Origin of the sequence: Streptomyces exfoliatus (assembly GCF_000725545.1) — a bacterium.
In the GTDB taxonomy this organism is placed as follows: Bacteria; Actinomycetota; Actinomycetes; order Streptomycetales; family Streptomycetaceae; genus Streptomyces; species Streptomyces exfoliatus.
This window is the reverse complement of sequence record NZ_JNZP01000015.1, coordinates 1-115,343: the sequence shown is the minus strand read 5'-3', so window position 1 is coordinate 115,343 and position 115,343 is coordinate 1. Positions and strand designations below refer to the sequence as shown.

Here is a 115,343-nt window from a genome sequence, read left to right as displayed (position 1 = left end):
ATCCGGTGACCGCCGGACCTCTGGTCGTCCTCGTCGGACCCATGGGTTCCGGCAAGTCCACGGTGGGCGCGCTCCTGGCCGAACGGCTCGGCGCGCCCTACCGGGACACCGACGCCGACATCGTCGCCGCCGAGGGACGCGAGATCTCCGACATCTTCGTCGAGGACGGCGAGGAGCACTTCCGCGCCCTCGAACGGGCCGCCGTCGCCACGGCCGTCGCCGAGCACGAGGGCGTCCTCGCCCTGGGCGGCGGCGCGGTCCTCGACGCCGGAACCCGCGCCCTGCTGGCCGGGCTGCCCGTCGCGTACCTCTCGATGGACGTCGACGAGGCGGTCCGCCGGGTCGGCCTCAACGCCGCACGGCCGCTGCTCGCCGTCAACCCGCGCCGCCAGTGGCGCGAGCTGATGGAGGCGCGCCGCCACCTGTACACCGAAGTCGCGCGGACCGTCGTCACCACCGACGACCGCACCCCCGAAGAGGTCGCGGACGCGGTCCTCGCGGCACTGGATCTGAAGAAGGACGCATGACGACGGACCAGGAAGTCACCCGCATCCAGGTCGCGGGCAGCGCGGGCACGGATCCGTACGAGGTGCTGGTCGGCCGGCAGCTCCTCGACGAGCTCCCGGGGCTGATCGGCACCCAGGCCAAGCGGGTCGCCGTGATCCACCCCGAGGCGCTCGCCGACACCGGTGAGGCGCTCCGCGCCGATCTCGCCGACCAGGGGTACGAGACGGTCGCCATCCAGGTGCCGAACGCCGAGGAGGCGAAGACCGTCGAGGTCGCCGCCTACTGCTGGAAGGCGCTGGGCCAGACCGGTTTCACCCGCAGCGACGTCATCGTGGGCGTCGGCGGCGGCGCCACCACCGACCTGGCCGGTTTCGTGGCCGCGACCTGGCTGCGGGGCGTGCGCTGGATCGCCGTACCCACGACGGTCCTGGCCATGGTCGACGCGGCCGTCGGCGGCAAGACGGGCATCAACACCGCCGAGGGCAAGAACCTCGTCGGCGCCTTCCACCCGCCCGCCGGCGTCCTCTGCGACCTGGCGGCCCTCGACTCGCTGCCGGTGCACGACTACGTCAGCGGTCTCGCGGAGATCATCAAGGCCGGCTTCATCGTCGACCCGGTGATCCTCGACCTCATCGAGGAGGACCCGGAGGCCGCCCGTACTCCCGCCGGGCCGCACACCGCCGAGCTGCTCGTCCGTTCGATCAAGGTGAAGGCGGAGGTCGTCTCCGGCGACCTGAAGGAGTCCGGCCGCCGCGAGATCCTCAACTACGGCCACACCCTCGCCCACGCCATCGAGAAGAACGAGCGGTACAAGTGGCGCCACGGCGCCGCCGTGTCCGTCGGCATGGTCTTCGCCGCCGAACTCGGCCGGCTCGCCGGGCGTCTCGACGACGCCACCGCCGACCGGCACCGCGCGATCCTGGAGTCCGTCGGGCTGCCGCTCACCTACCGCGGTGACCAGTGGCCCAAGCTCCTGGAGACCATGCGGGTGGACAAGAAGTCCCGCGGCGACCTGCTCCGCTTCATCGTGCTCGACGGGATCGGCAAGCCCACCGTCCTGGAGGGCCCCGACCCGGCGGTCCTGATCGCGGCGTACGGCGAGGTGTCGGCGTGAGCGAGCCCCGTCCGGTGCTGGTGCTCAACGGCCCCAACCTGGGCCGGCTCGGCTCCCGTGAGCCCGACATCTACGGCGCCACCTCCTACAAGGGGCTCGTCGAGTCCTGCCGGACCCTCGGCGCGGAGCTCGGCTTCGACGTCGAGGTGCGGGAGACGAACGACGAGGGCGAGATGATCCGCTGGCTCCACGAGGCCGCGGACACGTCGATCCCCGTGGTGATCAACCCGGGCGCGTTCACGCACTACTCGTACGGGATGCGGGACGCCGCCGCCCAGCGGACCGCGCCGCTGATCGAGGTGCACATCTCGAACCCGTACGCGCGGGAGGAGTTCCGGCACACCTCGGTCGTCGCGGCGGTGGCGACCGGCACGGTGGCAGGGTTCGGGATCGGCTCCTACCGGCTGGCCCTTCGGGCGCTCGCCGAGGAACTGGCGGGCTGACCGGGCACCAGGGGGCGTCCCCGGCCGTTCCCCCTGTGGGGGCCGGGGGCGGTAACGTTCCGGCGGCACCGGATACATCAGGCGTACGAGACGGAGTGGCACCGGATGCAGCACGCAGTGGGGGGTCCGCTGCCACCGCCCGAGCGATCGGGTCAGGCGTCGGGGCCCGGCACCGTTCCCGTTCACGCGAGCGGCGCGGGGAGCGGCCCGCAGGGCGGGCAGCCGCCCGTACCGCCCTCGCCTCCCCAGGCGGCGGCGCACCCCGGGACGCCCGCGGGAGCGGCGCCTTCGGGACCGTCCGCGGGATCGCCCGCCGGGCCGCCCCCGGGACCGCCCGCCGGACCGCCTTCGGGACCGTCCGCCGGCCTGACCGCCGCTGGATCACCCCCCGCCGGTCCGCCCGCCGTCCCGCCCACCGGGTCCCGGCTCGGTGTGCACCCGGCCGTCAGGGCCGGGACGTCCCGGCCCGCGCACGGGGCGCCTCCGCACGCCGCACCGCCTCCGCACGCCGCCCCGCCGCCCTCGGGTTCCGGCGCCGCGGGCTGGGCCGTGCCCCCGCACCAGGCCGCGGCGCGCCACCCGGCGGCTCCGCCCGCTCGCGCGGACCTCACCGGCCATGTGCCGCTGCCGCCCGTGAGCGTGCCGCTCGCGTCTCCCGTGGAGCACGGCGCCGGTACGGGCACCGCGACCCTCGCCGTGCTGCTCATCGGCCCCGCGGGCGCCGGCAAGACGACCGTCGCCCGGCACTGGGCGCAGCGCCGCCGCGTGCCCACCGCGCACATCAGCCTCGACGACGTGCGCGAATGGGTCTGCTCCGGCTTCGCCGACCCGCAGTCCGGCTGGAACGAGCACTCCGAGGCGCAGTACCGGCTCGCCCGCCGCACCTGCGGCTTCGCCGCGCGCAACTTCCTCGCCAACGGCATCTCGTGCATCGTCGACGACGCGGTCTTCCCCGACCGGCCCGTCGTCGGCCTGGGCGGCTGGAAGCGGCACGTCGGCCCCGGACTGCTGCCGGTCGTGCTGCTGCCCGGCCTGGAGATCGTCCTCGAGCGCAACGCCGAGCGCAGCGGCAACCGGCGTCTCTCCGACGAGGAGGTCGCCGCCATCCACGGCCGGATGGCCGGCTGGTACGGCTCGGGGCTGCCGATCATCGACAACTCCACGTACGACGTCGAGACCACCGCCCGGGTCCTCGACGACGTCCTGGCCCGCGCGATAGCCAGCCCGCCCACCTGGTGACCTCCCGGCCCGATCGGCGGGACGCCCCCGAGCCTCCGCCCGGACGGCCGTGCTGAACAGGCCACCGCGGCGCGCTCCTCGTACGCTCGGAGCATGTCAGAGGTGTATGCGGACCGCCGTGTACGGCTGCGCGATCGGTGCGCGGCCGCGGGCAGCCCGGCGGCCCTGGTCTCCCGCCCCGCCAACGTCCGCTATCTCGCGGGCGGTTCGCCCCCCGGCGCCGTGCTCCTCGTCGGGCCGGAGCCGGACGCCGACGTCCTGCTCTGCCCCGTCGCGCCCGGCGGCGAACCGGCCGACGGACGGCTCGACGAGCTGCTCCGCCGGCAGGTCCTGCCGATCGGTGGCGGTGATCCGGCCGTCGCCGCCGTCGACCTCGCCCGCCGGGCGGGCGCCGACGCGCTCGCCGTGGAGGAGCACCACCTGACCGTGGCCCGGCACCGGGAGATGGGTTCCATCGCGCCGGGACTGCGCCTCGCCGACCTCGCGTGCGCCGTGGAGCAGCTGAGGATCGTCAAGGACGAGGACGAGATCGCCTGCCTCCGGATCGCCGCCGAGATCGCCGACCAGGCGCTCGGGGAGCTTCTGGAGTCGATCCTCGTGGGGCGGACGGAGCGGCACCTCGCCCTGGAACTGGAGCGGCGGCTCGTCGACCACGGGGCCGACGGGGCCGCCTTTCCCACCTCGGTGGCGACGGGGCCGCACTCCGGGCGGCGCGGGCACCGGCCCACCGACCGCCGGGTTGAGGAGGGGGATTTCCTCTCCGTCTGCCTCGGCGCCGACTACCGGGGCTACCGCTGCGAGATCGGCCGCACGTTCGTCATCGGAACGACGCCGGCCGACTGGCAGATCGAGCTCTACGAACTCGTCTTCGCCGCTCAGCGGGCCGGCCGGGAGTCCCTGGTACCCGGCGCCGAGTACCGTGACGTGGACCGCGCGGCCCGCCAGATCCTGGACGCGGCGGGGCACGCGGAGGCGGCCGTACCCCTCACCGGGCACGGGGTGGGGCTCGAAATCGACGAGGACCCGCAGCTCGCACCCTCGGCCATGGGTAAACTGGACGCTTGTGTGCCGGTCACCGTCGAACCGGGGGTCCACCTCCCGGGCCGGGGCGGGGTCCGGATCGATGACACGCTCGTCGTGCGCCAGGAGGCGGACGGCGGACCCGAGCTACTCACCATCACGACCAAGGAGCTGCTCGCGCTGTAAGGCGCGTACGCCTCCGTGGTCCACGTCAGTCCAGGAGATTCCGCAACCGTGGCTTCCACGAACGACCTCAAGAACGGCATGGTGCTCAAGCTCGAAGGCGGCCAGCTCTGGTCCGTCGTCGAGTTCCAGCACGTCAAGCCCGGCAAGGGCCCGGCCTTCGTGCGCACCAAGCTCAAGAACGTGCTGTCCGGCAAGGTCGTCGACAAGACCTTCAACGCCGGCGTGAAGGTCGAGACGGCCACCATCGACCGCCGCGACATGCAGTTCTCCTACATGGACGGCGACTACTTCGTCTTCATGGACATGGAGACGTACGACCAGCTCATGGTCGAGCGCAAGGCCGTCGGCGACGCCGCCAACTTCCTGATCGAGGGCTTCACCGCCTCCGTCGCCCAGCACGAGGGCTCGGTGCTCTACGTCGAGCTCCCCGCCGCCGTCGTGCTGACGATCGAGCACACCGACCCGGGCGTCCAGGGTGACCGCTCCACCGGCGGCACCAAGCCCGCCAAGCTGGAGACCGGCCATGAGATCCAGGTCCCGCTCTTCGTCACCACCGGTGAGAAGGTCAAGGTCGACACCCGCACCAGCGACTACCTCGGCCGGGTGAACGACTAACCGTGGCCGCTCGGAGCAAGGCCCGCAAGCGCGCCTTCCAGATCCTCTTCGAGGCCGACCAGCGTGGCGCCTCCGTCCAGGAGGTCCTCGCGGACCAGGTCCGGCACGCGCGGTCGGACGACCGTCAGCCGCCGGTCAACGACTTCACCATGCAGCTGGTCGAGGGGTACGCGGCCCACGTGGCGCGGATCGACGAGCTCATCGCGACCTACGCGGTGGACTGGGACCTCGATCGGATGCCCGTCGCCGACCGGAACATCGTGCGCCTCGGTGCGTACGAGCTGATCTGGGAGGACGGTACGCCGGACGCGGTCGCGATCGACGAGGCGGTGCAGCTCGCCAAGGAGTTCTCCACGGACGAGTCCCCGACCTTCGTCAACGGCCTGCTCGCGCGCTTCAAGGACTTGAAGCCGCGGCTGCGTCGAGACACCGACGCCTGAGCCGCCTGAGTCCTCGGACGTCAGCGGCGGTCGAAGGGGCCCGCAGCACTCGTGCTGCGGGCCCCTTCGGCGTTCCCCGGGCTTCCTGGGTCCCCTGCACGCCCTGGGTTCCCTGTGGCTGGTGGGACGAAAAACGCCGGGCCCGTGGACGTCGGATGACGTCCACGGGCCCGGCGGTACGTTTCTGCTGAGCCTCCGGCAGGAAGCGGCAGGTCAGTTGTCCTCGTGGGCGACCGCGCGGCGCGCGTCCGCGTCGAGCACGCCCCAGCTGATCAGCTGCTCGGTGAGGACCGAGGGGGACTGGTCGTAGATGACGGCGAGGGTGCGCAGGTCGTCCTGGCGGATCGACAGCACCTTGCCGTTGTAGTCGCCGCGCTGCGACTGGATCGTCGCCGCGTAGCGCTGGAGCGGGCCCGCCTTCTCCTGCGGGACGTGGGCCAGGCGCTCCAGGTCCAGGACCAGCTTCGGCGGCGGCTCGGCGGCCCCGCCCGGGGTCGTGCCCGGCAGGAGCTCCTGCACCGGCACCCCGTAGAAATCAGCCAGCTCGGCAAGGCGCTGCACGGTCACCGCGCGGTCGCCACGCTCGTACGAGCCCACCACGACGGCCTTCCAGCGCCCCTGGGACTTCTCCTCCACCCCGTGGAGGGAGAGACCCTGCTGGGTGCGGATGGCGCGGAGTTTGGCCCCGAGCTGCTTTGCGTATTCGCTGGACATAACGCTCCCGGACGCTGTGACGACATGCGGCTGCGCCGCGCGGCTGGTAACTCACTGTGAGGTTACGCAGCGTTACTCTTTCCCGTCAAGCCGAAAGGTCCGCACCACCCCCTCCTGAGGGACGGTGCGCGGAGTGGCGACCGGGGTGCGAGCAGGACGGCCGACCGTTCCTGGTAACGTTGACGGCGCAAATCCGACGTCCTTTAAGAGCCGTCCCGTGAGGCGGAGAAGGAGGTCCGTTTCTTCATGGACACCCAGCAGCAGTACGGCGATGACGCGCGGCCCGTTCTCGAGGCCCCGGACATCGCGCGGGTCCTCACCCGCATCGCACACGAGATCGTCGAGCGCGCCAAGGGCGCGGACGACGTGGTTCTCCTCGGCATTCCCACCCGCGGTGTCTTCCTCGCCCGCCGGCTCGCCGAGAAGCTCGAATCGATCACCGGCACCAAGATCCCGGTCGGTTCCCTCGACATCACCATGTACCGGGACGACCTGCGGCTGAAGCCCGCCCGTGCCCTCGGCCGCACCGAGATCCCCGGTGACGGCATCGACGGCCGTCTGGTCGTCCTCGTCGACGACGTGCTCTTCTCCGGCCGCACCATCCGCGCCGCCCTCGACGCCCTCGGCGACATCGGCCGGCCGCGCGCCGTCCAGCTCGCCGTCCTCGTCGACCGCGGCCACCGCGAGCTTCCGATCCGGGCCGACTACGTCGGCAAGAACCTCCCCACGTCGCTGCGGGAGACGGTCAAGGTCCAGCTCGCCGAGGAGGACGGTCGCGACACCGTCCTGCTCGGCTCCAGGCCCTCCGCCTAGCCGGACCGGCTTCCCCCGCGGGGCCGGGGCACACCCCTGCGCCCCCGCATGCCCTCACACTCCCCACCACGGAGAGACACCCCGATGATGCGTCACCTCATCTCGGCCGCCGACCTCACCCGCGACGACGCCGTCCTGATCCTCGACACCGCCGAGGAGATGGCCCGGGTTGCCGACCGGCCCATCAGGAAGCTGCCGACCCTGCGCGGCCGGACCATCTGCAACCTCTTCTTCGAGGACTCCACCCGGACCCGGATCTCCTTCGAGGCCGCAGAGAAGCGCCTCTCCGCCGACGTGATCAACTTCACGGCCAAGGGCTCCAGCGTCTCCAAGGGCGAGTCCCTCAAGGACACCGCGCAGACCCTGGAGGCCATGGGCGTCGACGCGGTCGTCATCCGGCACAGCGCCTCCGGAGCCCCGTACCGCCTCGCCACCTCCGGCTGGATCGACGCCCCCGTCGTCAACGCCGGCGACGGCACCCACCAGCACCCCACCCAGGCCCTCCTGGACGCCTTCACCATGCGCCGCCGTCTGGTCGGCAGGGACGCCGGGCTCGGCCGGGACCTCGCGGGCAAGCGGATCACGCTCGTCGGCGACGTCCTGCACAGCCGGGTCGCCCGCTCCAACGTCGACCTGCTGCACACCCTCGGCGCCGAGGTCACCCTGGTGGCCCCGCCCACCCTGGTCCCCGTCGGCGTCGAGACCTGGCCCTGCGAGGTCTCGTACGACCTCGACCGGGTGCTGCCGAAGTCGGACGCGGTCATGATGCTGCGTGTGCAGCGCGAGCGGATGAACGCCGCCTTCTTCCCCACCGAGCGCGAGTACTCGCGCCGGTACGGGCTCGACGGCGACCGGATGGCGAAGATGCCCGAGCACGCCATCGTCATGCACCCCGGCCCCATGGTCCGCGGCATGGAGATCACCGCCGAGGTCGCCGACTCCGACCGCTGCACGGTCGTCGAGCAGGTCGCCAACGGCGTGTCCATCCGGATGGCGGTCCTCTACCTGCTTCTGGGCGGCAACGACTCGGCCGTCACCCACACCCGTACCGAGGAGAACAAGTAACCATGAGCAAGATCCTTATCCGCGGTGCGCAGGTGCTGGGCGGCGAGGTCCAGGACGTCCTGGTCGACGGCGAGACCATCGAGCAGGTCGGTACCGACCTGTCCGCCGAGGGCGCCACCGTCATCGAGGCCCAGGGCCAGATCCTGCTGCCCGGCCTGGTCGACCTCCACACCCATCTGCGCGAGCCCGGCCGCGAGGACTCCGAGACCGTCCTCACCGGCACCCGCGCCGCCGCCTCCGGCGGCTTCACCGCCGTCTTCGCCATGGCCAACACCCACCCGGTCGCCGACACCGCCGGTGTCGTCGAGCAGGTCTACCGCCTCGGCAAGGAGTCCGGCTACTGCGACGTGCAGCCCATCGGCGCCGTCACCGTCGGCCTTGAGGGCAAGAAGCTCGCCGAGCTCGGCGCCATGCACGACTCCGCCGCCGGCGTCACCGTCTTCTCCGACGACGGCAAGTGCGTCGACGACGCCGTCATCATGCGCCGCGCCCTGGAGTACGTGAAGGCCTTCGGCGGCGTCGTCGCCCAGCACGCCCAGGAGCCCCGCCTCACCGAGGGCGCCCAGATGAACGAGGGCATCGTCTCCGCCGAGCTGGGCCTCGGCGGCTGGCCCGCCGTCGCCGAGGAGTCGATCATCGCCCGCGACGTCCTCCTCGCCGAGCACGTCGGCTCCCGCGTCCACATCTGCCACCTCTCCACCGCCGGCTCCGTCGAGATCGTCCGCTGGGCCAAGTCCCGCGGCATCGACGTCACCGCCGAGGTCACCCCGCACCACCTCCTCCTCACGGACGAGCTGGTCCGCTCGTACGACCCCGTCTACAAGGTCAACCCGCCGCTGCGCACCGAGAAGGACGTCCTCGCGCTGCGCGAGGCGCTGGCCGACGGCACGATCGACATCGTCGCCACCGACCACGCCCCGCACCCGCACGAGGACAAGGACTGCGAGTGGGCCGCGGCCGCCATGGGCATGGTCGGCCTGGAGACCGCCCTCTCCGTCGTCCAGCAGACGATGGTCGAGACCGGCCTCCTCGACTGGGCCGGCGTCGCCGACCGCATGTCCTTCGCGCCCGCCCGCATCGGACGGGCCAAGGGCCACGGACGACCCGTCTCGGCAGGTGAGCCCGCGAACCTGACCCTGGTCGATCCGGCTTACCGTGGTGTGGTGGACCCCGCGGACTTCGCCTCCCGCAGCCGAAACACCCCCTACGAGGGCCGTGAGCTGCCGGGACGCGTCACCCACACCTTCCTGCGGGGCCGGGCAACGGTCGTGGACGGGAAGCTGGCGTGACACCACTCATCGCAATCGCCGCAGAGGCAGCCGATCAGAAGTCGGCGGAGGTGACCGACTGGGCCGGAAGGATCGGCTGGGTCGTCGGGCTCCTGCTCTTCATCGCCTTCGTCTACTGGCTGATGCGCCAGGGCTGGAAGTGGCGCGGCAGCCTCCAGTCGGACCTGCCCGAGCTGCCCACCGCGCCGCGGACGGCCGGGGCGGCGAAACTGACTCTCAGCGGGCGCTACCACGGGTCCACGACCGCCGGGCAGTGGCTCGACCGGATCGTCGCCCACGGCCTCGGCACCCGCAGCCGCGTCGAGCTCACGCTCACCGACGCCGGACTCGCCGTCGTACGCCCCGGGGCGAACGACTTCTTCGTCCCGGCCGAGGCCCTGCGCGAGGCCCGCCTCGACAAGGGCATCGCCGGCAAGGTCCTCGCCGAGGGCGGCCTGCTGATCGTCACCTGGGCGCACGGCGACAAACTGCTCGACTCCGGCTTCCGGTCCGACCGGGCGGCCGAGCACACCGCCTGGGTCGAGGCCATCAACTCCATGAACCCCGTAAGCACGACGGAAGGCATCGCACGATGACGACCTCCACCAGGGGAGCCGTGAAGGTTCCCGCCGTACTCGTCCTGGAGGACGGCCGCACCTTCAGCGGCCGCGCCTACGGGGCCGTGGGGGAGACCTTCGGCGAGGCCGTGTTCTCCACCGGCATGTCCGGCTACCAGGAGACCCTCACCGACCCGTCGTACCACCGCCAGGTCGTGGTCATGACCGCCCCGCACGTCGGCAACACCGGCGTCAACGACGAGGACCCCGAGTCCGGCCGGATCTGGGTCTCCGGCTACGTCGTCCGCGACCCCGCCCGCGTCTCCTCCAACTGGCGCGCCACCCGCACCCTCGACGAGGAGCTGGAGCGCCAGGGCGTCGTCGGCATCTCCGGCATCGACACCCGCGCCCTCACCCGCCACCTGCGCGAGCGCGGCGCCATGCGCGTCGGCATCTTCTCCGGCACCGCCTTGAACAGCGCCTCCGGCGCGGGCGTCGCCCCCGAGGCCGAGCTGCTCTCCCGCGTGCAGGCGCAGCCCCAGATGAAGGGCGCGAACCTCTACGCCGAGGTCGCCACCAAGGAGCCGTACGTCGTCCCCGCGATCGGCGAGAAGAAGTTCACCGTCGCCGCCGTCGACCTCGGCATCAAGGGCATGACCCCGCACCGGATGGCCGAGCGCGGCATCGAGGTGCACGTGCTGCCCGCCACCGCCACCGCCGAGGACGTCTACGCGGTGAACCCGGACGGCGTCTTCTTCTCCAACGGCCCCGGCGACCCGGCCACCGCCGACGGTCCCGTCGCCGTCATGCAGGCCGTCCTGGAGCGCGGAACGCCGCTCTTCGGCATCTGCTTCGGCAACCAGATCCTCGGCCGCGCCCTCGGCTTCGGCACCTACAAGCTGAAGTACGGCCACCGCGGCATCAACCAGCCCGTCCAGGACCGCACCACCGGCAAGGTCGAGGTCACCGCGCACAACCACGGCTTCGCCGTCGACGCGCCCCTCGACAAGGTCTCCGACACCCCCTACGGGCGCGCCGAGGTCTCCCACGTGTGCCTGAACGACAACGTCGTGGAAGGCCTCCGGCTGCTCGACCAGCCGGCCTTCTCCGTCCAGTACCACCCCGAGGCGGCCGCGGGCCCGCACGACGCCGCGTACCTCTTCGACCGCTTCGTATCCCTGATGGAGGCCGAGCGTGCCTAAGCGCACCGATATCCAGTCCGTCCTGGTCATCGGCTCCGGCCCGATCGTCATCGGGCAGGCCGCCGAGTTCGACTACTCCGGCACCCAGGCCTGCCGAGTCCTCAAGGCCGAGGGCCTGCGGGTCATCCTGGTCAACTCCAACCCGGCCACGATCATGACCGACCCGGAGATCGCCGACGCCACGTACGTCGAGCCGATCACCCCCGAGTTCGTCGAGAAGATCATCGCCAAGGAGCGCCCCGACGCCCTCCTGCCCACCCTCGGCGGCCAGACCGCGCTCAACACCGCGATCTCCATGCACGAGCAGGGCGTCCTGGAGAAGTACGGCGTCGAGCTCATCGGCGCCAACGTCGAGGCCATCAACAAGGGCGAGGACCGCGACCTCTTCAAGGGCGTCGTCGAGGCCGTCAAGGCCAAGATCGGCTACGGCGAGTCCGCCCGCTCGGTCATCTGCCACACCATGGACGACGTCATCAAGGGCGTCGACACCCTCGGCGGCTACCCCGTCGTCGTCCGCCCCTCCTTCACCATGGGCGGCGCCGGCTCCGGCTTCGCCCACGACGAGGACGAGCTGCGCCGCATCGCGGGCCAGGGCCTCACGCTCTCCCCGACCACCGAGGTGCTCCTGGAGGAGTCCATCCTCGGCTGGAAGGAGTACGAGCTGGAGCTGATGCGCGACAAGAACGACAACGTCGTGGTCGTCTGCTCCATCGAGAACTTCGACCCGATGGGCGTCCACACCGGTGACTCGATCACCGTCGCCCCGGCGATGACGCTCACCGACCGCGAGTACCAGCGGCTGCGCGACATCGGCATCGCGATCATCCGCGAGGTCGGCGTCGACACCGGCGGCTGCAACATCCAGTTCGCGATCGACCCGGTCGACGGCCGGATCATCGTCATCGAGATGAACCCGCGTGTCTCCCGCTCCTCGGCGCTCGCCTCCAAGGCGACCGGCTTCCCGATCGCCAAGATCGCGGCCCGGCTCGCCGTCGGCTACACGCTGGACGAGATCCCCAACGACATCACGGAGAAGACCCCGGCGTCCTTCGAGCCCACGCTCGACTACGTCGTCGTCAAGGCCCCGCGCTTCGCCTTCGAGAAGTTCCCCTCCGCCGACTCCACGCTGACCACGACCATGAAGTCGGTCGGCGAGGCCATGGCGATCGGCCGCAACTTCACCGAGGCGCTCCAGAAGGCCCTGCGCTCCCTGGAGAAGAAGGGCTCGCAGTTCACCTTCGTCGGCGAGCCGGGCGACAAGGCCGAGCTGCTCCGCGAGTCGGTCCGCCCGACCGACGGCCGCATCAACACCGTCATGCAGGCGATCCGGGCCGGCGCCACCCCGCAGGAGGTCTTCGACGCCACGAAGATCGACCCGTGGTTCGTCGACCAGCTCTTCCTGATCAAGGAGATCGCCGACGAGCTGGCCGCCGCCGACAAGCTCGACCCGGAGATCCTCGCCGAGGCCAAGCGCCACGGCTTCTCCGACGCCCAGATCGCCGAGATCCGGGGCCTGCGCGAGGACGTCGTCCGCGAGGTCCGGCACGCCCTGGGCGTCCGCCCGGTCTACAAGACGGTCGACACCTGCGCCGCCGAGTTCGCCGCCAAGACCCCGTACTTCTACTCCTCGTACGACGAGGAGAGCGAGGTCGCGCCGCGCACCAAGCCCGCCGTGATCATCCTGGGCTCCGGCCCGAACCGCATCGGCCAGGGCATCGAGTTCGACTACTCCTGCGTCCACGCCTCCTTCGCGCTCAGCGACGCCGGCTACGAGACCGTGATGGTCAACTGCAACCCGGAGACCGTCTCCACGGACTACGACACCTCCGACCGTCTGTACTTCGAGCCGCTCACGCTCGAGGACGTCCTGGAGATCGTCCACGCCGAGACGCTGGCCGGCCCCGTCGCCGGTGTCGTCGTCCAGCTCGGCGGACAGACCCCGCTGGGCCTGTCGCAGGCGCTCAAGGACAACGGCGTGCCGGTCGTCGGCACCTCCCCGGAGGCCATCCACGCCGCCGAGGACCGCGGCGCCTTCGGCCAGGTCCTCGCCGACGCCGGTCTCCCCGCCCCCAAGCACGGCACCGCGACCACCTTCGCCGGCGCCAAGGCCATCGCCGACGAGATCGGCTACCCCGTCCTCGTACGCCCCTCGTACGTGCTCGGCGGCCGCGGCATGGAGATCGTCTACGACGAGTCCCGCCTGGAGTCGTACATCGCCGAGTCCACCGAGATCAGCCCCACCCGGCCGGTCCTGGTCGACCGCTTCCTCGACGACGCCATCGAGATCGACGTCGACGCCCTCTACGACGGCGAGGAGCTCTACCTCGGCGGCGTCATGGAGCACATCGAGGAAGCCGGCATCCACTCCGGCGACTCGGCCTGCGCCCTGCCCCCGATCACCCTCGGCGGCTTCGACATCAAGCGGCTGCGCGCCTCCACCGAGGCCATCGCCAAGGGCGTCGGCGTGCGCGGTCTGATCAACATCCAGTTCGCGATGGCCGGCGACATCCTCTACGTCCTGGAGGCCAACCCCCGCGCATCCCGGACCGTCCCCTTCACCTCGAAGGCGACCGCCGTCCCGCTCGCGAAGGCCGCCGCCCGCATCTCGCTCGGCGCCACCATCGCCGAGCTGCGCGCCGAGGGCCTGCTGCCGAGGACCGGCGACGGCGGCACCCTGCCGCTCGACGCGCCGATCTCCGTCAAGGAGGCCGTCATGCCGTGGTCGCGCTTCCGCGACGTGCACGGCCGCGGCGTCGACACCGTCCTCGGCCCGGAGATGCGCTCCACCGGCGAGGTCATGGGCATCGACGCGGTCTTCGGCACGGCGTACGCCAAGTCCCAGGCCGGCGCCTACGGCCCGCTGCCCACCAAGGGCCGCGCGTTCATCTCGGTCGCCAACCGCGACAAGCGCACGATGATCTTCCCGGCGCGCGAGCTCGTCGCCCACGGTTTCGAGCTGATGGCCACCTCCGGCACCGCCGAGGTCCTGCGCCGCAACGGCATCAACGCCACCGTCGTGCGCAAGCTCAGCGAGGGCGAGGGCCCCAACGGCGAGAAGACGATCGTCCAGCTCATCCACGACGGCCAGGTCGACCTGATCGTCAACACCCCGTACGGCACCGGCGGCCGCCTCGACGGCTACGAGATCCGTACGGCGGCGGTCGCCCGCAGCGTCCCCTGCCTCACCACGGTCCAGGCGCTCGCCGCGGCCGTCCAGGGCATCGACGCGCTCAACCGGGGCGACGTGGGCGTCCGCTCGCTCCAGGAGCACGCGGAGCACCTGACCGCGGCCCGCGACTAGCAGCCCGTACGACGAGGGGGACACCGGCAGGACCTGCGGTGTCCCCCTCGTCATGAGCAGACCTGGACCGGAAACATGTACAAGTTCTTCTTCGACCTCGTCTTCAAGCGCATGGACCCCGAGGAGGCCCACTACCTGGCCTTCCGCTGGATCCGGCTCGCCGCCCGCACCCCCGTGCTCCGGACCTTCGTCGCCGCCGTCCTGGCGCCCCGGTACAAGGAGCTGCGCACCGAGGCCCTCGGCCTCCGCATGCACGGTCCCTTCGGGCTCGCCGCCGGCTTCGACAAGAACGCCGTCGCCATCGACGGCATGTCGATGCTCGGCTTCGACCACGTCGAGATCGGCACGGTCACCGGCGAGCCCCAGCCCGGCAACCCCAAGAAGCGGCTCTTCCGGCTCGTCCCCGACCGCGCCCTGATCAACCGCATGGGCTTCAACAACGAGGGCTCCGCCGCCGTCGCCGCCCGCCTCCACGCGCGCGTGCCGGTCTTCAGGACCGTCGTGGGCGTCAACATCGGCAAGACCAAGGTCGTCCCGGAGGCCGAGGCCGCCGCCGACTACGTGAAGTCCACCGAGCGCCTCGCCGCGCACGCCGACTACCTGGTCGTGAACGTCTCCTCGCCGAACACCCCGGGCCTGCGCAACCTCCAGGCCACCGAGTCCCTGCGGCCGCTCCTCACGGCGGTACGGGAGGCGGCCGACCGGACGGTCACCGACCGCCGCGTCCCGCTCCTGGTGAAGATCGCTCCCGACCTGGCCGACGAGGACGTCGACGCCGTCGCCGACCTCGCCCTGGAGCTCGGCCTCGACGGCATCATCGCCACCAACACCACCATCGCGCGCGAAGGCCTGGGTCTGAAGTCCGACCCCGCGCTGATCAAGGAGACCGGCGGCCTCTCCGGCGCCCCCGTCAAGGAGCGCTCCCTCGCGGTCCTCAGGCGCCTCCACGCGCGCGTGGGCGACCGGCTGGTCCTGGTGGGCGTCGGCGGCATCGAGAACGCCGAGGACGCCTGGCAGCGCATCCTGGCCGGCGCCACCCTCATCCAGGGCTACAGCGCCTTCATCTACGAGGGCCCGTTCTATGCCCGCGCGATCCACAAGGGCCTCGCCGCGCGCCTCGCGGCCTCCCCGTACGCCACCCTCGCCGAGGCCGTCGGCGCCGACAACCGAAAGGCCACCCCGTGACCCTCTCCTTCGGCACCCGCCTGCGCTCCGCCATGGACGAGCGCGGCCCGCTCTGCGTCGGCATCGACCCGCACGCCGCGCTGCTCGACTCCTGGGGCCTGACCGACGACATCGCCGGCCTGGAGCGCTTCACCTTCACCGTCGTCGAGGCGCTCGCCGACACCGTGGCCGTCTTCAAGCCCCAGTCCGCCTTCTTCGAGCGCTTCGGCTCGCGCGGCATCGCCGTCCTGGAGCGGGCCGTCGCCGACCTGCGCGCGGCGGGCGGCCTGGTCGTCATGGACGCCAAACGCGGTGACATCGGCTCGACCATGGCCGCGTACGCCGAGACGTTCCTGCGCAAGGACTCCCCGCTCTTCTCCGACGCGCTCACGGTCTCCCCGTACCTCGGCTACGGCTCCCTGAAGCCGGCCGTCGACCTGGCCCGCGAGTCCGGCGCCGGACTCTTCGTCCTGGCCCTCACGTCCAACCCGGAGGGGTCGGAGGTCCAGCGGGCCGTGCGCGAGGACGGCCGGACGATCGGCGCGACGATGCTGGCCCACCTGGCCGAGGAGAACGCGGGGGAGACCCCGATGGGCTCCTTCGGCGCGGTCGTCGGCGCCACCCTCGGCGACCTGTCCTCGTTCGACCTGGACATCAACGGCCCCCTCCTGGCCCCCGGCATCGGCGCCCAGGGCGCGACCCCGGCCGACCTCCCCGCCGTCTTCGGCTCGGCCGTCGGCAACGTCGTCCCGAACGTCAGCCGCGGGGTCCTGCGGCACGGCCCGGACGCGACCGCCCTGCGGGACTCGGCGCACCGGTACGCGGACGAGATCCGCGCCGCCGTCGGCGGATAACGGACGCCACGGTCAATCCGCAGGTCGGAGCGGATCGACCCCGTTTCGGAGCCGTTTCGGCCCGGTGAGACGAACCGTCTCACCGGGCCGTCTCACTCCTTGACGAAAACTTGGCTCAAAACCGGGTCGTTATGCCGGAAAAGTCCCGGTCAGTCGATGCTGACCAGGACTTTTCCGCTGTTCTCGCTGACTGGAGCGGCCTCGGCCGCTAGTCTCCGGAGCAGAGCAGGCGTTCAACGACCACTGCGTTGATCGTTGCTCCACTGGTGTGGGGCGACTAGGTTCCTCACCGGTCCGTATCCGACAGATCGACATCCGAGGTGACGTAGGCGTGGCTCTTCCGCCCCTTACCCCTGAACAGCGCGCAGCCGCGCTCGAAAAGGCCGCCGCGGCTCGCCGGGAGCGGGCCGAGGTCAAGAATCGACTCAAGCACTCCGGCGCCTCGCTTCACGAGGTCATCAAGACCGGCCAGGAGAACGACGTCATCGGCAAGATGAAGGTCTCCGCGCTGCTCGAATCGCTCCCGGGCGTCGGCAAGGTCCGCGCCAAGCAGATCATGGAGCGGCTCGGCATCTCCGAGAGCCGCCGGGTGCGCGGTCTCGGTTCCAACCAGATCGCCTCCCTGGAGCGCGAGTTCGGCAGCACCGGCGCCTGATCCGGTGCCCCGTCCGGCTTCCGATCCGGGACGCGCGTCCCGGGCACCCTCGTAAAGCTGGAATAATCGCTGCATGGCAGCAGAGGCACGTCCGCGGCTGACCGTGCTCTCCGGCCCTTCAGGGGTCGGCAAGAGCACGGTCGTCGCTCATATGCGCAAGGTCCACCCCGAGGTCTGGCTCTCGGTGTCGGCGACGACACGGAAGCCCCGCCCCGGCGAGAAGAACGGCGTCCACTACTTCTTCGTGACGGACGACGAGTTCGACAAGCTGATCGCCAACGGTGAGCTCCTCGAATGGGCCGAGTTCGCGGGCAACCGCTACGGCACCCCGCGCGGCGCCGTCCTCGAGCGTCTCGGCTCCGGCGAGCCGGTGCTCCTGGAGATCGACCTCCAGGGCGCCCGTCAGGTCAAGGACTCGATGCCCGAGTCGCAGCTGGTCTTCCTGGCCCCGCCGAGCTGGGAGGAGCTGGTCCGCCGCCTCACCGGCCGCGGCACCGAGTCGCCCGAGGTCATCGAGCGCCGTCTGGCCGCCGCGAAGGTCGAACTGGCCGCCGAGTCGGAGTTCGACACCACCCTCGTCAACACCTCCGTCGAGGACGTGGCGCGCGAGCTGCTAACGTTGATGCTGCTGTCCACTGAGGGCCGGGACAACAACGGCTGACGCCGAGGGCCTCCTGACCCGACAGCATTTCTCATCTTTTTCCATCTTCGGAAGGTAGAGCGTGTCCTCTTCCATGACTGCGCCCGAGGGCATCATCAACCCGCCGATCGACGAGCTGCTCGAGGCCACGGACTCGAAGTACAGCCTCGTGATCTACGCGGCCAAGCGCGCGCGTCAGATCAACGCGTACTACTCCCAGCTCGGCGAGGGCCTGCTGGAGTACGTGGGTCCGCTCGTCGACACCCACGTCCACGAGAAGCCGCTCTCGATCGCCCTGCGGGAGATCAACGCGGGTCTGCTGACGTCCGAGGCCATCGAGGGTCCGGCGCAGTAAGCACGTAACGCTTGTCACCACAGGCCCGGCGGAACATCCGCCGGGCCTGTGGTGTCTCATGGAGTCGTACGCATCCGAGCGCGGGGAGTGACAGCCGTGGCCAAGCCGAAGGTCGTTCTGGGGGTCAGCGGCGGTATCGCCGCCTACAAGGCGTGCGAGCTGCTGCGCCGGCTCACCGAGTCGGGCCACGACGTCCGCGTCGTCCCCACCGACTCCGCCCTCCACTTCGTCGGCGAGGCCACCTGGTCCGCGCTCTCCGGCAACCCCGTCTCCACCGAGGTGTGGGAGTCCGTCCACGAGGTCCCGCACGTCCGGATCGGCCAGGCCGCCGACCTCGTCGTCGTCGCCCCCGCCACCGCCGACATGCTCGCCAAGGCCGCCCACGGCCTCGCGGACGACCTGCTCACCAACACACTGCTCACCGCGCGCTGTCCCGTCGTCTTCGCCCCCGCCATGCACACCGAGATGTGGGAGCACCCGGCGACCCAGGAGAACGTGGCCACCCTGCGCCGCCGCGGCGCCGTCGTCATCGAGCCCGCGGTCGGCCGTCTCACCGGCGTCGACACCGGCAAGGGCCGGCTCCCCGACCCGGCCGAGATCTTCGAGGTCTGCCGCAACATCTTGAATCGGCACGGTCTCGCCCGAGGCGCGGCCGCCGCCCCGGACCTCGCCGGACGTCATGTCGTGGTGAGCGCCGGCGGTACCCGCGAGCCGCTCGATCCCGTCCGCTACCTGGGCAACCGCTCCTCCGGGAAGCAGGGCTACGCCCTCGCGAAGGCCGCCGCCGCCCGCGGCGCCCGGGTCACCCTCGTCGAGGCCAACACCGGCATCGCCGACCCGGCCGGCGTCGACGTCGTCCACGTCGGCACCGCGCTCCAGCTGCGGGAGGCCGTGCTCAAGGCCGTCGCCGACGCCGACGCGGTGGTGATGGCGGCGGCCGTCGCCGACTTCCGCCCCGCCGTCTACGCCGCGGGGAAGATCAAGAAGAAGGACGACGGCGGAGCGCCCACCGTCGAGCTGGTCCGCAACCCCGACATCCTCGCCGAGCTCGCCGCCGACCGCGCCCTGCCCGGCCAGGTCGTCGTCGGCTTCGCCGCCGAGACGGACGACGTCCTCGCCAACGGCCGCGAGAAGCTCCGCCGCAAGGGCTGCGACCTCCTCGTCGTCAACGAGGTGGGGGAGCGGAAGACCTTCGGCTCCGAGGAGAACGAGGCCGTGGTCCTCGCCTCGGACGGCGCCGAGACCCCCGTGCCGTACGGGCCGAAGGAAGCCCTCGCCGAGACCGTGTGGGACCTGATCCTGCCGAGGCTGCGCTCCACGACCTGACGGCGGGCGTGAACCTGACACACCACGTCCCGCGAAGCCCGTGGGACCCCGGACGCGTGTGATGTGTGCCCCACCAGGGCCAGGACCGGCCCCGAGCGGGCCGGATTCACCCGCTCAGGGCATTCGCCAGGCGAGACACCTGGTCCATCCCCCGACCACGACCGATAGACTGTCCGCGGAACGTCTTGGGGCGCAGCCCCTGCCGGTCCGCTAACGAATAGCCAGCAGCCGCTGCAACCCCAGGGAGCGTTGTGTCCCGTCGTCTGTTCACCTCGGAGTCCGTCACCGAGGGGCACCCCGACAAGATCGCTGACCAGATCAGCGACACCATCCTCGACGCGCTGCTGCGCGAGGACCCCACCTCGCGTGTCGCCGTCGAGACGCTGATCACCACCGGCCTCGTGCACGTCGCCGGTGAGGTCACCACCAAGGCGTGGGCGGACATCCCGACCCTCGTCCGGAACAAGATCCTCGAGATCGGTTACGACTCCTCGAAGAAGGGCTTCGACGGCGCCTCCTGCGGCGTGTCGGTGTCCATCGGGTCGCAGTCCCCGGACATCGCCCAGGGTGTCGACACGGCGTACGAGAAGCGCGTCGAGGGCGATGAGGACGAGCTGGACAAGCAGGGCGCCGGCGACCAGGGCCTGATGTTCGGCTACGCGTCGGACGAGACCCCCGAGCTGATGCCGCTGCCGATCCACATCGCGCACCGGCTCTCCCGCCGACTGACCGAGGTCCGCAAGAACGGCACCATCCCGTACCTGCGTCCCGACGGCAAGACCCAGGTCACCATCGAGTACGACGGCGACAAGGCCGTCCGTCTCGACACGGTCGTGGTCTCCTCGCAGCACGCCTCGGACATCGACCTGGAGTCGCTGCTCGCGCCCGACATCCGCGAGTTCGTCGTCGAGCACGTCCTGAAGCAGCTCGTCGAGGACGGCATCAAGCTCGACACCGACGGCTACCGCCTCCTGGTGAACCCGACCGGCCGCTTCGAGATCGGCGGCCCGATGGGCGACGCCGGCCTCACCGGCCGCAAGATCATCATCGACACCTACGGCGGCATGGCCCGCCACGGTGGCGGCGCGTTCTCCGGCAAGGACCCGTCCAAGGTCGACCGCTCGGCCGCCTACGCCATGCGCTGGGTCGCCAAGAACGTCGTCGCCGCGGGCCTCGCCGCGCGCTGCGAGGTCCAGGTCGCGTACGCGATCGGCAAGGCCGAGCCCGTCGGTCTGTTCGTCGAGACCTTCGGCACCAACACCGTCGAGAACGAGAAGATCGAGAACGCCATCGCCGAGGTCTTCGACCTCCGCCCGGCCGCGATCATCCGCGACCTCGACCTGCTCCGCCCGATCTACTCCCAGACCGCCGCCTACGGCCACTTCGGCCGTGAGCTGCCGGACTTCACCTGGGAGCGCACGGACCGCGTGGACGCCCTGAAGCAGGCCGCAGGCCTGTAATCCGGACGCAGTCGACCGGAGCCCGGTACCCCCTCGCGGGGTGCCGGGCTCCGGTCATGTCCGGCTGTCGGTGGCGTCTGGTAGGTATGGGGCTGTGAGCAGCGAGAACGAGAAGTCCTCCGAAGAGCCCGAGCAGCTCGCGCTCATTCGGGAGACGGTGCGGAAGGCGAAGGTCCCGCGGGCCAAGCCGCGGACCTGGCGTGGGGCCGCGCTTGCCAAGGAGCTGCCCGTGGCGCGGGTCGTGGTGAACAAGGGCTCGCTCCACCTCGACCAGTTCTTCGACTACGCGGTGCCCGAGGAGCTGGACGAGGCCGCCCAGCCCGGGGTGCGGGTACGGGTGCGGTTCGGCGCCGGGGCGCACCAGGTCAAGAGCGGCCGGCGGGAGGGCGGGCGGCTCATCGACGGCTTCCTCGTCGAGCGGCGCGCCACCTCCGACTACTCCGGGCCGCTGGCAGCGCTCGCCGACGTCGTCTCACCGGAGCCCGTGCTCGGCCCGGAACTGCTCGGGCTCGCCCGCGCCGTCGCCGACCGGTACGCGGGAAGCCTCGCGGACGTGCTCCAGCTCGCCGTGCCGCCGCGCAGCGCCAAGGCCGAGGGCCGCCCGTCGCCGGAGCCGCTGCCGCCACCGACCGCGCCGGAACCGGGAACCTGGACGCGGTACGAGCGGGGGCCCGCGTTCCTGGAGTCCCTCGCGCGCGGCGGGACGCCCCGCGCCGTGTGGAACGCGCTCCCGGGCCCGTACTGGGCCGAGGAGATCGCCCGTGCCGTGGCCGCCACCCTCGCCTCCGGCCGGGGCGCGCTCGTCGTCGTTCCGGACGGACGGGCGGCGGCACGGGTCGACGCGGCGCTCACCGCGGTCCTGGGGGAGGGGCGGCACGCGCTGCTCACCGCGGAGGCGGGCCCCGAGAAGCGGTACGCGCAGTGGCTCGCGGTGCGGCGCGGCGCGGTGCGGGCCGTCGTCGGCACCCGGGCGGCGATGTTCGCCCCCGTACGCGATCTCGGGCTCGTCGTCATCTGGGACGACGGCGACGGCAGCCACAGCGAGCTTCACGCCCCGCAGCCGCACGCCCGTGACGTGCTGCTGCTCCGCGCCGCCCATGACCGGTGCGCCTTCCTCCTCGGCAGCACCAGCTGCACCGTCGAGGCCGCCCAGCTCGTGGAGTCCGGCTGGGCCAAGGCACTGAACGCCGGACGCGACCAGGTCCGCAGGGCCGCTCCGCTGATCCGGACCGTGGGTGACGGCGAACTCGCCCGCGACGAGGCCGCGCGCGCCGCCCGGCTGCCCTCGCTGGCCTGGCAGACCGTACGGGAAGGACTCAAGACCGGTCCGGTGCTCGTCCAGGTGCCCCGCCGCGGGTACGTGCCGAGGCTGGCCTGTGAACGGTGCCGGACGCCTGCCCGCTGCCGGCACTGCGCCGGGCCCCTCGAGGCCCCCGAGCAGCGGGAGCTGCACTGCGGCTGGTGCGGGCGCGGCGCCCTCGACTGGCACTGCGTGGCCTGCGGCTCGACCAGGCTGCGGGCCCAGGTGGTGGGCGCGCGGCGGACGGCGGAGGAACTCGGCCGGGCGTTCCCCGCGGTGCCGGTCAGGACCTCGGGCCGTGACCACATCCTGGACAGCGTGCCGGGCCGGCCCGCGCTCGTCGTCTCCACGCCGGGCGCCGAACCGGTCGCCGAGGGGGGCTACGCGGCCGCACTCCTGCTCGACGGCTGGGCCATGCTCGGCCGGCCCGATCTGCGCGCGGGCGAGGAGGCGCTGCGCCGCTGGATCGACGCGGCCTCGCTGGTACGGGGCCAGGGCGAGGCCGGCACAGGCGGCGGCGTCGTCGTCGTGGTGGCCGAGCCGACGCTCCGGCCGGTCCAGGCGCTGGTCCGCTGGGACCCGGTCGGCCATGCACAGCGGGAGCTGGCCGAGCGGGCCGAGCTGGGCTTCCCGCCGGTCTCCCGGATGGCGGCGGTGACGGGCCCGCCGGAGGCGGTCGAGGGGTTCCTCGCGGCGGCCGGGCTGCCCGCCGACGCCGAGGTGCTGGGTCCGGTGCCGCTGCCGGTGGTCCGGCCCGGTGGGCCGCGCAGACCGGGCGACCCGCCGCCGGGCGAGCAGTGGGACCGGGCCCTGGTCCGGGTCCCTCCGGGCAGTGGCGCGGCCCTCGCGGCGGCGCTGAAGCAGGCGCGGGCGGGCCGGCTCGCCCGCGGCGGGGGCGACCCGGTACGGATCCGGGTGGACCCGCCGGACATCGGCTGACGGGCGACGGGCGACGGGCGACGGGCGGGCAGGCAGGGCGGTCGGGCGACGGCGGTCGCGTACGAGATGTGCCGGCCGGACACGCGGGACGGCCGCCTGCCCATGGGGGCCGGCGGCCGTTCGGATGCGCCCCGGTCAGCCGTTGCGCGGGCTCGGGAAGGCCGAGGGACGCGGCTCCTCGCGGAGGGAGGCGCTGCCCGAGGTGGGCTGCGGGGGCATCGAGCGGGCCGCGGGGACCGAGGGAAGCGTGCGGGTCACTCCCGGCTCCACGATCGGCTCCTGGTCGACGCCGGCGCCGATGCCCGGCTGGGGTGCGCGCCGGGCACCGTAACGGCGGTGGACGGCCTGCTTGGTGACTCCGAGCGCGGAGCCCACCGCGTCCCAGGAGAAACCGAGCGAGCGGTCGAAGTCGACCGCGGCGGTCACCAGGGTCTCGACACTGTCCCGCAGCTCCTGCGCGAGACGGACGGTCGGGGCGGGTGCCCGTCCGTAGACGACGAAGCCCGTGGACGGGCCGGAGCGGCGAGGGCGGTAGACATTGCCCAGCTGGGCCGTGAGCGTGCGCAGTGCGTCCACCTGCCGCCGGACCCGCTCGATGTCCCGCACCAGCAGGTGCAGACTCGCCCGAGCCTGGGCGTCGTGGGTTGCGTGGTCGGCCATGTGAAAGCCTCTCGAACCGGCATGTAAGGGGAAAGGTCGCGAGGGGAACGGCGACCCGAATCGGTCAATCTCTCTTGACCAACGCGCCACCGGGAGTTGGGTCACGCTGCGGGGGCGTACACGCATATGCGCGGGGCGCTCGTCCCTGCGTACGCCCCCTCCGCCGGAGGCGCCCTGAGCGACGGCCCTGATCCGGCCTGACCGACAAGGCACCCCTAGACTGGTGCGCTGCCCGTAAAGCCCCCGGACAGACAGGCAGTCGCCACCCATGAAGCTCGTCTTCGCAGGCACCCCCGAGGTCGCCGTACCCGCTCTGGACGCCCTGCTCGCCTCCGGCCGGCACGAGGTGGCCGCCGTGGTCACCCGTCCGGACGCTCCGGCGGGACGCGGCCGGCGGCTCGTCGCCAGTCCGGTGGCCCAGCGGGCGGAGGAGGCGGGGATCGAGGTCCTGAAGCCGGTCAGGCCGCGCGACGAGGACTTCCTCGCCCGGTTGCGCGAGATCGCGCCGGACTGCTGCCCGGTCGTGGCCTACGGCGCGCTGCTGCCCAAGGTCGCCCTCGACATCCCCTCCCGCGGCTGGGTCAACCTGCACTTCTCGCTGCTGCCGGCCTGGCGGGGCGCGGCGCCCGTGCAGCACTCCCTGATGGCGGGCGACCAGGTGACGGGCGCGTCCACCTTCCTGATCGAGGAGGGCCTCGACTCGGGCCCGGTCTACGGCGTCGTCACCGAGGACGTCCGGCCGACCGACACCAGCGGCGACCTGCTCACCCGCCTCGCCTTCGCGGGCGCCGGACTGCTCGCCGCGACGATGGACGGCATCGAGGACGGCACGCTGCAGGCCGTGCCGCAGCCCGTCGAGGGCATCACCCTCGCACCGAAGATCCAGGTCGAGGACGCGCACGTCGACTTCGCCGCCCCCGCGCTCCGGGTGGACCGGGTGGTCCGCGGCTGCACCCCGGCCCCCGGCGCCTGGACCGTCTTCCGCGGCGAACGCCTCAAGCTGATCCAGGTCACCCCGCTGCCGGACCGCACGGACCTCGCCCCGGGCGAGCTCTCCGTGGGCAAGAACAACGTGTACGCGGGCACCGGCTCGTACGCCGTCGAACTCCTCTGGGTCCAGCCGCAGGGCAAGAAGCCGATGAAGGCCGCCGACTGGGCCCGCGGCGTCCGGATCGCCCCGGGCGAGCGCCTCGGGGCCTGACCGCCGAGGCCCCGGGGGGACCGGTCCCGCCGGTGACGAGCCGCCCGAGCTCGTCGCCCGGCAGGGGCGTTTTCCGCGGGGGAGGGGCGCGGACGTACGCTGAGAGGGTTCGACCCCTCATTTCGTCACGCGGAGCACCTTTGAGCGAGCAGGCACGTCGCCGTCCCCCCAAGCCCTACCGGCGGCCCCAGAAGGACCCCGTCCGGATGCTCGCCTTCGAGGCGCTGAGGGCGGTGGACGAGCGGGACGCCTACGCCAACCTGGTGCTGCCGCCGCTCCTGCGCAAGGCCCGGGAGAAGGGCGACTTCGACGGTCGGGACGCGGCGCTCGCGACCGAACTCGTGTACGGGACGCTGCGCCGCCAGGGCACGTACGACGCGATCATCTCGGCCTGCATCGACCGGCCGCTGCGCGAGGTCGACCCGCCCGTGCTGGATGTGCTCGCGCTCGGCGCGCACCAGCTGCTCGGGACTCGGATCCCCACCCACGCCGCCGTCTCCGCCAGCGTCGAGCTGGCCCGGGTCGTGCTCGGCGACGGACGGGCCAAGTTCGTGAACGCCGTCCTGCGGAAGATCTCGGCGCAGGACCTCGACGCCTGGGTGGCGCAGGTCGCCCCGCCGTACGACAAGGACCCCGAGGACCACCTCGCCGTCGTCCACTCCCACCCCCGCTGGGTCGTCTCGGCGCTCTGGGACTCGCTCGGCGGCGGCCGGGCCGGCATCGAGGAGCTCCTGGCGGCGGACAACGACCGCCCCGAGGTCACCCTCGTCGCCCGCCCCGGCCGCTCCACCACGGAGGAGCTCGCCGCGGCCACCGAGACCGTGCCGGGCCGCTGGTCCCCGTACGCCGTGCGGATGGCCGAGGGCGGCGAGCCCGGCGCCATCGACGCGGTGAAGGACGGCCGGGCCGGCGTCCAGGACGAGGGCAGCCAGCTCGTCGCGATCGCCCTCGCGAACGCACCGGTCGACGGCTCCGACGCCCGCTGGCTCGACGGCTGCGCGGGACCCGGTGGCAAGGCCGCGCTGCTCGCCGCCCTCGCTGCCGAGCGCGGCGCCGCCCTGCTCGCCTCCGAGAAGCAGCCGCACCGCGCCCGTCTCGTCGAGCGCGCGCTCGCCGGCAACCCCGGCCCGTACCAGGTGATCGCCGCCGACGGCACCCGCCCGCCGTGGCGCCCCGGCTCCTTCGACCGGGTCCTCATGGACGTGCCCTGCTCGGGCCTCGGCGCCCTGCGCCGCCGCCCCGAGGCCCGCTGGCGCCGCCGCCCCGACGACCTCGACTCCTTCGCGCCGCTCCAGCGCGCCCTGCTGACCGAGGCGTTGAGCGCCGTGCGCGTCGGCGGTGTCGTGGGGTACGCGACCTGCTCGCCGCACCTGGCCGAGACCCGGGTCGTCGTCGACGACGTCCTGAAGAAGGTCGGCGGCGCCGAGCTGCTCGACGCCCGCCCGCTGCTGCCGGGCGTCCCCGCCCTCGGGGACGGACCGGACGTCCAGCTGTGGCCGCATCTGCACGGTACGGACGCCATGTACCTGGCGCTGCTCCGCCGGACCGCCTGACCGTCCGGCTGTTCGGCCGACCGGCCGCCGACCGTAATCTCCCGGTCTGTACGGGCCCGGGCTCGTCGCTTCGTACCGAAAATGGTCTGGACCGGATCCGAAACCGCTCGGCGGCAAAGAAGTACCCAAGAACGTGGGAGGCTTGGCACATGGCGCAGATCAACCCCAGCATCCTGTCCGCGGACTTCGCCCGGCTCGCCGATGAGGCGAAGGCCGTCGACGGCGCCGACTGGCTGCACGTCGACGTGATGGACAACCACTTCGTGCCCAACCTGACCCTGGGCGTGCCGATCGTGGAGTCGCTCGCCCGCGCGACCGACACCCCCCTCGACTGCCATCTGATGATCGAGGACCCCGACCGCTGGGCGCCCCAGTACGTCGAGGCGGGCGCGGGTTCGGTCACCTTCCACGTGGAGGCGGCGGCGGCGCCCGTCCGGCTCGCGCGGGAGATCAGGGCCAAGGGTGCGCGGGCCTCCATGGCGCTCAAGCCGGCCACGCCCATCGAGCCGTACGAGGACCTGCTCCCCGAGCTCGACATGCTGCTGATCATGACGGTCGAGCCCGGCTTCGGCGGCCAGGCCTTCCTCGACATCATGCTGCCGAAGATCCGCCGCACCCGTGAACTGATCTCCAAGCACGGCCTGGAGCTGTGGCTCCAGGTCGACGGCGGGGTCGCCGAGTCCACCATCGAGCGGTGCGCCGAGGCCGGCGCCGACGTCTTCGTGGCGGGCTCCGCGGTCTACGGCGCGGCCGATCCGGCCGCCGCGGTCGCCTCCCTCCGGGCCCGCGCGGACGCCGTCACGGCCTCCGCCCCGTGGGCGTGTGGCCACTGAGCCTCCGGTGGATGAACGCGGCCCGTCGGGCCGCCGACAGGACTGATCAAGGCCCGCCGGATCTGACAGGATGGACGGCGAGTCCAGAGTGTGAACCACAGTGGTACCTGAACATCGGTATGTGAACAGCCGGCCGTGCACGAACAGCGGTACATGAACAGCAGTGAGGAGATCGCGGTGGCGGGAATGTCGGCGGGACGGTCGGCCCTGCGGATGGGCCCCGCGGAGCTGGTGCAGGCGGCGGCCATGGCCCGCCGCTTCTACCTCGAGGGCAAGTCCAAGATCCAGATCGCCGAGGAGTTCGGCGTGAGCCGCTTCAAGGTGGCCCGGGTCCTGGAGACCGCCCTGGAGCGCGACCTCGTGCGTATCGAGATCCGCGTACCGGCCGAGCTGGACGCCGAGCGTTCCGACGCGCTCCGCGCCCGCTACGGGCTCCGCCACGCCGTCGTCGTCGAGTCGCCGGCGGAGGGCGAGGACGAGTCGCCCGACCCGGAGAACCTCGGCGAGGTCGCGGCCGACCTGCTCGGTGAGCTGGTCAACGAGGGCGACGTCCTCGGCCTGGCCTGGGGCCGCTCCACCATTCACATGGCGGCGGCGCTCGACCGGCTGCCGCCGTGCACGGTCGTCCAGCTCACCGGGGTGTACGACGCCGGGACCGCCGAGCGCGGCTCGGTGGAGGCGGTGCGCCGCGCCGCCCAGGTCTCCGGCGGCGAGGCCCACCCGATCTACGCGCCGATGCTGCTCCCCGACCCGGCGACGGCGGCGGCACTGCGCGGCCAGACCGGTATCGCGCGGGCCTTCGAGTACTTCGACAAGGTGACCGTCGCCTGCGTCTCCATCGGCTCCTGGGAGCCCGGCATCTCGACCGTCCACGACATGCTCTCCGACGAGGAGCGCGCCCACTACGCCTCCCTCGGCGTCGCCGCCGAGATGTCCGCGCACCTCTTCGACGCCGAGGGGCGCCGGGTCGGCCGTGACCTGGGCGAGCGGTGCATCACCGTCGAGGCGGACCGGCTGCGCCGGATCCCCGAGGTCGTGGCCATCGCCGGCGGCCAGCGCAAGGCGGCCGCGATCGGCGCGGTGCTGCGCTCCGGGCTCGTCACCAGCCTGGTGACCGACCGCGCCGCGGCCGACTATCTGCTCACCGAGTCCAGCCCGGGCACCCACCCCGCGCTCGACCGGAAGGACCCGGACTTCAGCTGAGGCGGATCCCGCCGCCCTCGGCCCCCGGGGGCGGCGCGTCCGGGCGCTGCCCCGGGCGCCTCGATGGCAGCATCGGGGCCATGATCCTCAGGTGCGCGCGGGCCGTGCTCGCGCTGCTCGCCGGTGTCTCGCTCCTCCTCACCGGGTGCTCGGGCGGCGATCCCGCCCCGACACCGCCCGGCGGCACCACCGTCGCGTCCGCACCGGCGAGCAGGGCCTCCACGCTGCCGGTGGTCCGGGTCGCGGACCTGCCTCCCGAGGCACGGGAGACGCTGGCGCTCATCGCGCGGGGCGGCCCTTTCCCGTACGCCAAGGACGGCGCCGTGTTCGGCAACTTCGAGCGGATCCTGCCCCGGCGACCGCGCGGCCACTACCGCGAGTACACCGTCCCCACCCCCGGTGAACGCGATCGCGGCGCCCGGCGCATCGTCACCGGGGGGAGCGGGGAGACGTACTACACCGACGACCACTACGAGAGCTTCCGGGAGGTGGTCGGCTCATGAACGCGACCCACCGCACGGGCCACGGGGCCCCCGACCTTTCCCGCCCCCTCGTGCTCGACCTGCACGGGGTCACCGACAAGACCGCCTTCATGAACCGCTGCGTACGGGCCCTCCCGCTGCCCGTCTGGTTCGGGCGCAACTGGGACGCCCTCGCCGACTCCCTCGCCGACATGCGCGAACCCATGGCGATCGTGGTGACCGGCTGGCAGGCTTATGCGGAGGCCAGCCCGGACGAGTGGGCGACCGTCGAGGAGGTGTTCTCCGCGGCGGCCCGCGCCAGCGTCGAAGGCCTCGCCGTCCTCCTCTCGCTCGGCGGTTTGGAGGATCCGACAGGCGAGCCTGCGCAAGGCTCGGATGATTAGCCCGGGTCCCGTACCCGGACCGCCGTGGGACAATGAACTACGTGCTTTTTCCCCTGGCTGAAATGCCTAGGGGCCGATCCGAACGACTGGGATGTCAGCACGTGCGTTTCCTCAATGACGTCAAGCCGCCCTACGACCTGACGTACGACGATGTGTTCATGGTGCCGAGCCGCTCGGCCGTCGGTTCCCGCCAGGCCGTGGACCTCTCCTCGCCGGACGGAAGCGGGACCACGATCCCGCTGGTCGTCGCCAACATGACCGCCATCGCCGGCCGCCGGATGGCCGAGACCGTCGCCCGCCGCGGTGGCCTCGTCGTCATCCCGCAGGACATTCCCATCGAGGTCGTCACCGACGTCATCTCGTGGGTCAAGAGCCGCCACCACGTGCTCGACACCCCGATCGTCCTGGAGCCCCACCAGACCGTCGCCGACGCGCTCTCGCTGCTGCCCAAGCGCGCCCACGACGCCGGTGTCGTCGTCGACGAGAACCGCCGCCCGGTGGGCGTCGTCACCGACGCCGACCTGTCCGGCGTGGACCGCTTCACCCAGCTCTCCGAGGTCATGTCCAGGGACCTGCTGCTCCTGGACGCCGACATCGACCCGCGCGAGGCGTTCAACACCCTCGACGCCGCCAACCGCCGCTACGCCCCCGCGGTCGACGCGGACGGCAAGCTCGTCGGCATCCTCACCCGCAAGGGCGCGCTGCGCGCGACGCTCTACAGCCCGGCCGTCGACAAGAACGGGCAGCTGCGCATCGCCGCCGCCGTCGGCATCAACGGCGACGTGGCGGGCAAGGCCAAGCAGCTGCTCGACGCGGGCGTCGACACGCTCGTCATCGACACCGCGCACGGCCACCAGGAGTCGATGATCTCCGCCATCCGGACCGTGCGGGCGCTCGACCCGCAGGTCCCGATCGTCGCGGGCAACATCGTCGCCGCCGAGGGCGTCAAGGACCTCATCGAGGCGGGCGCCGACATCATCAAGGTCGGCGTCGGACCCGGTGCCATGTGCACCACCCGCATGATGACCGGCGTCGGCCGCCCGCAGTTCTCGGCCGTCCTGGAGTGCGCCGCCGAGGCGAAGAAGTACGGCAAGCACGTCTGGGCCGACGGTGGCGTCCGGCACCCGCGCGACGTCGCCATGGCGCTCGCCGCCGGCGCGTCCAACGTGATGATCGGCTCCTGGTTCGCCGGTACGTACGAGTCCCCGGGCGACCTCCAGCACGACGCCCAGGGGCGTGCGTACAAGGAGTCCTTCGGCATGGCCTCGGCCCGCGCCGTCAAGAACCGCACGAGCGACGAGTCCGCATACGACCGCGCCCGCAAGGCGCTGTTCGAGGAGGGCATCTCCACCTCGCGCATGTTCCTCGACCCGCAGCGTCCGGGCGTCGAGGACCTGATCGACTCGATCATCGCGGGCGTCCGCTCCTCCTGCACCTACGCCGGTGCCGGCTCGCTCGCCGAGTTCGAGGAGAAGTCCGTCGTCGGCATCCAGTCCGCCGCCGGCTACGCCGAGGGCAAGCCGCTGCACGCCAGCTGGAGCTAGTTCCTCACCGCCGTATGCCGTGGGCCCCGAAGACATCCTCTCCGGGGCCCACGGCGTTCCCCTGTCGCGGAAGCCCGACGGGCAGGTACGGCCGCAGGACGCCCGCCACGGCCGCAGCGATCCGGGCGTGTCCCGCGTCGTTCGGATGAAGCCCGTCGGCCAGGTGCTCCGGGGCGAGCAGGGACCGCCCCGGCAGGACCAGGAGCCGGTCGTCGCCCTCGGCCGCCAGGTCCCGGGCGGCCCGCTCCATGGCCCTGCGCAGCTCTGTGAGGGTCGCTCCGAGGGCGTTGCGGGTGTGTTCGGCCTCCGGGCGCAGGACGGGCGAGACGACAAGCAGCGGGGTCCGCGGATGGCCGAGACGGACGAGCCCCACGAAGGCCCGCACGGTCGCGTACAGCCAGTCGGCCGTCGCGGGGACGCGGGACCAGCAGTTGGTGCCGAACGCGAGCGTGATCACCTCGCCCGGCAGCCGTGCCAGCTGCTCGGCGAGCGGCAGTTCGCCCCGCGCCCCGCCCGCGTACCCGAGGTTCACCGGGTCGAGGCCGAGGAGCCGTCCCGCCGTCGCGGGCCAGGAGTGCGCGGGGCGGGTCGACCACCAGCCCTCCGTGATCGAGTCGCCGTGGACCAGCCAGCGCGGCGACGGCGGGGCGGGGGAGAGGGCGCCGCCGACGGCCCGCAGCGCGAGCGGCACGGGCGACTGGCCCTCCGGGAGGTGCACGGCGAAGACACCGCCGCCCGGGGGCAGCGGCAGGCTCACCGCGCCCTCGGCCGCCGGGGCGACGCAGGTCTCGCCGACGAGCCGGGTACCGCTCCAGAGCGCGAAGCAGTGGCGCAGCCCCGCCCAGGGGTCGTCCGGCTCCGGCACGGCCGCGCGATAGCGCAGCTCCACCGCGCGCGTGCCCGGCGCCGCCGTGAACGCGAGCCGTACGCCGATGGGCAGCGCGGCCCGCTCGGCGGTGTCCCGGGGCAGCCGCTCCAGGTCCGCCGGATCCGCCCGGACCGCCCTGCCTCCGTCCAGCCAGGCGGTACCGCGCAGGAACGGTGCGGGGTCGAGCCAGCCCACCGGGGCCTCCGATCGGGGGGTCGTCGGGAGTGCGCAGCGTCGGTCATCGGCCATGAGGAGTCCATACGCGCGCGGGCACCGGTTCACACCCGGATGTGTCGATTCATGCGGGGGAGCGCAATGTTTCCCCGTCTGCGCCCGAAGCGCGCAATGATCATCCGACACTGCGCAACAACCCTGCATTACGAGTGCGAACCTCTGGCGCTTAGGCTCATGCCTCGTACCAGGAGTGGCGGCGACCGCCTGCTCGGCGGTTCCCCTTCCCCCGTGGGCCTGATCTGTCATGCCCACGTACCGCTGCGGTCGTCTCCGTACCCACAGGCAGCGATAAGGAGCCTCCGCAGTGCTGGATCAAGGCGCAGCCCCGCCGGTCGATGACACGACCACCCCCAAGACCTCCGCTCTTGGCGCTCTCACCCGCCGCAAGCCGGTGGAACAGCTGGTCGCAGAGGGTGGGCAGGGTGAGGGCGGCAGTCTCCGCCGCTCGCTCTCGATGTGGCAGCTGACCATGATCAGCATCGGCGCCACGCTGGGCACGGGCATCTTCGTGGTGCTCGGCGACGCCGTCCCGAAGGCCGGCCCCGCGGTCACGCTCGCCTTCGTCATCGCCGGACTCACGGCGCTCTTCTCCGCGCTCTCCTACGCGGAGCTGGCCGGCACCATACCGGTCGCGGGCTCTTCCTACTCGTATGCGTACGCAACCATGGGCGAACTCGTCGCCTGGGTCTGCGGCTGGTGTCTGGTCCTCGAGTACGGCGTCTCCGTCGCCGCCGTGGCCGTCGGCTGGGGCGAGTACCTCAACGAGCTGCTCGACGGCACCCTCGGTGTCACCATCCCCGCGATGCTCTCCTCGGCCCCGGGCGAGGGCGGCGTGATCAACCTGCCCGGCCTCATCGTGGTGCTGCTCGCCATGGTGTTCCTGCTCGGCGGCGCCCGTGAGTCCGCGCTCGTCAACACGATCATGGTCTTCGTGAAGATCGCCGCGCTCGTGCTCTTCTGCGCCATCGGCTTCATGGGCTTCAAGTCCGGCAACTACGAGGACTTCATGCCGCTCGGCATGGCGGGCGTCAGCGCCGCCGGCGCCAGCCTCTTCTTCTCGTACATCGGCTTCGACGCCGCCTCCACCGCCGGCGAGGAGGCCAAGGACCCCAAGCGGGACCTGCCCCGCGCGATCATGCTCTCCCTGCTGATCGTCACCGTCCTCTACGTCCTCGTCGCCGCCGTCGCCGTCGGCGCCTGGAACTGGAAGGACTTCGAAGGCTCCGAGGCCACCCTCGCCGCGATCATGAACGACGTCAGCGGCCAGACCTTCTGGGGCACGCTGCTCGCCCTCGGCGCCGTCATCTCCATCGCCAGCGTCGTCCTGACCGTCCTCTACGGCCAGACCCGCGTCCTCTTCGCGATGTCCCGCGACGGCCTCGTCCCGAAGGTCTTCGCCAAGGTCAACCCCAAGACCGGCACCCCGCGCGTGAACACGGTCATCGTGTCCCTGTTCTGCGGCGCCCTCGCCTCGGTCATCCCGCTCGGCAAGCTCGTCGACGCCACCAGCATCGGCACGCTGTTCGCCTTCGCCCTGGTCAACGTCGCGGTGATCGTGCTCCGCTACACGCGCCCCGACATGCCGCGCACCTTCAAGGTCGCCCTCGGGCCGGTCTTCCCGGTCCTCGGCTTCGGCTTCTGCGCCTACAACATGTTCAGCCTGGACACCGTCACCTGGGTGGTCTTCGGTTGCTGGATGGCCGCCGGTCTCGTGTTCTACTTCCTGTACGGCATGCGCCGCTCCCGACTGGCTTCCGAGCAGAAGTGATCCACCCGTAGTGCGACTCAACGACCTCGACGAACGCATCGTCCACGCCCTCGCGGAAGACGCCCGCCGCAGCTACGCCGACATCGGCTCGCTCGTCGGACTCTCCGCGCCCGCCGTGAAGCGGCGCGTGGACCGGCTCCGGGCCGAGGGGGCCATCACCGGCTTCACCGTCCGGGTGGACCCGGCGGCGCTCGGCTGGGAGACCGAGGGCTTCGTCGAGATCTACTGCCGTCACAACACCTCGCCGAACGACATCCGGCGAGGCCTGGAGCGGTATCCCGAAGTGGTGTCCGCGTCGACCGTCACCGGCGACGCGGACGCCGTCGTCCAGGTCTTCGCCTCGGACATGCGGCACTTCGAGCGGGTCCTGGAGCGGATCGCGGGCGAACCCTTCGTGGAGCGCACCAAGTCCGTCCTGGTGCTGTCGCCGCTGCTGCGACGCTTCTCCTCGGGCTCGCCCGCGTAGCTCCGCGCAGCCCCCGGGGATCGGGCGATCGGGACGGTGCGGGCCGTGGTTCCCGCACCGCCCTTCGCCCGCCCACCCCCGTGGGGCGGTCCATGGGTGGCCGCTCTACTCGGTCGGGTAGACGAACTCCCAGGGCGTGACCCGGAAGTCGCCCGTCCCCTCCTGGATCTTCTCGAACGGCGCGCCGCTGACGCACGGCGGGACCTTGTCCTTCTGCGGATCGGCCGTCATCCACGTGTAGCCGAGCCGGTCGCCGGCGTCGTCGTCGTGGACCGTGACCCCGACGCGCGCCTTCCGGAACTCCTTCACATCGGTCTCGACGACGACCCCGGACACGACGGCCACCTTGCCGCCCGTGGCGAGGCAGTCGACCTTCACCTTCGCGTACCCGCCCCAGTCGCCCTTGTAGTGGCTGAAGCGGAACGTGCCGGTGGCCTTCATCGGATCCTGCCGGTCCCCCTCGGCCAGGTGGGCGTCGAAGGAGAACGTGATGTCGTCCCCGGCCGGCCGGTACAGCTTCGCCGTGCCGGTCAGCGCGGCGGCCTCCCGCTGCACGGTCCGCGCGGCCGACACGCCGTCCGCGCCCTCCCCCGAGGCGACGGCGGAACCGGTGGCCCCCGCGATGATCAGGAAGGCGGCGGCGACGGCGATGATCTTCGTACGGCGCTTCATGGTCGTTTCGGTCCTTTCGGCAGGTCAACCGGACGACCACCACTCTTCCGCGACCGCCGCGACACGTCGTCGGGCCCGAGGACGGTCCCGTCTCCGCCGTGCGGCGGGGGAGCCCTGCGACCCCCGGTGGAGGCGTACGCAACGAATCGCCGCCCCACCCGTCGACCGCGCAACGGTTCGACGGTCGGTCCGCAACGCTGCCGCCTTGTCCCGGTGGAGTCCGGAACCGTACCGTTTTTGACGTCTCCCTCCCCCTTCAGACACTCCGAGGACCGCCGATGCCCGCGCTGCGCACCGCCCTGCTCCAGAGCTCCGGACAGCCCGGTGACGTGGCCGCCAATCTCGCCGTCCTCGACGAGGCCGCCGGCCGCGCCGCGGCCACCGGCGCCGGCCTCCTCGTCGCCCCGGAGCTCTTCCTCACCGGGTACGCGATCGGCGACGACGTCCCCAAGCTCGCCGAGCCCGCCGACGGCCCCTCCGCGCGCGCCGTCGCCGCGCTCGCCGTCCGCCACGGCCTCGCGATCGTCTACGGCTACCCGGAGCGGGACACCGAGCGGCACGGGGTGCTCTACAACTCCGCCCGGCTCGTCGGCGCCGACGGCACCTTCCTCGCGAACTACCGCAAGACCCACCTGTTCGGCTGCTTCGAGCAGAAGTGGTTCACCCCCGGTGACCTGACGGTCGTCCAGGCCGAGGTCGACGGCGTCCGTGTCGGCATGCTGATCTGCTACGACGTCGAGTTCCCGGAGAACGTCCGGTCCCACGCGCTCGCCGGCACCGACTTCCTCGTCGTCCCGACCGCGCAGATGCACCCCTTCCAGTTCGTCGCCGAGTCGGTGATCCCCGTCCGCGCCTTCGAGAGCCAGATGTACGTGGCGTACGTGAACCGGACCGGTCCCGAGGGCGAGTTCGAGTTCGTCGGCCTCTCCACCCTCGCGGGCCCCGACGGCACCGCCCGCGCCCGCGCCGGACGTGGCGAGGACCTGGTCTTCGGCGAGGTCGACCCCGACTTCCTGGCGGCCTCCCGGAAGAACAACCCCTACCTCGCCGACCGTCGCCCCGGGCTCTACGGCTCCCTCGTCTGAGCCGCCCTCCCCGCCCTTCCCGACCTGCCTTTCCTTTTCCGCGCAAGGAGTCCGTACCCCATGACGTCCACGGTGCCCACGACCGCCGTTCCGCACAGCGACGGCCAGCCGCCGATCACCATGTTCGGTCCGGACTTCCCGTACGCGTACGACGACTTCCTGGCCCACCCGGCCGGGCTCGGCCAGATACCGGCGACCGAGCACGGCACCGAGGTCGCCGTCATCGGCGGCGGGCTCTCCGGCATCATCGCCGCGTACGAGCTGATGAAGATGGGCCTCAAGCCCGTCGTCTACGAGGCCGACCAGATCGGCGGCCGGCTGCGGACCGTGGGCTTCGAGGGCACCGCCACCGAGGGCCTCACCGCCGAGATGGGCGCCATGCGCTTCCCGCCCTCGTCGACCGCGCTCCAGCACTACATCGACCTGGTCGGCCTGGAGACCACGCCCTTCCCGAACCCGCTCGCCGAGTCGACCCCGTCGACCGTCGTCGACCTCAAGGGCGAGTCGCACTACGCCACCACCGTCGACGACCTCCCCCAGGTCTACCGCGACGTGATGAACGCGTGGAACGCCTGTCTGGACGAGGGCGCGGACTTCTCCGACATGAACCAGGCCATGCGCGAGCGCGACGTCCCGCGCATCCGTGAGATCTGGTCGAAGCTCGTCGAGAAGCTCGACAACCAGACCTTCTACGGCTTCCTCTGCGAGTCGGAGTCCTTCAAGTCCTTCCGGCACCGTGAGATCTTCGGCCAGGTCGGCTTCGGCACCGGCGGCTGGGACACCGACTTCCCGAACTCCATCCTGGAGATCCTCCGCGTCGTCTACACCGAGGCCGACGACCACCACCGCGGCATCGTCGGTGGCTCTCAGCAGCTGCCGCTGCGGCTGTGGGAGCGCGAGCCGGAGAAGATCGTCCACTGGGCGCAGGGCACCTCGCTCAGCTCGCTCCACGACGGCGTCCCGAAGCCGGCCGTGACCCGGCTGAACCGGACCGCCGGCAACCGCATCACCGTCACCGACGCCTCCGGCGACATCCGGACGTACCAGGCGGCGATCTTCACCGCCCAGTCCTGGATGCTGCTGTCCAAGATCGCCTGTGACGACTCGCTCTTCCCGATCGACCACTGGACGGCGATCGAGCGCACCCACTACATGGAGTCGTCGAAGCTCTTCGTCCCCGTGGACCGGCCGTTCTGGCTGGACAAGGACGAGGAGACGGGCCGGGACGTCATGTCGATGACGCTGACCGACCGGATGACCCGCGGCACGTACCTCCTGGACGACGGACCGGACAAGCCGGCCACCATCTGCCTCTCGTACACCTGGTGCGACGACAGCCTGAAGTGGCTGCCGCTCTCCGCGAACGAGCGGATGGAGGTCATGCTGAAGTCGCTCGGCGAGATCTACCCGAAGGTCGACATCCGGAAGCACATCATCGGCAACCCGGTGACGGTCTCCTGGGAGAACGAGCCCTACTTCATGGGCGCCTTCAAGGCGAACCTGCCGGGCCACTACCGCTACCAGCGGCGCCTGTTCACGCACTTCATGCAGGATCGCCTCCCCGAGGACAAGCGGGGCATCTTCCTCGCGGGTGACGACATCTCCTGGACGGCCGGCTGGGCCGAGGGCGCGGTGCAGACGGCGCTCAACGCGGTCTGGGGCGTGATGCACCACTTCGGCGGCGGCACCGACGCCACCAACCCGGGTCCGGGCGACGTGTACGACGAGATCGCCCCGGTCGAGCTGCCGGAGGACTGAGCGGACTCAGTCGCGCGGGCCCAGCGGAGTGAGCAGCATCCGCCCGACGAGGCCCACCGACCGGTCGAGGCGTTCCCTGAACTCCTCGGCCAGGTCGGGGAGTTCGCGCAGTTGCCAGAGTGAGCGGGCCGCCAGCCAGGCCCCGTCGCGGGCCCGCTCCAGGCTCCAGCAGCCCAGCAGATGTGTCAGCGGGTCCGTGATCTCCAGCAGGTCGGGACCCGGCATGACCTCCTCGCGGATCCGCTCCTCGAGGAGGACGAGGATGTCGCCGACGCGGTCGAAGTCGTCCTCCAGGTCCTCCGGGGCGCACTCCAGCGTCCGGCAGGTGTCGACCACGGCGAGGGCCAGGTCGTGCCCGATGTGCGCGTTGATCCCGGCCAGCGCGAACTGCAGCGGTCGTACGCCGGGGTGGCGCCGGTAGTGGAACAGCGGCCGCCAGCACGCCGGGGCGGGGGCGCCGGCGGCGACGGAGTCGACGACCGACAGGTAGCGCTCGGCGAAGCGCACGTCCAGGGTCGCGGCCGCCCGGCGGTCGGCGAAGGTGCCGGACTCGATGGCGTGGCCGATCTCCTCCGTGACCGTCAGATAGACCCGGTTGAAGACGGCGACGCCGTCGGTGGGATGCCAGGCCGAGCGGATGACACGCATCCGCTCGACCACCGGGTCGACCGCGGTGAACTGCCCGATCTGCGTGGTCTGCGCCATGGGGGCAGCGTCCCAGCAGCCGGGCCCCGGAGGGAACACCCGCGGCCCGGCTTACCCAGAACGGGCGAATCACTCAGTTCTTCGACAGCGGTTCCTCGCCCGACGTGCTCTCGTACGAGCTGGTCCCGGAGTCCAGCAGCGGCTCCTGCTCCTTGAGGTGGGCCGGGGCGAAGGCGCGCAGCACGTGGTAGCCGGTGATGACGACGATCGTGCCGAGCGCGATGCCGCCCAGCTCGAAGGTGTCGGAGAAGGTCAGCTTCACCCCGCCGACCCCGATGATGATGCCGGCGGCGGCGGGGACCAGGTTGAGCGGATTGCGCAGGTCCACCTTGGCGTTGATCCAGATCTGGGCGCCGAGCAGGCCGATCATGCCGTACAGGATCACGGTGATGCCGCCCAGGACACCGCCGGGGATGGCGGCGACCACCGCGCCGAACTTCGGGCAGAGGCCGAAGAGCAGGGCGAAGCCGGCGGCGGCCCAGTAGGCGGCGGTCGAGTAGACCCGGGTGGCGGCCATGACGCCGATGTTCTCCGAGTACGTGGTGTTCGGCGGGCCGCCCACGGCCGTCGACAGCATCGAGGCCGCGCCGTCTGCGGCGATCGCGGTGCCGAGCTGGTCGTCCAGGTCGTCGCCGGTCATCTCGCCGACGGCCTTCACATGGCCCGCGTTCTCGGCGATCAGGGCGATGACGACGGGCAGCGCGACCAGGATCGCGGACCACTCGAAGCTGGGCCCGTGGAACGAGGGCAGGCCGATCCAGTCGGCCTTGGACACTCCGGAGAGGTCGAGCCGCCAGTGGTCGGTGACCTGCCCGCTCGGGGACATGGAGTGGATCTTCCCGAAGACGAGGTCGAAGACCCAGGAGATCCCGTAGCCGAAGATCAGACCGAGGAAGATCGCGATCCGGGACCAGAAGCCGCGCAGACAGACGACGGCGAGACCGGTGAACAGCATCACGAGGAGGGCCGTCCACTGGTCCTGCGGCCAGTACGTCGACGCGGTGACCGGGGCCAGGTTGAAGCCGATCAGCATGACGACGGCGCCGGTCACGATCGGGGGCATCGCCCCGTGGATGATCCGCGCGCCGAACCTGCGGACCGCGAGACCGGCGAGGAAGAGCACCGCGCCGACGACGAGGATCGCACCGGTGACGGTGGCGCTGCTGCCGCCGGAGGCCCGGATGGCGGCGGCGACACCGACGAAGGAGAGCGAGCAGCCCAGGTAGGAGGGGACGGTGCCACGGGTCGCGAGCAGGAAGATCGCGGTCGCGACACCGGACATCATGATCGCGAGGTTCGGGTCGAGGCCCATGAGGACCGGGGCGACGAAGGACGCCCCGAACATGGCGACGACGTGCTGGGCGCCGAGACCGGCCGTACGGGGCCAGGAGAGCCGTTCGTCCGGGCGGACGACGGCTCCGGGAGCGGGTGTTCGCCCGTCGCCGTGCAGGGTCCAGCGCACGCCGAGGTTCATGAGGTCGCTCCCGTTCTCCGGTTCCGGCGGCCGTGTCGTGACCGCAAAAGATCAGCCACATGCTATGCGCCGCCGCCGGTCAGGACGCGTCTCGGAGGTCAGCCCCCGGCGGGGCCGGAGGTCAGCCCCCGACCGGCCCGGAGGTCTTCGCCGGAGCCCCGTCGGGCGTCGGCGCCGGCGTCGCCTTCCGGTCGGCGCTCCTGAGCACGCCCGCGCCGACGACGAGACCCAGGGCGAGCAGCGTGACCAGGCCGAACGAGAAGACCAGGGAGGTCACGTCGGCGATGCCGCCGATCGCCGAAGGGGCGATGAGCCCCGAGGTGTACGTGATGGTGGCGACGCCCGCGATGGCCTGGCTGGGGTTCGGGCCGCTGCGCCCGGCCGCCGCGAAGGCGAGCGGGACCACGACCGCGACTCCGAGCCCGATCAGACCGAATCCGGCCATCGCGACGGCGGCGTGCGGGGCGAGGACGACGAGGACCCCGCCGAGGGTGGCGACGGCACCGCCGACCCGTACGGTACGGACCGCGCCGAAGCGGTCCACGACCCGGTCGCCGGCGAGCCGCGCGATGGTCATCGTCAGCGCGAAGGCGGTGGTGGAGGCGGCCGCGAGCCCGGCGGAGCTGCCCAGCTCGTCCCGGAGGTAGACGGCCGACCAGTCGAGGCTGGCGCCCTCGGCGAACACCGCGCAGAAGCCGACCGCGCCGATGATCAGCGCCGACTTCGGCGGCAGCGAGAAGCGCGGCGGCGCCTCCGCGTCCGGGGTGCTGTGCACGTCAAGGACGCCCTGGCAGAACAGCAGCCCGAGGGCGGTCAGGACCAGGGCCGCGATCAGATGGTGGAGGCGGGCGTCGCCGCCGAGGTGGGCGGCGACCGTGCCGGCCGCGGAACCGATGAGCGCACCCGCGCTCCACATGCCGTGCAGGCTCGACATGATGGACTTGCCGAGCCGGTTCTCGGTCTCGACGCCGAGCGCGTTCATCGCCACGTCGGACATGCCGGCGGTCGCGCCGTACACGAAGAGCACGGCGCAGAGGCCCCAGACGTTCGGGGCGAGCGAGGGCAGCGTCAGGGAGAGCGTCCACAGGGCGAGCAGGCCGCGCAGGGCCGTACGGGCGCCGAAGCGGTGGCTGACGGCTCCGGCGAGCGGCATGGCGAGGGAGGCGCCGAGGGCGGGGAAGGCGAGGGCGAGTCCGAGCTGTCCCGCGCTGACGCCCGCGTGTTCCTGGATCCAGGGGATGCGGGTCGCGAAACTGCCGGTCACCGCGCCGTGGACGCAGAAGACCGCGGCGACGGCGAAGCGCGCCCGCCGCAGACGCTCGATGCTGTGGACGGTGTCCGGCGCCATGTGGCCCCCCTGTGTCGTGGTGAGCGGTAAACTATCAGGGACCCTGCCTGATAAATAGTCCGCAGGGGATCCGCACGGGAATCGCGTCTGAGAGGATCCCCGCATGGCCGCATCCCCGAGCACCGCACGGGCCATCAACGACCGGCTCGCCCTGCGCCTGCTCCAGGACACCGGCCCGTTGACGGCCACCCAGCTCAAGACGCTCACCGGGCTCTCCCGCCCGACCGTCGCCGACCTCGTCGAGCGGCTCAGCGAGTCCGGGCTCGTCCATGTCGTCGGGGAGTCCGGCGCGGAGCGCCGCGGCCCCAACGCCAGGCTGTACGGGATCGTCGCCGACCGCGCGCACCTCGCCGCGCTCGACGTACGCACCCGCTCCGTCTCCGTCGCCGTCTCCGACCTGCTCGGCACCACCCTCGCCGAGGCCTCCGCACCCGTCGGCGACGACGGCGGCACGGGCCCTGCCGTGGAGAAGGCCGTCACCCTCCTGGAGCGCACCGCGAAGGAGGCCGGCGCCGACCGGCTGCACACCGTGGCCGTCGGCGCGCCAGGGCTCATCGACCCGGACACCGGCGAGCTGCGCGATTCCACGGGCCTGCCCGCCTGGCACCGGCGGCTCGTCGGCGTCCTCCAGGACAGGCTGCCGGCCCACGTCCTCGTCGAGAACGAGACGAACCTGGCCGCCGTGGCCGAACTGCGCGAGGGGGCGGCGAGCGACCGCGAGGACTTCGTCCTGCTCTGGCTCGGCCAGGGCGTCGGCGCCGCCGTCGTCCTGGACGGACGGCTCCGCCGCGGGGCCTCGGGCGGCGCCGGCGAGATCGGCTTCCTGCCCGTGCCCGGCACCTCCGGGCTGCCCTCGGGCACCGGCTGCGACGGCGGTTTCCACGAACTGGTCTGCGCGGCCGCCGTCTCGGCCCTCGCCGTCACCCACGGACTCGACCCGGCGGGCGCCCTCACCTCGGGCCACGGCCCGTTCCTCGACGCGCTCGCCCGCCACCTCGCCGTCGGCGCGGCGGCCGTCGCCGCCGTCCTGGACCCCGGCTGCGTGGTCCTCGCCGGCGAGACCGGCCACCAGGGCGGCGTCGAACTGGCCGCCCGCGTCCGGTCGGCGCTCTCGGGGTTGTCGCCGTTGCGCACGGAGGTCCGCGCGACCGCGCTCGGGGACGCGGCGGTCCTTCGCGGCGCCCTGCTCAGGGCCCGCGACGCGGCCCAGGACGCGCTGTTCCCGTAGGGCGGGTGTTCCTGCGGGGCGGGTGTCCCGCAGGGCCGTGTCCCGCAGGGCCCGGAAACGCGCCGGCGCCGCGCCCCGGACAGGGGGGCGCGGCGCTGAGGGGCCCGGCGGCGGCAAGGGCCGTGGATATCCGCCGCCGGGAGTCTTCTGCGGGTGGTGTCAGTGGGGGCGCGTCAGCAGGTGCCGAGGTCCTTCCAGACGCCCCACTCGCCGGTGGTACCCGGCTCCTCGTTCTGGGTCCACCACTGGGCCTTCCACTTCTTGCCCTTGTGGGAGACCTCGTTGCCCGCGTTGTAGACCGTGCCGGCCACGTACGCCGGGGCGGTGCAGCTGCCGGTGGGCGGCGTGGTCGGCGGGGTCGTCGGAGGCGTGGTCGGGGGAGTCGTCGGCGGGGTGGTGGGCGGCGTGGTGGGCGGCGTCGTGGAGCCGGGCTCCACCACCGTCGTACCGCGCGCCAGGTCACCGGCGAGGGCGTACGTCGTGCCGTTGATGTTCACCGTCCAGTTGGAGGGGGTGGACACCGGCAGGTAGTAGTTGAACGCCAGGTCGACCGTGGCGCCGGGGGCCAGCGACTGCCAGGCCGGGAGCTTCAGGGAGACGCGGTGGAAGTCGCCCTTCAGGCCGCCCACGTTGGAGCCCGTGTGGTCGCTGCTGATGACCTTGGTGCCGAAGCCGGACTGGTCGGAGGCGTTGGCCGGGGCCGAGGTGGAGTAGTCGAACTGGAACTCCGTGCCGCCGGGCAGCGTCGACGCCGTCTTGTTGGTGATCTTGATCTTCGGCGTGATCGGGTAGTTCGAGTCGCCGAGCTTGAACTCGGTGAACTGCGCGTCGATGTTCACGGCCTGCGTCGGCAGCGCCTTGTTGGACTTCTTCGCGCCGTACGGGGTGGCCGCCTTGAACTTGTCGTACATCAGCGAGGTGAGCGTGGAGCCCATCTCGTACTGGCCCTTGGTGGCGTTCCAGGCGTAGTCGCCGGCCATCTCCCAGACCATGGTGCCGCCGATGCCGCGGTCGACCACGTAGTCGGCCTTCGCGGCCACGGACTGCTCGTCCTCGGTGGAGAGGAAGACCTTCTTCTGGGCGTTCCACAGCCACGGCGCGACCAGGGTCGAGTCGTACTTGCGGGCGTAGGTGCCGGTCAGGGTGGTGGTCGCCGGGAAGCCGTACCGGGTGACGTAGTCGCCGACGATCCCCTTCTCGAGGTTCTTGGCGTGCCACATCGGGTTGGAGCCGGCGGGCGACTCGACACCGTTGGTGTCCTTGTCGTGCCACAGGTTGTCGATGCCGGTCGCGCCGTCACCGCACTTGGTCAGACCGGCACCGGCCGGGCAGGTGGTCGCGGAGGCCTTGCCCCACAGGCCGTCCGTGCCGCCCTGGACGTTCTTGTGGCCGCGGGTGTAGTAGGGCAGGCCGATGTTGATGCGGCCGGCCGGCATGGAGCCGCGGAAGTAGTGGTACGCCCAGTCGGTGTTGAGGTAGCCGATGTTGCCGTACTGCGCCGAGCCGTAGACGTTGGCCGCGGCGAGCTCGCCGTCCTTGCCGTCGTCGAAGAGGGAGGCGTTGGGCCCGACGTACTCGTTCCAGGCGCCGTGCAGGTCGTAGGACATGATGTTGACGTAGTCCAGATACTTCTGCATCTGGAAGGTCTCCATGCCCCGCAGCAGGTAGCCGGAGGACGGGGCGGCGACGGTCAGCAGGTAGTGCTTGCCGTCGGTGGCGCCGGCCGTGTCCAGCTTCTCGCGCAGGGACTTCATGAGGGCCGCGTAGCCCTGCACGAGTCCGGCGCGGCGCGCGTTGGCGAACTGCCAGTCGAGCGGGTTTCCGGCGTCCTTCATGGTCGTCGGGTACTCGTAGTCGATGTCGACGCCGTTGAACCCGTACTTCCGGATGAAGTCGACGGCCGAGGTGGCGAAGGTGTCGATCCCGGCCTGGTTGACCGAACCGTCGGCGTTGGTGGCCATCGAGTAGAAGCCGCCGGAGTTCACCCGGTCACCGTTGTCCGCGAAGTAGCCGCCGGTCTCGGCCCAGCCGCCGACCGAGATCAGCGTCTTCACGTCCGGGTGCTGCTTCTTGAACTTGTTGAGCAGGTTGAAGTGGCCCTTGTACGCGTACGACGGGTCCATCTCGGCTCCGGCGACACCGGGCCAGGTCATCCCGGTGGCCGCGTTGTTCGGACCGTCCGCGCCGACGGAGAGCTTGTTGTCCCCGCCGATGTGCCCGAAGGCGTAGTTGATGTGGGTGATCTTCTCCCACGGGATGTCCTTGGCGAGGTACGCGGGCTCGCCGTTCTTGCCGGTGCGCCAGCCGGTGAAGTAGCCGATGACCCGGCGCTGGTGGTCCGCGCCCATCTTCTCGCGGCCCTCGGTGTCGTAGACCGAGCAGTACGGGACGTCGACGCCCGGGGTCTTGTAGAGCCCGTCGGGGCGACAGGTCTCGTTGTCGGCCGCGTACGAGACGCCGCCGGCGAGCGAGCTGAGCAGCAGGCCGGCGACGGCCGCGCCGGACGCGAGCAGCGAGGCTCTCTTCGTGGTGGGGGACAACACGATCGGTTCCTCCTGGGGAGGCTGGGAAACACAACGAACAAGGGGGTGGGTCGTGTTGGGCCCGTGGAGTGCGCACGCCGCAGGACCGTTACCTCGGAGGTGACACGGAGATTAAGAGGACTAGACCAGTGCGTCAATAGGTCTGGACCAAAGTCGTCGTCCGGGGGGTCGTGTGAGCCAGCCCACAGGGCCTCGGCCGCATGGCCTCGCGGCGTCCGTGGCAGACTGGCCCTGTATCAGCAGCAGCGCACTCCGGGGTCGGTGTAATTCCGAACCGGCGGTATAGTCCGCGACCCGTCCGCAGCCAGCGGCCGGTTGACCAGGTGAGATTCCTGGACCGACGGTGAAAGTCCGGATGGGAGGCAGTGCGCGGCGGGTGACCCCTTTCAGGGGTGTGCCGGCCGTACGTCCGCTGGTCGCCGTGGAGCAGTACATCCGGCGTACCTGTGAGACCGCGGCCTCGGCGCACCCTGTGCGAGGCGTCCTTCCCGCTCTCTGTCGTCATCGACAGGCCCCGGAGTCCGTGCCCGAAGAGGCAGGAGGACCCGGTGGCCCAGCAGGCCGACATCACCGCCATGCGACGCGCCGTCGAGCTCGCCGCGCGTGGCCTCGGCTCCACGAGCCCCAACCCCGTCGTCGGCTGCGTCATCACCGACGCCTCGGGACACCCCGTCGGCGAGGGCTGGCACCAGCGCGCCGGAGGCCCGCACGCCGAGGTCCACGCACTGCGCGAGGCCGGCGTCCTCGCCCGCGGCGGCACCGCCTACGTCACCCTCGAACCCTGCAACCACACCGGCCGCACCGGCCCCTGCGCGCAGGCCCTGACCGAGGCCGGGATCAGCCGGGTCGTGTACGCCGTCGGCGACCCGAACCCGCAGGCCACCGGCGGTGCCGACACCCTGCGCGCCGCCGGAGTCGAGGTCGCCTCCGGAGTCCTCGCCGACGAGGCCGAGGCGGTCAACATCGCCTGGCTCACCTCCGTACGCCACGGCCGCCCCTTCGTCCGCTGGAAGTACGCCGCCACCCTCGACGGCCGGATCGCCGCCGCCGACGGCACCTCCCGCTGGATCACCTCCGCCGAGTCCCGCGCCGACGTCCACCGGCTGCGCGCCGAGGCCGACGCCGTCGTCGTCGGCTCCGGCACCGCCCGCGCCGACGACCCCCACCTGGCCGTACGCGGCATGGACGAGGCGGTGCAGCCGCTCCGGGTCGTCGTCGACACCGAGGCCACGGCCGTGAAGCCCGGCGCCCGGATCCTCGACGACGCGGCCCCCACCCTGATCGCGGTCGCCGAGGAGGCCGAGACGGCCCTCCCCGACGTCGTACGCCTTCCCCGGGCCGAGCGCGGCCTCTCCGTCCCCGCCCTCCTGGAAGCCCTCCACGCGCGCGGTGTCCGCTCCGTCCTCCTCGAAGGCGGCCCCACCCTCGCGGGCGCCTTCGTCGCCGCGGGCGCCGTCGACCAGGTCGTCGGCTACCTCGCCCCGGTCCTCCTCGGCGCGGGCCCCGCGGCCCTCGCCGACGCCGGAATCAGCACCATCACCGAAGCGTTGCGGCTCGACATCACCGATATCTCGAATATCGGATCCGATATCCGCATCACCGCCACCCTCAAGGGAGCCTGACCGTGTTCACCGGAATCGTCGAAGAACTGGGCGAGGTCGTCGCCGTCGAGCAGCTGGAGGACGCCTCCCGCTTCCGACTGCGCGGCCCCCTGGTCACGGAAGGCGCCCAGCACGGCGACTCCATCGCCGTCAACGGTGTCTGTCTCACGGTCGTCGAGTTCGGCGACGGCGAGTTCACCGCCGACGTCATGGCCGAGACCCTCAAGCGGTCCAGCCTCGGCGCCCTCGGCGTCGGCTCCCGCGTCAACCTGGAGCGCCCGATGGCCGTCGGCGGCCGCCTCGGCGGTCACATCGTCCAGGGCCACGTGGACGGCACCGGCACCATCCTGGAGCGGACCCCGTCCGAGCACTGGGAGCTCGTGAAGGTCGGTCTGCCCGCCCACCTCTCCCGGTACGTCGTCGAGAAGGGCTCGATCACGGTCGACGGCGTCAGCCTCACCGTCGTCGAGGTCGCCGACGACTGGTTCACCATCAGCCTCATCCCCACCACCCTCGACCTGACCACGCTCGGCACCAAGAAGAGCGGCGACCCGGTCAACCTCGAAGTGGACGTCATCGCCAAGTACGTCGAGCGGCTGCTCGGCACCGACGCCAAGGAGAACGGCAAGTGAACTGGCTCAACTCCGAGGCGTTCACCGTCTTCGACCAGCACATCATGTGGTCCGACATGATCGGCAACACGATCGGGCTCATAGCGCTCGCGCTCGGCTGGCGCCGCTCCATCCTCACCTGGCCCGCCCAGCTGCTCTCCGGCCTCATCCTCGTCGGCGCCTACGCCTCCGCCGACCTCGCGGGCGGCGTCGGCAAGCAGCTCCTCGTCATCGGCGTCGCCGCCTGGGGCTGGTGGCAGTGGAACCGCGGGAAGCAGCAGGCGCAGGACGGCTCCATCGCCGTCCGCTTCGCCACCTGGAAGGAGCGCGGCCTGCTCCTCGCCGGCGCGGTCCTCGGCACCCTCGCCGTCGGCGGGCTCTTCACCCTCTACCCGTCGCTCTCCTGGAGCCCGTGGGCCGACGCGTACATCTTCGTCGGCACCCTCGTCGCGATGGTCGCCCAGGCCCGCGGCCTCGTCGAGTTCTGGTTCGCCTGGCTCCTCGTCGACCTCGTCGGCGTCCCGCTCGCCTTCAACAGCGGCCTCGCCTTCTCCGGCCTCGTCTACGTCATCTACTTCGCCCTCGTCATCTGGGGCATGCGCGACTGGTGGCTCAGGACGCGCACGACCTCCGCTCTGGAAGGAGCCACGGCATGAGCGCGCTGCCCATCTGGGACGTCACCGACCTCGCCCTCGACCCCGTCGAGCAGGCCATCCGCGACATCGCCGCCGGCCGGCCCGTCGTCGTCGTCGACGACGAGGACCGCGAGAACGAGGGCGACCTCGTCATCGCCGCCGAGAAGGCCACCCCCGAGATCGTCGCCTTCATGATGAGCGAGTGCCGCGGTCTGATCTGCGCGCCCATGGAGGACGACGAGCTGGAGCGCCTCCAGCTCCCGCAGATGGTCGAGAACAACACCGAGTCGATGCGGACGGCCTTCACCGTCTCCGTCGACGCGTCCCCCGCCCACGGCGTGACCACCGGCATCTCCGCCGCCGACCGCGCCACCACCCTGCGCATGCTGGCCAGCGGCTCCCACGAGCCCTCCGACTTCGTCCGCCCCGGCCACGTCTTCCCGCTGCGCGCCAAGGCCGGCGGCGTCCTCACCCGCAACGGCCACACCGAGGCCGCCGTCGACCTGGCCCGCCTCGCGGGCCTCCGCCCGGCCGGAGCGATCGTCGAGATCGCCGGCGAGGACGGCGTCATGCTGCGCCTGCCCGAGCTGGTCCCCTTCGCCCGCAAGCACGGCCTGACGATCATTTCCATCGAGGACCTGATCGCCTACCGGCGCTCCGCCGAACCGACCGTGCGCCGCGAGGCCGAGGTCCAGCTCCCCACCGCGCACGGCGACTTCACCGCGTACGGCTACCGCTCCACCGTCGACGGCGTCGAGCACGTCGCCCTGGTGCACGGCGAGATCGGCGACGGCGAGGACATCCTCGTCCGCGTCCACTCCGAGTGCCTGACCGGCGACATCTTCCACTCGCTGCGCTGCGACTGCGGCCCCCAGCTCCAGGCCTCCATGGACCGCATCCAGGAGGCCGGCCGCGGAGTCGTCGTCTACCTCAGGGGCCACGAGGGCCGCGGCATCGGCCTGCTGTCCAAGCTGCGCGCGTACGAGCTCCAGGAACAGGGCCGCGACACCCTCGACGCCAACCTCGAACTCGGACTGCCCGCCGACGCCCGCGACTACGCGGCCGGCGCGCAGATCCTCGTCGACCTCGGCGTCCGCGGTCTTCGCCTGATGACCAACAACCCCGACAAGATCGACGCCCTCACCCGGTACGGCCTGCGGGTCGAGGGCCGGGAGCCCATGCCGGTCACGGCCGGCGAGCACAACCTCCGCTACCTGCGCACCAAGCGGGACCGGATGGGCCACGACCTGCCCTGGCTGGACGGCTCCCCGGCCTCCACCTGCGGCAACCAGTAAAACCCTCACTTCGTACGGTTCAAGGAGAGACATGAGCGGCAAGGGCGCACCCGTCCTCAGCGTGAAGAACTGCGGCGACCTGCGGGTCGCGGTCATCGCGGCGCAGTGGCACGAGAAGATCATGGACGGTCTCGTCGACGGCGCCCTGCGCGCCCTCAGCGAGCTCGGCATCGACGAGCCCACCCTGCTCCGCGTTCCCGGCAGCTTCGAGCTCCCGGTCGTGGCGAAGGTCCTCGCCGGGCGCGGCTACGATGCCATCGTGGCGCTCGGCGTCGTCATCCGCGGCGGAACGCCGCACTTCGAGTACGTGTGCCAGGGCGTCACCCACGGCCTCACCCAGGTCTCGATCGACACCGGCGTACCCGTCGGATTCGGCGTCCTCACCGTCGACAACGAGGAGCAGGCCCTCGACCGGGCCGGCCTCGAGGGCTCCAGCGAGGACAAGGGCCACGAGGCCGTCACCGCCGCCGTCGCGACCGCGACGACGCTGCGCACGGTCAGCGAACCCTGGCGCTAGGTAGCACATCCTCACCCCGTACTCTTAGGACCATCATGGCGAACAAAACCTTCGAAGAGCTCTTCGCCGAGCTCAAGCTCAAGGCCGAGACCGGCGACCCTGCCACCTCCCGCACCGCGGAGCTGGTGGACAAGGGCGTCCATGCCATCGGCAAGAAGGTCGTCGAAGAGGCCGCCGAGGTCTGGATGGCCGCCGAGTACGAGGGCAAGGAAGCGGCCGCCGAGGAGATCTCGCAGCTGCTGTACCACGTCCAGGTGATGATGGTCGCCCGCGGGATCTCGCTCGACGACGTCTACGCCCACCTCTGAGCACCGCCCACCGCTCTCCCCACCACTCCCAGGCAAAGGAAGCTCACCCCATGCTGCGCATCGCCGTTCCCAACAAGGGTTCCCTCTCCGGACCTGCGTCGGCAATGCTCCATGAGGCCGGCTACCGCCAGCGCAAGGAGTCCAAGGAACTGGTGGTCATCGACCCCGACAACGAGGTCGAGTTCTTCTACCTGCGCCCGAAGGACATCGCGATCTACGTCGCCTCCGGGAAGCTGGACATCGGCATCACCGGCCGTGACCTGCTCCTGGACTCCGGCGCCAGCGCCGAGGAGATCCTCGCGCTGAACTTCGGCCGCTCCACATTCCGGTACGCCACCCGCCCGGGCACGGCGAACGGCCCCGAGGACTTCGGCGGCATGACGATCGCCACCTCCTACGAGGGCATCGTCGCCAAGCACCTCGCCGACCAGGGCATCGACGCCTCCGTCGTGCACCTGGACGGCGCCGTCGAGACCGCGATCCAGCTGGGCGTCGCCCAGGTCATCGCGGACGTCGTGGAGACCGGCACCAGCCTGCGCAACGCGGGCCTCGAGGTCATCGGCGAGCCGATCCTGACCTCCGAGGCCGTCGTCGTCCGCCGCCACGGCGCCCCGGACGACCACCCGCAGGTCCAGCAGTTCCTCCGCCGCCTCCAGGGCGTCCTGGTCGCACGGTCGTACGTGATGATGGACTACGACTGCCGCGCCGAGCACCTGGAGCAGGCCGTCGCCCTCACCCCGGGCCTGGAGTCGCCGACCGTCTCCCCGCTGCACAACGAGGGCTGGGTCGCCGTCCGCGCGATGGTCCCCGCCAAGGAGGCGCAGCGGATCATGGACGACCTGTACGAGATCGGCGCCCGCGCCATCCTCACCACCGCCATCCACGCCTGCCGCCTCTGACGGCTGCCCGGCCCGCACGTACCACCAGGCACTGAGGAACCCCGATGTCCGAGTCCACGACGCCCGCCCTGCCGGTCACCTTCCGTCCCGGGCGCACCCGGGTCATCCTGCTGACCATGGCGTGCGTGATGTTCGTCGTCATCACCGCGGTCGCGCTGATGCTGGAGCGGCTCGGACCGGGGGAGCGCGTCAGCTTCGTCTTCACCGCCGCGCTGCTCTCCGGAGTCCTCGTGCTGCTCAGCCGTCCCAAGGTCGTCGCCGACGACGAGGGCGTCACGGTCGTCAACATCACCCGGACCCGGCACCTCGCCTGGGCGGAGATCCTCAAGGTCAACCTCCGCCCCGGCGACCCCTGGGTGTTCCTCGACCTGAGCGACGGCACCAGCCTGCCGGCGCTCGGCATCCAGCCCGGTGTCGCCAAGGAGGCGGCCATCCGGGACGCCCGCGCCCTGCGGGCCTTCGCCGACGCCCACGGGACGGGTGCGGAGCAGGCGGCCTGACCCCCTGGGGCGAAGGGGCGTCCGGCGGGCGGGACCCCGCCGGGAGAACCCCGGTCCGTCCCCCATCCGGGGCCGGCCCCCTGCCCCTCGGGGCGCGCACATGGCTAATCTGGAGGCGGTGGTGCCGAGCGGCACCACCGCCTCGCACGTGCAGGGCCGTCGTCACGGCCCGCGAGGCCACCCTTCGACCCGAGGAGTGACTCCCTCCAGCAATGGACGGATCGTCCGGCAATACCTGCGCCGCCCCCTCTCCGGAGGCGGCGGCATGATCGTCTCCCTCCTGCTGCTCGTCGCGGCCTTCCTCCTGATCCTCGCCAACGGCTTCTTCGTGGCCGCCGAGTTCGGTCTCGTGACCGTCGAGCGCGCCGAGGCCGAGCGGGCCGCGGCCGCCGGCGACCGGCGTGCCCGCACCGTCGTCACCGCCCTGCGCGAGCTGTCCTTCCAGCTCTCCGGCACCCAGCTGGGCATCACGCTCACCTCCCTCGTCGTCGGCATGCTCGCCGAGCCCGCGCTCGCCGGCCTCCTTCACGGGCCGCTCACCGCGACCGGGCTGCCCGAAGGGGCCGTCTCGGGGATCTCGGTGGTGATCGGGATGCTGCTCGCCTCCGCCGTCCAGATGGTGGTGGGCGAGCTGGTACCGAAGAACTGGGCGGTCTCCCGGCCGCTCCAGGTGGCCCGCTTCGTGGCCACCCCGCAGCGCCGCTTCTCCACGCTCTTCCGGCCGGTGATCTCCCTGCTCAACCGGGTCGCCAACCGCCTGGTGCGGCTCCTGGGCGTCGAGCCCACCGAGGAGCTCGACTCGGTCCGCACCCCCGGTGAGCTGGTCTCCCTGGCCCGCCACTCGGCCCTGGCAGGCGCCCTCGAACAGGACACCGCGGACCTCTTCGTACGGACCCTGAGCCTCGGCGGTCTCACCGCCGAGCAGGTCATGACCCCGCGCGTGAAGGTCAGCGCGCTCCAGTGGGACGCCACCGCGGCCGACGTCCTCAACCTCACCCGCGCCACCGGCCTCTCGCGCTTCCCGGTCTACCGGGAGCGCATCGACGAGATCGTCGGCATGGTCCACCTCAAGGACGCGCTCGCCGTCGCGCCGCACGCCCGGCTGCGTACCCCCGTCGGCCGGATCGCGGTCCCCCCGCTCCTCGTGCCCGAGACGCTGCCCGCCCAGACCCTCCTGGAGCGGCTGCGCAGGGAGCAGCCGATCGCGGTGGTCGTCGACGAGTACGGCGGCACCGCCGGTGTCGTCACCCTCGAGGACATCGTCGAGGAACTCGTCGGCGAGGTCCGCGACGAGCACGACACCGTGGCCGACGGGCGGCCGGAGCTGGCCGCCGCACCCGCGGAGGAGGGCCGGCCCGCGTGGGACGCCGACGGCTCCTGCCGGGTCCACGCCCTGCGCCGGATAGGCCTCGACGTACCCGACGGGCCGTACGAGACCGTCGCCGGGCTGGTCGCCGACCTCCTCGGCCGCATTCCCGCCCCCGGCGACCGGGCGGAGCTCCCGGGCTGGCGGCTCTCGGTGCGTCAGGTCGACCGCTATCGCGCCGAGCGTGTACGCCTCGTACGGACGGAGCCGAGCGCGGACCTGGACCGGCCCACGCACCTGGACCCGGCGAAGCACCGGGACCCGCTCGCGGCCCCGGTCGCGGCGCCCGCTTCCGCCTCGCTGGTCGCGGAGGGCGTCCGATGAGCACCCTGCAGCTCCTCTTCGCCGTCTTCCTGGTCCTGGCCAACGGCTTCTTCGTCGGAGCCGAGTTCGCCCTCGTCTCCGTCCGCCGCAGCCAGATCGAACCGCTCGGCGGCGCCCGCGCCATGAAGGTCCTGCACGGTCTGGAGAACCTGCCGCAGATGATGGCCGCCGCCCAGTTCGGCATCACCGTCTGCTCCCTGACGCTCGGCGCCGTCGCCGAGCCGACCGTCGCCCGTCTCCTCGAACCCGTCTTCCACGCGGTCGGGGTCCCCGAGGGCCTCATCCATCCGCTCGGCTACGTCATCGCCCTCGCCGCGGTCGTCTTCCTCCACCTCGTCATCGGCGAGATGGTCCCGAAGAACCTGGCGATGGCCGCGCCCGAGCGGACCGCGCTCTGGCTCGCCCCCGGTCTGGTCGGCTTCGCCCGGCTGTGCCGTCCGGTGACGGCAGCGCTCGGAGCCTGCGCCCGGCTCGTCCTGCGGGCGTTCAAGGTCGAGCCGAAGGACGAGGTGGAGGCGGTCTTCACCAGGGTCCAGCTGGGTCGGCTCGTCGAGGACGCGGGGCAGGCCGGGCTGCTGGAACCTGCCGAGCAGGAGCGCCTCGAGGACGCCCTCGAACTGGGCACGCGCCCGGTGACGGACGTCCTCATCGCACGGGCCTCCCTGGTCACGGTCCCGCCGACGGTCACCCCGCGCGAGATCGAGGAGCTGACCGTACGCACCGGGTACTCCCGCTTCCCGGTCCACGCCGAGGGGAGCACCACCCTGATGGGCTTCGTCCACGTCAAGGACGTCCTCGACCTGGACGACCGGGAGCGGGCCGTGCCGCAGCGGCTGTGGCGACCGATGGCGACGCTCCGCGCCGAACTGCCGCTCGACGACGCGCTCACCGTGATGCGCCGCGCCGCCACCCATCTGGCACAGGTCGCGGACGGCTCGGGCCGGGTCCTGGGCCTGGTCGCTCTGGAGGACGTCCTGGAGACCCTGGTGGGCGAGGTCCGCGACCCCGCGCACCGGGTCCGGCCCGCGTCGGTCTAGTACCCCGGCGGCTCCTCGCGAGGGCCGCGGTCGATCGGACCGCGGCCCGACAGGACCTCGCCGTACGCCTGCATGAGGTCCGCGAGCCGGAGGGTGGCGAGGTCCTCGCGGGTCGGGGTGTTCGGGTATCCGGAGAGCCGCAGGTCGCGGTAGGCGCAGGACTTCTCGTACAGGGTGCGGAGGAAGCGCCCGTTGCCCAGCTCGTCGATCCAGCCCTGCTCGACGACGTGCGCGCTGATCGAACGCAGCTCCTCCAGTGCCTCCTCGTCCCATCCGTCCCCGTCGGCCGCCGCGAGCACCTCGCCGATGGCGGTCAGTTCCAGCGGCCGGTACGAGGGGAAGTCGACGCGGGTGGTGAACCGGGAGGACAGCCCCGGGTTGGTGCTGAGCAGCCGGTCCATGCCCTCGGGGTAGCCGGCCAGGATCACCACGAGGTGGTCGCGGTTGTCCTCGGCCCGCTTGAGGAGGACCTGGAGGGCCTCGTCCCCGTAGGCGTCGCCCTTGCTGTATCCGGTGTTGGAGAGCGCGTACGCCTCGTCCACGAAGAGCACCCCGCCGACCGCCGAGTCGATCAGCTCATTGGCCTTGATCGCGGTCTGTCCGAGGAACTCGCCGACCAGATCGGCCCGCTGGGCCTCCACCAGATGGTCGCCGCCGAGGAGGCCGAGGGCGTAGAAGACCCGGCCGAGGATGCGGGCGACCGTGGTCTTCCCTGTGCCGGAGGGGCCGGAGAAGACGAAGTGACGCTTCGGCGGCTGGACCGGGAGGCCCTGACCGGCCCGCAGCCGTGCCATCTCCAGCTGCGCGGACAGTGCCTTGACCTGCCGCTTCACCGGTTCCAGGCCGACCATGCCCTCCAGCTCGGCGAGCGCCTCCGCGAGCCGTACGGGATCGGTGGGCCCCGCCGGGAAGCGCGGCGGCACCGGCTGCGAGGGCAGCGGCGCCTTCTGCCGTACGGTCTCCGGAGGTGTGACCGGCGCCGCGGGCGGTACGGGTTCGGGGGCGAGCCGCAGCCCGTCGCCCAGCGGCCCGGTGTCGGGCTCCGCGCCCGGCGCGGTGTCCACGGCGTCCTGGCCGAGGCCCCCGCCGAGGGTGCCCAGGGCGACCGTCGCCAGCCCGGCCGGGTCCTCCACGCCGTCGTACCCGTCGAAGCCGTCGTACTCGGCGATCGCCGCGAGGCGGGCGGCCGTGTCCATGAACGTCGGGTCGATCCGGTGCACGGCCCGGTAGAGGGGGAGGGCGGCGGCGCTGCGCCCGGTGCCCTCGTGGGCGCGGGCGAGCCAGTAGCGCAGCTCCTTGCGCTGGGGCTGCTCGCTGCGGCACCGCATCAGCGAGGCCGAGAGCAGCGGCTCGGCCTGGCCGTACATCTCGAGCCGGACCCGAGCCATGCCGCCGAACAGGCCGGCCTCGATGCCGAGCAGCGGGTCGTCGACGAGGGTCTCGGTGTGCCGTACGAGCTGGTCCCAGTCCTTGACGAGATAGGAGCGGCAGGCGTGCAGAAAGCGCACCTGGGGGTCGGTGTCGACCGGCGGGAGCCCCGCGAGCGCACGGTCGAGCTCCGGCACGTGCCGTCCGTCGAGCCAGTGGGAGGCGTGGGCGAGCAGCAGGTCGCGCGAGGTCTCCAGGACCGGCTGCACCCACCAGCCCAGCCAGTACCAGGAGTTCAGGGCCCGCCGGTACCGGGACCGCTGTTCGCCGAAGCGGTCGCGGTTGCGGTACATGCGCAGCAACGCGGTCGTGGTGTCGACCCGGAGCGCGTGCAGCCCGAGCCAGGCGTCCGCCATCCCCGGGTCGATCCGTACCGCCGTCCGGAACTCGTCCTCCGCCTGCGGATAGGCGCCCATCGTGTAGGCGTCGACTCCGCGCAGCCAGGCGAGTTCGGCGGGGGCCTGCGCGCCCTGTGTGCCGATGTCCATCGGGTCCCCCACAACCGTCTACGCATGGACGGGATTTGACCGCACCTGGGGGCATCGTACCTGCGCAGGGGGTGTGCGCTTAAGGAGAAGCACATGATCCGGAAGCGGTGACCCTGGGTGAGCGTCAGGGGTCGTGAAGGGCCCGGGAAAGGGCCGTCAGAGGCAGAACGAAGCCCCCGATCACGGGGGAACAACCGGGGGCTTCGTGTCTGCGGCGGCTCCGAAAAGCCGCACATTCAGAACGTAAGACCTGTACGCCCCTTGGGTCAAGCGGAGTTGAGGCACTTGCGAAAGCGGACTTCCGGCCCCTCAGTTCACGGACAGGGAGCCGTCACGGTGTGTGATGATCTGGTCCGCGCCCGCTGTCACACCCGGCCCCGGAAGCCAGTCGTACCCCTCCGCGCACTCCCGTACCAAGGTGCCGGCGAAGGGCCGGGAGGCGTCCTCGGCGAAATGGCGAGTCTCCGCCACGGTCCAGCCGTCCCAGAAAACGGCCTGGTCCGGACCGTCCCGGCGCCGGCCCCGCGCCCAGGACTCCGACGCGCCTCGCTCCATCCACAGCAGCCACGCCAGGAACGGCCGCACCGCCCGTCGGCCCGCGCCGACGCCCTCGACGAGCACGACCGGGGCCGGGGGCAGCTCCCGCGCCGCTCCGAAGCGCCGCAGCCCCCAGTCGTACGGCCGGTAGGACGCCGCCTCGCCCCGCGCCAGGGGAGCGAGGACCTGCTCGCGCAGCCGATCGGTCCACTCGAAGAGCTCCTCGTGCGTGGCGAGGTCGTCGAGGTGGAGCACGGGCGCGTCACCGAGGACGGTGGAGAGACGGGCCGCGAGCGTGGACTTGCCGGAGCCCGCGTGCCCGTCGACCGCGATCAGCCGGACCGGGCCGCAGGAGGGCGGCAGCCGGAGCAGCGCGTGCGCCGCGCGGTCGAGGTCGTTCATGCGCCCCAGCCTAGGGGAGGGGGACCGCCGCAGGTCAGGACGGTACCGCCGCCAGCGGTCGAGACCAATATTGGTGCGGCGACGCGTGGCGAAGTGCTGGCGGGCGCGGGCCGGGAGCCGGGATAGTGGGCCCGCCCAGCAGATCCGTACGCCCACCGTTCTCGACTGGGGGTCACCGCCCATGACCAGCTCCACCCCGCGCAGAACCGTCCTCGCCGCAGCCCTCGCGGCGGCAGGAACGGCCGCCGCCGCTCCTGCCGCCGCCACGGCGTCCGCCGCCGAGTGCGCCGGCGACTGCGGCCCGACCGCCGCCCCTGTCCGCGCGGCGCCCGACGACGCCGCGCCGGGCCGCGCCCCCGCGCCCGGCCTCGTCGACAACCGCTTCTGGTCCTCGTACACGGACTGGAGATGCGGCAGCGCCGCAGGAACCAGGGCCGTCGCGGGCCGCCGCCCCGCCCTGCTCCTCGCCGCCCCCGCCGGGATCACCGACTACACCGACCCGCACACCGGGCGGACCTCCCCCTGGGAGTACGCGAGCTGGACCTCGCCCGTCCACACCCCGACCGTGCCCGCCACCGAGGTCATCGCCTCCTGGAACGCCGACACCCCGCCCGGCACCTGGCTCCAGGTCGAACTGTCCGGCGCCTACACCGACGGCACCTCCACCCCCTGGTACGTCCTGGGCCGCTGGGCCTCCGGCGACGGTGACATCCGGCGCACCTCGGTGGACGACCAGACCGACGGCAAGAGCACCGTCTGGACCGACACCCTCGCGATCGACGACGCGGCGAGCGGGCTGCGGCTGGCCTCGTACCGGCTGCGCCTGACGCTGTACCGCACCCCGGGGAGCGGCCTCACCCCGACGGTGTGGCGGCTCGGCGCGATGGCGTCGGACATCCCGGACCGCTTCACGGTTCCGGCCTCCGCGCCCGACGCGGCCCGCGAACTGATCGTGCCGCGCTACTCGCAGAACACCCACGTCGGGCAGTACCCCGAGTACGACAACGGCGGAGAGGCGTGGTGCAGCCCGACCTCCTCGCAGATGATCGTCGAGTACTGGGGGCGCCGGCCCTCGGCCGAGGAGCTGGCCTGGGTGAACCCGGCCTTCGCCGACCCGCAGGTCTGCCACGCGGCCCGCCACACCTACGACCACCAGTACGAGGGCTGCGGCAACTGGCCCTTCAACGCCGCCTACGCGGCCTCGTACCCCGGCATGAACGCGGTGGTCACCCGGCTGCGCTCGCTCACCGAACTGGAGACGCTGATCGAGGCCGGAATCCCGGCCATAACGTCCCAGTCCTTCCGCAAGGAGGAGCTGACGGGGGCGGGATACGGCACCGCGGGCCACCTGATGACCGTCATCGGCTTCACGGCGGACGGCGACGTCATCGCCAACGACCCCGCGTCACCGGACAACGCGGCCGTCCGCCGGATCTACCGACGCAGGGAGTGGGAGAACATCTGGCTCCGCACGAAGCGCTACGACGCGAACGGCAAGGTCAGAGGCGGTACGGGCGGGGTCTGCTACCTCTACTGGCCCGTCGAGCCGACCCCGGGCCAGCACCGGGCGCTGCGGGCGCTCGGCCTGGTGTGAGCGGGGTCCGGCACTCGGGTGCGTGGCGGAGGGCCTCGTCCGTCCGACGGTGGGGGGAGGGGAGAGCGGCGCAGTGGTCTCCGGCACAGGAGCGGGGCGCCGTCTTCCCCTCCCGAACGCTCCTCGGCCTTGCGGCGCGCGGTTCCCGAGGCCCTCGGCGGCGCCCGGCGCGGCGGCGCGGGGCCGGGGGACGTGACCGACATCTCTACCCCGGGGCCCTCCGCGTACCGCAAGGTGGTCGCCATGACCTCCACCACCTACACCCGCCTGCTGATCCGCGCCCGGACGGGCGGCCCCGAGGACGACGACCGAGGGCCCAAGCTGCTCGAACACGTCCTCGGGTGGACGCTGGTCGTCCTCCTCGCCGTACTCGTCACGCGCGCCGGCCTCATGTGAGCCGGGGCGGCCCTGGACGCCTTCCGTCCGTGTGATCCGCCGGTCATACGCGTGAGCCCCGGGCCACGGGCGGGCATACTCCCCGCGATCCCGCGCGCGGCACGCCCGCGCCCGGCAGGGAGGAGCGCCCGGCCATGGCCGAATGGAACGCGGACGGCGTGGAGCGCCGGCTGCCCACCGACGAGGCCCGCGAGCTGCTCGCCCTGACGCGGGACATCGCCCGGCGGGAGATCGCGCCCGCCGCCGCGGAGGAGGAGGCCGCCGGGAAATTCCCCCGCGAGCTGTTCACGCTGCTGTCCCGATCCGGACTGCTCGGACTGCCGTACGACCCCGTGTACGGCGGGGGCGGCCAGCCGTACGAGGTCTATCTGCAGGTCCTCGAAGAACTCGCCGCGGCCCGGCTCACCGTGGGTCTCGGCGTGAGCGTCCACACCCTCTCCTGCCACGCGCTCGCCCACTACGGCACCGACGAGCAGCGCGCCGCGCACCTGCCCGCGATGCTGGGCGGAGGTCTGCTCGGGGCGTACTGCCTCTCCGAACCGTCCGCGGGATCGGACGCGGCGGCGCTGCGCACCAGGGCCGTCCGGGAGGGCGCGGACGGCGACTGGGTGATCGACGGAACCAAGGCGTGGATCACCCACGGCGGCATCGCGGACTTCTGCACGGTCATGGCCCGTACCGGTGGCCCGGGTGCGCGCGGCGTCACCGCGTTCCTGGTGCCCGGTGACGCGCCGGGGCTGAGCGCGGCCCCGCCCGAACGGAAGATGGGCATGAAGGGCTCCCCGACCGCGCAGCTCCACTTCGACGGGGTGCGGGTGCCTGACGCGCGGCGCCTCGGCGCGGAGGGGCATGGCTTCACGATCGCGCTCGACGCGCTGGACTCGGGGCGGCTCGGCATCGCCGCCTGCGCGGTCGGGCTGGGCCAGGCGGCGCTGGACGAGGCGGTGGCGTACGCCAGGGAGCGCCGCCAGTTCGGCCGGCCGATCGCCGACTTCCAGGGGCTCCGGTTCCTGCTCGCCGACATGGCGACCCGGGTCGAGGCGGGCAGGGCGCTCTGCCTGGAGGCGGCGCGGCTCCGCGACGAGGGGCGACCCTTCGGCCGGTGCGCGGCCATGGCGAAGCTGTTCTGCACGGACGCCGCCATGCGGGTCACGACGGACGCGGTGCAGGTGCTGGGCGGGTACGGCTACACGGCGGACTTCCCGGTGGAGCGGTATCTGCGGGAGGCGAAGATGCTCCAGATCGTCGAGGGCACCAATCAGATCCAGCGCATGGTCATCGCCCGTCACCTGGTCGGACCAGAATCCCGCTGACGCGCACCGTGCGGTCCGCCCAGACCGGGCCGGCGGCGAGCCGGGCCCACTCGTGGTCGCGATGGCCCGGGAGGGTGCGGCCCTGGCTCGCCCAGAGCGAGAGCACGGCCTTGAAGATGGGCGGGTCGGCTGCGACGGGGTGCGGGGCGGGCGCCTGTGCCGGCACGGGTACGGGGACAGGCGCGGGCGGTGTCGTCGGCGCGGGGGTCGGCGCCGACTGATGAACCGATTCTTCAGTGCGCGGCTCAGCCTGCCGATGCCGACCGAACCCGCTGGGAGTGGTGTACAGCGTGGTCATGCCCGGACCAACGCGCCCCGGCGGCCGTGGTCACCCCCGAACGGATTCGAGCGGCAGTTCGCCCGGTACCCGCTGCACGACTCTGGTCGCGCCGGGCAGAGCTGACGTACCGTCAGGTTCTCTCGCGCGAGCTCCCAGGAGGCCAGCCATGTCCGCGCACCGGCACGTCGACGACCGGCCCGTCCCCCTCGACGAATACCCCGTGCACCAGGCCCCGCTCTCGATGAAGCACCACGTCAGCGGCGACCGCAACGCCTACGACCGGTGCATCTTCCACGTCTTCGACCACACGGGCCGCGCCCTCCTCATCGCCGGCCTCGGCGTCTACCCCAACACCGGCGTCATCGACGCCTACGCCACCCTCAGGACCGGCGACCGGCTGCACGCCGTCCGGGCATCCGACGCCCTCGGCGACGACCGGATGAACCTCTCCGTCGGCCCGTTCTCCCTCACCGTCGACGAACCCCTCAAGCGCCTCTCCCTGCGCTGCGCCGCCGACCCCGGCGACCCCGACGGGCTCTCCTACGACCTCCACTGGACCGGCGACTTCCCCACCGTCTGGGAGCCCCACCACACCCAGCGCCACGGCGGGCGGCTCACCCTCGAAGGCCGCCGCTTCGTCCAGGCCGGCCACTGCACGGGCACGATCAGGGCCGACGGCGAGGAGTTCACGGTCACCCCGGGGGAGTGGACCGGCACCCGCGACCGCAGCTGGGGAGTCCGTCCGATCCCCGGCGAAGAGCCCGGCCGGGCCGCCGAGTTCCGGCCCGAGGGCTTCCACTGGCTCTGGATCCCCATGCGCTTCGAGGACCGCTTCCTCATGGTCGTCACACAGGAGGACGCCGACGGCTACCGCACCCTCAGCGAGGCCCTGCTCGTACGCGACGGCCACCGCGACACCCAACTCGGCTGGCCCCGCACCGAGATCACGTACCGCAGCGGCACCCGCCACCCCGAACGGGCCACCGTCCACCTCACCGACCCGACCGGAAAGCCCCTGGAGGTCGGCGTCGAGATCCTCGCCTCCTCCCCGCTCGCGGTCGGCGCCGGCTATCCGCCCGCCACCGACTGGCAGCACGGCACCTGGCAGGGCCGCGGCTGGACCGACCGGCGCGTCTACGACCTCTCCGACCCCACCGCCCACCCCATGGCCGCGTACGGCGTCACCGACCACGCCGCCCGCTTCACCCTCGACGGCCACACCGGCTACGGCATCTTCGAACACGGCTCCTTCGGCCGCCACGACCCCAGCGGATTCGCCGAACACACGTCAACGGCCCTCTGAGGAGACCCCCTTGACCACACCGCGCCCCCGCACCACCACCCGGGAACCCGAGGAGCTCGGCCGCCGCCTGACGGTCTGGCTGGACCGTCACCTGCCCGGCGCCCGCGTCACAGGGCTCGCCGTCCCCGGCACCAACGGCATGTCCAGCGAGACCCTGCTCTTCGACCTCCACCACCCCGACGCCCCCGTCCGCGGCTGCGCCCTGCGCCTGGCCGCCGACCCCGACGCGTACACCGTCTTCCCCGTGTACGACATGGCGCGCCAGCACCGGGTCATGCGGCTGGTCGGCGAGCACACCGACGTGCCCGTCCCGCGCGTGCTCTGGCTGGAGGAGGACCCCGGACCGCTCGGAGCCCCCTTCTTCGTGATGGCCCGCGCCGAGGGCCGCGTCCCGCCGGACGTCATGCCCTACACGTACGAGGGGAACTGGCTCCACGGCGCCACCGATGCCGAACGCGCCCTGCTCGAAGCGGAGTCCGTCTCCGTGCTCGCGCGGCTGCACGACCAGTTCCCGGTGAAGGAGGCCGAGTTCCTTCTGCCGGACGGCGCCGGAACCCCGCTGCGCCGCCACGTCGAGGCCCAACGCGCCTACTACGCCTGGGTGGTGGACGGGGTCGCCCCCTCACCGCTCATCGAGTCGGCCTTCGACTGGCTGGAGGCGCACTGGCCGGCCGACGAGGGGCCGGCCGTGCTCGGCTGGGGCGACGCGCGCATCGGGAACATCGTCTACGACGGCTTCACCCCCGCCGCCGTGCTCGACTGGGAGATGGCGGCCTGCGTCCCGCGCGAGGTCGACCTCGGCTGGACGGTCTACCTCCACCGCTTCTTCCAGGACCTGACCGTGGGCTTCGGCCAGCCGGGACTGCCCGGCCTCCTGCGCCGTGACGCCGTCGAGCGGAGGTACGCGGAACTGACCGGACACACCCCGCGCGACATGGAGTTCCACACCCTCTACGCGGCACTGCGGCACGCGATCGTCATGCTCAGGATCGCGTACCGCCAGGTCCACTTCGGCGAGGCCGCGGTACCCGCGGACCCCGACGGCCTGATCCTGCACCACGCCACCCTGGCGGCGATGGTGCGGGGACGCTACTGGTGAGCCCGCGCCCCCGGCGTGATCCAGACGAAAGGCGCTAGGCCGCGCGCCGCATCTGCGGCACCCGCATCGGACGCGAGCCCGGACCGCCCACGTGCGAGAAGGGCTGCGTGCGCCAGTCGAGGCCCTGGGGCAGCGTCAGGAGGAGCGCGGTGTCCTGCTCCTGGAGCTCCAGGGTCTCGTCGGCCGGGCGGGCCTCGGTCGCCGACAGGCCCGTGCCCGGGCACACCGTCAGGACGAAGGGGTTCCACGGCGTCGGGCAGAGCGCGTGCTCCGGAAGCACGTCCTCGTCCGCGAGCAGCGCGATGGGCTGCACGCACTCCGGGCAGATGACCCGGAACATCTCAAAGGTGTCGTACGCGTCGAGCTCGTCGGACGTCTCGACCGAATCAACAGGCTCCTGCATGGAGAATCTCCCCCTCGGGTGGGTCGGCCGACTCTGTACGGCCCCGACCACAGCAAGCACTTCCCATGCGGCCGTCCGCATAACCGTGTGACGGCTTCCCGGGCCTGACGCAAACCTGTGGCGTTCGTCACATGCCTGTCGCAGGTGCCCCGTGGCTGCCCATACCGGCCGATAGCGGTCCACCCCGGCGGTGCCCCGCCCCTCCCGGAGCAATAGGGTCACCGCATGGAGGAGCTGGATCGTCAGATCGTGGAGTTGCTCGTCAAGGACGGGCGCATGAGCTACACCGACCTGGGCAAGGCCACCGGCCTGTCCACGTCGGCGGTGCATCAGCGCGTCCGCCGCCTGGAGCAGCGCGGAGTCATCCGCGGCTACGCCGCCGTCGTCGACCCGGAGGCCGTGGGCCTGCCGCTGACCGCCTTCATCTCGGTCAAACCCTTCGACCCCAGCGCCCCCGACGACACCCCCGACCGGCTCGCCGACATCCCGGAGATCGAGGCCTGCCACAGCGTCGCGGGCGACGAGAACTACATCCTCAAGGTCCGCGTCGCCACCCCGCTGGAGCTGGAGCACCTGCTCAGCCGCATTCGCACCCAGGCCGGGGTCTCCAGCCGCACCACGGTGGTCCTGTCCACGCCGTACGAGGCGAGGCCGCCGCGCGTCTGACGTGCCCCAGGGGGGACCTGCCGGACAAACCGGGTCCCTCCAGGTCCTAGCCTGGTCGCATGAGTGAGTCCACGCCTGCTGCGTCTCCCGGCGAACACCGCACCGTGCTGCTGCGCGGTGGAGAAGTCCACAGCCCCGCCGACCCCTTCGCCACCGCCATGGTCGTGGAGCGCGGGCACGTCGCCTGGGTCGGCTCGGAGGGCGCGGCCGACGCCTTCGCCTCCGGCGTGGACGAGGTGGTCGACCTGGAGGGCGCGCTCGTCACCCCGGCCTTCGTCGACGCCCATGTGCACACCACGGCCACCGGCTTCGCCCTCACCGGGCTCGACCTGTCCTCCGCCGCCTCGCTCGCGGAGGCGGCGGAGCTGATCCGCTCCCACGCCGCCGCCCGCCCCGAGGACCGCATCCTCATCGGCCACGGCTGGGACGCCTCCCGCTGGCCCGAGCGCCGGCCGCTCACCCGTGCCGAACTCGACGGGCTGACCGGCGGCCGGCCGCTCTACCTCACCCGGATCGACGTCCACTCGGCCGTCGTCACCACCGCGCTCCTGGACCTCGTCCCCGGCGTCCGGGACCTGGACGGCTTCCACGACGGACAGCGGCCGCTCACCGGCGACGCCCACCACGCCGTGCGCGCCGCCGCCTTCGGCGCCGTCTCCGCGCGCCAGCGCACCGAGGCCCAGCGCGCCGCACGCGCGCGTGCCGCCTCCCTCGGCATCGGCACCGTGCACGAGTGCGGCGGCCCGCAGATCTCCTCCGAGGAGGACTTCACCGGCCTCCTGGACCTGGCCCGCGACGAGCCAGGTCCACGCGTCGTCGGCTACTGGGCCGACCTCGACGTCGAGCGGGCCCGCGCCCTCGGCGCCCTGGGCGCGGCCGGTGACCTGTTCGCCGACGGCTCCCTCGGCTCCCACACGGCCTGCCTCCACGAGCCCTACGCCGACCACGCCGACGCCACCCACACCGGAGCCGCCCACCTCGACGCGGCCACCGTCGCCCTCCACGTCGTGGCCTGCACCGAGGCGGGCCTCCAGGCCGGTTTCCACGCCATCGGCGACGCCGCCGTGACCGCCGTCGTCGAGGGCGTCAGGGCCGCCGCGGAGAAGCTCGGCCTGGCCAGGATCCGGGCGGCCCGGCACCGCGTCGAGCACGTCGAGATGCTCACCCCCGAGACGATCGCGGCCTTCGCCGAGCTCGGTCTGACCGCCTCGGTCCAGCCCGCCTTCGACGCGCTCTGGGGCGGCGAGGAGGGCATGTACGCCGACCGGCTCGGCGCCGAGCGGGCCAGGACCCTCAACCCGTACGCGGCGCTGCTCCGTGCCGGTGTGCCGCTGGCCTTCGGTTCCGACAGCCCGGTCACCCCGCTCGACCCCTGGGGCACCGTCCGGGCCGCCGCCTTCCACCGCACCTCCGAGCACCGGATCTCCGCCCGGGCCGCCTTCACCGCCCACACGCGGGGCGGCTGGCGCGCCGTGGGGCGGGACGACGCCGGGACGCTCGTCCCCGGTGCGCCCGCCGACTACGCGGTCTGGCGCACCGAGGAACTCGTGGTCCAGGCCCCCGACGACAGGGTGGCCCGCTGGTCGACCGACCCCCGGTCCGGGACGCCCGGTCTGCCCGATCTGTCGCCCGGCCGCGACCTCCCCGTCTGTCTGCGTACGGTCGTGCACGGGCAGACGGTGTTCGTACGGCCGAACGAGTGATGTAGGGATATGTCCCCCTCGGGACCTCGTTCCGCACCCTTGTCCCCGACCTGCGGATCTTCCCCTCCGGCCTGGCCTTTTGGGGCGTATTCGCAGGTCAAGCGGGTGTTGACAGTCGACCGGCAGGGGCGGGTAGGTTCTCCGCGTCCACCACAGGACGTCCGACCGGAGCGCCTCCCCGCACTCGCCGAACGCCGCCCGCGCCTCGGCCGCGAGGGAAGGTTTCTCCGGCGGAAGGTGCGACCCGGGTGGGGCCCGGATGTTCAGTAGACAACGGCTCTCGGTCGATCCGCAGCCGGCGGATCCCAGGTCGGACCGAAGGACGCCGGGCCCCGCACCGCACGTGGACGGCGCCGACCGCCCCGCCCGCACGCCCCCCTGTACCGCAACCTCGGCCGCCCCGGGCGACCGCCGCGCCGGAGCACTCCGAGGACCTCGCTATGGTGGGGGCCTGCGTATGTATCCGAAGGGGCAGTAGTGAACGACGGTGGCCAGAGGCGTTACGGCCCGCTCGGCAAGGCCTTGGTGATCATTCCGACCTACAACGAGGCGGAGAACATCAAGCCGATCGTCGCGCGGGTGCGGGAAGCCGTACCCGAGGCGCATGTTCTCGTCGCCGACGACAACAGCCCTGACGGCACGGGCAAGTTCGCGGACGAGCTCGCGTCCGACGACGACCATGTGCACGTCCTGCACCGCAAGGGCAAGGAGGGGCTCGGCGCCGCCTACCTCGCCGGCTTCCGGTGGGGCATCGAGCACGGCTACGGCGTCCTCGTCGAGATGGACGCCGACGGCTCCCACCAGCCCGAGGAGCTTCCGCGGCTGCTCACCGCCCTCAAGGGCGCGGATCTGGTCCTCGGCTCCCGCTGGGTGCCGGGCGGCCGCATCGTGAACTGGCCGAAGTCCCGCGAGTTCATCTCCCGGGGCGGCAGCCTCTACTCGCGCGTGATGCTCGACGTGCCGATCCGGGACGTCACCGGCGGCTACCGGGCCTTCCGCAAGGAGACCCTGGAGGGCCTGGGCCTGGAGGACGTGGCCTCGGCCGGCTACTGCTTCCAGGTCGACCTGGCCCGCCGCGCGGTCGCCGCCGGCTTCCACGTCGTCGAGGTGCCGATCACCTTCGTGGAGCGCGAGGTCGGCGACTCGAAGATGAGCCGGAACATCGTCGTCGAGGCCCTGTGGCGGGTCACCGGCTGGGGTCTGTCGGCCCGGGCCGACAAGGTCGGCAAGATGCTGGGCCGCAAACCCTCCTGAACCCGTCCCGGGCCCGGGTCTCCCGGTCCCGGGCACTGCCGGACGTCCTGATCCCCCCTTTACGACGTTCCGGCGGGGTCCCAGGCACACTGGGGCCATGACGACCGGCGCACCGCCTCCCCTCGCCCCCAAGCGCTCACGCGCGCGTACGTACCTTCCGCTCGGCGTCGCCGCCTGGCTGGTCCTGGAGATCTGGCTGCTCACGGTGGTGGCGGACGCGGCGGGCGGACTGACCGTCTTCGCCCTGCTCGTCGGCGGTGCCGTTCTCGGCGCCGCCGTCGTCAAGCGGGCGGGCCGGCGTGCCTTCCGCAACCTCACCTCCACCTTCCAGCAGGCCCAGGCCGCAGCGCAGAGCGGCACGATGCCCACGGCGCCCGAGCGAACCGGCGCGGAGGACCGCAACGGCTTCCTGATGCTCGGCGGGCTCCTCCTGATGATCCCCGGCCTGGTCTCCGACGCGGCCGGTCTGCTGCTGCTGATCCCTCCGGTCCGCTCCTTCCTCGGGCGGTACGCGGACAGGGCCGCCGAGCGCCGGATCAACGCCGCACCTCCCGGCAGCCTCCAGGACGCCTTCCAGCAGGCGCGCATCCACCGCCCCGACGGCAAGGTCGTGCAGGGCGAGGTCATCCGCGAGGACGCCGCCAGGGGCCCGCGCGGGGCCGACGAGGACCGCCCGCCCCTGACTCCCTGACCGCTCACGAAGAACGCCGCGGGGCCCGGTACACAGATCGTGTACCGGGCCCCGCGGCGTTGTTCGTCCGGGTGAGATCCGCTAGGCGGATTTCCGGCTGTCGCGCGGATGCACGGCGATGTTCATGGCGCCGGAACGAAGGACGGCCAGCCTTTCGGCGAGGACCTCCTCCAGTTCCTCGCGGGTGCGTCGCTCCATGAGCATGTCCCAGTGCGTACGCGCAGGCTTGCCCTTCTTCTCCTCAGGTCCGTCCCCGTCAACCAGAAGTGCCTGGATTCCGCAGACCTTGCATTCCCACTCCGGCGGAATCTCCGCCTCGACCGAGAAGGGCATCTCAAAGCGATGTCCCTTCTCGCATGCGTACTCCACCGCCTGGCGCGGGGCCAGATCGATGCCGCGGTCGGTCTCGTAGCTCGTCACCACGAGGCGCGTGCCGCGAAGAGCTCGCTCACTCATGAATCGTGCCTCCCGGGCTTGTCGCCCACAGGACAGGTGTCGCTGTCGTCGTTATCCGGTCAACGTCCGGTCGGCGGTAAAGATTCCCGTGCCGGGTCATGCGTCGCCCGTCGTGCCGCCCCTTGTTGTACCCACCAGTGCCCGTTTTGTCACATCTGGCGGCAGACGTGACCCGGTGTCTTCACCAAAGCAGCACGCAGTAACGGTCCGCCTGGCAGGCCAAACGCGTACACTACCGCCCTTTCAGTGCCACGTCTAAATTCGGTCGGGCATCGGGTTCCCCGCGGCCTCCACCGCACGCCGCACCGGCACCCGGGCGAGCAGCGCGAAGCCGACCACGAAGAAGATCACCAGGGAGATGATGGCATCCCGGTAGCTTCCGGTCAGCTGATACGCGAGACCGAACACGAGTGGCCCCAGCCAGCTCAGCCCGCGATCGCTCATCTCGTACGCCGAGAAGTACTCCGCCTCCTTGCCGCGCGGGATCAGATGCGAGAACAGCGAGCGCGACAGGGCCTGGCTCCCGCCCAGCACCAGGCCGATCGCGGCGGCCAGACAGTAGAAGAACACGGGCGCGTCGGCGGGCAGGAAGTAGCCCGCCACCAGGATCAGCGTCCACACCGCGAGCGAGGCGAGAATCGTCCGCTTGGCGCCGTACGACCGGGCGAGTCGCCCCATTCCGAGCGCGCCCGCCACCGCGAGCACCTGGACCAGCAGGACCGCGGTGATGAGGGTGGTCTGGTCGAGGCCCAGCTCCTCCGAGCCGTACACGGACGCCTGGGAGATCACCGTCTGGACGCCGTCGTTGTAGACCAGGTAGGCGAGGAGGAAGGAGAGCGTCAGCGGGTGCCGGCGCATGTCCTTGAGGGTCGCCCGCAGCTGGCGCCAGCCGCTGCCGACCGGGCCCCCGCCCGCCCTGTCCGGCCCGTCCGCGGCGACCCGCCGGTCGCGCAGCCGCCGTAGCGGCACGAGGGTGAAGGCGCCCCACCACACACCGGCCGAGGCCAGACAGATCCGGATCGCCTCGCCCTCCGTGAGGCCGAAGGAGTCATGGCCCGAGAAGAGGACCAGGTTCAGGACGAGGACCAGCGCCCCGGACGTGTACCCGAAGGCCCAGCCGCGGGAGGAGACCGCGTCCCGCTCGTCCGGCTGCGCGATCTGCGGCAGATAGGCGTTGTAGAGCACCATGGAGACCGAGAGCGAGGCGTTCGCCACGATCAGCAGGAACGCGCCCAGCAGATACCGGTCACCCGCCAGGAAGAACATCCCGGCCGTGGCCGTCGCCCCGAGATAGGCCGAGGCGGCGAGGAGCGGCTTCTTGCGGCCCGTCCGGTCCGCCACCGCGCCGACCAGCGGCATCACCAGGATGGCGACCACGATCGACGCCGACACCGCGTACGCGAAGAGGGAGCCGGCCCGCACCGGGATCCCGAGCGGGTGGACGAAGCCCTCGGTGTCGGCCGCCGCCCGTGCCACCGAGGTCAGGTACGGGCCGAGGAAGACGGTGAGGACGCTCGTCGAGTACACCGAGCAGGCGAAGTCGTAGAAGTACCAGCCCCGCTGTTCCCGCCGGCGCTCGGCGCCGCCGGTCGCGTACTCCTCCGGCTCGGTGGTTCCCGTGGTCATGGCCGCGCCCCCTCGTTCGTCCCCGTGAGCCTGCCCGGCGGACCGGACCGGTGATCCGGGCCCGTGTCGCCGGGGCGCGCGCTCAGACCCACGCGCCCCGCTCGGTCAGCACCGAGCGCAGCGTCTCCAGCTGATCGGTCATGATGCCATCCACCCCCAGGTCGAGGAGAGAGTGCATACGGGCCGGATCGTTCACCGTCCACACATGGACCTGGAGCCCGCGCGCGTGCGCCTCCCGCAGGAAACGCCGGTCCACGACCGTGATCCCGCCCTGCCGCTCGGGGACCTGCGCGGCCACCGCGCCGGCCCGGACCGCCGCGGGGATGCCGAACGAGCGCAGGCGCAGTCCCAGCACCCCGCTCACCCCGTACGAGGTGGCGAGCCGGGGACCGGCCACGCGCTGCGCCCGTGCCACCCGCGCCTCGGTGAAGGAGCCCACGCAGACCCGGTCCCAGGCGTCGGTCCTGCGGATCAGGTCCACCAGCGGGACCAGGGCCGACTCTGCCTTGAGGTCCACGTTCCAGCGGACCTCGGGGAACTCCGCCAGGAGGTCCTCGAAGAGCGGCAGGGGCTCCTTCCCCGCCACACGGGCCTCCCGCACGGCCTCCCAGGGCAGGTCCCGGATCCGGCCCGTGGCGTCCGTGACCCGGTCGAGGGTCGCGTCGTGGAAGGCGACGAGCGCCCCGTCCGCCGTCGTGTGGACATCGGTCTCGAAGTAGCGGTAGCCCGCGGCGGCGGCCCGGCGGAAGGCGGCCGCGGTGTTCTCCAGGCCGTTCGCCGTGCCGCCGCGGTGCGCGAACGGCAGGGGCGACGGGTGGTCGAGATAAGGGTGGCGTACGCGAGTCACCGCCGCAGTATGGCCTGCTCGGGTGTCGCCGGGGCGACCGCGGTGCTGCCGGAGTCCGGCTCGGGAACGGCGAACCAGCGCAGGAAGAACTGCGCGAGCGGCCCGATCGCCAGCGCGTAGAGCACCGTGCCGACGCCGACGGAGCCGCCGAGGAGGAACCCGGTGGCGACGACCACCACCTCGATCGCCGTCCGCACCAGCCGGATGGACCGGCCGGTGAGCCGGTGCAGACCGGTCATCAGACCGTCGCGGGGACCCGGGCCGAAGCGCGCCGCGATGTACAGGCCCGTCGCGAGCCCGTTGAGGACGACGCCGGACACGAGCAGCGGCACCTGCCCGGCGAGACCGTGGACGTCCGGGACCAGGGCGAGGGTGCCGTCGATCGCCAGACCGATCACGAACACGTTGGAGACGGTGCCGAGACCGGGCCGCTGCCGGATCGGTATCCACAGGAGCAGGACCGCCGCGCCGACGATGATCGACACCACGCCGATGGTCAGCCCCGTCTTCTCGGAGAGCCCCTGGTCGAGGACGCTCCAGGGCGAGAGGCCGAGACCGCTGCGCACGAGCAGCGCCGCGCTGGCCCCGTAGAGCGCCAGGCCCACGTAGAGCTGGATCAGTCGGCGGGTGAGGTGCCGGCCGTGGAGACCGGAGGCGATGGACAAGGGACTTCCCCCAGGGTGGTGTCAGTGGACTGGTTCGTGACACTCTGTGGCCAGGGAATGGGTGCCAACCATGGCCAATTCGAGGAAGGTGGACTGATTCCGATGGCCCAGTGGACTTCGGCGGTAGGACCGGCTCAGCTCGCGCGGCAGCTCCAGGCGCAGCAGCCGAGGCCCGCCGGACCCGGCGCGCGCAAGCCGCCCGCCTACCGTGCGCTGGCCGACGGCATCCGCCTGCTGATCCTCGAAGGAAGGGTCCCGGTCGCCGCCCGGCTCCCCGCCGAACGGGAACTCGCCCTCGCCCTCACCGTCAGCCGTACGACGGTTGCCGCGGCCTACGAGGCGCTCCGCGCCGAGGGCTTCCTCGAATCCCGCCGCGGGGCCGGCAGCTGGACCGCCGTACCGGCGGGGAACCCCCTGCCCGCCCGGGGCCTCGAACCGCTGCCCCCCGAGTCCCTCGGCTCGCTGATCGACCTCGGCTGCGCGGCGCTCCCCGCGCCCGAGCCCTGGCTCACCCGCGGCATCCAGGGCGCCCTGGAGGAACTGCCTCCGTACGCCCACACGCACGGGGACTACCCGGCGGGACTGCCCGCCCTGCGGCAGACGCTCGCCGACCGCTACACCGCGCGCGGCATCCCCACGATGCCCGAACAGATCATGGTCACGACCGGCGCCATGGGAGCCATCGACGCCATCTGCCACCTCTTCGCGGGGCGGGGCGAGCGCATCGCCGTCGAATCGCCCTCGTACGCCAACATCCTCCAGCTGATGCGGGAGGCCGGGGCCCGGCTCGTGCCCGTCGCCATGTCGGAGGGCCTCGGCAGCTGGGACATGGGCCGCTGGCGGCAGGTGCTGCGGGACGCGGCACCCCGCCTCGCGTACGTGGTGGCCGACTTCCACAACCCGACCGGCGCGCTGGCCGACGAGGACCAGCGCCGACAGCTCGTGGACGCGGCCCGCTCGGCCGGCACGGTCCTCGTCGTCGACGAGACCATGGCCGAGCTGCACCTGGACGACGACCTGGAGATGCCCAGGCCGGTCTGCGCCTTCGACCCGGCGGGATCCACCGTCCTGACGGTCGGCTCGGCCAGCAAGGCCTTCTGGGCGGGCATGCGCATCGGCTGGGTCCGTGCGGCTCCCGACGTCATCCGCTCCCTGGTGGCGGCCCGCGCGTACGCCGACCTCGGCACCCCCGTCCTGGAACAGCTCGGCGTGAACTGGCTCATGGGCACGGGCGGCTGGGAGGAGGCCGTGGCGCTGCGCCGCGCCCAGGCCAGGGAGAACCGGGACGCGCTCGTCGCCGCGGTGCGCAGGGAGCTTCCGGAGTGGGAGTTCTCCGTCCCGCGCGGCGGCCTGACCCTCTGGGTCCGTACCGGCGGCCTGTCCGGCTCCCGGCTGGCCGAGGCGGGGGAGCGGGTCGGCGTCCGTGTCCCGTCGGGGCCGCGGTTCGGCGTCGACGGGGCCTTCGAGGGCTTCGTCAGGCTGCCCTTCACGGTCGGCGGGCCGGTTGCCGACGAGGCCGCCGCCCGGCTCGCCGCCGCGGCCCGGCTCGTCGAGTCCGGCGCGGGCGGGGGGACGGAGCCGCCGCGGTCGTTCGTGGCGTAGCCGCCTTGCTTCACACGAAGAGGCCGGTACGGACCCGCGGTCCGGACCGGCCTCTTCACGCGCGTGCTCCTCAGCCCTCGGCGGGTACCGGGGCGTGCAGCGGAGCCGGGCCCGGGTCCGGCTGGGCGCGGGGCGCCGGGGCCGGCTCGGGGGCCGAGGCGACGGCCTTCTCGACGGCGGCGGGGGCGGTCGTCGCCGCCGTGATGACCGTCGTCGACGTCGTGAGCGTCGCCGCTGTGGCGGGTGTCGCCGTCCGGCGTTCCGGGAGGAGGTCCAGGACCGCCTGCCGGTGCGTCTCGCTCGTCGCGTCGTCGTACGGGTCGGGCGTCGCCGGCACCTGCAGGCGCAGGACCGGTCCGGTCCCCAGGCGCGCGTAGCCGCGGCCCGCCGGGACCTGGGGCGTCGGCGTGGTGTGCGGCTCGGTGCCGAGGACGGCCGCGATCTGCTCGGGGGTGGCGGGGCCGAGCACGATCCGCGCCCTGGTGTGGCTCCGTACCGCCTCGCTCAGCGTGTCCGCGCTGTCGAACTGCTCGGCGACCACCACCGTGACCTGGGCGGCGCGCCCGTGCCGCAGCGGCACCTGGAGCAGCTCCTGCGGGTCGCCGCGGCCGTCGGCGGCGGCGAGGTGCCCGAGGATGCTCGGCCGGTCGACGAGGATCCACAGCGGGCGCCGGGTGTCCTCGGGCGCCGGGTGACCGGCCTGCCGGGCCCGGTTGGCGGCGATCAGGCGCCGCTCCGTCTCGTGCGCCGCCCATTCGAGGCTGGCCAGGGAGCCGGAGAGCCCGCACTCGACGGCCAGGACGCCGTCCCGGCCGGTCAGGCAGGCGTACTCCCCGGTGCCGCCGCCCTCGACGATCAGCACGTCGCCGTGGGGGAGGGCCTGGAGGGCGATCGAACGCAGCAGGGACGTGGTGCCGCTGCCCGGCTGGCCGACGACCAGCAGATGCGGCTCGGTGGAGCGGGGGCCGGTGCGCCAGACCACGGCCGGCGCGTCCTCCGTACCGTCCGCCGCGACCACGGGCACGGTCCGCTGCACGGCGTCCGCGTCGGTGAAGCCGAGCACGGTCTCGCCCGGCACGGTGACGAAGCGCTGGGCGGCGATGGTGGTGGGCAGGGCGGGCAGCACGCTCATGACGAGCCGGTTGCCCTCCTCGTCCCAGTCGAAGCGGTACTCGCGGCCGCGCCCCGACTTGGCGTGCAGCAGGTGCTCGATACACGCGCGTGCGTCGGGTTCGCCGTCCGTGAAGTAGGGGGGATAGGCGATCTTCAGCCGGGTGAGCCGCCCGTCGTCGTCGAAGGCGTACTCCGCGAAGGCGCCGCTCCAGTCGCCTCCGTGGGCGAAGAGCGGGGAGGGGTCGTCGGGCACGGAGAAGTACGGCACGAGGGCCTCGTACAGACCCTTGAGCCGGGCGATCTCCGCGTCGTCGGGACCGGTCCTGACGACCGGACGTTCGCGTCCCTTCCACGCGGCGGCGCCCATCAGCGTGACGAGCGCGAGGAGCGGCCCGTACGGCATGAGGACGACGACCAGGAGGCAGGCCGCGACCAGGAACAGCGTGGGGCCACGCCGCTCCTTGGGGGTCGCGGCCCACTTGGCGCGCGCTGTCGCGGCCAGCTTCCGCAGACCACGGGAGACCGTGATCAGTGGATGGAGCACGTCGGTGGCGCTGTCGGCGGCCGTGCGCGCGATCTCTCGACTACGAGCGATCTGCGCGCTGCCGCTGCTCAGAATGCGGGGGAGTGGTCGCCGGGCCACGAAGTACTCCTGAGGTGGTGGAAGGGACGGAAGGGCGTCAGAACTTGATCCCGCCCAGGAGGCCGGCGAGGCTCTGCCCGCCCGCCGTGATGCTCGGGGCGATGGCGGTGCCCGCGAGGTAGAAGCCGAACAGCGCGCTGACGAGGGCGTGCGAGGCCTTCATCCCGTCCTTCTTGAAGAACAGGAAGCAGATGATGCCGAGCAGGACCACGCCTGAGATGGACAGGATCATTGGGTGTTCTCCTGGTTGAGGGGACAGTCACCATGAGTCCTTCCAAGTTCACCGCAAGTATCTATGTGACTAAAGGTTCATTCGAGTGAAAAACGGGCGATTTCACTTGACCGGCGGACGTCGAACGGGCTGTCGAGTGGCGAAATGCCCGGCGTGCGTTAGAGAGACGGCCGAGCGCGGGCTGCCGTGATCTTTGCCTCGGTCGAGCGAGGTCATGTCACCGAACGGGCAGTACCCTGTCGATTCACTCGTACGGCCCCGCTTGCCGTGCGCAGGACGACAACGCAGGAGAAGGGCGGTTCCACCCGATGAGCGAGACTCCGGACCCCGAGGTCATCGAGCTGGCGTCCAAGGTCTTCGACCTCGCGCGCACCGGGGACGCCGACACCCTGGCCGCCTACCTCGACGCGGGCGTCCCGGCGAACCTCACCAACGAGAAGGGCGACTCGCTCGTCATGCTCGCCGCCTACCACGGCCACGCCGCCGCGGTTTCCGCCCTCCTCGCGCGCGGTGCCGACGTCGACCGCGCCAACGACCGCGGGCAGACCCCGCTCGCCGGGGCGGTCTTCAAGGGCGAGGACGCCGTGATCCGCGCGCTCCTCGACGGCGGGGCAAATCCGGAAGCCGGGACTCCGTCCGCCGTCGACACCGCCCGGATGTTCGGCAAGGCCGAACTCCTCGAACTCTTCGGGACCCGGTGAACAGGCGCTGAACCCCAGGTGAGAGCGGCGCCGTAAATGTGGTCGCGGTGGCGAAATGGGTGGGTCATCATGACGTCGGGCCCGGCAAAACGGGCCACCGACGAGAGGCAGAGGAAGATGGTCACTGGCAAGCGCAGGACGACGGGCGGCCCGACATGTTGCCGCACGGCCTAGGCGTACAGCGATGTACAGCCTGACCCGGGTCACCCCGGTATCCCCCGGTCGTGTCGACAGCTTGATGTGAGGCGTCTTCCCATGTTCGATCCAGTCATAGCGCCGAGCGGCACCCTGCTCGGCCTGCTGCAGCGGGGCCGCGGCGACGGCACCCTGCACGCGCTCGCCGCGCCACGCGCCGAGGCCCTCGCGGCCCTCAACCACTGCGTCCTCGTCGACCCACGCCACGACTGGCAGGTCGAGAACCGCTCCCTCTACTACGCCCGTCTCTACCTGGACCTGCACGGCGGTCTCGACGAGATCGAGGCGCACCTGTTCGGCGCCGAGGACCACCTCGACACCGAGGAGTCCCGTACCGGACTCGCCCTCGCCGTCCTCGGACACCTGGCCTCCTACGGACGCGCGGACGCCCTGCTCCTGCTCCGTCGCTACGCGGCGACCGGCACGAACTGGGCCTGGGCCCTCGACGAGCTGGCCCTCCGCGACGACGACGCCGGCCTCCGCGCGCTCGCCGTCCCCGTGCTGGCCCGCTTCCCGGCCGACGCGGAGGGCGAGGCCGAACTCGCCCGCGTCGTGCGGGACGCCTTCGAGCCCCGCCCGTGGCGCCTGTGGGCCGAGGACCGGCGCGACACCGTCGGCGCCCGGGTCAGGGCCGCCCAGGAACAGGGCTCCTTCGACCGCTGGCAGCGCCAGATGCGCCCCGCCGGGCCCCGGCCCGGCTGGAGCGTGCGGGCCGTCCTCGACTGGGCGCAGGAGGGTTACGAGCGCGGAGCCGTCCTGTACGGGCCCGCCGCCCGCTGCCTGACCGCCGTCGCGGGACCCGAGGACCGGCCCGAACTCCTCGCCGCCGCCCGGCACGGCGCCGTGGGCGCCCGGGGCGCCGCTCTGCACCACCTCGCCGAGTCACGGGACCCCGCCGTCCTCGACCTCGTCGAGACCGCCGCCGACGGCGACTCCCGCGAGGTCGCCGAAGCCGCCATCGCCGCCTACCGGCGCATGTGCGGCGAGGACGCCGTCGCCCGCGCCCGTGCGTGGGTCCGCAGGACCGACGCGCTCGGCGCCGCCGCCGCCGAGGTGCTCGCCTGCCGCGGAACCGCCCAGGACTCCCCCTCCGTCCTCGGCGCGCTCCGTGACACCGTCCGCTCCGAAGGCCCCGACGCCCCCGTCCTCGCGGCGCTCGTCGACGGCGCCGGACGCCTCGGCATCGCCTGCGCGGCCCCCGTGCTGCGCCACGTCTACCGCGAGACGGCCTCCTCCCAGCTCCGCGGGCGCGTCGCCCGCGCCCTCGCCGCCACCGACCCCACCTTCGCGGCAGGCTTCGCCGTCGAGTGCCTCTGGGACTGCGAGGAGACCACCCGTGAGGTCGCGGCCCAGCACGCCGAGACCGGGGACGTACGGGTCGCCGACCGGCTGCGCCGCCTCGCGGCCGACCCGGCCGAGGAGGTCGAGGTCCAGACCGCGGTACGCAACCGGATAGGACCGGACCTCCAGGTCTGACCCCGGTCGGACCTGGACGCTGACACCGGTCGCTGACACGGTCACGGAATCACCGGCACCGGTGACCGGTGACCGGTGACCGAATCCGGGGCGGCGCGGCCCCCGGCGGAGACCCCGCCGGGCGAGGCCCCGCCCCGGACCTCGCGGGCGCCGGGGGTCCGGTCGCCGGCGAACGGGCCGCTCGCGGGGTCCACGCGCGCGCGTGGACCCCGCGAGCGGCCCACGTGCCCGCGTGCGGCCCGCCGCCGGTGCTCTCCGGCGGGCCCCGCCCGAAACGCTCATGGGACGTTCCCTCCCCGTCCAGATCGACGTTGGCAGGGACACGCCGAGCGCGGCGACAACACCCGTATGCGTGTCGTCATCGTCACCGAATCCTTCCCTCCCGACGTCAACGGTGTGGCGCACTGCGCCCTGCAGACCGCGCGCCACCTCGTCCGGCGGGGTCACACCCCGCTCGTCATCGCCCCCGCCGTCGCCGACCAGGCAGCGGACGCCGACGCCCCCTGCGCCGTCGTCCGGGTGCCCTCCCTCCCCCTGCCCGGCTATCCGCAGGTACGGGTCGCCCTGCCCAGCCGCCGCGTCGCCGCGGCCATCGCCGCCCACCGCGCCGACCTCGTCCACCTCGCGGGACCGTTCGTCCTCGGAGTACGCGGGATGACCGCCGCCGCCCGGCTGGGCATCCCCGCCGTCGCCGTCTACCAGACCGACCTCGCCGGCTACGCCCGGACCTACGTGGGAACCGGCAAGGGGGCCGCCTGGCGGCGCCTGCGCGCCGTCCACGGAGCGGCCGACCGCACCCTCGCTCCCTCCTCCGCGGCCGTCCGCGACCTGGAGGCCCACGGCATCGGCCGCATACGGCTCTGGGGGCGAGGCGTGGACACCGCCCGCTTCCACCCGGAGTTCCGGGACGCCGCACTGCGCCGGGAGCTCGCCCCCGACGGCGAACTCCTGGTCGGCTACGTGGGCCGCCTCGCCCCCGAGAAGCGCGTGGACCTGCTCTCCGGAGCGGCAGAACTCCCGGGCGTACGGGTGGTGGTCGTCGGCGACGGGCCGAGCGGACCCGCGCTGCGCACCGCGCTGCCCGGCGCCCGCTTCCTGGGCCGCCGCACCGGAGCCGACCTCGCCCGGATCTTCGCCTCGCTCGACGTGTTCGCCCACACCGGCCCGTTCGAGACCTTCTGCCAGACCGTCCAGGAGGCCATGGCGAGCGGCGTCCCGGTGATCGGCCCGGACGCGGGAGGACCCCTGGACCTCGTCGACCACGGGCGCACCGGGCTCCTCGTACCCCCGGGAGACCCCGAGGCGCTGCGCGAGGCGGTCGGCACGCTCGCGGCCGCACCGGAGCTGCGCGCGGCGTACGGCAGGGCGGGACGTACGGCCGTCGAGGGCCGTACCTGGGAGGTCCTCGGGGACGAGCTGATCGGCCACTACCTGGAGGTCCTGCGCGAGCGGACGGCGGTGGCGGCATGAGCGGGGACGTCATCAGCGGTCACGGCATCAGCGGTGTCGGCGTCGGCGGCGGTGGCGTCAGTGGCGCCGGTGTCGCCCGCGCGCGGGGCGGCGGGCTGCGGATCGTGCGGCTCGCGAACTTCGTGACCCCCACCTCCGGCGGTCTGCGGACCGCCCTCGATCAGCTCGGCCGCGGCTACCTCGCGGCCGGACACGAACCGGTCCTCGTCGTCCCCGGTGACGTCGAGAGCGATCACCACACCGCCCAGGGCCGGGTCGTCACCCTCCCCGGCCCCGTGCTGCCCGGCACCGGCGGCTACCGGGTCCTCGCCGACCGGGGCCGGGTGCGCCGTCTCCTCGACGAGCTGGCCCCCGACCGGATCGAGGTCTCGGACCGTACGACCCTGCGGTGGACGGGGGAGTGGGCGCGCCGCGCCCGGGTGCCCTCGGTGATGGTCTCCCACGAGACCGCCGACGGCGTCCTGCGCACCTGGGGCGTGCCGGCCGCCGTGGCGGCCCGCGCGGCGGACCGGCTCAACCGCCGTACGGCGTGGGCGTTCGCGCGGATCGTCTGCACGACGGAGTGGGCGGAGCGGGAGTTCGTACGGATCGGGGCCCGCAACGTCGTACGGGCTCCGCTCGGCGTCGACCTCGACCACCGCAGGCCCGGCCGCCGCAGCACCGTGCTGCGGGCCCGGTACGCGGGCGGGGAGCGGGTGCTGCTCCTGCTCTGCTCGCGCCTCTCCGTCGAGAAGCGGCCCGGCACGGCCCTGGACGCCCTCGCGGAGCTGCGGGACGCCGGGATCGCCGCCGCCCTCGTGGTCGCGGGTGACGGGCCGCTGCGCGGCGCCCTGGAGCGGCGGGCACGGGAGCGGCGGCTGCCGGTGCGGTTCCTCGGGCACCTCGCCGACCCGGAGGCACTGGCGGATCTCCAGGCGGCGGCCGACGTGTGCCTGGCGCCGGGGCCCGCGGAAACGTTCGGCCTCTCCGCCCTGGAGGCCCTCGCCTGCGGTACCCCGGTCGTCGTCAGCGCCTCCTCCGCCCTCCCGGAGGTCGTCGGCACGGCGGGCGCCTCGGCCGTGGACACCCCAGGAGCCTTCGCGTCCGCCGTCCGGGGCCTCCTCGCGACGCCGGAGGCCGCCCGCAGGCATGGGGCACGCGCGCGTGCGGAGCACTTCACCTGGGAGCGCTCCGTCACCGCCTTCCTCGCGGCCCACGACGCCCTCCCGGCCCCGGAGCCGCGCCGGTCCGAGGGAGCCCGCCGGTGACACAGGACCCGGTCACGGTCGCCGCCGCGGCCGGCCGCGTACCCACGCCACGCCCCGGCCCGCGCCCCGGCGCCGCGCCCCTCCCAGCTCCGGCCGCGGCCGCGTCACGTCCGGCCGCCGCGGGGCCCCGTCCGGGCGCCGCAGGCACCGTCCGCTTCGTCGCGCTCGGGGACTCTCTCAGCGAGGGCGTCGGGGACCGGGTGGACGGCGCCTGGCGGGGGTGGGCCCGGCTGCTCGCCGCCGGGCTCCCGGCCGACGGGCAGAGGACCACGTTCCTGAACCTGGCCGTCAGCGGGGCCCTCAGCGCGGATGTCGCCGAGCGGCAGGCCCCCCGCGCCCTCGCCTTCGAGCCGCACCTCGCCTCCGTCGTCGTCGGGGTCAACGACACCCTGCGCCGCACCTTCGACATCGCCCGCCTCACCCGCCACCTGGACCGCGTCTGCGCCGACCTCGACGCGGCCGGAGCCGTACTCCTCACCGCCTGCCTGCCCGACCCCGGCCGGATGCTCGGCCTCCCGCCGCCGCTGGCGCGTCCGCTCGCCCGCCGCCAGCGGTCCGTCAACGCCGTCGTGCACGCCCTCTCCGCCCGCTACCGGGCCGTCCATCTGCACCTCGCGGACGCCGCCTGGACCGAGGACCGCTCCCTGTGGAGCGCCGACCGGCTCCACCCGGGCGAGCGCGGCCACCGGGCCGTCGCCGAGGGCTTCCACCGCCTCCTCACGGAACGGGGACTCGCCCAGGGCGCACCGCCCGCCCGGGAACCCGCACAGCCGCCTCCAGGCCGCGCCGAGGCCGCGCTCTGGCTCGCCACCGCCGGCACCGGATGGATCCTCCGCCGCAGCCGCGACCTGCTCCCGCAGCTCCTCCTGCTCGCCGGTGCGGAGCTCCGCCACTGGGCCGACGGCAGTGGCCCCGCACCCCTCGACGCGCGCGCGGACGACGCCCTCGCCGCGGCGCTCGCGGCCACAATGGGGAGATGAACGGGCGCTGGGAGTTCTGGATCGACCGGGGCGGCACCTTCACCGACATCGTCGGCAGACGGCCCGACGGCCGGCTCGTCACCCGCAAGCTGCTCTCCCACGACCCCGCGCGGAATCAGGACGCCGCCGTCGCGGGGATCCGTCTCCTCCTCGGTCTCGGCCCCGGCGAGCCCGTCCCCGCCGACCGGGTCGCCGTCGTCAAGATGGGCACCACCGTCGCCACCAACGCCCTCCTGGAGCGGCGCGGCGAACCGACCGTCCTCCTCGTCACCGAGGGATTCCGCGACGCGCTCCGCATCGCCTACCAGAACCGGCCCCGGCTCTTCGAGCGCCACATCGTCCTCCCCGAAGCGGTGTACGCGCGCGTGATCGAGGTCCCCGAGCGGGTCGACGCCCACGGTCACGTCGTCCGGCCCCTGGACGAGACCGCCGTCGCCGAGGCGCTCGCCGCCGCCCACGGCGACGGATTCCGCTCCGCCGCAGTCGTCCTCATGCACGGCTACCGCCACCCGGCACACGAGGCCAGGACCGGGACGCTCGCCCGCGACGCCGGCTTCACCCAGGTCAGCTGCTCGCACGAGGTCAGCCCGCTCATCAAGCTCGTCCCCCGCGGCGACACCACCGTCGTCGACGCCTATCTCTCGCCGATCCTGCGCCGGTACGTCGACGAGGTCGCCCGCGAACTCGCGGGGATCCGCCTCCTGTTCATGCAGTCCAACGGCGGACTGCGCGAGGCGGCCCACTTCCGGGGCAAGGACGCCGTCCTGTCGGGTCCGGCCGGCGGCGTCGTCGGCATGGCGCGCACCTCCGCGCAGGCGGGGCACGACCGGGTCATCGGCTTCGACATGGGCGGCACCTCCACCGACGTGTCGCATTACGCAGGCGTCTTCGAGCGTGAACTCGGTACACAGGTCGCCGGGGTACGGATGCGGGCACCGATGATGAGCATCCACACCGTCGCCGCGGGCGGCGGATCCGTCCTCCACTACGACGGCCGCCGCTACCGCGTGGGCCCCGACTCGGCGGGCGCCGTCCCCGGCCCCGCCTGCTACCGCAGGGGCGGACCGCTCACCGTCACCGACGCCAACGTCATGCTCGGCCGGGTCCAGCCCGCCCACTTCCCCGCCGTGTTCGGCGAGACCGGCGACCGGCCGCTGGACGCCGACGTCGTACGGGAACGGTTCGCCGCCCTCGCCGAGGAGATCGGCGGCGGCCGTACCCCCGAGGAGGTCGCCGCGGGCTTCCTGGAGATCGCCGTCCTCGACATGGCCAACGCCGTCAAGAAGATCTCCGTCCAGCGCGGCCACGACATCACCCGGTACGCGCTCACCAGCTTCGGCGGCGCGGGCGGCCAGCACGCCTGCGCCGTCGCCGACGCCCTGGGCGTCGACACCGTGCTCGTACCCCCGCTGGCCGGGGTCCTCTCCGCCTACGGCATCGGGCTCGCCGACGCCACCGCCATGCGGGAGCGGTCCGTCGAGGCGGAGCTCGACGCCACCGGCACCCACGCGCGCGTGACGGCCCTCTGCGCCGAACTCGCCGGGCTCACCCGTTCGGAGCTGCGCGCGGACGGTCTGCCGGACGAGGCGATCACCACGTACGCGCGCGTTCTCCTGCGCTACGCGGGCACCGACGCGAGCCTCCAGGTCGATCTGGCCCCCGCCGCGTCGATGCGCGCGGCGTTCACGGCCGTCCACCGGGCGCGGTACGCCTTCACGCTGGACAAGCCGCTCGTGGTCGAGGCCGTGTCGGTGGAGGCCGTCGGCCGCGCCGGACCGCACGGTCCCGTCCTCGTCGACGCGGGAGAGCGGCGGACCGGACCTCTCATCCCACGGGCCACCGTCCGCCTGCACAGTGCCGGCACACCTCACGACGCTCCGCTCCACCGGCGTGAGGACCTGCGTCCCGGAGACGCCGTCGAAGGGCCCGCGATCCTCGCGGAGGCCGACGCCACGACCGTCGTCGACAGCGGCTGGCGGGCGACCGCCGCCGAGGGAGGACACCTCCTCCTGCACCGCGTCGCCCCGCGCCCCGCGCGCGTGGCCGCCGGCACGGACGTCGACCCCGTCCTCCTGGAGGTCTTCAACAACCTCTTCATGGCCATCGCCGAGCAGATGGGCGTACGCCTGGAGAACACCGCCCAGTCCGTCAACATCAAGGAACGCCTCGACTTCTCCTGCGCGCTCTTCGACGCCGAGGGCAACCTCGTCGCCAACGCGCCCCACATCCCCGTCCATCTCGGCTCCATGGGGGAGTCCATCAAGGAGGTCCTGCGACGGCGCGGGCCCGAGCTGCGCCCCGGGGACGTGTACGCGATCAACGACCCGTACCACGGCGGTACCCATCTGCCCGATGTCACCGTCGTGACCCCGGTTTTCGGCGACACGGGCGACGAACTCCGCTTCCTCGTCGCCTCACGCGGCCACCACGCCGAGATCGGCGGCATCACCCCCGGCTCCATGCCCGCCTTCAGCCGGACCGTCGACGAGGAGGGTGTCCTCTTCGACAACTGGCTGCTCGTACGGGACGGGCGGCTGCGCGAGGCCGAGACGAGGGCCCTGCTCACCGGCGCCCGTCACCCCTCCCGGGACCCGGACACCAACCTCGCCGACCTGCGCGCCCAGATCGCCGCCAACGAGAAGGGCATCGAGGAACTGCGCAGAACCGTCGACGAGTTCGGACTCGACGTCGTCCAGGCCTACATGCGGCACGTCCGGGCCAACGCCGAGGAGTCCGTGCGCCGCATCGTCGCGCGGCTGCACGACGGCGCGTACCGCTACGAGACCGACGGCGGAGCGGTGATCCAGGTCGCGGTCCGCGTCGACCGCGAACGGCGCTCCGCCGTCCTCGACTTCACCGGTACCAGCCCGCAGCTGCCCGGCAACGCCAACGCGCCCACGGCCGTCGTCATGGCCGCCGTCCTCTATGTCTTCCGGACCCTTGTCGACGAGGACATCCCGCTCAACAGCGGCTGTCTCGAACCCCTGGAGATCCGCGTCCCGCCCGGCTCCATGCTCGCCCCCGAACACCCGGCCGCCACCGTCGCCGGGAACGTCGAGACCTCACAGGCCGTCACCGGCGCCCTCTACGCGGCCCTCGGAGTGCAGGCCGAGGGCTCCGGCACCATGAACAACGTCACCTTCGGCAACGCGCGCGTGCAGTACTACGAGACCGTCGCCAGCGGTTCGGGCGCGGGGGACGGCTTCGACGGCGCCGACGCCGTCCAGACCCACATGACCAACTCCCGGCTCACCGACCCGGAGATCCTGGAGTGGCGGCATCCGGTCAGGATCGACGCCTTCGCGGTACGGGAGGACAGCGGCGGGCACGGCCGATGGCACGGCGGCCAGGGCGTGGAGCGCCGCATCCGCTTCCTGGAGCCTATGACGGTGGCGCTCCTCACCGGTCACCGGCGCGTGCCCCCGTACGGCATGGCGGGCGGCGGCCCGGGAGCCCTCGGCGAGAACCTCGTGGAACGCGCGGACGGCACCGTCGAGCGCCTCGCGGGCGCCGACACCACGGAGGTCGGACCCGGCGACGTCCTGGTCCTGCGCACCCCGGGCGGCGGAGGGTACGGTGCGCCGGCGGACGGACTCAGCGCACCGGGGTGAACCGCACCGGCGTCCCCGGCACCGCCTGCGCCACAGCCCCCAGATCGGCCTCACGCACCACCCCGACCACCGGGTAGCCCCCCGTCGTCGGGTGGTCCGCGAGGAACACCACGGGCCGTCCGTCCGGCGGCACCTGGACCGCGCCGAGGACCATGCCCTCGCTCGCCAGCTCGCCCGGCAGGGCCCGTTCGAGTGCAGGACCTTCGAGGCGCAGTCCGATGCGGTTGCTCGCCGGGGACACTCGGTACGCGCGCGTGGCCAGGGTGCGGAGCGCCGCGTCCGTGAACCAGTCCTCACGGGGACCGAGCCGGACGCGCAGCACCAGTTCGTCCGGTGGGCCCGGCCAGGGCGGGGCGTCGACGTATCCCTTCGTGGCCGTGTACGGGGGCCGGCCCAGGGGCAGGACCATCTCGTCCGCCAGCGGCGCCGGACCAAGGCCGGACAGCAGGTCGGTGGAGCGGCTGCCGAGCACCGGACCGACGTCGATCCCACCGCCGAAGGCCACGTAGGCGCGCACCCCGCGCACGGCGGTGCCGATCTCCAGGACCGATCCGGCGGCCACGCGGACCGCCGTTCCCCAGGCGGCCGGGCGTCCGTCCACCCGGACCGGGCAGGGCGCGCCGCCCACGGCGACGGTCACCGCGCAACGCGTCCGCACCGCACAGCCGTTGACGGTGGTCTCCAGGACGGCCGCCGTCCCGGGGTTTCCCACGAGCCGGTTCACGAGCCGTACGGCCGCCGGGTCGAGGGCGCCCGAGCGGGGCACCCCGAGATGCGCGTGGCCGGTTCGGCCCAGGTCCTGCACGGTGGTCAGCGCCCCGGCCCTGACCACGGCGACGGCCCGGTCGCTCATCGCCCGCCCTCCCCCGTCGCGCCCGCCTCCGTGAACCGGACCCGGGTGCCCGGAGCGAGCAGCGCGGCCGGCTCCCTGCCGGTGTCCCAGAGCACCGTGTCCGTCGTGCCGATCAACTGCCAGCCACCGGGCGAGGAGCGCGGGTACACGCCCGTGTACGGGCCCGCCAGGGCGACGGAGCCGGCAGGTACCGCGGTACGCGGAGTGGCCCGGCGCGGCACCCCGTACCGCTCGTCGAGTCCCGTCAGATAGCCGAAGCCGGGCGCGAACCCGCAGAAGGCGACCCGGAACTCGGCGGCCGTGTGGATCCGTACCGCCGCCTCGACGGAGACCCCCCACAGCGCGGCGACCTCCGCGAGGTCGGGCCCGTCGTACCGGACCGGTATCCCGACCGCCGCGCCCACGCGCGCGGAGAGCGGCCCCACCTCCCAGCCGGGCAGCTCGGCCGCCAGCCGCTCCGGGTCGGCCACCCCGTCGAGGAGCACCGTGCGTGCCGCCGGCACGATCTCGCGCACGGCGGGAAGGGTGCCGGCCGCCCGCCGCCGCAGCAGTTCGGCGTGGAAGGCCTCCGTCTCCTCGCCCCCGGCCAGCTCCACCAGGACCGCCCGCTCGCCCACGCGCATCGCGCGCGTGCCGACGGCGTTCACGCGAAGGCCTCCACCTTCACCCCGGAGGCCTCGAGGCGCTCCCTGACCCGCCGGGCGAGGTCCACCGCGCCCGGTGTGTCGCCGTGCAGGCACAGCGACCGGGGCCGCACCGCCACGGAACTCCCGCAGTGCGCCGTGACCACACCGAACCGGGCCATGGCCAACGAACGCTCCACCACCGCCGCAGGGTCGCTGACGACGGCCCCCGCCTGCCCGCGCGGCAGCAGGGAGCCGTCCGCCCGGTAGGCCCGGTCGCCGAAGGCCTCCGGCACCGCCGGCAGCCCCGCCTTCGTCGCCGCCTCGTGCAGTCGCGAACCGGGCAGGCCGAGGACCGGCAGCGTGCGGTCCGCGAGCAGCACGCCCTCGACCACCGCCGCCGCCTGCTCCTCGTCCCGGACCACCCGGTTGTAGAGCGCCCCGTGCGGCTTCACGTAGGCCACGCGCGCGCCCGCCGCGCGTGCGAAGACCTCGAGGGCACCGATCTGGTACGCCACCTCCGCGGCCAGCTCCGCCGCGGGGACGTCCATGGAGCGCCTCCCGAACCCCGCCAGGTCGCGGTACGAGACCTGGGCGCCGATCCGTACCCCGCGCTCGGCGGCGAGCTCGCACACCCGCCGCATGGTGGCCGCGTCCCCCGCGTGGAAGCCGCAGGCGACGTTGGCGCTGGTCACGACGGACAGGAGCTGCTCGTCGTCGGTGAGCGTCCAGCGGCCGAAGCCCTCGCCGAGATCGGCGTTGAGGTCGATGGGGACCTGGTCGGGGGACGTGCGCATCTGCACCTCGCAGGCAGGAGGGAGGGGTACCGTACGGTGCCGTCAAGGTAGAGGATCGTTGAACAATCCGACAAGATGACCGTGAGTCGACAGGGGCAGCGAACGGGAGAGGAAGCGGCGTGGCAGCGAGCGAAGAAGGGGACCTGAGCGCCGACCGGATGCTCCTCGGCCGCACCAGCACGGCGGAACGAGTCGCCGACATCCTGCGCGACCGGATCGCGGAGGGCTATTTCCCGCCCGGCACCCGGCTCTCGGAGGAAGCCATCGGCGGCGCGCTCGGTGTGTCCCGCAACACACTGCGCGAGGCCTTCCGGCTCCTCACCCACGAGCGGCTCCTGGTTCACGAACTCAACCGCGGGGTCTTCGTCCGCGTGCTCGACGCCGAGGACGTGGCCGACATCCACCGCACCCGGCGCCTCGTCGAGTGCGCCGTCGTGCGCGGCCTCGGACAGCCCCCGTACGCCCTCGACGCGCTCGCCGCCGCCGTGGCGGAGGGCGACACCGCGGCCCGCGCGGAGGACTGGAAGGGCGTCTCCACGGCCAACATCCACTTCCACCGGGAGCTCGTCGCCCTCGCGGGCAGCGCCCGCACCGACGAACTGATGCGGGGCGTCCTCGCCGAACTCCGCCTCGCGTTCCACGTCGTCGACGACCCCCGCACCCTGCACGAGCCGTACCTGGCCCGGAACCGGGAGATCCTCGACGCCCTGCGGGCCGGCGAGCGGACGGCGGCCGAACGGCTCCTCGCCCGCTACCTCGACGACTCCCTCACCCGGCTCTCCGTCGCCTACGCCCGGGCCGTCGACACCCCGCGGGACCCTTCGGACTGACCTCCGCGAGCCCGGTCGCATCTGCGCCGTTTCGACCGTTGTCAGTTCGAGGACCTAATCTGTGCACCGTGACTTCGCCTGCCTCGACGGACCTCGCTCCGCCCCAGCTCAGCGCGGGGCCGCGGCCCGCGCAGGGTCCGGCCGCCGACGAAGGGCTCGCGCGGCGCCTCCGCGCGCTCGCGTGCACCGCCCCGCTGCACGACCTCGACGCGCGCAAGGCGAACCTGGCCGGCGAGTACACGGTCTACGCGATGGCCGAGGTCGCCCTCGCCGCGATCGACCTCATCACGCTGAACATGGACTTCGACACCGGCGCCGACCACGAGCAGATCGTCGCCCGCCTGCTGCCCCGCGTCGCCGCCCAGGCACCCACCCGCCCCGCCGCCGAACACGAGCGCGTGGCCCGCTGGGTCCTGGAGAACCTGATCAACGTCGGCAGCGTCGACCGCGGCTTCCGCGCCGTCTACGGCACCTTCGGATCCGACGGCGTCTACGTCCGCAGGGACTACGACTTCAAGCTCATCGAAGAGGTCCCGGGATACGGCGGCGGCGTCTACCTCCGCACCACCGACGAAGCGGTCAACGTCCTCGTCGGAGCCCTCGACACCGACGTCACCAGCGCCCAGATCGCCGCCGAGGTGAAGCTGGAGGTCCTCATCAACCGGGGCCGCCTCGCCGACGCCCAGCTCGCCGCCGAGCAGGCGCGCTACCGGACCGTGCAGTACGCCGAGAGCCTCCGCAGGACCCTGGAGGCCACCCGGCGCAACGTACGCGCGGTGGACTGGCTCAACGCGGTGCCGGACATGATCGCCGAGGCCCTCGACCACGTCGCCGACCGCTACCGCCACGAGAACGCGATCCTCACCAACATCCGCAAGGCCCGTGACGAGGCCGAGGCCGCGTCCGACGCCAAGACGGCCGAGCACAAGCGGCGCGCCGCCGAGCTCGTCGACATAGTGAAGGACTGCATCCGGCGTCACACCCAGCTCCAGTCCCGCCTGCTCGACGCCGGCCCCCTCTTCCGCGCCGAGCAGGACCGGCAGGCCTTCGCAGCCCCCACCGCGTACACCGGGCTCGACCTGTACGGACAGCTCGTCGCCCCCACCCTGCCGCTCCCCGTCGAACACGCCGCCAGGGTCACCGACGCCTTCTTCGCCCGCGGCACCGGGCTGCGCACCCCCGCCTCCGTGCGCCTCGGCGACCTCGTCGACCTGCTGCTCACCCCGCCCGTCGAGCGCGAGCACCTCGGCGCCGAGATGCCCGAGCCCGACCTCATCGCCACCCCCGACGACTCCCGCTTCAGCGAGGAGCAGCTCGCGAGCGCCCTGCGCCTGCTCGACCTGGAGCACGACGCCCCGCGCCGCCTCTCCGGTCTGCTCGCCGACGCCCGCCGGCTCGACGCCGACCTGCCGTACCTCGTCGCCCTCCTCGCCGTCCACGCGGCGAGCCCCCCGGTCGGCACGGCCTACCGGCAGGGCGAGGAGCGACTCCTCTTCGCCGTCGACGACGGCACCCCGCTGGACGACCCCGAGTTCGGGGGCGCCGACCTCATCGTCGGTACGGCCCTGCTCGACGCGGCGGGCATGGCCGCGGACCGGTCGGAGGCCTCGTGACCCTCGTCCCGCCCGCTCCGGTCCCCCACCCCCTCACCGACCCCACCGACGAGACCACCGACGTCACCCCCGTGCCCGATCTCATCGCCAACCTGGACCCCGGCCCGGAACCGGAACCGGCCCAGGAACCTGCACAGGAACAGGAACCGACCCAGGAACCGGACCAAGCTCCTGAACCGCAGAGCGGCCCGCGCGTCCGGCCCGTTCCCCTCACCCCGCCCGCCGGTTCCCGCGGCGACGCGGAGGACCGGCCCCCGCGGCCGTCCGGCATCCCGCCCCGCGTCGGGACCGTGACGGTGCCTGAGCCGTCCCGTGCCGCGCAGGCCCGGCGGCGCGGAGTCCCGTCCGTGCGCGCCGTGCGGCTCACCGACGAACCCCCCGTCCTCCCGGACCGCCCGGCGACCGCCCCCGCGGCCGTCACGCCGGTCCCGCTGCCCCTTCCCCGCACCGTCACCCCCGCCGAACAGACACCGACCGAGAGCCGCACCGAGGAGCCCCAGCCGTGAGCGAAACCCACGCCGAGTACGCCGACGCGTGGGGCGAGCAGGAGCCCCCGCAGCCCTCGGCCGCCTCCACGACCGGCGCCTCCACGACCGGCGCCGCGTCGGCCGTCACCCCGGCCGACGCCTCCGACGCGGCCCGCCTCGTCTCCTTCGGCCTCCAGCCCAAGCTGCTCCCCGCCCGCGACGCCGAGTACGGGGAACTCCTCCGGCGCTACCGGGAGGACCCGGCCTTCGCGCGCCTCGCCGACGCCGTGGCCACCGGACTCGGCCTCATCGTCCTGGAGGTCTCCCCGCGCGCCGGCATGGCCGTCACCGCCGGTGAGGACTCGGTCTTCGCCGTCCGCATGGGCGACTACGCGCGCCGCGCCTCCACGGACTCCGCCGACCGGTTCCTGCACGGCCTGGCCCATCTCGCGGTCGCCGCCATGGCCTTCCCCCGGCCCGAGGACCTCGCGGACGACGCGTACATCGGGCGTCTCACCGTCAACGGCGTCGACGCGTTCGTACGCCAGGCGTGTCTGCGGCTCGAACAGCGGGCGGAGGAGCAGGGCGAGAACACCGATCCGGCGTCGGACGCCCCCGGCCTGGAGGCCGCCTGGCGGATCTACGCCCGCCGCAGCGCCACCGGCGCCACCAAGGACGCCCGCCGGCTCGCCGGATCCACCACCGGCATCGTCGGCAAGGCGGCCGCCTTCCTCACCGAGTCCGGCTTCCTCCAGCGCACCGGCGACGAGGGCGGCGGCTCCTACCGCACCACGGCCCGCTACCAGCTCCAGGTCCGCGACATGGCCGGCTCGGCCGCCATGGCCGAACTCCTGGAACTCGGCGTCGTCCCCGTCAGCGACGGCTCCGCGACCCTCCTTCCGCCGCCCGAGGGGGACGACCTGGAGCTCGCGGCCGACGCGGGCCTGCCCTTCCACGCGTAACCGGGCCCGCGCAGCCAACCCGTACGACCATCCGCGCCACCGACCTTCCAGAGCACGAGAGCACGAGAGTCCCTCGCCATGTACGAGCTGTCCCGGGTCCGCCTGTACTCCATCGGTCCCGCCGGTGCGCGCTACGCCGACACCGTCCTGGACCTGCGGGGGGTCGGCGCGCCCGTGCCCCACCCCGCCCCCACGCAGGCGGAGTTCTTCGAGGAGGAACCGGTCGGACCGCCGCGCCGCCCCGCCCCCGCGGGCGTGCTCTTCCTGGAGAACGGCGGCGGCAAGTCCGTCCTCCTCAAGCTGATCTTCTCGGTCATGCTCCCCGGTCACCGCAACACCCTGGGCGGCGCCAGCTCCGGCGTCCTGCGCAAGTTCCTCCTCGCCGACGACTGCGGGCACGTCGCCCTGGAGTGGCAGCACACCCTCACCGGCGAACTGGTCGTGGTCGGCAAGGCCAGCGAGTGGCGGGGCCGTCAGGTCTCCCACGACCCGCGGAAGTTCGCCGAGGCCTGGTACTCCTTCCGTCCCGGCCCGGGACTCAGCCTGGACAACCTCCCCGTCGCCGAGGCCACCTCCGTCCGGCCGCCCGTCGAGGGCGCCTCGGGAGCGACCGGCCGCCGCCGCACCATGAAGGGCTTCCGGGACGCCATCACGGAGGCCGGCAAGGCGTACCCGCACCTGGAGGTCTACTGGGAGGAGATCCACGACCGCTGGAACGAGCACCTCGGCGAGCTCGGCCTCGATCCCGAACTCTTCCGCTACCAGCGCGAGATGAACGCCGACGAGGGCGAGGCCGCCGGCCTCTTCGCGGTCAAGAAGGACTCCGACTTCACCGACCTGCTGCTGCGCGCCGTCACCGACACCCGGGACACCGACGGCCTCGCCGACCTCGTCGGCGGCTTCGGCAACAAGCTCGGACGCCGCGCCGAACTGACCGCCGAGCGCGAGTTCACGGCCGGTTCCGTGGACCTCCTCGGCAGGATCGTCGAGGCCGCCGGCACCCGGTCACGCACGCGCGAGATCCACACGGCGGCGGAGCGCCGCACCCGCACCCTGGCCCGCCGGCTCTCCGCCCGCGCCGCCGAGGAGCGCGGCCGCGGTGCCGAACTCGCCCAGCAGGTCACTTCCGCCGCCCACGCCGTCGCCGAGGCCGAGACCGCACGCGGGCGCAGCTCCCTCATCGCCGCCGAGCTGGCCTACCGCCACGCCTCCCTGGCCCTGACCGCCGCCGAGAAGGGCGCGGCCGCCCAGCGCCGCGAACTCACCGACGCCCGCACCATGCACTCCGCCTGGCAGGCGGCCGAGGTCGTGCTCCGCCACCGCGCCGCGAGCGACCGCTCCGCGCGCGTGGCCGCCGCCATCCGCGAGGCCGAGCGGGACGCCGCCCCGGCCCTCGCGGCCCGTGCCGAGGCGGCCGCCGACCTCGTACGCGCCCTGGCCGCCGCGGCCGAGGAGGGCGAGCGCCACGCCGCGGAGGAGGAGGAACGCTCCACCGCCCTCCAGGAGGCCGGCGAGACCGCCCACCGCGACGCCACGTCCGCCGCGACCGAGGCCCAGCGCGCCCGCAGCGAGGCGGGCCACCTGCGCCAGCGGCTCGCCGAGGTCGAGCAGGAGACCGCGGAGGCGGTACGGGCGGGCTGGCTCGACGACTCGGCGCCCGACGCCGACCCCGCCCGCGCCGCCCTGGCCGCCAGCGACGCCGAGAAGACGACGGTCGCCGCCTGGGACACGGCCCGCGAGGCCGCCCGCGCCGCCGCGGACCGCGCGCGTGAGGCCGCGGGGGCCGAGTCCCGCGCCGAACTCGCCGCCGCCCGCGCCGCGGACGCCGCCGAGGCCGCCGGGAACGCCTACGACGCGGAGCGCCGCGCCGCCGAGTTCCTCGCCGGCGAGGAACGCCTCGCCGAACTCCTCAGCCTGCCGACCGCCGGCTCCCCCCTCCCGGGGCAGCGGGCCGCCACCGGGGCCGCCGGCGCCGACACCGAGGGGACGCCCGGGGCGGACAGCGGCACCGCGCCCCAAGGGCCGCTCACCGTCACGGAGTTCGACCGGTACGCCGACGAACTGCGCGGCATGCTCGACCAGGCCGTCACCTCCGCCGAGCGCCAGCTCTTCGAACTGCGCACCGCCGCCGCCGACGACTCCCGCATCCTCGGAGCCCTCGGCGACGGCGGCCTGCTTCCGCCGGGTCCCGACGTCCTCGCCACCGTCGAGTACCTCGGCGAGCACGGCATCCCCGCCCTCCCCGGCTGGCGCTACCTCGCCCAGTCCGTGGACCCCGCCGACCACGCCCGCGTCCTCGCCGCGCGCCCCGAGCTCGTCGACGGTGTCGTGATCACCGACCCCGTCTCGTACGGACGCGCCCGCGAGGTCCTCGGCACCGCCGCCCTGCTGCCGCGTTCCGCCGTGGCCGTCGGCACCGCCGCCGCCCTGCTCGCCCCCGTACCGGCACAGGACCCGACGGACGACAGCGGTGTGTTCCTGGTCCCGCCGAACCCGGCCATGCACGACGAGCACGCGGCCGACGAGGAGCGCCACGCCCTGCGCGCCCGCGCGACCGCCCGCGACGAGGAGATCCGTTCCCTCGCGGCCCGCCTCGCCGGGGACCGCTCCCTCGCCTCCCGCATCGGCGCCTGGCGCGCCGACTGCCCGCCCGGGATGCTCGCCGAGCTCGCGTCCGTCGCCACGACCGCCCGTGAGACTGCGGAGGCCGCCGCCGCGGCCCTCGACGAGGCCCGCACCGCCCGCGCGGAGGCCGACGAGACCGCCGCCGAGGCGGCCGCGGTCAGGGACGAGCGCCAGGAGGCCGCGCAGCGGGCCCGCCGGGTCGCAGACGCCCTCGCGGGCCTGGCGTTCCGGCTGCGCGAGCGGTCGGCGTGGCAGGCCAAGCTCCGTGAGCTCGCCGACGACGCCGCGGAGGCCGAGGCCCGCGCCCAGACCTGTCTGGAACGCGCCCGTGCCGCCGACGAGGACCGCCGCGCGACCCAGCGCTCCGCCGACGACGCCCACCGCACCGCCCGCGCCCTGCGGGCCGAGCGCGCCGAGATCGCCGGGGCCCCCGACACCCTCCCCGAAGGGGGCGCGCCCGCCTCCCGCGCCGCGCTCCCCACCCTCCGCGAGGCCTACCGGGCCGCTTCGCAGCTGTACGAGAAGGTCGGCGTCGGCGCCGACCTGCGCGCCGAGCAGGCCCGCGCCGAGAGCGACGAGTCCGCCGCCCTGGCCGAGCTCGACCGTCTCACCAACAAGGTCCGCACCCGCGCCGAACAGCTCCTGGAGTCCACCGACGGCGCCGACGGCCCGTCCCGACAGGCGGCCGCGGCCCGCGCCGAAGCCCTCGTGCAGATGCTGGAGACCCGCGCCTCGGAGGCGAGCGAGAAGCTCGGCCGGCTCCGCGGCGAGGCCGAGAGGCTCGCCCCCGAGGACGGCGAGGCGCACACCGAGCTGCCCGAGGAACTCGTCCCCGCCGACGCGGAGCGGGCCCAGGCCCTGCTCCGTACCGCCACCACCGAACTCGCCGCCCGCACCGACGCCCTCGACGCGGCCCGCGCCGCCCACGCCGGCCTGCTCCGCGACCACCGGTCCGCCGAGGACGCGGCGGGCGGCTTCGAGGAGACCGCGGCCCTGCTGCGGGATCTCCTCCGCGACCACACGGACGCGGAGGAGGACGAGGCCGAGGCGTACCCGGGCAGCCTGGAGGAGGCCCGTACGACGGCCGCCGAGACGCGCCGCTCGCTGCGCGGCTGCACCGCCGAGCTGTCCGCCGCGGACGCCGCCGTCCGCGAGGCGAGCGACATCCTGGTACGGCACGCCAACTCCACCCGCTACGAGCAGGTCCGCACCCCGGCCCGCCAGCAGATCCGCGAACTTCCGGCGTCCGCGCTGCCCGAGCACGCCGCCAAGTGGGCCGAGGCCTTCGCCCCCCGACTGCGGGTCCTCACCGACGAACTGGAACAGCTGGAGCGCAACCGCGACTCGATCGTGGACCGGCTGCGCGGCCTCGTGGAGTCCTCGCTCGCGACGCTGCGCTCCGCCCAGCGCCTCTCCCGGCTCCCCGAGGGCCTCGGGGAGTGGTCGGGACAGGAGTTCCTGCGGATCCGCTTCGAGGAGCCCGACCAGGCCACTCTCGCGGAGCGGCTCGGCGAGGTCGTCGACGAGGCCACCCGCGCCGCCGTCAAGAAGAACTCCGACATCCGCCGCGACGGCATGTCCCTGCTGCTGCGCGGCGTGCAGGCGGCCCTCGAACCGAAGGGCGTCTCCGTCGAGATCCTCAAGCCGGACGCGGTGCTGCGCGCCGAGCGGGTCCCCGTCGGGCAGATGGGCGACGTCTTCTCCGGCGGTCAGCTGCTCACCGCGGCCATCGCCCTGTACTGCACGATGGCGGCGCTCCGCTCCAACGACCGGGGCCGTGACAAGCACCGGCACGCGGGCACGCTGTTCCTGGACAACCCCATCGGCCGCGCCAACGCCACGTACCTCCTGGAGCTCCAGCGGGCCGTGTCGGACGCGCTGGGCGTCCAGCTGCTGTACACGACGGGCCTGTTCGACACGACCGCCCTGGCCGAGTTCCCGCTGGTGATCCGGCTGCGCAACGACGCCGACCTGCGGGCCGGGCTGAAGTACATCAGCGTGGAGGAGCACCTGCGTCCGGGGCTGCCGCAGGCAGCGACCGCCGGTGAGGGCGAGACGATCCACGGCGAGATCACGGCGACCCGGATGTTCCGCCGCCACGTGAGCGACGACCCGACGCCGTAACGCTCGCCGACGCCCTGACGCCCCCCGGGGCGGGGGCGAGCGGCCCGGCGCGTACGACAAGTGAGCGGCCCGGCCCCCCGTCGACGGGGTCGGGCCGCTCACTTTCTCGTGACGTCCTCTGCTCAGGCGGCCTCGGACAGCGACGCCGTCGCTTCCGGCCGGCTCTTCCCGTGCTTGTCACGCAGCGGCCGGCGGGCCGTACTGCTCGGCTCCGACACCACGCCGTTGCGCTGGCGCCAGACCTGACGGGTGACCCAGACGTCGAGGACGCTCCAGGTGGCCACGACGGTGAAGACCACCGTGCTGATGGTCATCGGGAACGCCAGCCAGGAGCCCGCCAGTGAACAGAAGAAGGCGACCACTCCCTGGATGAGGGTCACCGATGTGATCATCACGGCTCTTACCGCGGCGTTACGCACCGGATCGGGCATCCGGCTCCGTCCCCGCTCGTCCTCCACCCACAACTGCCGCGCGGATCGCCGCGCTTCGTGTTCCATAGTCCTGTCACTCCCCACACCGAACGACTACAGGAGTGGCTGCCCGTGTTGAGCCCCTTTACGCGGACAGAACCCGCCCCGTACCTATTGACGCACGAGAGAGGGAAAAGGTTTCGCCCGCCCAGGGCGAAAACAGAGCCCGGCGGGACCGGAACGAAGAGTTCCAGCCATCTCCGCAGGCGGGCGAAATGGCGCACCATCAGGTGTCCTGCACCACAGTGGCCGATCCCAACTCCCCGAATACCAGGACATCTCATGATCAACACTCACTCGACCGGCTGAAAATAGCCCGGACATGCCTTCGGAATGGCCGCGATGCAGTAGTAGGCTCACGCCGCCGTTTGTTGGAATTCGAAGTTGACGCCGCGTGTTGACGCCGGACGTCACGAACGTGAAGGACCCCCGTGGCCACGGGGGCCGAGCTGGGGGAGGCCATGCGCTTTCGCGGGAAGTCCATCCGCCGGAAGATCGTGGCGTTGCTGCTCGTACCGCTCGTCTCCCTCACGGGCCTGTGGGGTTTCGCCACCGCCCTCACCGGCCGCGAGGCCGACCAACTCCTCGACGTCGGCTACATCGTCGACAAGGTCGGCTACCCCCTGGAGGACACGGCCCGGGTCATCCAACTCGAACGCCGCCAGTCCCTCATCTACCTCGCCGACCCCCGCGGCTCCGAGACCCTCGGCTCGCTGCGCGAGACCCGGCTCGCCACCGACCGGCAGATCGCCCGCATCAGGGCCAACGCCGCCGACCCCGGTGTACGCGAGGAGATGCGGCCCGTCACGGCCCAGCGGCTCACGTCCCTCCTCGAAGCGCTCGACGGCCTCGCCTCCCTGCGCCGGTCCGTGGAGAAACGTGACATCGGCCGGATGCAGGCCCTCGACTTCTACAACCGGCTCGTCGACCCCTGCTACAGCTTCCTCATCACCCTCCACGCCCTCGAGAACGTGGAGATGGACAAGCAGGGCCGCGCCCTCGTCGGCATCACCCGCGCGCGCGAGCTGCTCTCCCGCGAGGACGCCCTCGTCCTCTCCGCGCTCGTCGCCGACCGCGTCACCGCCCAGGAGATCCGCGAGATATCCGACCTCATCGCCAACCGCGAGCAGTTCTACGAGGTCAACCTCGAACTCCTGCCCGCCGCCGAACGCGTGCGCTTCGAGCAGTACTGGCGCAGCCCCGACACCCGGCCGCTGCGCACCGCCGAGAACGCGATCATCACCGCGGGCCCCACCGACAACCCGCGTGCCGTCACCCCCGCCTACTGGCAGGACCACGCGAGCCCCGTCCTCGACGACCTGGCCCGCGAGAACACCGCCGCCGGCGACCGCTACCAGGACCGGGTCCAGCCCGCCGCGTACAGCGTGCTGCTGAAGGCCGGTGTCGCCGGCGTCCTCGGCTTCCTCGCCCTGCTCGCCTCGATCGTCATCTCCGTACGCGTCGGCCGCGAACTCGTCCGTGACCTGCGCCGCCTCCAGAAGGAGGCCCAGGAGGTCTCCGGCGTACGGCTGCCCAGCGTGATGCGGAGGCTCGCCGCCGGCGAACAGGTCGACGTCGGCACCGAAGTGCCCCACCTGGCCTACGGGGAGGACGAGGTCGGCCAGGTCGGCCAGGCACTCAACACCCTTCAGCGCGCCGCCGTCGAGGCCGCCGTCAAACAGGCGGAACTGCGGCGCGGCGTCTCCGAGGTGTTCGTCAACCTCGCCCGCCGCAACCAGGTCCTCCTCCACCGCCAGCTCACCCTCCTGGACACCATGGAGCGGCGCACCGAGGACACCGACGAACTGGCCGACCTCTTCCGGCTCGACCACCTCACGACCCGTATGCGCCGCCACGCCGAGGGCCTCGTCATCCTCTCCGGCGCCGCCCCCTCCCGCCAGTGGCGCAAGCCCGTCCAGCTCATGGACGTCGTCCGCGCCGCCGTCGCCGAGGTCGAGGACTACGAGCGGATCGAGGTACGCCGGCTGCCCCGCCTCGGCGTGGGCGGCCCCGCCGTCGCCGACCTCACCCACCTCATCGCCGAACTCCTCGAGAACGCCACGGTGTACTCGCCCCCGCACACCGCCGTCCAGGTGCTGGGCGAGCGGGTAGCGAACGGCTTCACGCTGGAGATCCACGACCGGGGCCTCGGCATGAACGCCGACGCCCTGCTCGACGCCAACCTCCGGCTCGCCGAGACCCCCGAGTTCGAGCTCTCCGACACCGACCGCCTCGGCCTCTTCGTCGTCAGCCGCCTCGCCCAGCGCCAGAACGTCCGCGTCTCGCTCCAGACCTCCCCGTACGGAGGCACCACCGCGGTCGTCTTCATCCCGGCCGCGCTGCTCACCGACGCGCCCGAGACCCAGGGCGCCGGCTTCCGCCTGGACCGCAAGACCCTCGAGCAGAAGCCCGGTGAGCGCACCGGCCCCGCCGACGACGGGACGGCCGGCGCCGGCACGCTGCCCACCCGCCGCCCGGCGCTGGCCAGGGTCCCGGACGTGACCGAGGTCCCCGGCCCGCTCGACGGCCCCGTCGAACTCGAGGGACCGATCGGCGGCGAGGGCTTCGACGCGCTCCTCGACCGGTCCGCGGACCTGCTCGACACCGAGAGCGAGCGCGGCGGTCTCTTCCTGCCCCGTGGCAGGCGTCGCACCGGACTCGCCCCCGCCGGTGAGCAGCACCAGCAGGCCGATGACCGGACGAACCGCCACGGCGACGAGGAGCCTGCGGCCGACGGGGGAGTCCTCGGCCCCGTACCGCTGCCGCGCCGCCGCACCCCGACGCTCGTCGTCGACCACGGCCGCCGCGTCGACGCACCGCACCGGCCGCACCCGCTCCAGGACGCCAGGGACCACCAGCTGCCCGCCCCGGACCCGGCGCCCGCCGGCCGTGACCACCCCGCTCCCGGCCGTGCGACCGAGCACTCGGGCGCCACGGGCCGGTTCGCCCAGGGCAGCGGGCGGGACGCCCCGTCGGGACCCCCGCGGGGACCCGGCCCGGCCCTCTTCCCCGTACCACCGGAGGGGTCCGCACCCCCGGACGGTCCCGTGCCGCCGGAGAGCCCGGAGCCGTTCGCCGGGCTGCCCCGCCGCGTCCGGCAGGCGAGCCTCGCGCCGCAGCTGCGCGCGACCGACGGCCCCGCGGACCGCGGTACGGGACGGCCCGCCGAACCCCGTACGAGCGGCGGCACCACGCCCGCGGACCCCGACTCCTTCGAGCGCGACGCCGAGGAGGTACGCGCCCGCATGGCCGCCATGCAGCGCGGCTGGCAGCGCGGGCGACGGCACAACGCCGACCCGGACGACCCGACAGCACAAGGAACGACACCCGAGGGGGACGGTCGATGACCGCACCGAACGCCGCAGCACCCAGCACCACCTCCGGCCACGGCCACGGAAACGGCGAGCTGAACTGGCTCCTCGACGAACTCGTCCAGCGCGTCGGGTCGATCCGCAAGGCCCTGGTGCTCTCCAGCGACGGCCTCCCCACCGGTGCCTCCCAGGATCTGTCCCGGGAGGACGGCGAGCACCTGGCCGCCGTGGCCTCCGGCTTCCACAGCCTCGCCAAGGGCGTCGGCCGCCACTTCGAGGCGGGCAAGGTCCGCCAGACGGTCGTCGAGCTGGAGGACGCCTTCCTCTTCGTCACGGCCGCCGGCGACGGCAGCTGCCTCGCGGTGCTCGCGGACGCCGACTCCGACGTCGGTCAGGTCGCCTACGAGATGACGCTGATGGTGAAGCGGGTCGGGGCCCACCTCGCGACGGCCCCCCGGACCGGTCCCTCGGGAGGGTGAGCGGGACGGCATGAGTGACGCAGCCGAGCGGAACCAGCTGAACGAACCCGACCGGCCGAGCCGGCCGGACGAGTCGTACGGGTCGAGCGAGCCGTACACGGCGTACGGGTCGAGCGAGCCGTACGCGGCCTACGAACCGTACGGCGCGCAGCAGGACGGTCCGACGACACCGGACCACCCCCACTGGTTCGACGACGAAGCCGGTCCCGTGGTCCGTCCGTACGCGATGACCCGCGGCCGGACGAGCGCAGCCACCCGCCACCGGCTCGACCTCATCGCGCTCGTCGTTCCCGAACCCGCCGCCGACGACCCCGGCCGGGACCAGACGCTCTCCCCCGAGCACGTGGAGATCGTCGAGCGCTGCTTCGAGCAGCCCCAGTCGATCGCCGAGCTCGCCGCAGGACTCGACCTCCCCGTCGGGGTGGTCCGGGTGCTGGTCGGCGATCTCGTCGAGGACGAACTCGTCCATGTGACCCGCCCCGTTCCGCCGGCCGAGCTGCCGGACGTGAGCATTCTCCGCGAGGTGATCAATGGCCTTCGGGCGCTCTAGCCGCAAGAAGCAGTACGTCGAGCCGGTGACCCTGAAGATCCTCGTCGCGGGCGGGTTCGGGGTCGGCAAGACGACGCTGGTGGGCGCGGTCAGCGAGATCCGGCCCCTGCGGACGGAGGAGATCCTCAGCGAGGCGGGGCGGCCCGTCGACGACCTGCACGGCGTCGAGGCCAAGACGACCACCACGGTCGCCATGGACTTCGGCCGGATCACCCTCCGCGAGGACCTCGTCCTGTACTTGTTCGGCACCCCCGGCCAGGACCGCTTCTGGTTCCTCTGGGACGAGCTGGCACAGGGCGCGCTCGGCGCGGTCGTCCTCGCGGACACCCGCCGCCTGGAGGACAGCTTCGCGGCCATCGACTACTTCGAGCGGCGCGGCATCCCGTTCACGGTGGCCGTCAACTGCTTCGAGGGCGCCCAGCGCTTCCCCGCGGAGAGCGTGCGCGGGGCGCTCGACCTGGATCCCGAGGTGGAGCTCGTGATGTGCGACGCCCGGGACCGCGAGTCCGTGAAGAACGTCCTGGTGGCCGTCGTCCAGCACGCCCTCGTCCTCGCGGACCAGAGCCACCCGACGGCCGCCCCCTGATCCGGCCCGATCCGAACGCGAGGCCCTGAGGGCCCGACCCTTCCCGGGCGGGCCCTCAGCGCACCGCCACCACCGCCGACCCGTGCCCGAACAGGCCCTGGTTCGCGGTGATGCCGACCCGCGCGCCGGGCACCTGCCGCCCGCCCGCCGTACCCCGCAACTGCCAGGTCAGCTCGCAGACCTGGGCGATCGCCTGGGCGGGCACCGCCTCCCCGAAGGAGGCGAGGCCGCCGCTGGTGTTGACCGGAACGCGCCCGCCGAGGGCCGTCGCCCCGTCCCGCAGCAGCTTGGCGCCCTCGCCCGCGTCGCACAGGCCGATGTCCTCGTACCACTCCAGTTCCAGGGCGGTCGACAGGTCGTACACCTCCGCGAGCGACAGGTCGTCGGGCCCGATCCCCGCCTCCTCGTAGGCGGCGCGGGCGATGGAGGCGCGGAAGGTACGTCCGGTCGGGCTCACGGCCGCCGCCGAGTCCGTCGCGATGTCGGGGAGATCGAGGACCGCCTTCGGGTACGTGGGGGAGACCGTCGAAACGGCCCGGACCCGTACCGGGTCGGCGTGCCCGTGGCGGCGCGCGAACTCCAAGCTGGACAGGACGAGCGCGGCGCCGCCGTCCGAGGTGGCGCAGATGTCGAGGAGCCGCAAGGGATCGGCGACGACGGCGGAGGCCGCGACCTCCTCGGCGGTCACCGGCTTCCGGTACCGGGCCAGCGGGTTGAGCGCACCGGCCTTCGCGTTCTTGACCTTCACCAGGGCGAAGTCCTCCGTGGTGTCGCCGTACAGGGCCATCCGGCGGCGCGCGTAGAGGGCGAAGTACGCGGGATTCGTCGCCCCGAGCACCCGGAACCGCAGCCAGTCCGGGTCGTCGGGGCGTTCGCCGCCGGCCGGCGCGAAGAACCCCTTCGGCGTCGCGTCCGCGCCGACGACCAGGACCACGTCCGCCAGGCCGGCCAGGATCTGGGCCCGCGCGGTCCCGATCGCCTGCGCGCCCGAGGCACAGGCGGCGTAGACGCTGGTGACCCGCGCGCCCTGCCACCCTAGGGCCTGCGCGAACGTCGCCCCCGCCACGTATCCCGGGTATCCGCACCGCATGGTGTCGGCGCCGACGACCGACCCGACGTCGCTCCACTCCAGTCCGGCGTCGGCGAGCGCGGCCCGGGCGGCCGCCGTCCCGTAGGAGACGAAACTCCGCCCCCACTTGCCCCAGGGGTGCATCCCGGCCCCGAGGACGGCGATGTCGTTCACGACCGCTCCTCCCGCGCGACGGGCCGCCAGTGCCAGGTGGTCCAGGTGTGCCGGTCGTCCTCGTTCAGCACCCCGGGCACCACCTCGACCTCCGCCCCGACGGCGAGATCGTCCGTCGTCACCCCGGGCGCGGCCTGCCCGAGGACCACCATCGCCTCGGCCGCCAGGTCGACGGCGACGAGCGTGTACGGCTCCCAGGGCACGTCCGGATCGGAGACGTACGGGGCGGGCGGACGGTACCGCCCGTCGGTGTACGACCAGACCCGGCCGCGCGGCGAGAGCGGCACCTCGGCGAGCGTGCCGCCGCCCGGGCAGCCGGGATTCCGGCACCAGTCGTCCTCGCGCGGGAAGAAGACCGACGCGCAGGCCGTGCAACGGGTCCCGAGCAGCCGGAACTCCGCCTCCGGCACGCTGTCGTCGGTGAACCATCCGGCCACCACCGGTCTGCGGGTCCGTGTCATCGAGCCGCCCTCCCGTAATCTGACGAAGCGTCAGAAGTGTGCCACGGGAGGCCTGTGCTGAGAAGGGCTCAACGCCCGGCCACCGACCTCCGCGCCACCGGGAAGTCGAAGAACGTGCTCGGGAACGGCTCCGGCTTGAAGGTGAAGTGCCACCACTCCTCGGGCAGGTTCACGAACCCCTGCTCGGCGAGCACCCCCTTGAGCAGCTGCCGGTTCGCCCGCTGCGCCCCCTGGATCCGCGGGTCGTCGGTGTGCGAGAGCGTGTCGAAGCAGTCGTACCCGGTCCCCATGTCCACGGAGTTGTCGGGGAACCGTTCCTCCTGCGGCGCGTAGCACTCCACCAACTTCTCGCCCGGCACGTACGCGCGCGTGGGGAGGGCAGGCAGCCGCACGATCGTCAGGTCCACCGTCGAGCCCCGGCTGTGCCCCGACTTCTCCGCGATGTAACCGTCCGCGAACAGCCTCGACTTGTCGACGTCCGGATAGAACTCCCCCTTCGTCCGCTCGTCCGTCAGGTCCTTCGCCCAGCGCACGAAGTGGTCCACGGCCCGCTGCGGCCGGTAGCAGTCGTACACCTTCAGCGTGTAGCCCCGGGCCAGCAGACGCAGCTGAGCGCGATGGAGCGCCTCGGCGGCCGGCCGGGTCAGGATGCACAACGGCTGCCGGTAGCCGTCGATCGGCTCGCCCACGAAGTTGTGCGCCGTCGTGTAGCGCATCTCCTGGACGATCGTCCGGTCCACGGAGGCGAGGGCCACGAACTCCGGCGGGGCCTTCGGCTCCGGCGCGGCCGACGCCGGGGGAGCGGGGGCGGCCACGGCGCCCGTGACGGCGAGCAGCCCGGCCGCGGCCGTGACGGCGAGGGTACGGATGGCGGTAGCAAGTCCTGTCATGCGCACCGTCTATCAGTTCCGGCAGCGCCGGGAAAGGGTGATCGCATACCGTCGAGCCCGTGAAGGACTCCACAGGCGCCCCCGACTCGCACTGCGCCGGCTGCGGCGCCGCCCACCCGGCCGACGCCGGCTGGCCCCGCACCTGCCGGTCCTGCGGCCACACCGCCTACCGCAACCCCCTGCCCGTCGCCGTCGCCCTGCTCCCCGTCACGGACGCAGCGGCGGGCACGGGCCTCGTGGTCATCACCCGCACCATCGAACCCGCGCGAGGCGGGGTCGCCCTGCCCGGCGGTTTCATCGACCACGGCGAGGACTGGCGCGCCGCCGTCGCCCGCGAACTGCGCGAGGAGACCGGCATCACGGCCACCGCCGAGGAGGTCCGCCTCGCCGACGCGATGAGTTCCCCGGGCGGCCACCTCCTCCTCTTCGGCCTCCTCCCGCCCCGCCCGGCCACCGCACTCCCTGTCTCGGTCCCGACGGACGAGACGAGCGGCCACCACGTTCTCCACGCCCCGGTGGAACTGGCGTTCCCGCTCCACACGGAGGCGGTCCGCAAGTGGTTCGGCGGCGCCTACGGGTGACGGGCCGCTGATACGGGATCCTCTCTCGCGTATCCGATCTCCAGTATTCGAATATCGGAGATCGGATCCAGGAGATCGGATCCACCGCTCTCACACCCGTCTCACATCCCTCTCACCACCACCGGCAGGCCCACCGCCTCCACCCCACCGTCCGTCACCCGCTCGACGACCACCCGCCCGTCCGCGAGCCGCGACTGGTACCGCTCGATCTCGGCCGTCCCCCAGCCGTCCCCCGCGTCCCGTACGACGAGCCCGCCGCCCGTCCGCCCCGCGGCGGGGGCCCATACCTCCAGGGCGAGTTCACCGTCCTCGCCACGCACCGGCAGCACGGCCCCCGCCCGTGCCAGGACCGGGATCCGCGAGAGCGGCGCGTCGAGCAGCACCTGCCCGGGCCCCTCGTAGCCCTGCCCGGTCGTCGTGTCGTACCAGCGCCCCCGCGGCAGCCGCACGGCCCGCCGGTCGGCACCCCGCGTCAGGACCGGCGCCACGAGGAGCGCGTCCCCGAGCAGGAAGGCGTCCTCGCAGTCGCGCAGCACCCGGTCCTCGGGCGTCCCCCACCACAGCGGGCGCACGTAGGGCGCGCCCGTCATCCGGGCCAGCCGGGCGAGGGTCGTGAAGTACGGCCGAAGCCGCTCCCGCTCGGCCAGTGCCACGCGCGCGTGCTCCAGGACCTCCGGACCGAACTCCCACGGTTCGCGCCGCCCCGCGCCGATCGCCGCGTGCGTACGGAACAGCGGGAGCCACGCCCCCAGCTGGTACCAGCGCAGGAAGAGCTCGGGCGTCGGGCTGCCGTCGAAGCCGCCCACGTCGGGCCCCGAGTACGGCACCCCGCACAGTCCGAGCCCCAGGACGAGGGCGAGCGAGGCCCGCAGTCCCGGCCACCCCGTCGACACGTCGCCCGACCAGGTGCCCCCGTAGCGCTGCATGCCCGCCCAGCCCGAACGAGAGAAGAGGAACGGCCGCTCGTCGGGCCGCAGCCGGAGCAGCCCCTCGTACCCGGCGCGCGCCATCGCGAGCCCGTACACGTTGTGCGCCTCCCGGTGGTCACCTCCCCGGCCCTCCAGGGAGTGCCGTGCCGACCGGGGCAGCGTCATGTCCCCGAAGGGGGCGAAGGAGACCGGCTCGTTCATGTCGTGCCACACCCCGGCGAAGCCCTGCCGGAGCCGCTCCTCGTACAGGCCGCCCCACCACTCCCGTACCGCCGGATCGGTGAAGTCCGGGTAGGCGCATTCGCCCGGCCACACCACCCCCCGGACCTCCCCGCCCCGCGGGTCCTTGACGAAGACGTCCGCGGCCCGACCGGCGTTCCCCGGTTCGGCGTGCACGCCAGGGTCCACGATCGACACGAGCCGTACGCCCTGCTCCCGCAGCTCCGCCGCGAGGCCCGGCAGATCGGGGAACCGCTCACGGTCGACCGTGAACACCCGGTGCGCGTCGTAGTGGTCGATGTCCAGATGCACGGCGGAGAGCGGGAGACCCCGCTCCCGGTAGCCGGCCACGACCCTGCGCACCTCCCGCGCGCTGCCGAACCCCCAGCGAGCGTGCTGCGGCCCGAGCGCCCAGTCCGGCGGCAGCGCCGGAGCGCCCGTCAGGGCCGCCCAGCCGTGGAGCACGCGCGCGGGGGTGCCGACCACCACCCAGCAGCGCAGCGGCCCGCCCTCCATGCGGACCTCGCTCGTGCCCGGCCGGTCGTGCCCCGATCCCGCCCCTTCCTCACCCTCCGCCAGGGTGACCCTGCCGTCCCAGGAGTTGTCGTGGAACGCCAGGTGGGTCCCCGCGTCGGAGACGACGAACTGGACGGGCATCGTCAGGTACAGAGGATCGTCCCCGGGACCGAAACTCCCCTTGGGGTCGGTGTTCCACAGCCGGTACGAACCGCCCCGCAGCCGCGGCCCCGCCGACCGCCCGCCGAGGCCGAAGAACCGCGCGTCCGCCGGCACCTCACTGCGCTGCACCCAGCGCGCCCCACCGGAACCCGCTCCCGCCACCTGCGCGCCGGAACCCGTTCCCGTCACCTGCTCCCGGGCACCCCTTCCCGCCACCTGAACGCCGGGCTCGGCCGCGACCGCCATGGCGCCGGGACCTCCGGTCGGCACCGTGGCCGCCACCGGCTCCCACCAGCGCGGCGGCAGGTCCCGGCGCAGCATCACCCCGCCCGGCGTCCGGACCTCCACCGCCCCGTGCCGGGAGACCGCCACGGTCACCCGCTCGGACACGATCCGCCAGCCGCCGTCGGTGTCCGGTTCGAGGGAGGCCCGAGGATCCGGGTCGGGCGCCTCGCCGGTCAACGCGTACGAGGGAAGCGGCCCGGCCCCGTCCCATCCCCAGAACACGGTGCCCCCCGAGGACACGCAGATCCTCAGCGAGGACCGCGCGAACCGAATGGTCCCCCCACCCGGTGCGGCCTCGGCCTCCGTAGCCAGCCCGGGCACCCGGGCCCGCTCCGGCCCCCTCGGCGGGAGCCCCCACGCGTCCGTACGGCGCTGCCGCCACGCCGCCCGCACCGTCCGCCATCCCCGCACCGAACCGAACACCTTCACCGAACGCAGTAGTTCACGACCGTCCATACGGCTCACCCTGCCACCCACCTGGGGCGATACGAGCTGCGTTCAACTTCCGTTCACCCGTGGTGGGAGCACATATTCAACTCCTCGACCATGGGTGGGCAGACCTGGTGCGAACGGCGATCACATGGCATCGTCCTGTCAGCCGCGTCACGCGCACACCCCAGCACGTGCGCGGGACACACGCCGACCCCGCGTACAGCCAGGGAGCCGCCCCAATGACATCAGCGCAGACCGATCCGCTCTGGCAGCCGGACGAGGAACACATCGCCACGGCCGCCGTCACCCGCTTCCAGAGCTGGGCGGCCGAACACCACGGCGCCCCGGCCGCGGGCGGATACCCGGCGCTCCACCGCTGGTCGGTCGACGAGCTCGAAGCCTTCTGGCAGGCGGTCGTCGAGTGGTTCGACATCCGCTTCTCCACCCCGCCCGAGCGGGTTCTCGGCGACCGGTCGATGCCGGGCGCCGACTGGTTCCCCGGGGCCACCCTCAACTACGCCGAGCACGCCCTGCGCGCCGCGGCCGAGCGCCCCCATGACACGGCCCTGCTCCATGTGGACGAGACACATGAGCCCGCGTCCACCACCTGGGCCGAGCTCCGCCGCCAGGTCGGCTCCCTCGCCGCCGAACTCCGAGCCCTCGGCGTACGCCCCGGTGACCGGGTCAGCGGCTACCTGCCCAACGTCCCGCAGTCCGTCGTGGCCCTCCTCGCCACCGCGGCCGTCGGCGGCGTGTGGACCTCCTGCGCCCCGGACTTCGGCGCCCGCAGCGTCCTCGACCGCTTCCAGCAGGTCGAGCCGGTCGTCCTCTTCACCGTCGACGGCTACCGCTACGGAGGCAAGGAGCACGACCGCCGCGACACCGTCGCCGAACTCCGCGCCGAGCTGCCCACCCTCCGCGCGGTCGTCCACATCCCGCTGCTCGGCACCCCGGCCCCCGAGGGGACCCTCGCCTGGGACGATTTGGTGGCCGCCGACGTGGAGCCGGTCTACGAGCAGGTCCCGTTCTCGCACCCGCTGTGGGTCCTGTACTCCTCCGGCACGACCGGCCTCCCGAAGGCCATCGTCCAGTCCCAGGGCGGCATCCTCGTCGAGCACGTCAAGCAGCTGGGCCTGCACTGCGACCTCGGGCCCGAGGACGTGTTCTTCTGGTACACCTCCACCGGCTGGATGATGTGGAACTTCCTCGTCTCCGGCCTGCTCACCGGCACGACGGTCGTCCTGTACGACGGCAGTCCCGGCTATCCGGACACCGCGGCCCAGTGGCGCGTCGCCGAACGCACCCGCGCCACCCTGTACGGCACCTCCGCCGCGTACGTCATGGCCTGCGCCAAGGCGGACGTGCACCCCGGCCGCGACTTCGACCTCTCGGCCGTGAAGTGCGTCGCCACCACCGGCTCGCCGCTGCCTCCCGACGGCTTCCGCTGGCTCCACGACGAGGTCCGCGAGAACCTCTGGATCGCCTCGGTCAGCGGCGGGACCGACGTGTGCTCCTGTTTCGCGGGCGCCGTCCCCACCCTCCCGGTCCACATCGGCGAGCTCCAGGCGGCGGGCCTCGGCACCGACCTCCAGGCCTGGGACCCCTCGGGCAAGCCCGTCATCGGCGAGGTCGGCGAACTCGTCGTCACCAACCCCATGCCGTCCATGCCGATCCACTTCTGGAACGACCCCGACGGCAGCCGCTACCGCGACAGCTACTTCGAGATGTTCCCGGGCGTCTGGCGCCACGGCGACTGGATCACGATCACCGACCACGGCTCGGTCGTCATCCACGGCCGTTCCGACTCCACCCTGAACCGCCAGGGCGTGCGCATGGGAAGCGCCGATATCTATGAGGCCGTGGAGCGCCTCCCCGAGATCCGCGAATCCCTCGTGATCGGTCTGGAGGAGCCGGACGGCGGCTACTGGATGCCGCTCTTCGTCCACCTCGTGGAAGGCGCCGCCCTCGACGACGAGCTGATCGCCCGCATCAAGCGGACGATCCGCAGCGAGCTGTCCCCGCGTCACGTTCCCGACGAGATCATCGAGGTCCCCGGCGTCCCGCACACCCTCACCGGAAAGCGCATCGAGGTCCCGGTCAAGCGCCTCCTCCAGGGAACCCCCCTGGCCAAGGCGGTCAACGCCGGCTCGGTCGACGACCTCGGTCTCCTCCACTTCTACGAGACCCTGGCCGCCAGCCGCCGCGGCTGAGACACGGTCACGCCCCGGGGCCCCGGTCCGACAGGATCGGGGCCCCGGGCGTTCCCCGAGCGTCCCGGTCTCACCCGCCGTACGTCGCCTGCCCGTCCCCGAGGACCGCCGCGAAGTCCGCCGCGAGGCGCACCGCGTCACCGGGCGCGAGCGTCGCCGTCGTGATCCGCACCGCGGGCGGGGCCGCGATCCGGAACCGCGCACCCGCGGCGACCCACCAGCCCTGTGTCCGCAGGCCGTTGACCACGGCCGACTCGTCCCGCACCGGCACCCACACGTTCAGCCCGCTCGCGCCGACGGCCCGGATCCCGTACACCCCGAGCGCGCCGACCAGGGCCGCGCGGCGCTCCGCGTACGCCGCCTCGCCCGCGGTCACGAGCCCGCTCACCGACCCGTCGGCGAACAGGCCGGCCACCGTCTCCTGCAGGACGTGACTGACCCAGCCGGAGGTCATCAGCATCCGCCCGTCGTGCCGCGCCAGCGTCACCGCGTCGCACGCGACCCCGGCCCACCGCAGGTCGATCCCGAGGTGCTTCGACACCGTCCGCACCTGCGCCCACCGGTCGAGCCCCGCCGCCGCGAGCGTGTGCGCCGCGGCCCCTCCCACCTCGGCGTTGTGGTCGTCCTCGACGACCAGCACCTCAGGGAACTCCCTGAGCACCGCAACGAGGTCGTCCCGCCGCGACCGCGTGAAGAACGCCCCGGTCGGACACTGCCCCCGCGGGCTGCACACCACCGCGCGCACCCCGCCCCGCAGCGCCGTCCGCAGCGCGTCCGGTACGAGCCCCTCGTCGTCCACGGCCACGGGAACCATCCGCAGCCCCAACGCCGGTACGAGATCGAGCAGATGGTGGAACCCGGGGTCCTCCACGGCCACCGCGTCGCCGGGCCGCAGCTCCGTCGACAGAAGCCGTGCGATGCAGTCCAGAGCCCCATGCGCGAACGTCACGTGCCGCGCGGGCACCCCGTCCCGCTCGAACCAGGCGCGCGTGACGGCTTCGAGCGAGGCGAGGCGAGGCGCGGCCCGGTGGGAGCCGTACACCGGGGCGAGTGCCGACGGCGGCCGCAGTACGGGAAGGAAGGCCGGGTCCGGATGGCCACCGGCCAGATCCACCAGGCCTTCGGGTACACGCGGCGGGCGCCGGGAGGCCACCGACGGAACCTCCGCCACCACGGTTCCGCCCCGGCCCATCGTGACGATGAGCCCCCGCTGCCGCAGTTCCTTGTACGCCGTCGCCACCGTCCCCGGGCTCACCCCCAGAGCGTCGGCGAGCCGCCGTACGGGAGGCAGGGCGTCGCCGGGGGAGAGCCCGCCCTCCGTCACGCCCCGCTCCACGGACGCGGCAATCGCCTTGGCCGTCGTGCCCTCGATCGCATATTGTGCTGCCACGTAATCAATTATGTATCAATACAAAGCAGTTGGCAAGGGGGACCCATGAGCCGCTCCACCCGATCCGCCCGAACACCCCTCAAGGCCCGCATCCCCGGAGGCCCCGACGGCCGCCGCATGCTCCTCATCGGCTTCATCGACAAGTGCGGCACCGGACTCTGGTCCACGGCCATGGCCCTCTACTTCACCTACGTCACCGGCCTCGGCCTCGGCCAGGTCGGCCTTCTGATCGCGGTCTCGGGCGCCGTCGGCATCGCCGGCGCCCCCCTCGGCGGACGCCTCGCCGACCGCTTCCCCCTCGTCCGCGTCATCGTCTGCACCCAACTCCTGCGCGCAGCCGCCCTCCTGGCCCTCCTCACCACCGACGACTACCTGCTGCTCGTCCTCTTCTCGGCGGCAGGCGCCCTCCCCGACCGCGCCACCAACGTCCTCACCAAGCTCTACGCCGCACGGATCGCCGGCCCCGACCGCATCCGCTACCAGGCCATCAACCGCACCACCTCGAACCTCGGCTGGACCCTCGGCGGACTCGGCGCCGCCGCCGCACTCGCCGTCGGCACCACCACCGCCTTCCACGTCCTTCTCATCGGAGACGCCCTCTCCTACCTCGTGATGGCGGCCCTCACCCTCCGCTGCGCCGAACCGCCCGCCCCCACCACCTCCCGGATCGCCGCCGCCTCCACCGACCGCGCCCCCGCCACGAAGCCCTCCAGCCCCTGGCGCGACCGCGGCTTCCTCGCCTTCACCACGGGTGACGCCGTCTTCTTCCTCCACGACTCGATCCTCCAGGTCGCCATGCCCCTCTGGATCGTCCACGCCACCGACGCACCCGTCGGCCTCGCCCCGCTCCTGATGGTCGCCAACAGCGTCCTCGTCGTGCTCTTCCAGGTCCCCCTCGCCCGCTTCGGCTCCTCCACCGTCGCCGCCCGACGCCTCCTCGTCCCCCTCGCGGGCCTCTTCGCGGTCGGCACGCTCGCCCTCACCGTCTCCGCCCTCGGCGGCCGCACCCTCTCCATCGCCGCCCTGATCACCGCGGCCGTCGCCCTCACCTTCGCCGAGATGATCCACACCCTCGCGTCCTGGGAGATCTCCGTCGCCCTGGCCCCCGACGACGCCCAGGGCGCCTACCTCGGAGTCCACGGCCTCGCACAGTCCACCCAGCGCTTCGTCGGCCCCCTCCTCATGACCGGTCTCGTCTCCGCCGGCCCCCTCGGCTGGCCCTTCCTCGGCGCCGCCCTCGTCGCCACCTGCGGCGCACAGAGCCGCCTCGTCCGCCGACGCCTCCCCGAATCGTCACTGTCAGTGCCCACGGTTACGGTGAGTGAGCACTGATCGGACCGTAACCAGGGGGAGACATGACACGGACCGGCACCACCCGCGCACACCTCCGGCGCGCCCTGCGCCGCGAAGTCCCCAGCACCGTCGGCCTCCTCGCCGACGAGCACGACTTCACGGCCATGCGCCGGTACCGGACCTTCGCCTTCGACGACCACACCACCTACCTCCGACAGGTCGAGGCCCTCCTCAGGACCCTCGCCACCCAGGGCGGCCACACCACCGTCACCCTCTTCGACCCCGAGGAATACGCGGCCTGGTGCGCCGAGACCGCCCTCGACCCCGACCACCCCACCAGCCGCAGCCGCTTCACCGCCCACCTCGCCGCGACCGGCGCCCACGTCACCTACACCGGGCAACCCCTCAGCACCCTCCTGCCCGAGCTCGTCGACACCGCCGTCCGCCACGCCACCTGGGAGTACGCCACCACCGTCCTCGCCACTGCCGGCGACTGCGCCACCTGCGGCAAGGACGTCGGCAAGGCAGCCTTCGAGCGGGCCGCCCGGCTCCTCGCCCGCCTCCTCGACGCCGCCGGCCCCGGCACCCACCACCTCGTCTGCAGCGTCCAGGCCGCCGACGACCAGCTCGTCGCCGTCCTCCTCGCCCACGGCACGCCACACCCTTCGACCGTCGAGGACGCCGCGGCCGCGGAGTTCACCGCCGTGCTCGCCGCCGGCATCGCCCTCGGGGCCCCCGGCGGAGTCGTGCTGCGCACCAGCGACCCGGGTATCCGCGACCGACTCCACGGCTGGCGCCTCACCGCGGGGAACCTCGCTCCCCTCACCGAGGCCGAGGTCTTCGCCGCCTACTGCACCGACGCCCGCACCGGAGAGCCCCTCTCCCCGGAACCGGGCGTCGACCACCTCGCCGGATTCCCCCTCACCCCCGACCCCGACGACGACTGGACCAGCCACCACTGACCCCACCCACGACGAAGGGGCTCCCCGTCACCTCGGTGACGGAAAGCCCCTTCGTCGAGCACACCCGTGAATCACTCCCCGGACAGCACCGCCTGAGCGGCAACCCGCGCCTCGTGCGCGGAGTCCGCCGCACGCGCCGCGGCCGCGGCCCGCTCGCACTGCGCCAGCGTGTACTTGGCCAGCGTCGCCCGCACATACGGAATCGACGCGGCACCCATGGACAGGGAGGTGACCCCCAGACCCGTCAGCACACACGCCAGCAGCGGATCCGAAGCGGCCTCGCCACAGACGCCACAGCTCTTGCCCTCGGCCTTGGCCGCCTCGGCGGACATGGCCACCAGGTCGAGCAGCGCCGGCTGCCACGGGTCCTGGAGCCGCGACACCGCACCGACCTGCCGGTCCGCCGCGAAGGTGTACTGCGCCAGGTCGTTGGTGCCCAGCGACAGGAACTCGACCTCCTGGAGGATCGAGCGCGCCCGCAGCGCGGCCGACGGGATCTCGACCATCGCACCGAACTTCGCCCGCAGCCCGGCCTCACGGCACGCGTCGGCGAACGCCCTGGCGTCCGTACGGTCGGCCACCATCGGAGCCATGACCTCGAGGTACACCGGCAGCCCCTCGGCCGCCTTCGCCAGCGCGGTCAGCTGCGTCCGCAGCACCTCCGGGTGCTCGAGCAGCGACCGCAGACCCCGCACGCCCAGCGCCGGGTTCGGCTCGTCAACCGGCGTCAGGAAGTCCAGCGGCTTGTCGGCGCCCGCGTCGAGGACCCGCACGACCACCCGGCCCTCGGGGAAGGCCTCCAGCACCTTGCGGTAGGCCTCGATCTGCTTCTCCTCGGACGGAGCCTTCTCGCTGTCGTCCAGGAAGAGGAACTCCGTACGGAAGAGACCGACACCCTCCGCACCGGCCTCCACCGCGGCCGGCACGTCCGCCGGACCGCCGACGTTCGCGAGCAACGGCACCTTGTGCCCGTCCGAGGTCGCGCCAGGACCGCTGGACGTGGCCAGCGCGGCCTTGCGCTCGGCGGCCGCCTTCGTCAGCTCCGCCTTCTTCTCCTCGCTCGGGTCCACGAAGAGCTCACCGGTCGAACCGTCCACCGCGATGAGCGTGCCCTCGGCGATCTCACCCGCGCCCGGCAGCGCCACGATCGCCGGCACACCCAGCGCCCGCGCCAGGATCGCGCTGTGGCTGGTCGGCCCGCCCTCCTCCGTCACGAAGCCGAGCACCAGCGTCGGGTCGAGCAGCGCCGTGTCGGCCGGCGCGAGGTCCCGAGCGATCAGCACGTACGGCTCGTCGCTGTCCGGCACGCCGGGCATCGGCACACCGAGCAGCCGCGCGACGATCCGGTTCCGCACGTCGTCGAGGTCGGCGACGCGCCCGGCCATGTACTCACCGGCACCGGCGAGCAGCTCGCGGTAGTGCGAGAAGGCGTCGTAGATACCGCGCTCGGCCGTGCTGCCCACGGCGATACGGCGGTCGACATCGGCGATGAGCTCGGGGTCCTGGGCGATCATCGCCTGGGCCTCCAGCACGTGCTGCGCCTCCCCGCCGGCCAGATTGCCACGCGCAATCAGGTCGGCAGCGACAGCTTCGACGGCCTGCCGGGCGCGCCCCTGTTCGCGCTCCGCCTCGTCCGCCGGAATCTGCTTGGCCGGCGGCTCGAGAACCGCCGTGCCCATGTGCCGGACCTCGCCGATCGCCACACCGTGGCTGACGCCGACGCCTCGCAGCGTTGTCTCCATCTCACCCGTCTCCGATAGAGCGACGGCACCCGCCGCCGCGTTGAATGTCGAACTCGCGGTCGTCACGAGGACGATCCGGCTCAGCGCCAGCCGAAGAGCTCGTCGCCGGCCTTCACGTCACCGTCGTCGACGACGTCGGAGAGCGAGTCCGCGGTGGCCTCCAGGGCCACGATGGGACAGATGGGGGACTTGCCCGCGGCCTCCACGGCGGCGGGGTTCCAGCGCACGACAGCCTGTCCGCGCGTCACGGTGTCACCCTTGTTGACGAGCAGCTCGAAGCCCTCACCGTTGAGCTGAACGGTGTCGATTCCGAGGTGGGTCAGCACGCCGTGCCCCTCGCCGTCGACGACGACGAAGGCGTGCGGGTGCATGGAGACGACGACCCCGTCGAGGGGGGAGACGACCTCCGAAGGCTCACGTGCGGGATCGATGGCGGTACCGGGACCGACCATCGCACCGGAGAAGACCGGATCGGGAACTGCGGCGAGACCGATGGCGCGTCCAGCAAGCGGCGACGTCACGGTTGTCATGGGAAGCCTCCCAGGGGCGGAGATTGTGTGGCGCCGTCACTACCTGTCCTGGACGGCGTACTGTTCTGAAGCGTAAGTCATAAGAAGTCCCGGTTCCGCACGAGACGTACCAGTTGGGCGGAGCTAGGGACTACCGGAAACGATTTGCCTCTACTGACGGTGGGATGTACTGTCGTACTCCTGCCTGACCCCAACGCGCCTTTGGGTCGCGGGTCGGCAGCAACCATCAAGCCAGATCCTAACCCCAGTGGTCTACACCTCTGCGTGCTCGCAGGGGATGTGGTCTCGGATGGCGAGGTTCCTTTGAAAGTCCTGCCGGCCCTTGTGGCGGGTAGGCAACATACACAGCGAGGACGCTGTGGACAGTCGGCCTTATTCCGGCCTAGCTGTCCCGCTCAACGCGAGTGTCAACCGGATAACCGGTAAACATTCACGGAGAGTTTGATCCTGGCTCAGGACGAACGCTGGCGGCGTGCTTAACACATGCAAGTCGAACGATGAAGCCCTTC

Annotated in this window: 101 protein-coding genes, 1 rRNA gene and 1 riboswitch (1 of these 103 running past the window's edge); of the genes, 74 read left to right on the top strand and 28 right to left on the bottom strand. The window is 72.8% G+C overall.

The window, feature by feature from the left end; all coding sequences use genetic code 11:
• From aroC to nusB, 8 genes are all read left to right on the top strand, one after another.
• Positions 1 to 9 carry the 3' portion of a chorismate synthase gene (gene aroC, locus IO20_RS0118260; protein ID WP_030551903.1) on the top strand. It extends 1,176 nt beyond the left edge of the window, so only the last 9 of its 1,185 coding nucleotides appear in the window; its start codon lies off the left edge, out of view; its stop codon occupies positions 7 to 9.
• Positions 6 to 527 carry a shikimate kinase gene (locus IO20_RS0118255; RefSeq protein ID WP_030551905.1) on the top strand — a complete coding sequence of 174 codons (522 nt, stop codon included), beginning with the start codon at positions 6 to 8 and terminating at the stop codon, positions 525 to 527. Before aroC ends, IO20_RS0118255 begins: the two co-directional genes overlap by 4 nt.
• Positions 524 to 1,621, top strand: coding sequence for a 3-dehydroquinate synthase (gene aroB, locus IO20_RS0118250; protein WP_030551906.1), 1,098 nt, complete (start codon positions 524 to 526; stop codon positions 1,619 to 1,621). The genes IO20_RS0118255 and aroB overlap by 4 nt, the downstream gene beginning before the upstream one ends.
• Positions 1,618 to 2,064 (top strand): type II 3-dehydroquinate dehydratase, encoded by a 447-nt coding sequence (gene aroQ / locus IO20_RS0118245; protein WP_030551907.1) that lies wholly within the window; start codon positions 1,618 to 1,620, stop codon positions 2,062 to 2,064. The genes aroB and aroQ overlap by 4 nt, the downstream gene beginning before the upstream one ends.
• A gap of 366 nt (positions 2,065 to 2,430) precedes the next feature.
• A complete protein-coding gene (locus IO20_RS0118240; RefSeq protein ID WP_425423735.1) occupies positions 2,431 to 3,303 on the top strand; it encodes an AAA family ATPase in 873 nt (290 codons plus the stop codon).
• Between the two features lie 93 nt (positions 3,304 to 3,396).
• Positions 3,397 to 4,509 carry an aminopeptidase P family protein gene (locus IO20_RS0118235; protein WP_030551909.1) on the top strand — a complete coding sequence of 371 codons (1,113 nt, stop codon included), beginning with the start codon at positions 3,397 to 3,399 and terminating at the stop codon, positions 4,507 to 4,509.
• A gap of 48 nt (positions 4,510 to 4,557) precedes the next feature.
• Positions 4,558 to 5,124, top strand: a complete 567-nt coding sequence (efp, locus tag IO20_RS0118230; protein WP_030204497.1) for an elongation factor P — start codon at positions 4,558 to 4,560, stop codon at positions 5,122 to 5,124.
• Positions 5,125 to 5,126: 2 nt separating this feature from the next.
• The gene (nusB, locus tag IO20_RS0118225; RefSeq protein WP_030204495.1) at positions 5,127 to 5,564 is read left to right on the top strand and encodes a transcription antitermination factor NusB; all 438 of its coding nucleotides are present in this window, start codon (positions 5,127 to 5,129) and stop codon (positions 5,562 to 5,564) included.
• Positions 5,565 to 5,777: 213 nt separating this feature from the next.
• Here nusB and bldD read toward each other — a convergent pair whose 3' ends face one another.
• Complete coding sequence (gene bldD / locus IO20_RS0118220; protein WP_017242229.1) at positions 5,778 to 6,278, bottom strand: transcriptional regulator BldD; 501 nt, start codon at positions 6,276 to 6,278, stop codon at positions 5,778 to 5,780.
• A gap of 246 nt (positions 6,279 to 6,524) precedes the next feature.
• Here bldD and pyrR point away from each other — a divergent pair, with 246 nt between their 5' ends.
• From pyrR to IO20_RS0118150, 14 genes are all read left to right on the top strand, one after another.
• Positions 6,525 to 7,091, top strand: a complete 567-nt coding sequence (gene pyrR / locus IO20_RS0118215) for a bifunctional pyr operon transcriptional regulator/uracil phosphoribosyltransferase PyrR (RefSeq protein WP_030551910.1) — start codon at positions 6,525 to 6,527, stop codon at positions 7,089 to 7,091.
• Positions 7,092 to 7,175: 84 nt separating this feature from the next.
• Entirely contained in the window at positions 7,176 to 8,156 is a 981-nt protein-coding gene (locus IO20_RS0118210) for an aspartate carbamoyltransferase catalytic subunit (RefSeq protein ID WP_030551911.1), read from the top strand.
• A gap of 2 nt (positions 8,157 to 8,158) precedes the next feature.
• Positions 8,159 to 9,445, top strand: coding sequence for a dihydroorotase (locus tag IO20_RS0118205; protein WP_030551912.1), 1,287 nt, complete (start codon positions 8,159 to 8,161; stop codon positions 9,443 to 9,445).
• Positions 9,442 to 10,020, top strand: a complete 579-nt coding sequence (locus IO20_RS0118200; RefSeq protein WP_030551913.1) for a PH-like domain-containing protein — start codon at positions 9,442 to 9,444, stop codon at positions 10,018 to 10,020. Before IO20_RS0118205 ends, IO20_RS0118200 begins: the two co-directional genes overlap by 4 nt.
• Entirely contained in the window at positions 10,017 to 11,183 is a 1,167-nt protein-coding gene (gene carA, locus IO20_RS0118195) for a glutamine-hydrolyzing carbamoyl-phosphate synthase small subunit (RefSeq protein ID WP_030551914.1), read from the top strand. Before IO20_RS0118200 ends, carA begins: the two co-directional genes overlap by 4 nt.
• Entirely contained in the window at positions 11,176 to 14,484 is a 3,309-nt protein-coding gene (carB, locus tag IO20_RS0118190) for a carbamoyl-phosphate synthase large subunit (RefSeq protein ID WP_030551915.1), read from the top strand. Before carA ends, carB begins: the two co-directional genes overlap by 8 nt.
• A gap of 75 nt (positions 14,485 to 14,559) precedes the next feature.
• On the top strand, positions 14,560 to 15,669 hold the full coding sequence (locus tag IO20_RS0118185) for a quinone-dependent dihydroorotate dehydrogenase (protein ID WP_030551916.1): 1,110 nt from the start codon (positions 14,560 to 14,562) through the stop codon (positions 15,667 to 15,669).
• A complete protein-coding gene (pyrF, locus tag IO20_RS0118180) occupies positions 15,666 to 16,502 on the top strand; it encodes an orotidine-5'-phosphate decarboxylase (RefSeq protein WP_030551917.1) in 837 nt (278 codons plus the stop codon). The genes IO20_RS0118185 and pyrF overlap by 4 nt, the downstream gene beginning before the upstream one ends.
• Before the next feature lie 331 nt (positions 16,503 to 16,833).
• Positions 16,834 to 17,157 (top strand): integration host factor, encoded by a 324-nt coding sequence (locus tag IO20_RS0118175; protein ID WP_030204477.1) that lies wholly within the window; start codon positions 16,834 to 16,836, stop codon positions 17,155 to 17,157.
• 73 nt (positions 17,158 to 17,230) lie between these two features.
• Complete coding sequence (gene gmk, locus IO20_RS0118170) at positions 17,231 to 17,818, top strand: guanylate kinase (protein ID WP_030204475.1); 588 nt, start codon at positions 17,231 to 17,233, stop codon at positions 17,816 to 17,818.
• Between the two features lie 61 nt (positions 17,819 to 17,879).
• Complete coding sequence (gene rpoZ / locus IO20_RS0118165) at positions 17,880 to 18,152, top strand: DNA-directed RNA polymerase subunit omega (protein ID WP_017242218.1); 273 nt, start codon at positions 17,880 to 17,882, stop codon at positions 18,150 to 18,152.
• 96 nt (positions 18,153 to 18,248) lie between these two features.
• A complete protein-coding gene (coaBC, locus tag IO20_RS0118160) occupies positions 18,249 to 19,478 on the top strand; it encodes a bifunctional phosphopantothenoylcysteine decarboxylase/phosphopantothenate--cysteine ligase CoaBC (RefSeq protein ID WP_030551918.1) in 1,230 nt (409 codons plus the stop codon).
• A gap of 251 nt (positions 19,479 to 19,729) precedes the next feature.
• A complete protein-coding gene (gene metK / locus IO20_RS0118155; RefSeq protein ID WP_030551919.1) occupies positions 19,730 to 20,938 on the top strand; it encodes a methionine adenosyltransferase in 1,209 nt (402 codons plus the stop codon).
• A 94-nt stretch (positions 20,939 to 21,032) separates the two neighbouring features.
• Positions 21,033 to 23,177: a primosomal protein N' gene (locus IO20_RS0118150; protein WP_030551920.1), complete on the top strand. Its 2,145-nt coding sequence runs from the start codon at positions 21,033 to 21,035 to the stop codon at positions 23,175 to 23,177.
• 135 nt (positions 23,178 to 23,312) lie between these two features.
• On the opposite strand, the gene IO20_RS0118145 is transcribed toward IO20_RS0118150, so the two are convergent.
• Positions 23,313 to 23,837, bottom strand: a complete 525-nt coding sequence (locus tag IO20_RS0118145; protein WP_030551921.1) for a hypothetical protein — start codon at positions 23,835 to 23,837, stop codon at positions 23,313 to 23,315.
• 268 nt (positions 23,838 to 24,105) lie between these two features.
• Here IO20_RS0118145 and fmt point away from each other — a divergent pair, with 268 nt between their 5' ends.
• The 7 genes from fmt (at position 24,106) to IO20_RS0118110 (ending at position 31,036) form a co-directional block, all read left to right on the top strand.
• Positions 24,106 to 25,038: a methionyl-tRNA formyltransferase gene (gene fmt, locus IO20_RS0118140; RefSeq protein WP_030551923.1), complete on the top strand. Its 933-nt coding sequence runs from the start codon at positions 24,106 to 24,108 to the stop codon at positions 25,036 to 25,038.
• A 140-nt stretch (positions 25,039 to 25,178) separates the two neighbouring features.
• Complete coding sequence (locus IO20_RS0118135; RefSeq protein WP_030551924.1) at positions 25,179 to 26,591, top strand: RsmB/NOP family class I SAM-dependent RNA methyltransferase; 1,413 nt, start codon at positions 25,179 to 25,181, stop codon at positions 26,589 to 26,591.
• Between the two features lie 149 nt (positions 26,592 to 26,740).
• A complete protein-coding gene (gene rpe, locus IO20_RS0118130) occupies positions 26,741 to 27,424 on the top strand; it encodes a ribulose-phosphate 3-epimerase (RefSeq protein ID WP_030204447.1) in 684 nt (227 codons plus the stop codon).
• 153 nt (positions 27,425 to 27,577) lie between these two features.
• Positions 27,578 to 28,627 carry a sugar-binding transcriptional regulator gene (locus tag IO20_RS0118125; RefSeq protein WP_030551926.1) on the top strand — a complete coding sequence of 350 codons (1,050 nt, stop codon included), beginning with the start codon at positions 27,578 to 27,580 and terminating at the stop codon, positions 28,625 to 28,627.
• Positions 28,628 to 28,707: 80 nt separating this feature from the next.
• Positions 28,708 to 29,130 carry a guanyl-specific ribonuclease gene (locus tag IO20_RS0118120; protein WP_030551928.1) on the top strand — a complete coding sequence of 141 codons (423 nt, stop codon included), beginning with the start codon at positions 28,708 to 28,710 and terminating at the stop codon, positions 29,128 to 29,130.
• A complete protein-coding gene (locus IO20_RS0118115) occupies positions 29,127 to 29,492 on the top strand; it encodes a barstar family protein (RefSeq protein WP_051874545.1) in 366 nt (121 codons plus the stop codon). Before IO20_RS0118120 ends, IO20_RS0118115 begins: the two co-directional genes overlap by 4 nt.
• A 101-nt stretch (positions 29,493 to 29,593) precedes the next feature.
• Entirely contained in the window at positions 29,594 to 31,036 is a 1,443-nt protein-coding gene (locus IO20_RS0118110; protein ID WP_211270393.1) for a GuaB1 family IMP dehydrogenase-related protein, read from the top strand.
• A 4-nt stretch (positions 31,037 to 31,040) separates the two neighbouring features.
• Here IO20_RS0118110 and IO20_RS0118105 read toward each other — a convergent pair whose 3' ends face one another.
• Positions 31,041 to 32,153 carry a GDSL-type esterase/lipase family protein gene (locus IO20_RS0118105; protein WP_051874546.1) on the bottom strand — a complete coding sequence of 371 codons (1,113 nt, stop codon included), beginning with the start codon at positions 32,151 to 32,153 and terminating at the stop codon, positions 31,041 to 31,043.
• A gap of 289 nt (positions 32,154 to 32,442) precedes the next feature.
• On the opposite strand from IO20_RS0118105, the gene IO20_RS0118100 reads away from it, so the two are divergent.
• Entirely contained in the window at positions 32,443 to 33,906 is a 1,464-nt protein-coding gene (locus IO20_RS0118100) for an amino acid permease (protein ID WP_030551936.1), read from the top strand.
• Positions 33,907 to 33,916: 10 nt separating this feature from the next.
• A complete protein-coding gene (locus IO20_RS0118095) occupies positions 33,917 to 34,372 on the top strand; it encodes an Lrp/AsnC family transcriptional regulator (RefSeq protein WP_030204433.1) in 456 nt (151 codons plus the stop codon).
• Positions 34,373 to 34,477: 105 nt separating this feature from the next.
• Here IO20_RS0118095 and IO20_RS0118090 read toward each other — a convergent pair whose 3' ends face one another.
• On the bottom strand, positions 34,478 to 35,044 hold the full coding sequence (locus IO20_RS0118090) for a hypothetical protein (RefSeq protein WP_030551938.1): 567 nt from the start codon (positions 35,042 to 35,044) through the stop codon (positions 34,478 to 34,480).
• 278 nt (positions 35,045 to 35,322) lie between these two features.
• On the opposite strand from IO20_RS0118090, the gene IO20_RS0118085 reads away from it, so the two are divergent.
• On the top strand, positions 35,323 to 36,129 hold the full coding sequence (locus IO20_RS0118085; RefSeq protein WP_030551940.1) for a carbon-nitrogen hydrolase family protein: 807 nt from the start codon (positions 35,323 to 35,325) through the stop codon (positions 36,127 to 36,129).
• Positions 36,130 to 36,189: 60 nt separating this feature from the next.
• A complete protein-coding gene (locus tag IO20_RS0118080; RefSeq protein WP_030551942.1) occupies positions 36,190 to 37,887 on the top strand; it encodes a flavin monoamine oxidase family protein in 1,698 nt (565 codons plus the stop codon).
• 6 nt (positions 37,888 to 37,893) lie between these two features.
• Here IO20_RS0118080 and IO20_RS0118075 read toward each other — a convergent pair whose 3' ends face one another.
• The 3 genes from IO20_RS0118075 to IO20_RS0118065 form a co-directional block, all read right to left on the bottom strand.
• On the bottom strand, positions 37,894 to 38,592 hold the full coding sequence (locus IO20_RS0118075; RefSeq protein WP_030551944.1) for a DUF5995 family protein: 699 nt from the start codon (positions 38,590 to 38,592) through the stop codon (positions 37,894 to 37,896).
• A gap of 73 nt (positions 38,593 to 38,665) precedes the next feature.
• Positions 38,666 to 40,066: a uracil-xanthine permease family protein gene (locus tag IO20_RS0118070; protein WP_030551946.1), complete on the bottom strand. Its 1,401-nt coding sequence runs from the start codon at positions 40,064 to 40,066 to the stop codon at positions 38,666 to 38,668.
• Positions 40,067 to 40,187: 121 nt separating this feature from the next.
• The gene (locus IO20_RS0118065; protein WP_030551948.1) at positions 40,188 to 41,414 is read right to left on the bottom strand and encodes an MFS transporter; all 1,227 of its coding nucleotides are present in this window, start codon (positions 41,412 to 41,414) and stop codon (positions 40,188 to 40,190) included.
• Positions 41,415 to 41,517: 103 nt separating this feature from the next.
• Here IO20_RS0118065 and IO20_RS0118060 point away from each other — a divergent pair, with 103 nt between their 5' ends.
• Positions 41,518 to 42,642 carry an ROK family transcriptional regulator gene (locus tag IO20_RS0118060; RefSeq protein WP_030551950.1) on the top strand — a complete coding sequence of 375 codons (1,125 nt, stop codon included), beginning with the start codon at positions 41,518 to 41,520 and terminating at the stop codon, positions 42,640 to 42,642.
• A 173-nt stretch (positions 42,643 to 42,815) separates the two neighbouring features.
• On the opposite strand, the gene IO20_RS0118055 is transcribed toward IO20_RS0118060, so the two are convergent.
• Complete coding sequence (locus IO20_RS0118055; protein WP_030551952.1) at positions 42,816 to 45,185, bottom strand: chitinase C-terminal domain-containing protein; 2,370 nt, start codon at positions 45,183 to 45,185, stop codon at positions 42,816 to 42,818.
• 243 nt (positions 45,186 to 45,428) lie between these two features.
• Positions 45,429 to 45,558, top strand: a riboswitch (FMN riboswitch).
• A 175-nt stretch (positions 45,559 to 45,733) separates the two neighbouring features.
• On the opposite strand from IO20_RS0118055, the gene ribD reads away from it, so the two are divergent.
• From ribD to IO20_RS36690, 10 genes are all read left to right on the top strand, one after another.
• Positions 45,734 to 46,807: a bifunctional diaminohydroxyphosphoribosylaminopyrimidine deaminase/5-amino-6-(5-phosphoribosylamino)uracil reductase RibD gene (gene ribD / locus IO20_RS0118050; RefSeq protein WP_030551954.1), complete on the top strand. Its 1,074-nt coding sequence runs from the start codon at positions 45,734 to 45,736 to the stop codon at positions 46,805 to 46,807.
• Positions 46,808 to 46,809: 2 nt separating this feature from the next.
• The gene (locus IO20_RS0118045) at positions 46,810 to 47,418 is read left to right on the top strand and encodes a riboflavin synthase (protein ID WP_030204412.1); all 609 of its coding nucleotides are present in this window, start codon (positions 46,810 to 46,812) and stop codon (positions 47,416 to 47,418) included.
• Positions 47,419 to 47,462: 44 nt separating this feature from the next.
• The gene (locus tag IO20_RS0118040; protein ID WP_051750802.1) at positions 47,463 to 48,053 is read left to right on the top strand and encodes a nicotinamide mononucleotide transporter family protein; all 591 of its coding nucleotides are present in this window, start codon (positions 47,463 to 47,465) and stop codon (positions 48,051 to 48,053) included.
• Positions 48,050 to 49,327: a bifunctional 3,4-dihydroxy-2-butanone-4-phosphate synthase/GTP cyclohydrolase II gene (locus IO20_RS0118035; protein WP_030551958.1), complete on the top strand. Its 1,278-nt coding sequence runs from the start codon at positions 48,050 to 48,052 to the stop codon at positions 49,325 to 49,327. Before IO20_RS0118040 ends, IO20_RS0118035 begins: the two co-directional genes overlap by 4 nt.
• A 31-nt stretch (positions 49,328 to 49,358) precedes the next feature.
• Positions 49,359 to 49,844, top strand: coding sequence for a 6,7-dimethyl-8-ribityllumazine synthase (gene ribH / locus IO20_RS0118030; RefSeq protein WP_024760819.1), 486 nt, complete (start codon positions 49,359 to 49,361; stop codon positions 49,842 to 49,844).
• A 35-nt stretch (positions 49,845 to 49,879) separates the two neighbouring features.
• Positions 49,880 to 50,152 carry a phosphoribosyl-ATP diphosphatase gene (locus IO20_RS0118025; RefSeq protein ID WP_030551960.1) on the top strand — a complete coding sequence of 91 codons (273 nt, stop codon included), beginning with the start codon at positions 49,880 to 49,882 and terminating at the stop codon, positions 50,150 to 50,152.
• 50 nt (positions 50,153 to 50,202) lie between these two features.
• Entirely contained in the window at positions 50,203 to 51,051 is an 849-nt protein-coding gene (gene hisG / locus IO20_RS0118020) for an ATP phosphoribosyltransferase (protein WP_030551962.1), read from the top strand.
• A gap of 44 nt (positions 51,052 to 51,095) precedes the next feature.
• Positions 51,096 to 51,551, top strand: coding sequence for a PH domain-containing protein (locus IO20_RS0118015; protein ID WP_030551964.1), 456 nt, complete (start codon positions 51,096 to 51,098; stop codon positions 51,549 to 51,551).
• Between the two features lie 265 nt (positions 51,552 to 51,816).
• Positions 51,817 to 53,241 carry a hemolysin family protein gene (locus IO20_RS0118010; protein WP_031127408.1) on the top strand — a complete coding sequence of 475 codons (1,425 nt, stop codon included), beginning with the start codon at positions 51,817 to 51,819 and terminating at the stop codon, positions 53,239 to 53,241.
• Entirely contained in the window at positions 53,238 to 54,278 is a 1,041-nt protein-coding gene (locus IO20_RS36690) for a hemolysin family protein (protein ID WP_051874547.1), read from the top strand. Before IO20_RS0118010 ends, IO20_RS36690 begins: the two co-directional genes overlap by 4 nt.
• Here IO20_RS36690 and IO20_RS0118000 read toward each other — a convergent pair.
• Both IO20_RS0118000 and IO20_RS0117995 read right to left on the bottom strand, forming a co-directional pair.
• Positions 54,275 to 56,194: an AAA family ATPase gene (locus IO20_RS0118000; RefSeq protein WP_030551968.1), complete on the bottom strand. Its 1,920-nt coding sequence runs from the start codon at positions 56,192 to 56,194 to the stop codon at positions 54,275 to 54,277. The two genes, IO20_RS36690 and IO20_RS0118000, sit on opposite strands and share 4 nt — an antisense overlap.
• A 309-nt stretch (positions 56,195 to 56,503) precedes the next feature.
• Positions 56,504 to 57,133, bottom strand: a complete 630-nt coding sequence (locus tag IO20_RS0117995) for a uridine kinase family protein (protein ID WP_030551970.1) — start codon at positions 57,131 to 57,133, stop codon at positions 56,504 to 56,506.
• Positions 57,134 to 57,314: 181 nt separating this feature from the next.
• Between IO20_RS0117995 and IO20_RS0117990 the strand changes: the two genes are divergently transcribed.
• The 5 genes from IO20_RS0117990 (at position 57,315) to IO20_RS0117970 (ending at position 63,118) form a co-directional block, all read left to right on the top strand.
• Positions 57,315 to 58,727, top strand: coding sequence for a C39 family peptidase (locus tag IO20_RS0117990; protein WP_030551972.1), 1,413 nt, complete (start codon positions 57,315 to 57,317; stop codon positions 58,725 to 58,727).
• Positions 58,728 to 58,856: 129 nt separating this feature from the next.
• Positions 58,857 to 59,123 carry an SCO1431 family membrane protein gene (locus IO20_RS41440; RefSeq protein WP_037635776.1) on the top strand — a complete coding sequence of 89 codons (267 nt, stop codon included), beginning with the start codon at positions 58,857 to 58,859 and terminating at the stop codon, positions 59,121 to 59,123.
• 134 nt (positions 59,124 to 59,257) lie between these two features.
• Complete coding sequence (locus IO20_RS0117980; protein ID WP_030551974.1) at positions 59,258 to 60,436, top strand: acyl-CoA dehydrogenase family protein; 1,179 nt, start codon at positions 59,258 to 59,260, stop codon at positions 60,434 to 60,436.
• 446 nt (positions 60,437 to 60,882) lie between these two features.
• Positions 60,883 to 62,019, top strand: coding sequence for an Rv3169 family protein (locus IO20_RS0117975; protein ID WP_030551977.1), 1,137 nt, complete (start codon positions 60,883 to 60,885; stop codon positions 62,017 to 62,019).
• A 10-nt stretch (positions 62,020 to 62,029) separates the two neighbouring features.
• Positions 62,030 to 63,118 (top strand): phosphotransferase family protein, encoded by a 1,089-nt coding sequence (locus IO20_RS0117970; protein WP_030551978.1) that lies wholly within the window; start codon positions 62,030 to 62,032, stop codon positions 63,116 to 63,118.
• 34 nt (positions 63,119 to 63,152) lie between these two features.
• Here IO20_RS0117970 and IO20_RS0117965 read toward each other — a convergent pair whose 3' ends face one another.
• Positions 63,153 to 63,521: a hypothetical protein gene (locus IO20_RS0117965; protein ID WP_037635774.1), complete on the bottom strand. Its 369-nt coding sequence runs from the start codon at positions 63,519 to 63,521 to the stop codon at positions 63,153 to 63,155.
• A gap of 225 nt (positions 63,522 to 63,746) precedes the next feature.
• Between IO20_RS0117965 and IO20_RS0117960 the strand changes: the two genes are divergently transcribed.
• From IO20_RS0117960 to fxsA, 4 genes are all read left to right on the top strand, one after another.
• Positions 63,747 to 64,187 (top strand): Lrp/AsnC family transcriptional regulator, encoded by a 441-nt coding sequence (locus IO20_RS0117960; protein WP_030204348.1) that lies wholly within the window; start codon positions 63,747 to 63,749, stop codon positions 64,185 to 64,187.
• Positions 64,188 to 64,246: 59 nt separating this feature from the next.
• On the top strand, positions 64,247 to 65,890 hold the full coding sequence (locus IO20_RS0117955) for an amidohydrolase (protein ID WP_030551983.1): 1,644 nt from the start codon (positions 64,247 to 64,249) through the stop codon (positions 65,888 to 65,890).
• A gap of 477 nt (positions 65,891 to 66,367) precedes the next feature.
• Positions 66,368 to 67,144, top strand: a complete 777-nt coding sequence (locus IO20_RS0117950; protein WP_030551985.1) for a polyprenol monophosphomannose synthase — start codon at positions 66,368 to 66,370, stop codon at positions 67,142 to 67,144.
• 97 nt (positions 67,145 to 67,241) lie between these two features.
• Positions 67,242 to 67,835, top strand: a complete 594-nt coding sequence (gene fxsA / locus IO20_RS0117945) for an FxsA family membrane protein (protein ID WP_030551987.1) — start codon at positions 67,242 to 67,244, stop codon at positions 67,833 to 67,835.
• A gap of 81 nt (positions 67,836 to 67,916) precedes the next feature.
• Here fxsA and IO20_RS0117940 read toward each other — a convergent pair whose 3' ends face one another.
• The 4 genes from IO20_RS0117940 to yczE form a co-directional block, all read right to left on the bottom strand.
• Complete coding sequence (locus IO20_RS0117940; protein WP_015032218.1) at positions 67,917 to 68,291, bottom strand: RNA polymerase-binding protein RbpA; 375 nt, start codon at positions 68,289 to 68,291, stop codon at positions 67,917 to 67,919.
• A gap of 255 nt (positions 68,292 to 68,546) precedes the next feature.
• Positions 68,547 to 69,917 (bottom strand): MFS transporter, encoded by a 1,371-nt coding sequence (locus IO20_RS0117935; protein ID WP_030551989.1) that lies wholly within the window; start codon positions 69,915 to 69,917, stop codon positions 68,547 to 68,549.
• Positions 69,918 to 69,999: 82 nt separating this feature from the next.
• On the bottom strand, positions 70,000 to 70,764 hold the full coding sequence (locus IO20_RS0117930) for a glycerophosphodiester phosphodiesterase family protein (RefSeq protein WP_030551991.1): 765 nt from the start codon (positions 70,762 to 70,764) through the stop codon (positions 70,000 to 70,002).
• Entirely contained in the window at positions 70,761 to 71,429 is a 669-nt protein-coding gene (yczE, locus tag IO20_RS0117925; RefSeq protein WP_030551993.1) for a membrane protein YczE, read from the bottom strand. The genes IO20_RS0117930 and yczE overlap by 4 nt, the downstream gene beginning before the upstream one ends.
• A gap of 102 nt (positions 71,430 to 71,531) precedes the next feature.
• On the opposite strand from yczE, the gene IO20_RS0117920 reads away from it, so the two are divergent.
• A complete protein-coding gene (locus IO20_RS0117920; RefSeq protein ID WP_030551995.1) occupies positions 71,532 to 73,031 on the top strand; it encodes an SCO1417 family PLP biosynthesis transcription factor in 1,500 nt (499 codons plus the stop codon).
• 70 nt (positions 73,032 to 73,101) lie between these two features.
• On the opposite strand, the gene IO20_RS0117915 is transcribed toward IO20_RS0117920, so the two are convergent.
• Together IO20_RS0117915 and IO20_RS0117910 are read right to left on the bottom strand one after the other, a co-directional pair.
• Positions 73,102 to 74,787, bottom strand: coding sequence for a membrane protein (locus IO20_RS0117915; RefSeq protein ID WP_030551996.1), 1,686 nt, complete (start codon positions 74,785 to 74,787; stop codon positions 73,102 to 73,104).
• Positions 74,788 to 74,824: 37 nt separating this feature from the next.
• Positions 74,825 to 75,019: a hypothetical protein gene (locus tag IO20_RS0117910; RefSeq protein ID WP_015032212.1), complete on the bottom strand. Its 195-nt coding sequence runs from the start codon at positions 75,017 to 75,019 to the stop codon at positions 74,825 to 74,827.
• A 308-nt stretch (positions 75,020 to 75,327) separates the two neighbouring features.
• On the opposite strand from IO20_RS0117910, the gene IO20_RS0117905 reads away from it, so the two are divergent.
• The 6 genes from IO20_RS0117905 to IO20_RS0117880 all read left to right on the top strand — a co-directional run bounded on the left by IO20_RS0117905 (position 75,328) and on the right by IO20_RS0117880 (position 84,699).
• Positions 75,328 to 75,720: an ankyrin repeat domain-containing protein gene (locus IO20_RS0117905; protein ID WP_030551998.1), complete on the top strand. Its 393-nt coding sequence runs from the start codon at positions 75,328 to 75,330 to the stop codon at positions 75,718 to 75,720.
• A 255-nt stretch (positions 75,721 to 75,975) separates the two neighbouring features.
• Entirely contained in the window at positions 75,976 to 77,391 is a 1,416-nt protein-coding gene (locus IO20_RS0117900) for a hypothetical protein (protein ID WP_030552000.1), read from the top strand.
• A gap of 348 nt (positions 77,392 to 77,739) precedes the next feature.
• Positions 77,740 to 78,861, top strand: a complete 1,122-nt coding sequence (locus IO20_RS0117895) for a glycosyltransferase family 4 protein (RefSeq protein ID WP_030552002.1) — start codon at positions 77,740 to 77,742, stop codon at positions 78,859 to 78,861.
• Positions 78,858 to 80,108 (top strand): glycosyltransferase, encoded by a 1,251-nt coding sequence (locus IO20_RS0117890; protein WP_030552003.1) that lies wholly within the window; start codon positions 78,858 to 78,860, stop codon positions 80,106 to 80,108. The genes IO20_RS0117895 and IO20_RS0117890 overlap by 4 nt, the downstream gene beginning before the upstream one ends.
• A complete protein-coding gene (locus IO20_RS0117885) occupies positions 80,105 to 81,088 on the top strand; it encodes an SGNH/GDSL hydrolase family protein (protein ID WP_078964550.1) in 984 nt (327 codons plus the stop codon). Before IO20_RS0117890 ends, IO20_RS0117885 begins: the two co-directional genes overlap by 4 nt.
• Positions 81,085 to 84,699, top strand: coding sequence for a hydantoinase B/oxoprolinase family protein (locus tag IO20_RS0117880; RefSeq protein WP_030552007.1), 3,615 nt, complete (start codon positions 81,085 to 81,087; stop codon positions 84,697 to 84,699). Before IO20_RS0117885 ends, IO20_RS0117880 begins: the two co-directional genes overlap by 4 nt.
• On the opposite strand, the gene IO20_RS0117875 is transcribed toward IO20_RS0117880, so the two are convergent.
• Genes IO20_RS0117875 through IO20_RS0117865 form a run of 3 tightly spaced genes read right to left on the bottom strand, consistent with a single transcriptional unit; the run spans position 84,683 to position 86,972 of the window.
• Positions 84,683 to 85,552, bottom strand: a complete 870-nt coding sequence (locus IO20_RS0117875) for a 5-oxoprolinase subunit C family protein (protein ID WP_030552009.1) — start codon at positions 85,550 to 85,552, stop codon at positions 84,683 to 84,685. The genes IO20_RS0117880 and IO20_RS0117875 overlap by 17 nt on opposite strands.
• Positions 85,549 to 86,175 carry a 5-oxoprolinase subunit B family protein gene (locus IO20_RS0117870; protein WP_030552011.1) on the bottom strand — a complete coding sequence of 209 codons (627 nt, stop codon included), beginning with the start codon at positions 86,173 to 86,175 and terminating at the stop codon, positions 85,549 to 85,551. Before IO20_RS0117870 ends, IO20_RS0117875 begins: the two co-directional genes overlap by 4 nt.
• A gap of 20 nt (positions 86,176 to 86,195) precedes the next feature.
• Positions 86,196 to 86,972, bottom strand: a complete 777-nt coding sequence (locus IO20_RS0117865) for a LamB/YcsF family protein (RefSeq protein ID WP_030552012.1) — start codon at positions 86,970 to 86,972, stop codon at positions 86,196 to 86,198.
• A 158-nt stretch (positions 86,973 to 87,130) separates the two neighbouring features.
• Between IO20_RS0117865 and IO20_RS0117860 the strand changes: the two genes are divergently transcribed.
• The 5 genes from IO20_RS0117860 to IO20_RS0117840 all read left to right on the top strand — a co-directional run bounded on the left by IO20_RS0117860 (position 87,131) and on the right by IO20_RS0117840 (position 95,593).
• Positions 87,131 to 87,802 (top strand): GntR family transcriptional regulator, encoded by a 672-nt coding sequence (locus tag IO20_RS0117860; protein WP_051874555.1) that lies wholly within the window; start codon positions 87,131 to 87,133, stop codon positions 87,800 to 87,802.
• A gap of 68 nt (positions 87,803 to 87,870) precedes the next feature.
• Complete coding sequence (locus tag IO20_RS0117855; protein ID WP_030552016.1) at positions 87,871 to 89,415, top strand: hypothetical protein; 1,545 nt, start codon at positions 87,871 to 87,873, stop codon at positions 89,413 to 89,415.
• Positions 89,412 to 89,921 (top strand): hypothetical protein, encoded by a 510-nt coding sequence (locus IO20_RS0117850; protein ID WP_030552018.1) that lies wholly within the window; start codon positions 89,412 to 89,414, stop codon positions 89,919 to 89,921. Before IO20_RS0117855 ends, IO20_RS0117850 begins: the two co-directional genes overlap by 4 nt.
• Positions 89,918 to 90,844, top strand: coding sequence for a hypothetical protein (locus IO20_RS0117845; protein ID WP_030552020.1), 927 nt, complete (start codon positions 89,918 to 89,920; stop codon positions 90,842 to 90,844). Before IO20_RS0117850 ends, IO20_RS0117845 begins: the two co-directional genes overlap by 4 nt.
• A gap of 78 nt (positions 90,845 to 90,922) precedes the next feature.
• Positions 90,923 to 95,593: a hypothetical protein gene (locus IO20_RS0117840; RefSeq protein WP_030552021.1), complete on the top strand. Its 4,671-nt coding sequence runs from the start codon at positions 90,923 to 90,925 to the stop codon at positions 95,591 to 95,593.
• Between the two features lie 122 nt (positions 95,594 to 95,715).
• On the opposite strand, the gene IO20_RS36680 is transcribed toward IO20_RS0117840, so the two are convergent.
• Complete coding sequence (locus IO20_RS36680) at positions 95,716 to 95,973, bottom strand: hypothetical protein (protein WP_342668770.1); 258 nt, start codon at positions 95,971 to 95,973, stop codon at positions 95,716 to 95,718.
• A gap of 551 nt (positions 95,974 to 96,524) precedes the next feature.
• Here IO20_RS36680 and IO20_RS0117830 point away from each other — a divergent pair.
• The 4 genes from IO20_RS0117830 to IO20_RS0117815 are packed head-to-tail and all read left to right on the top strand — an operon-like array spanning position 96,525 to position 100,989.
• Positions 96,525 to 99,410, top strand: a complete 2,886-nt coding sequence (locus IO20_RS0117830) for a nitrate- and nitrite sensing domain-containing protein (RefSeq protein ID WP_030552024.1) — start codon at positions 96,525 to 96,527, stop codon at positions 99,408 to 99,410.
• Positions 99,407 to 99,853: a roadblock/LC7 domain-containing protein gene (locus IO20_RS0117825; protein ID WP_030204283.1), complete on the top strand. Its 447-nt coding sequence runs from the start codon at positions 99,407 to 99,409 to the stop codon at positions 99,851 to 99,853. The genes IO20_RS0117830 and IO20_RS0117825 overlap by 4 nt, the downstream gene beginning before the upstream one ends.
• 10 nt (positions 99,854 to 99,863) lie before the next feature.
• The gene (locus IO20_RS0117820; protein ID WP_245684976.1) at positions 99,864 to 100,403 is read left to right on the top strand and encodes a DUF742 domain-containing protein; all 540 of its coding nucleotides are present in this window, start codon (positions 99,864 to 99,866) and stop codon (positions 100,401 to 100,403) included.
• Positions 100,384 to 100,989: a GTP-binding protein gene (locus tag IO20_RS0117815; RefSeq protein WP_030552027.1), complete on the top strand. Its 606-nt coding sequence runs from the start codon at positions 100,384 to 100,386 to the stop codon at positions 100,987 to 100,989. Before IO20_RS0117820 ends, IO20_RS0117815 begins: the two co-directional genes overlap by 20 nt.
• 55 nt (positions 100,990 to 101,044) lie before the next feature.
• Here IO20_RS0117815 and IO20_RS0117810 read toward each other — a convergent pair whose 3' ends face one another.
• From IO20_RS0117810 to IO20_RS0117800, 3 genes are all read right to left on the bottom strand, one after another.
• Positions 101,045 to 102,202, bottom strand: a complete 1,158-nt coding sequence (locus tag IO20_RS0117810) for a lipid-transfer protein (protein WP_030552029.1) — start codon at positions 102,200 to 102,202, stop codon at positions 101,045 to 101,047.
• Positions 102,203 to 102,228: 26 nt separating this feature from the next.
• On the bottom strand, positions 102,229 to 102,693 hold the full coding sequence (locus tag IO20_RS0117805) for a Zn-ribbon domain-containing OB-fold protein (RefSeq protein ID WP_037635768.1): 465 nt from the start codon (positions 102,691 to 102,693) through the stop codon (positions 102,229 to 102,231).
• Positions 102,694 to 102,761: 68 nt separating this feature from the next.
• Positions 102,762 to 103,583 (bottom strand): M15 family metallopeptidase, encoded by an 822-nt coding sequence (locus IO20_RS0117800; RefSeq protein WP_030552034.1) that lies wholly within the window; start codon positions 103,581 to 103,583, stop codon positions 102,762 to 102,764.
• A gap of 59 nt (positions 103,584 to 103,642) precedes the next feature.
• Here IO20_RS0117800 and IO20_RS0117795 point away from each other — a divergent pair, with 59 nt between their 5' ends.
• Positions 103,643 to 104,164, top strand: a complete 522-nt coding sequence (locus IO20_RS0117795; RefSeq protein ID WP_030552036.1) for an NUDIX domain-containing protein — start codon at positions 103,643 to 103,645, stop codon at positions 104,162 to 104,164.
• Between the two features lie 101 nt (positions 104,165 to 104,265).
• On the opposite strand, the gene IO20_RS0117790 is transcribed toward IO20_RS0117795, so the two are convergent.
• On the bottom strand, positions 104,266 to 106,731 hold the full coding sequence (locus IO20_RS0117790) for a glycoside hydrolase family 31 protein (RefSeq protein ID WP_030552038.1): 2,466 nt from the start codon (positions 106,729 to 106,731) through the stop codon (positions 104,266 to 104,268).
• Positions 106,732 to 106,946: 215 nt separating this feature from the next.
• Between IO20_RS0117790 and IO20_RS0117785 the strand changes: the two genes are divergently transcribed.
• Positions 106,947 to 108,917 carry an acetoacetate--CoA ligase gene (locus tag IO20_RS0117785; protein ID WP_030552039.1) on the top strand — a complete coding sequence of 657 codons (1,971 nt, stop codon included), beginning with the start codon at positions 106,947 to 106,949 and terminating at the stop codon, positions 108,915 to 108,917.
• 70 nt (positions 108,918 to 108,987) lie between these two features.
• Here the strand turns inward: IO20_RS0117785 and IO20_RS0117780 are convergent, their stop codons facing one another.
• The gene (locus IO20_RS0117780) at positions 108,988 to 110,307 is read right to left on the bottom strand and encodes an aminotransferase class I/II-fold pyridoxal phosphate-dependent enzyme (protein WP_037635765.1); all 1,320 of its coding nucleotides are present in this window, start codon (positions 110,305 to 110,307) and stop codon (positions 108,988 to 108,990) included.
• 45 nt (positions 110,308 to 110,352) lie between these two features.
• Between IO20_RS0117780 and IO20_RS0117775 the strand changes: the two genes are divergently transcribed.
• The gene (locus IO20_RS0117775) at positions 110,353 to 111,639 is read left to right on the top strand and encodes an MFS transporter (protein WP_281181649.1); all 1,287 of its coding nucleotides are present in this window, start codon (positions 110,353 to 110,355) and stop codon (positions 111,637 to 111,639) included.
• 23 nt (positions 111,640 to 111,662) lie between these two features.
• Positions 111,663 to 112,562: a hypothetical protein gene (locus tag IO20_RS0117770; protein ID WP_030552045.1), complete on the top strand. Its 900-nt coding sequence runs from the start codon at positions 111,663 to 111,665 to the stop codon at positions 112,560 to 112,562.
• Positions 112,563 to 112,633: 71 nt separating this feature from the next.
• Here IO20_RS0117770 and ptsP read toward each other — a convergent pair whose 3' ends face one another.
• On the bottom strand, positions 112,634 to 114,304 hold the full coding sequence (gene ptsP / locus IO20_RS0117765; protein ID WP_030552047.1) for a phosphoenolpyruvate--protein phosphotransferase: 1,671 nt from the start codon (positions 114,302 to 114,304) through the stop codon (positions 112,634 to 112,636).
• 80 nt (positions 114,305 to 114,384) lie between these two features.
• Positions 114,385 to 114,834, bottom strand: a complete 450-nt coding sequence (locus tag IO20_RS0117760; RefSeq protein WP_030552048.1) for a PTS sugar transporter subunit IIA — start codon at positions 114,832 to 114,834, stop codon at positions 114,385 to 114,387.
• Positions 114,835 to 115,263: 429 nt separating this feature from the next.
• On the opposite strand from IO20_RS0117760, the gene IO20_RS0117755 reads away from it, so the two are divergent.
• A 16S ribosomal RNA gene (locus IO20_RS0117755) occupies positions 115,264 to 115,343 on the top strand; the annotation flags it as partial.

Coding starts and splice junctions, on each gene's coding strand:
- aroB (WP_030551906.1), top strand. CDS start 524: ATGACGACGGACCAGGAAGTCACCCGCATCCAGGTCGCGGGCAGCGCG.
- IO20_RS0118235 (WP_030551909.1), top strand. CDS start 3,397: ATGTCAGAGGTGTATGCGGACCGCCGTGTACGGCTGCGCGATCGGTGC.
- bldD (WP_017242229.1), bottom strand. CDS start 6,278: ATGTCCAGCGAATACGCAAAGCAGCTCGGGGCCAAACTCCGCGCCATC.
- pyrR (WP_030551910.1), top strand. CDS start 6,525: ATGGACACCCAGCAGCAGTACGGCGATGACGCGCGGCCCGTTCTCGAG.
- IO20_RS0118210 (WP_030551911.1), top strand. CDS start 7,176: ATGATGCGTCACCTCATCTCGGCCGCCGACCTCACCCGCGACGACGCC.
- IO20_RS0118205 (WP_030551912.1), top strand. CDS start 8,159: ATGAGCAAGATCCTTATCCGCGGTGCGCAGGTGCTGGGCGGCGAGGTC.
- carA (WP_030551914.1), top strand. CDS start 10,017: ATGACGACCTCCACCAGGGGAGCCGTGAAGGTTCCCGCCGTACTCGTC.
- IO20_RS0118185 (WP_030551916.1), top strand. CDS start 14,560: ATGTACAAGTTCTTCTTCGACCTCGTCTTCAAGCGCATGGACCCCGAG.
- gmk (WP_030204475.1), top strand. CDS start 17,231: ATGGCAGCAGAGGCACGTCCGCGGCTGACCGTGCTCTCCGGCCCTTCA.
- IO20_RS0118145 (WP_030551921.1), bottom strand. CDS start 23,837: ATGGCCGACCACGCAACCCACGACGCCCAGGCTCGGGCGAGTCTGCAC.
- fmt (WP_030551923.1), top strand. CDS start 24,106: ATGAAGCTCGTCTTCGCAGGCACCCCCGAGGTCGCCGTACCCGCTCTG.
- rpe (WP_030204447.1), top strand. CDS start 26,741: ATGGCGCAGATCAACCCCAGCATCCTGTCCGCGGACTTCGCCCGGCTC.
- IO20_RS0118125 (WP_030551926.1), top strand. CDS start 27,578: ATGAACAGCAGTGAGGAGATCGCGGTGGCGGGAATGTCGGCGGGACGG.
- IO20_RS0118120 (WP_030551928.1), top strand. CDS start 28,708: ATGATCCTCAGGTGCGCGCGGGCCGTGCTCGCGCTGCTCGCCGGTGTC.
- IO20_RS0118115 (WP_051874545.1), top strand. CDS start 29,127: ATGAACGCGACCCACCGCACGGGCCACGGGGCCCCCGACCTTTCCCGC.
- IO20_RS0118105 (WP_051874546.1), bottom strand. CDS start 32,153: ATGGCCGATGACCGACGCTGCGCACTCCCGACGACCCCCCGATCGGAG.
- IO20_RS0118090 (WP_030551938.1), bottom strand. CDS start 35,044: ATGAAGCGCCGTACGAAGATCATCGCCGTCGCCGCCGCCTTCCTGATC.
- IO20_RS0118085 (WP_030551940.1), top strand. CDS start 35,323: ATGCCCGCGCTGCGCACCGCCCTGCTCCAGAGCTCCGGACAGCCCGGT.
- IO20_RS0118080 (WP_030551942.1), top strand. CDS start 36,190: ATGACGTCCACGGTGCCCACGACCGCCGTTCCGCACAGCGACGGCCAG.
- IO20_RS0118075 (WP_030551944.1), bottom strand. CDS start 38,592: ATGGCGCAGACCACGCAGATCGGGCAGTTCACCGCGGTCGACCCGGTG.
- IO20_RS0118070 (WP_030551946.1), bottom strand. CDS start 40,066: ATGAACCTCGGCGTGCGCTGGACCCTGCACGGCGACGGGCGAACACCC.
- IO20_RS0118065 (WP_030551948.1), bottom strand. CDS start 41,414: ATGGCGCCGGACACCGTCCACAGCATCGAGCGTCTGCGGCGGGCGCGC.
- IO20_RS0118060 (WP_030551950.1), top strand. CDS start 41,518: ATGGCCGCATCCCCGAGCACCGCACGGGCCATCAACGACCGGCTCGCC.
- IO20_RS0118040 (WP_051750802.1), top strand. CDS start 47,463: ATGTGGTCCGACATGATCGGCAACACGATCGGGCTCATAGCGCTCGCG.
- IO20_RS0118035 (WP_030551958.1), top strand. CDS start 48,050: ATGAGCGCGCTGCCCATCTGGGACGTCACCGACCTCGCCCTCGACCCC.
- ribH (WP_024760819.1), top strand. CDS start 49,359: ATGAGCGGCAAGGGCGCACCCGTCCTCAGCGTGAAGAACTGCGGCGAC.
- IO20_RS0118025 (WP_030551960.1), top strand. CDS start 49,880: ATGGCGAACAAAACCTTCGAAGAGCTCTTCGCCGAGCTCAAGCTCAAG.
- hisG (WP_030551962.1), top strand. CDS start 50,203: ATGCTGCGCATCGCCGTTCCCAACAAGGGTTCCCTCTCCGGACCTGCG.
- IO20_RS0118015 (WP_030551964.1), top strand. CDS start 51,096: ATGTCCGAGTCCACGACGCCCGCCCTGCCGGTCACCTTCCGTCCCGGG.
- IO20_RS0118010 (WP_031127408.1), top strand. CDS start 51,817: ATGATCGTCTCCCTCCTGCTGCTCGTCGCGGCCTTCCTCCTGATCCTC.
- IO20_RS36690 (WP_051874547.1), top strand. CDS start 53,238: ATGAGCACCCTGCAGCTCCTCTTCGCCGTCTTCCTGGTCCTGGCCAAC.
- IO20_RS0118000 (WP_030551968.1), bottom strand. CDS start 56,194: ATGGACATCGGCACACAGGGCGCGCAGGCCCCCGCCGAACTCGCCTGG.
- IO20_RS0117995 (WP_030551970.1), bottom strand. CDS start 57,133: ATGAACGACCTCGACCGCGCGGCGCACGCGCTGCTCCGGCTGCCGCCC.
- IO20_RS0117990 (WP_030551972.1), top strand. CDS start 57,315: ATGACCAGCTCCACCCCGCGCAGAACCGTCCTCGCCGCAGCCCTCGCG.
- IO20_RS0117980 (WP_030551974.1), top strand. CDS start 59,258: ATGGCCGAATGGAACGCGGACGGCGTGGAGCGCCGGCTGCCCACCGAC.
- IO20_RS0117975 (WP_030551977.1), top strand. CDS start 60,883: ATGTCCGCGCACCGGCACGTCGACGACCGGCCCGTCCCCCTCGACGAA.
- IO20_RS0117965 (WP_037635774.1), bottom strand. CDS start 63,521: ATGCAGGAGCCTGTTGATTCGGTCGAGACGTCCGACGAGCTCGACGCG.
- IO20_RS0117960 (WP_030204348.1), top strand. CDS start 63,747: ATGGAGGAGCTGGATCGTCAGATCGTGGAGTTGCTCGTCAAGGACGGG.
- IO20_RS0117955 (WP_030551983.1), top strand. CDS start 64,247: ATGAGTGAGTCCACGCCTGCTGCGTCTCCCGGCGAACACCGCACCGTG.
- fxsA (WP_030551987.1), top strand. CDS start 67,242: ATGACGACCGGCGCACCGCCTCCCCTCGCCCCCAAGCGCTCACGCGCG.
- IO20_RS0117940 (WP_015032218.1), bottom strand. CDS start 68,291: ATGAGTGAGCGAGCTCTTCGCGGCACGCGCCTCGTGGTGACGAGCTAC.
- IO20_RS0117935 (WP_030551989.1), bottom strand. CDS start 69,917: ATGACCACGGGAACCACCGAGCCGGAGGAGTACGCGACCGGCGGCGCC.
- IO20_RS0117920 (WP_030551995.1), top strand. CDS start 71,532: ATGGCCCAGTGGACTTCGGCGGTAGGACCGGCTCAGCTCGCGCGGCAG.
- IO20_RS0117910 (WP_015032212.1), bottom strand. CDS start 75,019: ATGATCCTGTCCATCTCAGGCGTGGTCCTGCTCGGCATCATCTGCTTC.
- IO20_RS0117905 (WP_030551998.1), top strand. CDS start 75,328: ATGAGCGAGACTCCGGACCCCGAGGTCATCGAGCTGGCGTCCAAGGTC.
- IO20_RS0117900 (WP_030552000.1), top strand. CDS start 75,976: ATGTTCGATCCAGTCATAGCGCCGAGCGGCACCCTGCTCGGCCTGCTG.
- IO20_RS0117895 (WP_030552002.1), top strand. CDS start 77,740: ATGCGTGTCGTCATCGTCACCGAATCCTTCCCTCCCGACGTCAACGGT.
- IO20_RS0117890 (WP_030552003.1), top strand. CDS start 78,858: ATGAGCGGGGACGTCATCAGCGGTCACGGCATCAGCGGTGTCGGCGTC.
- IO20_RS0117880 (WP_030552007.1), top strand. CDS start 81,085: ATGAACGGGCGCTGGGAGTTCTGGATCGACCGGGGCGGCACCTTCACC.
- IO20_RS0117875 (WP_030552009.1), bottom strand. CDS start 85,552: ATGAGCGACCGGGCCGTCGCCGTGGTCAGGGCCGGGGCGCTGACCACC.
- IO20_RS0117870 (WP_030552011.1), bottom strand. CDS start 86,175: ATGCGCGTGGGCGAGCGGGCGGTCCTGGTGGAGCTGGCCGGGGGCGAG.
- IO20_RS0117865 (WP_030552012.1), bottom strand. CDS start 86,972: ATGCGCACGTCCCCCGACCAGGTCCCCATCGACCTCAACGCCGATCTC.
- IO20_RS0117860 (WP_051874555.1), top strand. CDS start 87,131: ATGCTCCTCGGCCGCACCAGCACGGCGGAACGAGTCGCCGACATCCTG.
- IO20_RS0117840 (WP_030552021.1), top strand. CDS start 90,923: ATGTACGAGCTGTCCCGGGTCCGCCTGTACTCCATCGGTCCCGCCGGT.
- IO20_RS0117830 (WP_030552024.1), top strand. CDS start 96,525: ATGCGCTTTCGCGGGAAGTCCATCCGCCGGAAGATCGTGGCGTTGCTG.
- IO20_RS0117825 (WP_030204283.1), top strand. CDS start 99,407: ATGACCGCACCGAACGCCGCAGCACCCAGCACCACCTCCGGCCACGGC.
- IO20_RS0117820 (WP_245684976.1), top strand. CDS start 99,864: ATGAGTGACGCAGCCGAGCGGAACCAGCTGAACGAACCCGACCGGCCG.
- IO20_RS0117815 (WP_030552027.1), top strand. CDS start 100,384: ATGGCCTTCGGGCGCTCTAGCCGCAAGAAGCAGTACGTCGAGCCGGTG.
- IO20_RS0117810 (WP_030552029.1), bottom strand. CDS start 102,202: ATGCACCCCTGGGGCAAGTGGGGGCGGAGTTTCGTCTCCTACGGGACG.
- IO20_RS0117805 (WP_037635768.1), bottom strand. CDS start 102,693: ATGACACGGACCCGCAGACCGGTGGTGGCCGGATGGTTCACCGACGAC.
- IO20_RS0117800 (WP_030552034.1), bottom strand. CDS start 103,583: ATGACAGGACTTGCTACCGCCATCCGTACCCTCGCCGTCACGGCCGCG.
- IO20_RS0117790 (WP_030552038.1), bottom strand. CDS start 106,731: ATGGACGGTCGTGAACTACTGCGTTCGGTGAAGGTGTTCGGTTCGGTG.
- IO20_RS0117785 (WP_030552039.1), top strand. CDS start 106,947: ATGACATCAGCGCAGACCGATCCGCTCTGGCAGCCGGACGAGGAACAC.
- IO20_RS0117775 (WP_281181649.1), top strand. CDS start 110,353: ATGAGCCGCTCCACCCGATCCGCCCGAACACCCCTCAAGGCCCGCATC.
- IO20_RS0117770 (WP_030552045.1), top strand. CDS start 111,663: ATGACACGGACCGGCACCACCCGCGCACACCTCCGGCGCGCCCTGCGC.
- ptsP (WP_030552047.1), bottom strand. CDS start 114,304: ATGGAGACAACGCTGCGAGGCGTCGGCGTCAGCCACGGTGTGGCGATC.
- IO20_RS0117760 (WP_030552048.1), bottom strand. CDS start 114,834: ATGACAACCGTGACGTCGCCGCTTGCTGGACGCGCCATCGGTCTCGCC.